The organism is Marinomonas pontica, from assembly GCF_026191375.1.
In the GTDB taxonomy this organism is placed as follows: Bacteria; Pseudomonadota; Gammaproteobacteria; order Pseudomonadales; family Marinomonadaceae; genus Marinomonas; species Marinomonas pontica.
Genome location: NZ_JAODTL010000040.1, coordinates 1 through 84,296, shown reverse-complemented (window position 1 = coordinate 84,296; position 84,296 = coordinate 1). Strand labels below are relative to the sequence as shown.

Genomic DNA, 84,296 nt, shown 5'->3' with positions numbered 1-84,296 from the left:
ACAAGCTCGATAAAGGTTGAGCTTCTCTATTTAAATGACTGTCTACTTGCACGCTGGACAATTCCAGCAGCTTGCCAATCATTTGCTCAAGTCGTTGGGCTTCTGTATCAATGCGTGCCAAGTCTGGACTATCTCCCAATTTTCTGTTTGCTAACGCCTGCGCCATTCTCAGTCGCGTTAATGGAGATCGTAACTCATGAGAAATATCCGACAACAAGCGTTGCTGGCGAGAAATCATCATATTCACCGCTTCAACCATTTGGTTAAAACTGGCGCCCGCTTGGCGGAATTCAGATGTGCCCTTCTCTAATTCTGGATCGATTTCAAACACCCCTTTCGCCACACGTTGTGCGGCGCGCTCTAAACGTCTTGCAGGCTGACTCAGTGCCCACGCTAGCCAGAGCAACAACGGCGTACTCACCAACATAACAGCCAACAATAAACGAAACGGATGATCAAACAGCTGCAACAAGAAATTAGGTGGCTCGCCCCAACGAGTACCGATGTACAAAAAGTAATCTTGATTGGCCAATCGCACAGGAAGTGGCCCTGAAATCATCATTTTGCCATACAGTTTTTGTTGCGGGTTGTTAGGGTTTTCAATCGTGGTGGTAAAGTTACGCAGCGCCTTAAATGAAAAATCAGGACGACGCTCAGACGTCAGAATGTTTCCGTCTAAATCGGTAATAAATAAACTTAATTTATTTTTGTCATCACCTCGATGAGAACGCCCTTCTAGACTCATCAATACGGATGCCAAATCTGGAGCCGAAGCAAAAATCTGCTCTGCACGATCTCGTATTTGCAACATTTGCTCGTAATGAGGCGGGTCAATATCACGACTTTTTCGCGGATCAAAGTGCGGTAAAGCCAATACCACCAGCACCACCAAAAACATAGTGAACCAGAAAATCGCAAAAATACGCCCGTACAGGCTGGTTATTTTAGGCAACTTCATTATTCGCCCTCCACCAGCAAATAACCGCGACCACGCAATGTCTTAATGCGCGGCTTACCACTTGGCCAATCCGGCAGTTTTTTTCGCAAATTAGAAACATGCATATCAATGGCTCGGTCAAATGCTGCCAAGCGCTTGCCCAATACGTCCAAACTCAGCTCCTCTTTGGTCAATACTTTTCCTGGATGGAGCAAGAAATAATGCAGCAGCGCAAACTCAGTACTGGTTAAATCCAATACATCGCCGTTGCAAAAGGCTTCTAATCGCCCTGGGTACAACTTAACGTCTCGGTATGCTACAAAATCGTTTTGCGCTTGCCCGTTACTGGCTTGCGTTCTTCGAAGAATGGCTCGGATACGTGCCAACAATTCGCGTTCGCTAAATGGCTTAGGCAAGTAATCATCGGCGCCTAACTCTAACCCAACCACACGATCAATCTCTTCGCCTTTGGCGGTCAACATCAACACTGGGACGTCCCACTTTTCTCGTAATTGCTTCAGTGTTTCAAAGCCGTTTAATTTAGGCATCATCACGTCAAGCAAAACCAGATCCACGCTGTCGCTCATCGCTGCCAGCCCTTCCACGCCATCATAAGCCACTGACACCGCGCAATTTTCAAAAGACAAAACTTCCTTGAGCAAATCACTCAATTCAATATCGTCATCAATGATTAAAATATGAGGCATGAGACATTCCTAAAACCAGAGTAATAAACAAATCGATAAATCGTATTTTACGTTGAAAAACCGCTTACGACGTAGCCTTTACGATACTTTACCTTCCAAAGACGTCACTTTACTTTACAAGCTCTATTCTACCCCTATGCGTTCAGAGCGCAGTATTTAATAACACTACCCCCCAACCAATTTGGAAGGAAAAGACTATGAAAATGTCCAAAAAATTGATTTTAGCGTCTGTTGTTTTGCCTCTAGTCATCAGCTCTAATGCATTTGCTTTCGGTGGGAAAGACCACAGAGGGTCACATGAAGAGTGCCGCCCTGGACCGGGTTTTGACCGTGGCATGATGAAAGAGTTGGATCTAACCGACGCACAAAAAGACCAGTTCAAAACGCTTCGCCAAGCCAGTAAAGACGAAATGAAACAACGTTTTGAAGACAATGCAGAACAACGCGATGAAATGCGAGACGAACGGGCTAATAAAATCAACGCCCTGTTGATGGCAGACAAATTTGACCCAGCGAAAGCAACGGCGATTGCACAAGAGTTTTCTAACCAACAAGTAGAACGCCAAGTAGACATGCTCAGCAAACAACACAAAATGCTAAGTATTTTAACGCCAGAGCAAAAAGCAAAATTCGTTGAACTACAGAAAGAACAACAAGAAGATTGCGGTGATGATAAGCCGCGTCACAAAGGCAAAGATCGTAAATAATCCACCTTATACAACAAAAACGGCCTGATGGCCGTTTTTTCGTTTAGTCCACATCGAAATCAGAAGGCTTAACTGCGCTTCCAGATTCGAGCAACGGCGCGATCTGAGCCAAGCAAACCAACGATTTCACACACCAACCCCGTCAGCATAAACAACAAGATAGGAATCACCCCCGCAGGTTCGCCTGTCACCAGAGTCACAGCAACAGAGGCCGAGCCGATCACCAAACAAAGCAGCCCCAATACAATCAGAATGGTACGATGAGACTGTTTATATTCGTATTCACCATCACCCGATTCGAACATGCTCAACACTGGCGCACAGAGTTTTCTCATTGTTTCTTTCATAAAACCTTCTTTTTACTGGAAAGAGCCAACATGCGCTCACCACAACATTTCGTTTAGTAGAATGTCTTTTATATCATCACCCTAGCGAAAAATACGCTCAGAGCCGCAAAAACTTTACACTTTTTTGATTAAACTTCACCCGAAACCAACCGATTGGGTAAAGGTAAGGAAAAAACTCAAACTTGATACTCATTCTCATTTATTCAATTAACGGAGAAAATCATGAAAAGAATAATGGCAGCAGGAATTGCGGCAACGGCAATATGCCTATCCATGAATGCAAATGCTTCTTCAATGACCTACGTGGATTATTCCATAGGCACCGTAGACTATGACTCCAGTTCTAGCAGCGGTGATTATTCTGCTTTTACCGCCTCAATTGAAACACCCATTCTTCCGCTCATTTCAATAGAGTCTATCGACTTAAACGATTCCAATATTTTGAAATTAGGCATCGGGGCTTCTATTGGCATTGGCAGTGCCAGCAATATCTATGGGCTGGTTCATTACAACGACTACGAAGGCAATACCGATTCGGATATCAGTTTTAGAGTGGGCATAAACAGCACCATTTCAGATCGTCTTGAAGTGAGGTTGTCGCATACTATGTACTCAGACCAAGATGGCCTAGACAATACCAAACTATCATTAGGCTATTATTTAACGCAAAACTTCTCTGTGTCAGGAAACTATGCCGTGGCAGACACCTACAACATTATGTCGGCAACAGCTCGGTTGAGCTTCTAGCACAGCATGGTTTAAAGTCCGTCCGTGTTGAAGGCCATAAAAAAGGGTTAAAGCACTTAGCTTTAACCCTTTTTTCGTCTTTCTAGAACAACTTAACGACAGAACACTTAGCACACTTTTGTTAGCCAGTTGTGATTGTCTTCTGCTTTGCCCCATTGAATATCATTCAATGCTTGGCGAAGTTTTTGTGCGGTAGGTCCTGGCTCGCCAGTGCCCACTTTGTACTCTTTATCGTTATGAATAAACGTACCCACAGACGTTAATACCGCTGCCGTACCAGACAGAACCGCTTCGACCTCAGGCTTAGCTGAGCGTTCTAGCAACTCAGTTACCGTCAAGTCACGCTCTGTCACAGTCATGCCTAAATCGGCCGCAAGGGTTAAAATAGAAGAACGTGTCACACCGTGTAGGAAAGAGGAATCCAACCCTTTGGTGATGATTTCGTTCCCGTCGATCAACAAAAAGTTTGCTGCGCCGGTTTCTTGTACGTCGCCGTTTGGACAGAACAAAATTTGATCCGCTTGAACTTCTGCTTTCGCCTTCATCATAGGACCCAACGCACTGGCGTAGTTGCCGCCGCTTTTGATCATACCCATGTGTGGCGCACAACGCATGCCGGTTTCATCCAATAGAAGACGAAGCGCTTTTGCACCGCCCGTGAAGTAATCTCCCACTGGAGACAACAATACATACAGCATAGACGTTGCCGTTGGCGCAGCCGCTTTACCTACTGCGGCTTCGGTTCCAATATGAGTAGGACGAATGTACATAGAACCTGGTGGCTCAGGAACATCGCTGCCGTATTCAGCAACCACATCTAAAATCATTTTAGCCACTTGCTCTTCATCTAACGTAGGTAGAGACAACAAACGGCTGCTTTGTGCTAGACGCTTAATGTTTTGGTCCATTCGAAACACGTGCACGCTGCCATCTTCGTGGCGAAAGGCTTTCAACCCTTCAAAGCAAGTACTTGAGTAATGTAAAACATGCGCACCAGGATGCAATTGAATGCTGTCCGATCCAACAATACTTGCTTCACTCCATTGATTATTTTCGAATGTTGCCAATGCCATCTTAGGCATAAACACGCTACCAAAAGCCGCCATTATTGTTTCCTATGAAAGTTAAATGATTACGAGTAATACTGGCGATCAAACCAGCATCATCAGGACTCTATATTTGCTTACGAGCCAATCTCCTGATAGTAAAACGGAAATCGGCGCGAAGAAAGTAAATCGTCAATATCAAACCGAATGAAAGGGATATTTCCAGTATATTTGCTAATTTAGAAGTGAAACAAAGACTCAAAACACCGTTAAGATGTGGCCAACACAACTTGATCACCGCCGTCATTTTTAGCCACATACATTGCTTTATCGGCGGACTGAACTAACGCCAATGGCGCTTTTCCGTCTTCAGGGTAACGTGCTGCGCCAATACTCGCCGACACTCGAGATTCCACACCATCAATCACGAAAGCTCGACCTAACTCAGCACGAATTTTCTCAGCGACCAACGCCATGCCCTCTAATGTGCTCGCTTTGTTTAAAATGATCAGAAACTCATCACCACCCAAACGCCCAACCGTATCCGACTTGCGCACACAAGCCCCCAATCTTTCGGCTATTTGTTGTAATAATAAGTCCCCTACTGCATGTCCACGAAGGTCATTCACATCTTTGAACCCATCAATATCAATGAACAACACCGACAACCCCACTTGTTCACGATCCGCCAACGTCAAAGCCGTTTGTAGGCGATCCAAAAGCAACGTGCGATTCGGCAAACAGGTTAAATCATCATGACCCGCCGCGTACAACAGCCGCGCTTCCATCTCTTTGCGTTCCGTAATATCGTGTGCAACAGCAATGCGGACTTGATGCTCTTCGGACCACCTTGCAGACCAAAGTACATTCACAACCTTACCGTCTTTACGAACCCAGCGGTTTTCGAAACGTGGCTGAACTTGCCCAGAAATGATGGTATCAACCGTTTCTAATGTCTCCACCCTGTCTTCTTCATAGACCATATTCACCATCGGCTGACCAATCACGTCACTTGGCGCATAGCCAAACATGCGTTCAAATGCGGCACTCACAAAAACAAAATACCCATCACGGTCGACAACACAAACCGCGTCTAACATCAGTTCCATCACATCAGCAATATCAATGGATACAGCATTGTTTTTCATAAAAAACGCACCTAAACATACATGTAATATTTCACTAAGATTGTAGAAGACAAAACACGAAGCCACTACACTCATAATAGAATTAACGGCCGGATACTGAATAAATTCACTTAATCGCTGCATTTATGTCCACATTTCTCGCAACACAACCTAAAACCCAGACATAAAATACACACCGTACGATAAAATCATGACATTCAGAATCACAGTTACCCAGAAAACGAATCGAAATCGTCGTTTCTTCGTCTTATGACGAAACACCCTCTGTCCTAACAAAGCACCACACCAGCCACCAAAAAATGACAACCAATGCAAGGTTGACTCTCGAACACGTTGCCTACCATGCTTTGCCGCTGATTTATCGACGCAGTAAAAACAGAAAGTGACAAGCCCCATCAGGCCATAAAACGAAAACAATAAAACAAAAATAAACATGCTATAACCGGTTAAACAAAACACACGCTATTCGTTCAATGTACGACGAATAGCCTCCATACGTTTTCGATTCACACCAAAGTCGGAATGCCCTACCCGAGACGCCGAGCGAATATCGATAACAACGTCTCCGTCATGCTCTTCCAAGAACAGAAACTCCACATCGTCCACAAAGCGAAACACCACCGACGTAAACTCAGCATGAATATAACGCTCTTCTCTCGTCACCACCTTTACTCGCTTCAACGAATCAAGTGCCGCAACGACCTTTTCATGAGCTTCAGCATTGGTTCCTTTAACCACCAAAGGCTCAATAAAATGTTTGCCCTCGGCCTGACTGCTCACACAGTTTGGCGAACTCGGACAAGCAGCCAACTTCCCATTTGTAACCCCTAAATTCGGCATATTACTTGAACACCCCTGCAATAAAATACACACCCATAAACATAAAAACGTTCTCGTCAACATACCCAACCTTAATGCATGAAACCAAAGAAACACAGAAGCCATCTCAGGTCACAACCACCAACAACGCCCTCTGACCGAGACTAACAATAAATTTCATGCTCAATAACACATCGCAAAGCCACTCTTTTTATTAGATTAACGCAGATAAGTCATCGACTTACTTCCCTTGAATAACGTAATTAAAGAGTAAAAGAAAGGGAACAAAACCACCAAAGATGAACTCTCCCACGCTTCTCCAGTCTGATAAAAAACAGATAAATAAATTGGAGGTTATTAATCATGAATATCAACTCACTGCTAAGCAGCATTATGGGCTCTACAGGCTCAGGAATTGACCAAGTCGTCACCAAAGCAAAATCTGGCTCTATGCCCGGTGGGCTTTTGGGAGGCGCTGCAGCTGGCGGATTAGCCGCCATGTTATTAACCAACAAAAAAGCCCGAAAAATGGGCGGTAAAGCAATCAAATATGGAGGCATGGCAGCGGTTGGCGGAATCGCTTACAAGGCTTGGCGTGACCATAAAGAGAACCAAACCACAGCACAAACCGCTCCAGCAACGCCCAAGAAGAGCGTTCACTCAGATTCGACTAATACCCTGCCAGATGTCCCAACTGGCAGCATATTCGACCTCGCTGAAGAACAACCGAGCAAGCAAACACAAAATACACACCTCATACTAATCAAAGCCATGATCAGCGCCGCCAAAGCAGACGGCCATATCGACGCGACAGAACGCACTCGAATTGAACAACAAATCAAAGACCTAGGGATTGGCAAAGAAGAACAACAATTCTTAGTAGAACAACTGCGCGCAACCAGCGACCCTATCGCAATCGCTCGTCTATCTGAAAACGAAGAACAGGCCACAGAAATTTACCTAGTCTCCTTACTCGCGGTTGATATCGATACCGACGAAGAACGACGCTACCTAGACAGACTAGGAGACGCATTGCATTTGCCAATGGATTTACGCCAAAACATCGAATATGAAGTGAAAGATCTGCAAACACCTTAGCAAAGCAAAAGGCTATAACACCGCAAAACACGTTCTAAAAAGGCGCTCTGAAAAAACCAGAGCGCCCTAAGAAAGACGCAAATGGGCGTTAAAATCAACTTACAACCGTCAGCAACTCATCCCTGATCAAACGCAACAAAAAGGTTTCACGCTCAATCGACATGCCTTTTTTATCGCTGTTTTTAATCGTATCGAGATTATGCTTAATGGCATCGTGAACACTAATCCACACCGGCTTCATGCCATTGTTAACCTCGTAATCCTCCAAACTTGTCTCACCTAACTGCTCGTCAATGTCACAGGTATAGCAATAAGACTTCATCTGCATGATCTCGAAACCATCCCTATTCCAAGGCCGAAACTCCTCATACAAACCAAACACCTCGACATTGCGAATATTCCGCGCCCCCGTCTCCTCCGTTAACTCACGGATCAAACCTTCCACATGATTTTCCCCTTCATCAATCCCACCACCTGGCAAGGTATAATCATCGTAACGCTGGGTATACAGCATCAAAATATCCTCGCCTTTTAAAATAATCCCACGGGCAGCAAGACGTAAAAAAGGGTTGATCGACAGACTCGATGCTTGGATGGATCGAGGATTTTAGTAAACGCATAGGTTGGTACTTCGTATGGTTGGGTTAATTTTTTTTGGTCTGCAAGTAGATTTGTGACTTCTCAATGACTTTTAGCTACAAGTTTATTCCGCCCTGCTGGGCGAGGGCTTAGTCCCTTCCCCTTTTGTCTTCCAAGGGGAAGGCGGAGGATGGGGTTGCTCTATTGTCGAGCTCTCGCCCAAACGTCCAAGCAGCTGCGTTCATAACACCCTACACCCCAAGCTCTTCATGGTAATTAACCAACGTAGTATAACCAAAGCGCTGTAGATTCGGGAGGTTTCCCAATTTTGCTTGTGAGACATAGTCGTTTACGTACTTCTCAAATTGCCGTTGAATTTTGTCTTTGTTATTTTTTACTTTTTGGTATTCCGCTTCGCTACGAAGTTTGAAAGCTTTTGGCTGTAGATCGTCTTCTGTAATGACGATGGCTTTGGAGTAGTCAACACCATTCCAGACGCCATTGTGGAATATGGTTTTAAACCCATGTTTATGAGCCATATTGCTTCGAAATGGAATCGCAAAGGTGATATTTTGAATCTTGACTGGAATCACACCATAACCACGATCTTTTTTACTCATGGTTTCTTGAAGTGTAATTATTCGATTGTAAGCAGTTTCTGTTAACAGCCTGATTTTCATAACCATCCTTGTTATAAAAACAAAAAGCCCTTATAAAATAAGGGCTTTTCGAGTAGAACTTCCATTGAGGTTGATGCTATTTATTGCGGGGATACCTCTACCGCCGCGACGTCAAATGAGGTTGGTGTTTTTCATGTGGGGATGCCTCTACCGCCACGTCATCTACATGCTTAGTATCGTTATCTCAGGCTTTTATGTCAACAGACTGTACATTTATCAACCTAAAAAATACGAAATTAAGCTAAATAAGCACGCTATCACTAACCGTCAAAGATTGATTCCCGCCTTCGCGGGCACCTATCCCCTTGTGGGAAATGACGTATATCTTCAGTTTATGTTTCTCTCTAGAAGTCAGTTCGACGCGACGAAGTTGCGCGACTTTATGGAGTTTCAGGGTCAGTTAAAAATACCTTCCCCCTCCACCAGCAAAAACAATCTATGCCTTACAGTAAAGATCGTGTTGCTAAACCTGTATTAAACAATATGAATGAGACGTTTGGGCGATAGCCCGATAAAGCGAATTTTTGCTTTCCTTTAATCTGAAGTTTTTGGGCGCTTGCAAAAAGTTACCCGCTCAGCAGAGCGGAAAAAGGTTGGGAATACAAAGCGTTTGAATGGAACCCAAAGAAGAGATTAACCCCACTCTAGCCCTCCCCTTGGAAGACATAAGGGAGGGAATTTAGACACAAAAAAAGAGGCCGAGGCCTCTTTCTAGTCGATCTTATAAAGGATCTAAGATTTATCACCGGAAATCCGGCTGCCAACCGCGGAGGTTTGGTCTTTATACTTAGCGTTATCCCGTTTGTTATAAGGACGATCCGCAGAGCCCGACATGGTTTCAAAGTTGATGGCACCAATAGTCATGCCTGGGCTTAGGGCGATGGGTAATTTGCCGCCGTTAAGGAATTCTAGAACGATGCCGCCGCTCCAACCTGGGTCGATGCGGTGTGCGGTGACGTGAACCATTAAGCCAAGGCGCGCTAAAGAGGAACGTCCGTCAAGCCAGCCCACTAGGTTGTCTGGCACGGTGACGGATTCTTTGGTGACGCCAAGTACGAGTTCGCCCGGATGGATGAAGAAAGGTTTGCCGTCTTCGACAAGGATTTCTTCGCTCATCACGGATTCTATAACTTTGCTTAAGTCGGCTTTTGAGCTGCTTAGATCAAGATAAGGCGCTGGGTGACCTTGAAAGACACGAAACGAGTTGCCCAATCGTAGGTCAACAGATACACCACTGATGACGCTGTTATCTGGGCGGGGTTCGATGACAATGGAACCTTCGTCTAGGGCTTTTATAATATCTCGGTCACACAAACGCATTACTTTTCCTCAATCGTCGCTCATACCAATAATAGGCATCGCTGTTTGTACATTCTGTTGGGATGCAAGGGTAGCACCAAGCTTGCGTGCAATCGACTGATAAATGCCTGCCGCGTCACTTTCTGGGGCATTTACGACGATAGGACGACCTGCATCGCTTTGTTCACGAATCGCAAGGCTAAGTGGCAGTTTGCCCAGCACATTGACGTTATATTCTTTTGCTAAACTTGCACCGCCTTCGTCACCAAAGATGGCTTCGTGATGGCCGCAGTTAGAACAGATGTGAGTGGACATATTTTCCACCACGCCCAACACTGGGATTTTAACCTTGTTGAACATTTCAATGCCGCGACGAGCATCCAGCAAGGCGATGTCTTGTGGGGTTGTCACGATCACAGAACCGGCCACTGGCACTTTTTGCGCTAGGGTAAGTTGAATGTCACCCGTGCCCGGTGGCATATCGATGAAAAAGGTAATCAAGATTGTCCCAATCAGTTTGCGTCAAGATCTGCATCAAAGCACCCGTTACCATAGGACCACGCCATGCTACGGGCGTGTCTTTGGTGGTCGAGAAATGCCATGGACATCACTTGCAAACCAAAGGCGCTTGGCGGCACGAAGAATTTGTCTTCGCGAACGTGTGGTCGAGTGCCTTCGGCAAAGCCTAGCATCATACCTTGGCTTGGGCCGTAGATATCGGCATCTAGAATACCAACACGAGCCCCCTCTTTCGCCATGGCAAGGGCAAGGTTAACTGTGGTGGTGGATTTGCCCACACCGCCCTTTCCAGATGCCACAGCAATGACGTTTTTCACGCCTTTCAGTCCGGCAATGTTGCCTTGAGTTGCGTGGCTCTTTACTTGGTAGTCAATATCGAGTTCTAGACGGCGAGAATCGGCCATCAGCTCTTTGATCTTAGCTTCTAAAATCGCGTGTTCTTGTTGCGCAGGGTAACCAAGCGTCAAGCTGACATGAACGCGGCTGTCATCGGCAACAACTCGCCAAACAGCACCATAAGGTTGGCCGCTATTGTCATCGATTAGGGTTTCTAAACTCGCCTGTAATTGGGCATCGGTTAGCATGGGGGCTCCTAGTAAGGCGGTAATAAAGATAAAGTTTATTTTACAACGTTGTGCCAAGTGTGGGGGCAAATTATGGAAAAGCAAGTCAAGGTAAGAAAGCTACCCCTTGCACATGAGTGATTGGGACTTATAATGACGGCTTTCTATACACTATCCGTATCTTGAGGCGTTTATCATTCGTCATTCGCTCTTAATTATTGATAGAATACCCGACCTTTTTTAATGCAGCAGGCTTATCAAAAATGGCACAAACGCAACGCAAAATTTTAGTCACCAGCGCCCTTCCTTATGCAAATGGTTCCATCCATTTGGGGCACATGCTGGAACACATCCAAACCGATATCTGGGTGCGTTTTCAAAAAATGCGCGGCCATCTTTGTACTGCTGTGTGTGCGGATGATGCGCACGGCACGGCCATTATGATCAAAGCCGCACAACAAGGCATTACCTCAGAAGAATTGATCGACGGTGTTCGCCAAGAGCACATGGCGGACTTTAATGACTTCCTGATTGGGTACGACAACTACCATTCTACGCATTCTGACGAAAACCGTGAGTTTTCAAACAGCATTTACAAAGCCCTGCGTGACAATGGCAAAATCGCGGTTCGCTCTATCGTGCAAGCCTACGACCCAGAGAAAGAAATGTTCCTTGCGGATCGTTTCATTAAAGGGACTTGCCCTAAGTGTAAAGCAGAAGATCAATACGGCGACAACTGTGAAGTCTGTTCTGCGACGTACACGCCAATGGAAATGATCAACCCTCGCTCGGTTTATTCTGGTGCGACACCGATTGAGAAAGACTCTGAACACTATTTCTTTAAATTGCCAGATTTCCAAGATTTCCTAGCGAAATGGACACGCAGCGGCACCTTGCAAGACCAAGTGGCTAACAAGCTATCTGAGTGGTTGGATTCTGGCCTAAAAGAATGGGACATCAGCCGCGATGCGCCTTACTTTGGTTTTGAAATTCCAGACGCGCCGGGCAAATACTTCTACGTTTGGCTAGACGCTCCGATTGGTTACATGGCGAGTTTCAAAAACCTGTGTGATCGCACCGAAGGGTTAGAGTTTGACGATTACTGGGGCAAAGATTCTGACGCTGAGCTTTACCATTTCATCGGTAAAGACATTATCAATTTCCACGCCTTGTTCTGGCCTGCGATGCTGGACTGTGCTGGCTACCGCACACCAACAGCGGTCAACGCACACGGTTACGTCACCGTTGACGGCGAAAAAATGTCTAAGTCGCGCGGTACTTTTATCAAAGCCCGTACTTACTTGAAGCATTTGGACCCACAGTACTTGCGTTACTACTACGCAGCCAAACTAAACTCTCGTGTTGACGACATCGACCTTAACCTAGGCGATTTCTTGCAGCGCGTGAATTCAGATGTTGTGGGTAAAGTCGTTAACATCGCGAGCCGTACCGCCAGCTTCATCAACAAAAAGTTCGATGGCCAATTAGCGACTGACGTGAGCGAAGCGGAAATGATTCAATCGTTCGTCGACGCGGGCGATGTGATTGCGGAACATTTTGAAAGCCGCGAATACGGTAAAGCCATTCGTGAAGTCATGCGCCTTGCTGACGTAGCCAACGAATACATTGCGGTTCAAGCGCCTTGGGTATTGGCAAAAGACGAAGCGACGTTGCCGAAAGTTCAGGACGTTTGTACGGTTGCCTTGAACTTGTTTAGCATCTTAGCGACCTACTTGAAGCCGGTGATGCCAAACTTGGTGGCCGACGCCGAGGCCTTCCTTGGCAAAGAGCTAACTTGGGATAACCGCAGCGAATTATTGTTTGGCAACACGGTAAACAAATTCAAGCCACTAATGGGCCGTATTGAGCAAACGCAAATTGATGCCATCATCGAAGAAGGCAAAGCAGAAGCGGCGGCTGAAGCGGCAGCCAAAGAAGCCGCTCAACCCGCTCAGGTTGAAACCGAGCTAAGCAAAGAGCCAATCGAAGCCGAGATTACTTTTGACGACTTCGCTAAAGTCGATTTGCGCATCGCCTTAATCGTGAAAGCCGAGCACGTTGAAAAAGCCAATAAGCTGCTAAAATTGACCTTGGACATTGGTGGCGAAACTCGCACTGTGTTCTCTGGTATTAAGTCTGCTTATAAGCCAGAAGACTTAGAAGGCAAACACACAGTCATGGTGGCTAACCTTGCGCCACGTAAAATGAAGTTCGGTCTGTCTGAAGGCATGGTATTGGCTGCGGGGCCTGGCGGTGAAGAAATTTACCTACTGGAACCTCATGCTGGTGCAAAACCTGGCCAACGCGTGATGTAACCTAGCTGAGCGGGCTATCGTCCGCTCATATCGTGACTGACTTCAATGCTCACCTTGTGATAAATGCGAACATTTATTGATAAGGTGAGCATTGGCATTAATAAGCAAACATAAATCATACTTATATAAGCGTAACCTATTATCTATATACTAAATCAGACTAAAAATACGATACTTTTAGCTTTGTTAGTTATAAGCAGATTGGTATAGTTACGCTCACAGATGTTTTTACCTAGATACATCTAAAACCACATACTATTCACCGCATACTTTGGATTTGAGATGACTGAATATCTCCTGATACTGGTCAGTACCATTCTGGTTAATAACTTTGTTTTGGTACAGTTTTGGGTCTTTGCCCTTTCATGGGTGTGTCTGGAAAACTAGAAACCTCGATTGGCATGGCAATGGCGACCACCTTTGTTTTGACCTTGTCGAGCCTGTGTAGTTATCTCACTTATACCTACATACTCCAGCCATTTGGTCTTGAATACCTACAAACCATTTCGTTCATTTTGGTCATTGCGGTTGTCGTTCAGTTCACCGAAATGGTGGTGCATAAAACCAGCCCTTTGCTGTATCGCGTATTGGGTATTTTTCTCCCATTAATTACCACCAACTGTGCGGTATTGGGTGTGGCGCTGCAAAACATCAGCAAGCAAAACGGCTTTGTTGAATCCATTCTTTACGGTTTTGGTGCGGCGGTGGGCTTCTCTTTCGTCTTGATTCTGTTCTCGGCAATGCGTGAACGCATTAACGTGGCGGACGTACCGACTGTTTTCAAAGGTTCTGCCATCGGTATGATCACGGCGGGTCTGATGGCTCTGGCTTTCATGGGCTTCACCGCCCTTGTGCAGATTTAGGAGTACGACGATGTTAACGGTTTTACTCGCTATCGGAATGTTGGTGCTCCTGTCACTGGTTTTTGGCGCTATTTTGGGTTACGCCAATGTGCGTTTCCACGTAGAAGGCGACCCGATTGTTGACCAAATTGATGCCCTACTTCCTCAAACTCAGTGTGGCCAATGCGGTCACCCAGGGTGTCGTCCTTACGCCGAAGCCATTGCGAACGGCGAAGCGATTAACCATTGCCCACCGGGTGGACAAAGCACCATTCAAGCGTTAGCGGACTTGCTGGATGTAGAAGCCGTGCCTTTGGATGGCGATCACGGCACAGAAACCGCAAAACGTGTGGCGGTGATTCGTGAAGATGAATGCATTGGGTGCACCAAGTGTATTCAAGCCTGCCCTGTGGACGCCATTCTTGGCGCAGCAAAACAAATGCACACCGTGATTGCGGATGAATGTACAGGTTGTGACCTGTGTGTCGAACCTTGCCCAGTAGATTGTATTGATATGGTAGAAGTTGGCGTGACAGCAAAAACTTGGTCTTGGGACAAACCGCAAGGTATCGCGGCCACCTCATTGAATATTATTGCCACGGATCGTCAAGCGGAGGTTGTTCACTAATGCAAACCGCCAGTATTTTCTCCTTCCACGGTGGCATCCACCCAGCTGAAAACAAAGCGCAGTCTTTGCAACTGCCATTGGGTCGCCCTAGTTTACCAAGCGAGCTTATTTTACCACTGGGTCAGCACATTGGCCAAAGCTCACGCCCTTTAGTCAAAGTGGGCGATAGCGTACTAAAAGGCGACGCCATTGCCATTAACAACGGCTTTTTGAGCAGCTTTTTGCATGCTCCAACGTCTGGCACGGTCAGCGCAATCGAAGAGCGCTTGATTGCTCACCCGTCTGGCTTAAGTGACCTTTGTATTATCCTTACCCCAGACGGCAAAGACACATGGACAACACTAGAACCATTAAACAACTGGCAAGACATCAGCAAAACTGACGTGTTGGCGTATTTGTCCGAAATGGGCATCATCGGCATGGGCGGTGCGGGCTTTCCAACACAGGTAAAACTGCAGGGAGCGCACAAAAATCCGCTGACACATTTTATTATTAACGCGGCCGAATGTGAGCCTTACATCACCGCAGATGACATGCTCATTCGTGAAAAAACACTAGAGTTAGTATTGGGTATCGAAATTCTTCAACACCTAGTGGAAGCCGAAAACGTCGTCATCGGTATCGAAGACAACAAACCAACCGCCATCGCGGCCTTAAAAACCGTGCTGACACAACGTAATAGCAACATTCAAGTCGCCGTTGTACCAACAAAGTACCCGTCTGGCGGTGAGAAACAATTAATCCAGCTTTTAACGGGCAAAGAAGTACCCAGTGGACAATACCCAGCCGACATCGGTATTTTGTGTCAAAACGTCGGCACCTGTGTTGCTGTCCATGACGCCATAAAACTCGGCAGACCACTGATTTCGCGTTTTACCACGTTAACGGGTGATGCATTGAATGCGTCTCAAAACGTGGAAGTCTTACTGGGCACCCCCATTTCCCATTTATTGGATTACGCTGACGCAAATCCGAACGCGCTACACCGCCTAATTATGGGTGGCCCAATGATGGGATATACAATTGACTCCCCGTTGGTGCCAATCGTTAAAACCAGCAACTGCATTTTGGCGGCCAGCAAAAAAGAACTGCCAACACCGGCTCCCGAGCAAGCTTGTATTCGTTGCGGTATGTGCGAACAAGCCTGCCCAGCCAGCTTATTGCCTCAGCAATTATTGTGGTTCAGTAAAAGCCAAGAGTTCGAAAAAGCCGAGCATCACAACCTTTTCGATTGCATCGAATGTGGCGCGTGCTCTTATGTGTGCCCAAGCAGCATTCCCTTGGTGCAGTATTATCGCCACACGAAAAGCAGCATCCGCGAAGCTCGTGAAGCCAACGTTAAATCCGACTTGGCGAAGCAACGTTTTGAAGCCCGTAAAGCTCGCCAAGACGCCGAAGCCGCAGAAAAAGAAGCGAAACGTCTGGCTCGTCAAAAAGCCGCGCCAAGCAAAACTACAGATGCGAAGAAAGCAACGCCTGCCAAGGCCGCACCTGCCGTTGCAGAGCCTGCATCAGACGATTCTAAAAAGCTAAAAGTGGACATCGCCATTGGCAAATCTAAGCTGAAGAAATTGCAAAAACAGCTACTAGAAGCGCAAGAAAAAGAGCATGTGGAAGACATCAACAGCTTACAACTGCAAGTCAGCGACCAAGAAAAGACCGTTGCCTCTCTTGAAGCTCAGCTGGCGAACGTAGCACAAGCCGCCCCTGCTGCCGAGGCTACACCAGCCCCAGCCAATGACGAATTGAAAAAAGCCAAAATCGATGTGGCGCTCATTGGCGTGAAATTGAAAAAGCTACAGAAACAACTGGACGAGTCACCAGACGACCAAGAACTAAAAGACAAAGTCGCTGGATTTGAAGCGGATCTTAAAGCCGCACAAGCCATCTTGGCGACATTGGGCGCCAGCGCACCGGTGGCAAGCGCTCCTAAAGCCGCAGCCAATGATGATCTGAAGAAGCTCAAGATCGATGCGGCTATCGCCAAAGCGGCCGTAAAAAAAGTCGAAAAAGCTTTGAAGAAAGCGGAAGAGATTAACGCACCAGAAATAGATGCTATCCGTCAGCAATTGCAAGACGCGCAACAGCGCGCTGACGAATTAGAGAAAGCCTTAGCCAATCCAGAAGCCGCAACACAGACGGCAGAAACGACAACCGCTAAAGCCGAATCCGTAGCAGACAGTGCCAATGCCGATGCCGCGAAGAAACGCAAAATTGATCTGGCCATTGCCAAGGCCGGCATTAAAAAAGCCGAGAAAAACATTCAGCTTTTAAAAGACCAAGGCAAGGACGAAAGCGAAATCAACGCTTCAGAATGGCCTAAAAAACTGATCGAAGCGCAAGAAAAGCTGGCTACACTAGAAAGCGAGCAACCAACACCAGCAACGGCTAAAACAGAAACTAAGGCGGTGCCAGCTGAAGCTCAAGCCGCGGCTGACATGGATCTGGCCACGCAAATCAAGAAAGAAAAAATTGCGGTGGCATTAGCAAAAGCGCAAATAAACAAGCTCAACAAGCGCCTAGAAAACTCGCCAGAAGACACCAACAGCATTCGCCAAGAGATTGATGCAGCCGAGAAACGTCTGCAAAGCGCTGAAGCCTTGTTAGAAAAACTTATTCATTCGCAAACCAACATGCAAGAGAATCGTTAAATGGCATTATTGAGGATCACCTCCCCCACACACAACGTGCAGGACGCCGCACCTCTTGGGTGATGCAGATGGTCATTTTAGCGACCATTCCCGGCATAGTCGTACAGACTTGGCTATTTGGCTGGGGCACGCTTATCAACCTAATGATTGCCTGCATCACAGCATTATTAAGTGAAGCCGCCATTTTGGCCATTCGTCGTCGTGCTGTCGGTTTCTTCTTGAAAGACTACAGTGCCCTATTAACCGCGGTGTTGTTAGGCGTTGCCCTGCCTCCCGTTGTGCCTTGGTGGGTAACAGTAACCGCCGTTGCGTTTGCGATCATCTTTGCGAAACAGCTCTACGGCGGCTTAGGCAATAATCCATTCAACCCTGCTATGGTCGGTTATGCCATTGTCTTAGTGTCTTTTCCTGTTCCTATGAGCCAGTGGTTGGGCGTGCAAAGTATGATTTCTGCGGGTGAGACTTTGTCTTTCCTACAAAGTTTACAAGCCATTTTCCATCACCTTCCGGTGATCGACAGCTACACCATGGCAACGCCATTAGATGGTTTCAAACACAAAGACTTGTTAGACACGCAAACGGCTTTTAGCAGCATTGCGGCTCTTCAAGTCCCTAGCTTAAACGGCTGGCTTTGGGTAAATCTAGCGTACCTTGTGGGTGGTCTGGCACTGATTTGGTTGCGTATCATTACGTGGCACACGCCCGCCGCGTTGCTTGGTGCTTTGTTGGTGATGTCTGGCGTGTTTCATTTGATCGACCCAACCGATACGGCAACACCGTTTTTCCACTTAACCACTGGCGCAGCCATGTTTGGTGCCTTCTTTATTGCCACTGACCCAGTGTCATCTTGCACCAGTAATCGCGGCAAACTGATTTATGGCGCCGGTATTGGCATTTTGATTTACATTATTCGCTCTTGGGGCGGTTATCCTGATGGCGTGGCGTTTGGTGTATTGCTGATGAACTTCGCGGCACCGTTAATCGATTACTACACACAACCGAGAACCTACGGCCACAAAAAAGCCAAATCCGGTTTAAAAGTTGGGGAGGATAACTAATGGAATTGTTCGCCTCTATTCGTCGCAACAGTCTGGGTCTTGCTATTTTTGCGGTGCTGACAGCAGGCCTTATTGCCACGACTCACCAGCTCACAGACAACACCATCAAGAACAACATTTTGGATGCGCAAATTTCCGCTTTTAACGAAATTTTGCCTGCGGATTTGTACGACAATGATTTAACCAAAGACACCGCGTACTTGCCTGCTGATCCGTTATTGGGCAGCGAAGAAGGCATCAAGATTCACATCGCTCGCAAAAACGGTGACGTGTCGGGAATCATCTTCGAAACCATCGCACCACGCGGTTATAACGGCAATTTAGACATGTTAGTTGCCATTGATAAAAACGGCACAGTGACGGGCAGCCGAGTCATTAGTCATAAAGAAACACCGGGGCTAGGTGACAAGGTCGACCTCAAAAAATCCAAGTGGATTTTAGGTTTTGCTAATAAGTCGCTTGAAAACCCGAGCTTAAAAGGCTGGGGCGTGAAAAAAGACGGCGGTGATTTCGACCAGTTTACCGGCGCAACCATCACCCCTCGCGCCGTGGTTCGCGCGGTGAAAAACACCCTTATTTATTTTGATCAACACAAAGATACGCTGTTAGCGTATTAGGATAGCCCAATGAAAATGAGCGCAGAAATAGCAACAAGTGACGCGACCCAAGACGAGGGTAAGCCAAGCGCGAATTACGCTGAAATCATTTATAACGGCATTTGGAAAAACAACCCTGCTTTGGTTCAGTTGTTGGGATTGTGTCCTATGCTGGCCGTCACCAGCACGGTGGTTAACGCACTGGGTCTTGGGCTCGCTACCTTAGTGGTATTAGTGGGTTCAAACATTGCGGTTTCTATCATCCGTAACTATGTTGCTGATGCCGTTCGTCTTCCTGCGTTTGTGATGATCATCGCCTCGTTCACCACGTCGATCGAGTTGATCATGCAAGCTTACACGTATGAGTTGTACCAGATTCTGGGGATTTTCATTCCGCTTATCGTGACAAACTGCGCGATACTTGGCCGTGCTGACGCTTTCGCTAGCCGCAACCCTGTGCTGCCTTCTGCGCTCGATGGTTTTATGATGGGCTTGGGCTTCATGTTTATCCTCGTTACCTTAGGTGCTATGCGTGAATTAATCGGACAAGGAACACTGTTTTCCGACATGCAGCTTTTATTCGGCGACATGGCCATTCATTGGAAAGTCGTCGTTTTTGAAAACTACCCAAATGTATTATTTGCTGTATTGCCACCTGGCGCTTTCATTGGCTTAGGCTTGTTGATCGCCGGCAAAAACTACCTAGACGAACGTGAGAAAAAACGCGTTGCCACGCAAAAAGCCAAAGACGGCCCAAGCGCATCGAAACGCGTTCGTGTGACTGGGCAGGTTAGTTAACACTTTACACCAAGATCTACACAACCCCATCCTAGCCTTCCCCTTGAAGATAAGGGGAAGGAATAAAAAAGCTCTAAGCTCCTCCCCATGCTAAGGGGGAGGTTGGGAAGGAGTAAAAAGCTCTAAGCTCCTCCCCCTGCTAAGGGGGAGGTTGGGAAGGAGTAAAAAGCTCTAAGCTCCTCCCCCTGCTAAGGGGGAGGTTGGGAGGGGGTATTAAAGTAAATAAAGGCTACTTATTGTGAACAAAGAAAAGCGCTACGAGATCTTTTCTCGCTTACGAGCTGAAAACCCAAATCCCGTAACCGAGCTAGAATATAGCTCGCCTTTTGAACTTTTGATCGCCGTTTTGTTTTCTGCTCAAGCCACAGATGTCAGCGTCAATAAAGCCACACGCAAACTCTTCCCTGTCGCCAACACCCCAGAAACCATGTTGGCGCTTGGCGTTGATGGCCTAAAAAGCTACATCAAAACCATTGGCTTATTTAACGCCAAAGCCGAAAACGCCATCAAAACCTGCCAAATACTGATCGATAAACACAACAGCGTGGTGCCAGAAACACGAGAAGAACTGGAAGCCCTTCCAGGTGTTGGTCGTAAAACGGCCAATGTGGTACTCAATACGGCGTTTCGCCAAGTGGCCATGGCAGTGGATACGCATATTTTTCGCTTTGGCAATCGAACCAAAGTCGCACCGGGCAAAAACGTCCTAGAAGTGGAAATGAAGTTGCTCAAGTTCGTCCCGAAAGAGTTCTTATTAGATGCTCACCACTGGATGATTCTTCATGGGCGCTATATTTGTGTCGCTCGAAAGCCTAAATGCGATGCCTGCATTATTGAAGACCTTTGCGAATACAAGGACAAAACCTCTACTTAATTTTGTAGACAGGCGAACGCTCATAACGACTCCACCATTAGTTAATCAAAGACTAATCTAAAATTAAATAACATCACATTTATTAAACCTTTCTTGCTCGGCATTCTTACTCTATTGATGTTCAACTTTAGAGAGAGTTTGATATGAGCCACATTACTAAATCCAGTTTGACCCAAGCTCAACTTGATGCACACTGGATGGCCTACACAGGCAATCGTCAGTTTAAGAAAGACCCTCGTATTATTACATCTGCGGCGGGCAACTATTACACTGACCTTGATGGTCGTCAGATCTTTGACGGTTTATCTGGGTTGTGGACTTGCGGCTTAGGCCACAGTGTTCCAGCGATCAATGAAGCGGTGGCTCAACAAGTAAAAACTCTGGATTACTCCCCTGCTTTTCAGTTTGGTCACGAGAAATCTTTCCTGTTGGCCGAACAGATTACCGAATTTATGCCTGAAGGCTTGAACCGCGTTTTCTTCACAGGTTCAGGTTCTGAATCGGTAGATACGGCATTAAAAATTGCTCGTGCATACTGGCGCAAAAAAGGCATGGGTACGAAAACAAAATTCATCGGCCGCGCAAAGGGCTATCATGGCGCTGGTATTTCTGGCTTTAGCGTGGGCGGTATTCCCGCGAATCGCACGCTGTACGGTCAAGGTTTAGAGTCTTATCATTTACCGCATACTCAAGTGCCGGGGAGTGAATTTACCAAAGGCATGGCAGAGCAAGGCAAAGAACGTGCTGACGATCTAATTAACCTTATTACAATGCATGATGCATCAAACATTGCCGCCGTGATTGTCGAGCCTATGTCAGGTTCCGCTGGCGTCATTGTGCCACCGCAAGGCTACTTAAAGCGTTTGCGTGAGATCTGTGATCAACACAATATTTTGTTAATTTTTGACGAGGTAATTACTGCATTTGGTCGTATGGGGGCAAAAACGGGATCAGAAGCCTTTGGCGTCACTCCTGACGTTATTACCATGGCTAAACAGGTCACCAATGGCGTGATTCCGATGGGCGCTGTGGCGTTCAAGCAAGAGATCTACGATACCTTTATGGATAATGGTGGCCAAGACTATATGCTAGAAGTACCACATGGCTATACGTATTCTGCCCACCCTATTGCTTGTGCTGCTGGTTTGGCGTCACTTGAAGAAATTAAGAAACAAGGTCTGATCGAGCGTGTTAGCAGCATGAGCTCCACGTGGGAAAACTGTGTGCATCAACTGAAAGATGCGAGCGCTATTGTCACTGATATTCGCAACTACGGTTTTGCAGCGGGCATCACCATTGCCCCAGTCGATGGCGAGCCTGCGAAACGTCCTTTCCAGATTGCTATGTCCATGTTTGAGAAAGGCTATTACGTGCGTTATGGTGCCGATACCATTCAGTTAGCACCACCATTTACAACAGAGCAATCTGAAATGGACAGTCTCATCAATGCTCTAGGAGAAACCATTAAGCAAGTAAGCTAATTTTTCACTTGCGATTTACGCTCCCCAAAACTCAAGGTGTTGTACGTGCATGTGCAACACCTTGATTTGCATCATATTATTGCAACTATCCATTGCGAACATTCTTGCATTATAATGACGATTGCAAACGCATCGTTATCGATTTTAGTTCTTCACCCAGCAAAGGATAATTCCTGTGTCTATTTCTCATTCACCCTATGTTCGTTGCTTTTGGACGGGTTCTTTGTATTTGACCAATGGGATGGTTATGCCAATCCATTGCACACACATATCAACACAAAAAATCGAAGTAGAAGCACCAGGAGGTTTACAGGGGTCTAAAATGGTAAAACTGGAGCTGAAGGCCATTCATGAAGGAAAAACAGCCACGATTGTCGCGCTGTGTGACCCAGAATTGGATGTCTTTAATGAGCATAATAAGCACTATATAAAGCTGTCTTATCATACGATTTCAAACAAAGATGTGGAGTTTATCAAAGCATTTGCTGACGCTCATTCCTAGCTCATAACAAAGACAAGCTAGGATAGCAGATTACTCGATGCGGATTTTACTCTGCGTCATCGCTACCCACTTTTTTCGCAGTCTCTTCTGCTTTTTTCACACGAATTTTTGATCCGTCAACTTCTTTGCCGTTTAGCATTTTAATGGCCACTTTAGCGTCACCGACTTTTGGCATTTCAACAAAGGCAAAACCTTTTGATTCGCCGGTCTCTTTGTCCATTACAAGATTACAAGATTGCAATGTGCCATGTTCTGCAAACAAGACTCTTAGCTCTTGTTCTGTGGTGTTACGCGCTAGGTTTCTAACTAATAATTTCATATCTTTCTCTTTATAAATAAAAAAAGGCATGGGGTTACTGTCCATGCCTTCCAGTTTGATTGCGCCATTCTAACGATTTAAGACAGGGTTGTCTCAAATAATGCCAATAGTTTTTGGCTGTCCACTTCCATACACACTTGCGTCATTGGTACATCATTCCAATGGGGCTCAGGAAAACTCATACCCTGCGGTGCAAAAATCGTTTGGCCGATGCCAATACCTTCACACGCTACGCGAACGGCACCCAACTCAACACCAAAAATACTCGGATCTAACACGTACGCAATGGTTGATGCATCATGGAAGTAACACCCATTCATATCAAATCGACTGCTGTAGAAATTAATGTAATGCTGAGCGCAATCGTACAAGAAGCCACCCTCTGTTGGGTTTGCTTCTCTAATACGCTCTAGAATAGGGTTATCCAACAATACTTGATGCGTCACATCCAGACCAATCATGGTCACTTGCCAAGGCGCAGTAAATACCTTATCCGCCGCATGAGGATCGTTCATGATGTTCGCTTCCGCTACTGGGGATACGTTACCGTATTCAATCGCAGTGCCACCCATTAACACCACTTCATCGACTAAGTTGGCTACTTCTGGATCAAGCTCAAGCGCTTTTGCCAAGTTACCTAGCGGACCAAGAGCGATTATGGTCACTTCACCTGGAAATTCACGCACGGTATCAACGATAAACTGCGCGGCGCTTTTATCAACGGCTTGGCCTTTTGGCGCAGGCCAATCGATATTGCCAAAACCATCAGCACCATGAACAAAGTCAGGGTGTGGGCGTGGGGCTATTTTACTTGGTACCGCAACACCTTTCGCCACAGGCACATTTACCTTGGCGATTTCCGTCAAGGTAATGGCATTTTGTGTTGCCAATTCCACAGACACATTACCAAACGTCGTAGTCAGACCCAGCACGTCAAGCTGTGGCGCTTGGAAGGCAAAAAAGATCGCCATTGCGTCGTCTATACCCGGATCGGTATCAATAATAATTTTACGAGCCATGTTTCTGTTCCTCTTTTAGCAATTTGTTGTTTGCTATGTCATTTTGGCTAACTATTTTTAGCGAATTCTTTTGGTTAACGGTTTTGGCTAACTATGTTCAGCAAGAAAAGCCGTCACTTCGTCCTGTGTTGGAATGGATGACGCCGCCCCCAAACGTGTAACACAAATGGCAGAGGCTGCACAGGCACGAGTAATTGCCTGAGTCATATCGTCCCCACTCATTAAAGAAGACAAACAGTAGCCGATAAATGTGTCCCCTGCCGCGGTCGTATCGACAGCGTCAACCGAAAAAGCGTCCACAGACAAGGTTTCGTTGCCACTAAAATAGCACACACCCGCTTTTCCTAACGTCATGAGAACCGCAAGTTCAGGGTACGCTTTCGGAAACGCAGCGATGGTACTGTCGATATCTGTTGTTCCCATCAAATCCATGCCTTCGACTTCGTTGACGATCAATAAGTCAACAAACTCCAAAACGTGCTTTGTCAGCTCTGCATCCATCGGCGCTGGATTAAACGCAACCTTGACCTGATGCTGTTGCGCTTTACGCATGGTGTATTCGATCAGATTGGTTTCGTTTTGCAACAGCACCCAATCACCAGCACTTGCACTGGATAACACCTGGTCAATTTGCGCTTCCGACAACGTATGGTTTGCACCTTGGTACAGTATAATCGAGTTTTCCGCGGCTTTGGTGAGCTGAATAATTGCATGACCTGTGGCTGTGTCTACTCGCTTGATTAAGTCCGTGTTAACACCAAGCGATTCTAACTGATCAATCACCGCTTGATCACTGTGATGCACAGCACCGACATGTTTAACGTCAGCCCCTGCCTTGGCTAACGCCACAGACTGATTCGCCCCTTTACCACCCAGTAAACATTGGTAGCTGTCTGAGGCCATGGTTTCACCAGGTCGAACAAAGTGATCAAGCTGATAAAGGTGGTCGAGGTTAATCGAGCCAACATTATAAATTGTCATTATAGCCTTCCTTCAGTATGAACATGGGTTACGGTAGATCGTCCTACCCAACACCACTACGCAGTCAACTCAGTCTATCTAATCACAAACATTGACCAAGCGTACAAAAATAAAAAACGCCCCAATTCTGCAAGAACGGAGCGTTTTTTGAAAGCTTAATTTTCTAAAACAGACAGTGACTACTTGTCGTTATCTAGAAAACCACGACCTTTTTGTGCGGCAATACGCATACGAAGTGCATTCAGCTTAATGAAGCCTGCTGCGTCTTTCTGATCGTAAGCACCAGCATCGTCTTCAAATGTCGCAATTTTGCTGTCGAACAAGCTGTTATCAGACTGACGACCAACCACGCTTACGTTACCTTTGTATAACTTAAGGCGCACTGTACCGTTTACGTATTTTTGTGATGTGTCGATCAAAGCTTGCATCATACGACGCTCTTCTGACCACCAGAAACCGTTGTAAATCAATTTAGCGTAGCGAGGCATCATTTCATCTTTCAGGTGCATCGCTTCACGGTCTAGTGTAATAGACTCAATGGCGCGGTGAGCACGCATCATGATAGTGCCGCCAGGTGTTTCATAGCAGCCACGCGCTTTCATGCCAACAAAGCGGTTTTCTACGATATCAACACGGCCAATGCCGTTCGCGCCACCAATCTTGTTCAATGTTTCCAAGATATTTGCAGGAGACATTGCTTCACCATTGATAGAAATTGGGTCGCCTTTCTCGTAACCAATTTCGATGTAAGTAGGTTCATTTGGTGCATTTTCTGGAGAAACAGACCAACGCCACATGTCGTCTTCTGGCTCTGTCCATGGGTCTTCCAACTGATCCCCTTCAAAAGAGATGTGCAGTAAGTTAGCGTCCATAGAATAAGGCGATTTTTTCTTTTTAGTCGAAAAATCAACCGGAATTTTGTGTTCTTCACAGTAAGCCATTAGCGTTTCACGAGACGTTAGGTCCCATTCACGCCAAGGTGCAATCACTTTAACGCCAGGTTTCAATGCGTACGCGCCAAGTTCAAAACGCACTTGGTCGTTACCTTTGCCTGTCGCGCCGTGAGAAATAGCATCCGCACCCGTTTCATTGGCAATTTCGATCAAACGTTTTGCAATCAATGGACGAGCGATCGATGTACCTAATAGGTACTCACCTTCGTAAATAGTGTTGGCACGGAACATAGGGAAAACGAAGTCGCGAACAAATTCTTCGCGCAAATCTTCAATGTAGATTTCCTTAATACCCAACGCTTGAGCTTTAGCGCGAGCTGGTTCTACTTCCTCACCCTGACCCAAATCAGCGGTAAAGGTAACCACTTCACAGTTATACTCTTCTTGAAGCCACTTCACGATTACGGAAGTATCTAGGCCGCCTGAATAGGCTAGCACAACCTTCTTCACGTCAGACATTATCTCTATTCTCCTCAACGAGCTCGCGCTCCCTCACCAATGCTTTCAAACCAGTACATGGCGGCGCAAATAATTTAAAAAAAGGGTGGTAAGTGTAAGATCTCGATTCTTGCTTAGCAAGTAAAAAGCCCCGTTCTACACAGATAAATCGGCAAAACAGGGCTATTTCTTACAATTCAGAGACAATCAGAAAATCGGCAAATCAACTCGCCTCATTTTTTCCAAACGAATCGTCACACGTCGGTTACGTTCTCGACCTTGCGCCGTATTGTTGGTCGCTGAAGGATAACGTTCACCATGATAACGAGAGATAATTTTGGCCGCGGGCACGCCTTTCTCAAGCAAATACGCCGTCACTTTTTCGGCGCGTATTTTAGACAATTCTCGGTTATCTCGACGCGAACCAATGATGTCTGTGTGACCATCAATGTAAATGTATTCCACACTGGGGTCGGAAGACACATACAAGGCCACCAAATCTAAACGAGCTTTAATTCGGTCTGTAAGATCAACTCCGTTTGTCGTAAACAAGGCCGCTGTTCTGGCAATCTGATCGTAATTAACGGGCAATAAACTGGACAAACAGCGTCTAAATTCGTTGTAGGCTGGTGCAAAATTAATGTTCGACAGCCCTACTTCTACGGTTTCTCGGCTGTTTTCCCACGCGGTTCCAGCGACCACTGGATGTCGACCACGATCCAAGCTCGTCAACATACGTTCCGCCACTTTGCCACCCACTTCCACGGTTAACCCATAACCTGGGTAAGGTAAAATATCCAGCGTTTCTGGCTTCACGCCCGGCGACCAATCAGGCGCTTGGGAAATAATATACACTTGGCCAGGGCCCAACTTTTCATTCTGCGGTTGCAGGATGAATTTCATCGGTTCGCCCGCTTCTTTTATAAAATGACCTTCGCCATAATTCGGCACGGGATGCGTTAAGCTGCAAGAAAAAATATCGCCCGCAAGAAGCCACTCAGAATCCGAAATACCCGATTGGTAATGTGTAATGGCGTTAGCCTGCGTCCACGCTAAGCCAGCGGCCAATAAAAATGTGGTGCGAATTAGAAGTTGTTGGGGAATTCCCATTTAGACATCTCGTTCAAGCATTATCAAATGTGTTATGATGCGATCCTATTGTATACCGTTACTGTTGATCAAGCGGCAGAATTAAGGACCTTCTTTTGTCAAACCATGAAATCAAAGATCGATTCCGCGGCTTCCTACCTGTTGTTATCGACGTAGAAACCGCAGGCTTTAATCAAAAAACAGATGCTTTGTTAGAAATGGCGGCCAGCATCCTAAGAATGGATGAAAATGGCGATTTATACATCCATGAAACATTAGAATTTTTGATCAAGCCATTTGAAGGCGCAAACCTTGAAAAAGCAGCGCTCGACTTTACCGGCATTGACCCGTTTGCTCCTGATAGACAGGACATGCCAGAAGAAGAAGCGCTGTCTCAAATGTTTACAAAAGTTCGCAAAGAACTGAAATCTGTAGGCTGTAAACGCGCCATTTTGGTGGGGCACAACGCCGCATTTGACCACGGATTCCTAAACGCAGCCATTGAGCGAGCGGATGTAAAACGCAATCCATTCCACCCATTTTCGAGCTTCGATACGGCAAGTTTAGCAGGGCTGGTATATGGACAAACTGTGTTAGCGAAAGCGTGTGAAGCGGCCTCTATCCCGTTTAGCAACTCCGAAGCACACTCAGCGAAATACGACACTGAAAAAACCGCTGAACTCTTTTGCGAAATGGTGAATCGTTTGAAACGCCTTGGTGGATGGCCACTGGTGGAAAGCGAACCAGAAGACAGCATGGCGGCTATTTTTAATTCTGGAAAATAACCGCATAATGGAAATGGGTTGGCGAGATAACAGCCCATTTCTTTTACCTTTTACGTGGGCAAGCCTATGCAAGGAAAGCGAATTCTCTATTTAATGCTTGGGTGGTTTTCACTTATCACTGGCATTATTGGTATTTTTTTGCCTTTACTCCCCACAACCCCCTTGGTTTTATTGGCCGCTTGGTGCTTTTCTAAATCATCAAATCGATTCCACACTTGGTTACTTGAGCACAAATTTTTTGGCCCTATTGTTCGGGATTGGCAGTCTTCTGACGGCATTCCAAAACACGCCAGAAACCGCGCCATTTTATTCATGTGGACGGGCATGGCGATCTCCATTTTTATCGTGTCTCGCTTTTGGGCCACCATCGGATTAATCGTGATTGGCCTTTGCGTCACAACCTATTTAATGCGCATGCCGCTGCGTTCCGAAAATACAGATCAGACAGTAGAGAAAGACGAACACGGTTAAACTTTTTCCCCTCATACGCTTCACCAAAAGGCACTTTATGATGACACGCCAACATTTCAAACACTTTGTCTTTTACCCCTTTGCCGCTGTTACTGGCCTTGTCACAGCCATCTGGTTTGCTACTCCCTATGTGGCGCAACACTATCTTACCGCTTACCTGAACGAGCAAGGTAAAGACCTTTCGGTAGGGGCTTTATCGATTGATTTTTTCCCACCCAAAATTGATGTAAAAAACATTGTTATAAACGATAAAACACACGATACCTTGTCGCTAAAGCGAGCGACATTCGGCATTGAATTCTGGCCTCTGTTCACCAAAACCGTGCATATTTCTGAAGCAAACATTGAAGGGTTGCACTTAACAGTCGCTCAGAAGGAAAAAAATTGGATCGTGGCTGGTATCAATACGACACAATTCATTGCACCAACAGACCAGTCAGAAGCATCTACAGAGGAAGAAAATTCCGCTGACAACGCCAGCACGCCCTGGTCGATTACATTACCGGAGTTTACCTTTCGCGATGGGCAAGTCTCTCTATCTCGACAAGCGGACTTAAACACCCCGGTTGAATCCGATACCGTAATTTTAAAGCAATTACGCATTGAAGATTTATCGGGTCAAGGCCTGACATGGCAAGGTAATATCGCCGCATCTGTCTTAGTGAATGAGGCTGAAATGTCATTAGACAGCCAATTCAACTATTCGCCGGAACAAGCAAATGCGAACATCGACATCACAGACACTCGCCTGATGATCAGCAGCTTCAAACACTTTTTGCCAGCTCCCTACAACACAGGAAGCGGTCTACTCGATCTGAATGCAAGCCTTCTGTTCTCACTGCAATCTGTCAATAACCGCGCCGTTTATGACATTAAAAACCTGACGCTGGACACTAAAATCACAGACCTAACGTTACCACTAGGCGAACAAGACAGATCCTCAACCAAATCCACCTCGCTGCAGCTGTCCCAAGCTAACCTTCGCTTTGTTTCTGCCGACCAATTAACCGCTACAGGCACCATGACATTAGACTCCACACAGTCGTCTTTTGCTCAAGAAGACCGCCAAGCACAACTGGACAAACTGACTCTGAACCTACCGTTCGATATCTCTCGTGATACATCAGGATTGACTGCAAAAGGTCGCCTAGACTTAGCGCTGGAAAAGCCGTATTTCGCTCAAGCTGATCTTGATGTACAACTTGCAACGCTTCAATTCAGCACACCATTTGATGTAAAACAAAGTGAACAGGGCATAACGGCAACGGGCGATCTAATAACGCAATTGGGCAAATCCCGTTTTGCTCAAGCCAGCCAGCACATAGTGTTTGACGACTTAGCGCTGAAAACACCATTTACGATCAAACAAGATAAAGAGTCCGGGCTGAACGCCAACCTAGCCTCCACAACACTCGACGTGAACACATTAGCACTATCGTTAGACAGTCTTGCCGTGCAAAACAAACAATTGCACATTGCCTTAAAAGATGTGGACGTGGCAATGGATCCTAAAGCCGCTGTCAGTGCGTCTTTATTTACAGACATACAAAGCAATGGATTGGCCGTACAACAAGCTGGAAATACCGCTCATTATGATGTGTTTACGTTGTCGAATACCTTATCACTAACAAAAAGTGATGATGCGTTATCTGCCCAAAACGATCAGTTGAAGGTGGCTATTGAGGGTGTCAACGCAAAACACATCGATGAAAAACAGGTGTCATTAGGCGCAGCAACATTGACAGCAAAACAACTCGATTTTGAACAAAAAATGGGGAAGTTACCTAGAATTACAGGACAAAACATCAACTTTTCCAGTAGCGCATTAGACAGTCTACTGACCGATAATAAACGCATCGCGTCTTGGGCTAACGCCAGTTTGAACGATCTGTCATTTAGCCAACAAGGCGACAATGTCAACGTCACGCTGACGCAGTTAGACCTCGATGATCTAACCGTTTCGCAGATACTTACGGAATCCACCAAACAGGCATTGCCATCTCTAAGCCATGTCAATCACATCCGCATAGAGGAAGTGACAGCCAATCAAGACGGTGCAGACATCAAACAAATCACCGCCGATTCGTTTACCATTAACCTAATGATTGATGCTCAAAAGCGCATTGAAAACCTTGTGTTCACCAGTGGCGCAGATCAACAAGATGCAACCCAGCCGACACCAGACACTAAATCCGTACCACGAGAAAATGATGTCGCACCTATCGCCACGGATGCACAAGATCCCGCTTTTAAAGCGCCCTATTATGTGGTTCTTGGTGCGTACGATACCACGGGCGCTTCCAGCATTTACTTCCAAGATAGAAGTATCACGCCAACACTGAAGCGATCACTGGACATAGAAACTTTGTCCTTACGCGACTTAAATTCGAAGAAAAAAGACCAAGCAACTGTGTTTTCATTCAAAGCGCGCAGTGGCAAATACACAACTTTGAAAGCCGACGCCACGGTGTGGCCGCTGGCCGATAAGTTAACGCTTCAAAGCAAAGTCCAAGTGCGAGAAGCCGAGCTGCCGCCTTTTTCGTCGTATATCGCCAACGTATTAGGCTATCAAATCGACTCCGGTCAACTCGATTTGGATCTCAACCTAGAGGCAAAAAGCGGCACATTAAATGGTGATTCTCACATTGTACTGAGAGAATTTGACTTAGGTGGCCGCCAAGACAGTAATTCCGTCGTAAGAGCCGGCGCAGTGCCTTTGAACATTGCTGTTGGTATCTTAAAAGACAGCGACAACAATATAGACTTAAACATTCCACTGTCTGGGGACATCAATAACCCAGAATTTGGCTGGAAAGACTTCCTATTCTTACCGGTGAAAAAAGCACTGTATACCGCTTCCAGTACTTACTTAATGCAAACATTTATTCCCTATGCCAACGTCATTAGCATTGCTCAACTGGCGGGTGACCAGCTGCTGAAAATCCGAGTAGAACCGCTCATTTTCAACGCTGAAGAAGACACTTTGAACGATTCGCAAGAGGCATTTTTAAACCAGCTTACCGCCTTAATGAAGGACAAAAAAGACAGCCAACTTAAAGCCTGCGGCGTGACCAGTTTTGTGGATTTAGGATTTGAAAAACCACCGGTATCCATTGACGATGAGACCAAAGAGCAAGCCAGAAATTTAGCGCAAAAACGCGCTGACCACCTAAAAGACTATCTGGTAAGTGAAGGGATTACATCGTCCAGAATCTTCCTTTGCTCGCCAGAAATAGACCTTTCTAAGAGCAGCAAACCAAGAGTCGAACTCAACTTCTAACCAATACGCGTTGGATTGGGCGAAACGAGACAGTTTAGATAAAAACCGAAATAAGCCGCAGCAAGGTGCTCTACTGCGGCTTTTTCGTCAAATATAAGCAAAGATATCCATCAAACCATGACACCTATCCTATACGGGCTTCCTAACGCTTGAAAAATGCAATAAACAAGCCATAACAATCTAAGGAAAGCCTGACAAGCATCAAGAGAGAAATCGCTTAACTAGGCTAACCTAATCTTAAAGCAAACACTTAAAGGAGAAAGTTATGCCAATTGAAGACCACACACTTATTAATGAATTCCCAGAATTCAAAGACGACATTCATCAACTAAAAATGGACGATGCGCATTTCAGAAAGCTGTATGACGAATACAACCACCTGACAAAAGCGGTTGAGAAAATCGAGCAAGAAATTGTGCCAGCAGCCACGTTTGAAGAAGAAAAATTGAAGAAACAGCGCCTTCAACTAAAAGACACCTTGCAAGGGTACATCAAGGCAACCAGACTGGCCGCTGAAAAAGCCTAAACACGCCTGCACTGCTTACAGCCAGAAAGGCACCTCTCGTGTTTTTCTGGCTGACTCCCTTTCCAAAACGTCCCTCACCCCAAGTATTTCGCAGTTATTGTAAGTTTTGTTCGCCAATTCTCATTTGTAAATGACTATCATAAACACTAACATGCGCGTTTAATTATCATTATAACGGGTTTAGCTATGGCACTAAGAACCACCTTAATCATGATGCAAGCCTGTGGGGCGCTTGTGTTTTCGACAGCACTGCTTGCAGAGACAACAAGCAATACTGAGCAAAGTGTGTATCTCAATGAGGGAGATGCTCAAATTAAGGATGGATCCGACATAGAACTTCAAACACTGCAAGTACAAGGACGTGCTTTATCGTTGTACAAAGAAGACGAAGCGACACTCGCGACAAAAACCGCAACACCTATCGACAAAACGCCGCAGTCGGTTCAAGTAGTCACAGAAGCATTAATAGAAGACCAAGCGGCAAGACAGGTTACCGATTTGTATCGCTCAATCTCAGGCATGTCGCAAAACAATGTCGCCAACGTAACACTGCGTGGCTTCAATCAAGATGAAATCTTATATGACGGTATGCGTGGCGACCCTTTCAGTGGTTTTTCTATTCCACAACTGTTCACCATTGAACAAGTGCAAGTTTTAAAAGGCCCATCTGGCGCCCTGTACGGCGCAGGTGAACCGGGCGGCGTTATCAACTACGTCACCAAAAAACCGACGTATGAACAGAAAAATACGCTGAAAATCAGTGCCGGAAACAAAGACTTTTTAAGCGGTAGCATTGAATCCTCTGGCCCCGCAAATGAAGATGCGTCTCAGCGTTACCGAGTTGGTGTTTACTCAGACGGACAGGATTCGTACCGCACGAACGTAGAAGAAGAAAATCAGATCATTGATCTTGGTTATGCGTGGGATATCGACAGCAACAACACGCTGAATCTTCAATACACCAAGATTCATCAGTACATTTCAGGGGCGCGATTACGCGGTATCCCTACGGATGACGACGGTAATTTCTTGGCCGATACGTCTTGGAACTCGAACTCATCAAGTGATTTCCAAGAGCTGGATGCTCAAGTCTTTCAAGCTCGCTTAGACCACGACATTAACACATGGCTAACCAGTAATTTAACATTACGCTATTTTGAAAATACCGAAACGCAGAAATACCATGAAGTGACCGGAATTTCTTCGACTGATAGCGATATGGTAACACGTCAATATCGCGACCAAGTTCGCAACAAAAAAGGCACTACGGTCGCAGGTAATTTAATCGCTGAGTTGGGTGACCATACCGTCTTAGTCGGTGCAGACTATTATCATCTATATGGCGACTTTCTCTATTACAATGCTACGGCTTCTGCTCTCAGTCTAAGTAATCCTGATTACACAGAAGACGTCAGTAGCTACAGCATGAAGCTCAACACAGACGAAGAAACCGTTTTAGACCGTGTTGGTGTGTTTGCTCAAGACCAATGGGCCATCACCAATAAACTGGATTTAACCACGGGGGTTCGCTTTGATCGATACGAAGAAAAATACACCAATAATATAAAAAATACAGAAACCGAATACGATGACACCGGCTACTCTGCGCGCATAGGGGCAACCTACGCACTAAATGAACACATTAAGCCTTATGTGTCCGCATCAACAGGTTTCTGTACCTCAGTCTGCTTCCAACCAAGAATCGTCAACTGACGGGTATTTCGACCCAGAAGAAAGCCATCAAATTGAAGCGGGCTTGCGTACTTACTGGCTGCAAAACAAGCTAAATGTAAACATTGCTGCGTATCGCATCATTCGTGAAAACATCCTTCAGGAAGACCCAAATGACGCCAGTCTATTAGTTTCGATAGGTAAAGTTCGCAGTCAGGGCATAGAAATTGATGTGATGGCCGATATCACACCTCGTTGGGTAGCAAACGTCAATTACGCCTACAACGACACAGTAGTAAAAGAGTCAACCGACGCGGATATTCAGTACTCTAATAATGACCGATTTGCCAATACGCCATATAACCAGCTCGGCCTTTGGACTCGATACGATTTCCCAAGTATCACCTCCTCCATTGCCTTCGGTGCAGACTATGTAAGTGACCAAATCAACCGACAAGGACAAACCATCAAACCCTATGCAGTTTATGATGCGTCTTGGCAAACGAGCTGGGAAGATTGGAAATTCCAGCTGAACATCAAAAACCTATTCGACAAAGAATACGCCGTCAGTGGGTTTACGGAGAAAAACGGCTCTTTCGTAGGTGAACGACGTCGCGTGTATGTTACTGCCGCCTACGACTTTTAAATCGCATCAGGCTCACTAACAGACAGATACAAAAAAAGCGGGTCTCTTGATCCGTTTTTTTTGGGGTTTTTCCTACATTTTTGACCTGCATCAAAGTCGTTTTATTTAAACAAGTTATCCCACCGACAGTGCTTGAGTTCAATCAACACACAGGTAAACTCCGCCCGTTTTGATCGATCGGTGAACCTCATGTCTCAAGAAAAAGCCTTCTTTCCAGAATTACTCTCTCCAGCTGGTTCGTTAAAAAACCTGCGTTATGCTTTTGCCTACGGGGCAGACGCGGTATACGCGGGTCAACCACGCTATTCATTGCGAGTGCGTAATAACGAGTTTGACTTGGAAAAACTTGGTATCGGCATAAATGAAGCTCACCAGCTGGGCAAAAAACTTTACGTGGTCAGCAATATTGCTCCCCATAATGCCAAATTAAAAACCTACCTTGACGACTTAGCGCCGGTCATCGATCTCAATCCAGACGCCCTCATCATGTCAGATCCAGGCTTAATTATGATGGTGCGAGAAGCCTTCCCTGATCAGCAAATTCATCTTTCGGTACAAGCCAATGCGGTCAACTGGGCAACGGTCAAGTTCTGGCAACAACAAGGCATTTCCCGCGTAATACTGTCGCGTGAATTGTCCTTAGACGAGATCGAAGAAATTCGTATGAAAGTGCCCGAAATGGAACTGGAAGTCTTCGTGCATGGGGCATTATGCATGGCGTATTCTGGTCGATGCCTGCTATCGGGATACATGAACAAACGCGACCCAAACCAAGGTGCGTGCACAAACGCCTGTCGCTGGGAATACAATGCCCACGAAGCGACACAAGATGACGCTGGACAGATCATTGCCACCAGTGGCGCTTCGTTATACGTTCCTGAACAGACAGCTCAAATTCAAGAGGCTTCTGTGCAAGTACAAGAGCCAACTGATCAGCTTTTCTTGCTTCAAGAACGCGGCCGCCCAGACGAATACATGCCAGCGTTTGAAGACGAACATGGCACCTATATTATGAATTCCAAAGACTTGCGTGCCATTCAACACGTAGAGCGCTTGGTGAAAATGGGTGTGCATTCATTAAAAATTGAGGGCCGAACCAAATCGTTTTATTACTGTGCCAGAACCGCGCAAATATACCGCCAAGCCATTAACGACGCTGTCACTGGTCAGCGTTTTGACGAAGGTCTAATGAACCGCTTAGACAACCTCGCGAACCGAGGTTACACCGATGGATTCTTACAACGCCATCGCCATGTGGACTTGCAAAACTACGAAACAGGCAACTCCGTCAGCGAACAGCAACAATTTGTTGGTGAAGTCATCGCAACAAGCGACGACACGCTCACCATAGAGGTAAAAAACCGCTTTAGCGTAGGTGACTCATTGGAACTGATGACACCAAAAGGCAATGTTACTTTTCAATTGACCGAATTGAACGACAAAAATGGCCACCCAATCGACGTTGCCAAAGGCAGTGGTCACACTGTGTCGATTCCTTGCCCACAAAACATCGATGCCTCGATGGGAATTTTATTAAGAAACCTATCGGCTGGACAAACTACACGCCAGCCTCACGCTACTACGACAGCATAGAGGCAAGACAATGGCACTATTAATAAACGACCGCTGCATAAACTGCGACATGTGCGAGCCCGAATGCCCAAACGAGGCCATCACCATGGGCGCGAAGATTTATGTTATCGATCCCGATAGATGCACAGAGTGTGTTGGTCACTACGACCAACCCACCTGCGTTGCCGTCTGCCCGATAGACTGTGTAAAACCCGATCCTGACAGACGCGAAACAGAAGACGTGTTATACGAGAAATTTGTAGAAATGCATTTTGATACCAGTGTCTAACGCCCTACCAATATCACTCGAACTTTAAATATTAGGTAAGTTCTGAGCTAGCCACTGCTGGAATTGTGTTTTCGGTAACGCGCCTGACAAACGCGCCACTTCTTTGCCATGATGAAAGATCATCAAAGTCGGAATAGAACGAATATTATAGCCACCCGCCGTGGTTTGATTCTGCTCTGTATCCAACTTCATAAAACAGGCTTTTGTCGACAGATCACCCGCGACGTGTTCGAAAATAGGCGCAAATTGCTGACACGGCCCACACCAAGACTCCCAAAAATCAACCACCACTGGCAAGTCGCTGTCTGTAATATAGCGTCTGAAATTATTATCACCGCCCATAATGGGACGGGTTGAAAGAACGGGCTTTTTACATTTGCCACAAAGAGGTGTATTACCAAGCTTGTCTTTCGGCACACGGTTCTTTGTGGCGCAACTTTGACAAACGATTTGTATAGGGGAAGCCGTCATCTTAATCCTCAATAATAAAGTGTTCGAACATTCGTTTAAAATGGAGCTTGTGTGCGAAAAAACAACCCGAATTGACCGATTTAACAACGGCCAACCCAGAAAAAAGCGAACCCTAGGATTCGCTTTTCATTTCATAACCATGCAAATGCCTGATACATCACAGCGCTAGGCGGCGCTATCTGCGTGAGACACCGCTTTGAATTCATCAACTTGTTCAAAAAATTCCAACCAGAAATAAGAGCTAACCAAACTAAACTGTCGCGATAAGCCATTGTCCGCGATCTGCTTCAGCTGCCACACAATGCCCTTCGCTTCAGGAAAATATTTCCCTTGGATTTGCTCTTCGTACAAACGATTAATCAGTGCATCATCGTCCTGGCCACTTGCCAATAAACGCACGATGGAAGAATGAAGCGAGTCATCAAAAATCGTCATATCTTCACTGTGAGCCGCGGTTACCGTAAGCGCTATTTCAACACCGGTTGGTTTGGCAAACTTGCCATTAAACGCTTCTCGCAACAACGAATACGCATTAAAGAAACGCTCGTGATACAGGCAATCTGGGTATTCCTCCCAGCAATGCTCATCCATCATATCATGGCTAATCTGCTCAACTTTACCGCGAGACAACGTCGGAAAACTATGCGTTAACACCACCGCCGCAGCGTCCTCTGGTTTCAAATCGCTTAACGACATCATGCACATCTCGCGCAGCTCGCCTGCGTCCATCGCGTCGACATCGTCGTCAAAATCCATAATCGTCAAAAGCGCTTTAAAATCGCCAACCGACCACGCGTTTTGAATCTTACTGATCTTCTGGAAAGAATCGACTTGAACCGTAAACTTTGATTGCATCTAGCACTCCTATTTGAACGCCAACATTGCAGGGGAAACAGACTGATAAGCTTTAATGAATAGCCAATAATGACCTTGTCGAAGAAACAAGATCGAGCCGTCAATGTACATCGAGAATAGGCAATATGCTATCTATCTTAAAAAATGTTTTTTGGGACACTATTACGGGAAAAACAGACAGAACGAAAAGGAAGGACACAACAAATAGAACAAGAGTCGGCGCTTGATATTGTCCTCAACCTATCCTTTAGGAGGTATAGCAATCCGTTTGTTAAGTCTTTAACTTCAGCCTTTAGCAAGTTTTTTTATTAAACGAACAGGAAGGATGAAGATGGGATTTACACGTTTAGATACTGATATTCAAGCCGAAGAATATTACGTCTCAGAAGAAAAACGACTCGAAGGAAATCCACTCCAAAAACTGTGGATGGAGTACACAGACAGCTCAGAAACATTCTCCGCTGGCATCTGGCAAAGCGACAAAGGCAAATGGAAAATCCGTTACAGCGAAGAAGAATACTGCCATATTCTTGAAGGCATAAGCCTCATCACCGAAGAGGGAAAAGAGCCTATACGAGTAACAGCCGGTGACCGATTTGTAATCTCCGCAGGCTTTCAGGGCAGCTGGGAAGTGGTCGAGCCGACCCGCAAATATTTTGTTGTGTATGAAAAATAAAAACCGCTCAGCTTTTCCTGAAATGAAAGTACGAAATAAAGATCGGCAAATTAAAGCGTTTACGCTATGAGGTCAAAAAGGAATTCGACCCCATAGGGTTTTAAAGTTCGATTACTCTCGCGTTGTCGACGTAGAAATTAGGGGCAGATAATTTTATTTTCATCTGACCCTAATTGTTCGAATTCCACTACGTCTAGCTATATCGCAATTCCCCAGTGGTTATCGACTTCTTCCAGTAAGATTTCTTTTGCGGCTTGCTGTGCTTCGGCATCAGAAAGTAGGTCTAGAAAGTAGCTAACGGAGTTCGTTTTCTCTAATTTTTCCATGAATAGAGATCGAAGTGCGGCATCTGTCGTTCGAGGGATGTCTGACTGACCTTTTTCGTAACGCGCTATCGTTTGTTCGGATACACCAAAGCGGTGTCCGAGCATTTTTTGCGATAGGTTCAGCTCTATGCGTAAAAACTTAAATTCCGCCGGACGAAGTGCCGTGTGGCCGTCTGCTATTGTCTGCGCTATAGCGACATGCAAGTTATTCATATCATCAATGCTGGTGTAGTCTTCGCCGTCTATATGTTCAATGGTAAAACCGTTTTTTAAGTAGACGTTAGGCAAACCACATTCTGTATAGTGATACATCGTTTTACTCCTAATGAACCCAAACTGTAATGAGAATTGAAGTCGGGTTATCAGTATGGTTCTTAATGGCGACACTGAGCTCTATAATAGATCCTGCCGCCATTCCTTTTATGTTAAATTTCCAATCACCATTAATCTCGAGATAAGGCCCTTCACGGAATACTGAGCGCTTACTCTTCAGCAACGCTAAAACCTGCCCCGTTGTCACACCACGTTCAAGCATTCTCTCTTTGATATGCTTGCTCCAACGGATTCGATTGGTATGATTTTCTGCTAGATCATTAATGATTTTTCGAGCGGTAAACTCACTAAGTGGAAACACCACCTTTCCTTGTGGGTTATTCTTTTTCATGTCACTCATCCATTGAGTTAATACCTATCATATTGATAGGTAAATAAGGCATTGTCAAGAACCCTCAACCATTAACTATGAGGTCAAAGCCCTTTTTTAATAAGGACTGTTGGATCAAAAAGACCTTTGGGTCAAAAAAGGGGTTCGACCCCGCATCAGCTAGCTGACAATTAGCTACGATGCAGTCAGTTCGACGCGACGAAGTTGCGCGACTTTATGGAGTTTCAGAGTCATTGTTTTAAGATCTATCTCTTACTAAAAGAACAATCCATGCCTTACTCTAAAAATCGTGTTGCTAAACCTAATCTTAAGAAAATAAATGAGACGTTTGGGCGATAGCCCGATAAAGCGAATTTTTGGTTACTTTTTGGGCGCTTGCAAAAAGTTACCCGCTCAGCAGAGCGGAAAAAAGGTTGGGAATACAAAGTGTTTGAATAGAACCCAAAGAAGAGAATAACCCCACCCTAACCCTCCCCTTGCAAGACATAAGGGGAGGGAAAAAGAGCTACAGCTCTATAACTCTCGCGTTGTCGCCAAGGCGGCTACCAACGTGACTAACGAGGATTAAGATATCTGGCTTGTAGTCATGTTGTACTGAATGAGAAATCCTTTCAATGGTGGCTTTGTCTAGCCCATCAAAAGGTTCATCCAGTAGTAGAACGGGGGATCGCCTTAACAGAAGACGCGCTAACACGAGGCGTTTGCGTTGCCCGCCGGACAAGTTACGGCCTTGGGAGCTAAGTAAGGTTTCCAGTCCGTTCGGCAAGCTTTTGACCCAGTCAGCTAAGGCGACGGCATCAAGTGCTGCCCACAGTTGGTCGTCGCTGGCATTTGGGTTACCAAGAAGCAAGTTGGCGGCGATACTTTGCTGAAACACGTACGGTGATTGTGGCAAGTAACTGAGTTTGGCTTGATAGCTTGGGTTGTTGCACACATCGTATTTTTCATCATTGATGTACGCTTCTCCGGACGACAAGCAGTCCCCTGCCATTGACGCAAGCAGGGTGGATTTTCCTGAGCCACTGACACCACGCAGCCACACACTTTCGCCATGATTGACTCGAATATTGGTTGTTGGGCTCCCCATGCGGCTCGGCAGATAAAAACCGCGCCATTGTTTGAAGAAAAGCTGTTCTATACGAGGGATCGTCTGATCTATTGGAGTATTCGCATACTGATGCAGTTGGTTTAATCGACGTAACCCTACCTGCGACTGTCCTTGTGCGACGAAGGATTGCACCAATGGCAACACCAATTCATTCACAGCAAGCAAGGATAAAACATAGCCAACGACCCACGTGCCTTGTACTCCGTCGTTCAATACCCAACGCCCCGTTTCTGTCGTCACAGTGCCCAGTAAATACAGGCTGCACGCCAATAACAAGATGGTTACGAGGTAGGAAAACAGTCGCCCTAGGCTAACGGCCTGTTGAATGCGAATTTCGGCGTTTTTTTGACGCACATCCAGTTGATCGAGTCGTTTGGCGTAATCTTCCCAACGACCTCGAATGGTTAAGGTGATCAATGCTGAAAAGAAGCTAACAAATCGACTGCGACGATGCACACCTAATATTTGCCCAACATGCACCGCATGACTGGCAATGTGGCCACACGCCCAAGGCACAATCAAAACATGAAACACCGCGGCGATGGATAACGGCCACAATAAATCTGGCGAGATAAAAAAAGCGAATATGGCCACGGCAACATACGCTAATACGGCGTACATCCACGGCAAAAAAACCACCAAAGGCCAACGAATAATTTGGTCAAGGTCGCTGACCAAACGTTGCAATAAATCACCTCGACTTTGTTGGTTCAAGTCAGTCGACTCTTTTGCGACCCGTTGATCCCATACCCAAAGACGCAATGTCCGCAACAAGCCAAGCAAATGATTATGCGCAGTAACTTGTTCGCCGTATCGCCCTGCTGTTCGTAAGATGGCTAAGCCTCGGACGATCGCACCTGGTGTGAGGTAATTGAATACTATGCCCACCCCCATGGCGGTTGCCAAACCAGCGGCAGAGATAAACCAGCCAGAAAGGCCAAGCAAGCCAACACCTGCTAAGGTAGCCGCCACACCAGTGACAAACGGAACAATAAAGCCCCAAGGATTCGCCAATAACAGGCGTTTAAGCGATAGCTTCGCCGTGTTGTTTGCGTGATTGCTCATGCAAGCCTCCTTTGGTTAAAGACCAGTGCTTATCTGCCCATAGAATGGGGTGTGTATCGTGGCTGACGATCAGTAATGTTTTGCCTTTAGAGGCACGCTTTAAAGTATCTAACACCGCTTGCGCTGTGTCGTTGTCGAGACCGGAACAAGGCTCATCCAGTAGCCACAGGTTGGCCTTGGACAATAAGGCTCTAGCAATGGAAAGGCGCTGCATTTGCCCACCAGATAATCCTGTGCCCAACTCTGTGAGTTTGGTGTCTAATCCATCGGGCAATGCATAGACAAAGCCATCACATTGGCTTTCTTTCAGCGCCGTATGTATCTCGTCTTCATTGGGAAGTTCTTTGCCTTCTTTTCCACCAAGGCCTAACAGTAAGTTTCGTCGAATACTGCCATTGATCCATTCAGGTGTTTGCGGCAACCAAGCTAATTGGCTGCGCCAATCGGCAAGATTCAATTGAGAAAATGGCAATCCACCGACTAAAAACTGGCCGTCATACGCGTCTTCGAAGCCAAGCAATAAATGCAATAAACTCGATTTCCCGACCCCCGACTCACCACTTAACCAGACGCGTTCACCTTGGGCTATCTCGGCCGTAATGGGCGCAAGTCGATAGCGTCCTGCTTCTTGCCAACTTAGGTCTTGAAAACGAATAGACGTTATGTGATCCCGCGCCACGGCATTGTCGTTTTCCGTTGCCGAATCCACATGAGTCGGTGTGGCTAAAATCTCATGATGTAAAATTTCCAGTAAATCGGTCGCGGCTGCCTCGGCTTTTTGCTTCGCATGGTAATCGTTACCCAACTGTCGCAGCGGTAAATAAAATTCTGGCGCGAGCAATAACAAGAACATGGCTTGAGTTAACGTAACGGGGGAAGAACCCACTTGCCAAGGTAAGACTTCCAATAACCCCAATCCCAAATACAAGGCAATCATAGCGATAGACAAGGAAGCAAAAAGCTCCAGTGTCGCGGTCGATAAAAACGCCAAGACCAAAACGCCCATGGTGGTTTTTTGGTAAGCGGCAGCGCTGTTGGATAAACGCTCTCTGGCCTGAGATGTGCGATGCAAACGCTTTAATTCGGCCAGCCCTTGGTTTAAATCCATAAACTGATTGGACAGCATGGCCAAGACGTTAAATTGTCGACGGTTGGCTTGTGCGGCTTTGTGGCCGACAAAAATCATGAAGATAATGACCAATGGCGCGGTCATCATAAAAACAAAAAAGGCGATCCAGGAAATAGACACAACAGACAACAGGATCACACAGGGAATAAGAGTCACCATAAACACTTGTGGTTTATAACGACTGAAGAAATCGTCTAACGCGTCGATTTGTTCATAGACGCGAGTAGACAGTGCCGCGTCTTCTTCGATTCTCAGGCGCGCAGGCCCAAGCAAGGTTAAATGCGACACGATATTACGACGCAAGCCGTAGCGTATGTCACGGCTTGCACTGGTGCAAATACGCTCTCGGCTATAACTCGCCAAAGCACGTACCAAAAGAGCAAGTAACCCCACAACCAAAAGAGACAGAGAAAAGGACTGCTGCAAGGCCATGTCAGAAAACACATTAGCAAATGCCCACGCTTGCAGCACCAAAGACACCGCGAACACCACACCTGCGATTTGCGCAAAACGGTATTTGGCAGATTGTTGATTGGCCAACGAGCCCAAAAATACCGCTTCAGGTGTTTTGATTCGACCAGCTCGACGAGTCTTCTTTGCTCCCTTCTCTCTCGTCATAGAATTTACTTCTGCTCCTCTTCACCTTCATAACCACTAAACTCTAACCAAACGGCATTGATAATACCGAATGAACACGCCAATAAAATGCCTAGAACCCAAGCAAAATACCACATATTTTGTTCCTCTATTTATTGCAAAGAAGGCAGAGCTCAGGGAGCTCCACCCTTTAGAGCCAATGACTAATACAGTGAATGATTGTTGTCTTCGATGTGTTTCTTCGTCAGACGACCGTACATCACAAAGTAGTTCCACAAAGTGTATGCCAACACAATCGGTACGAAGATGCAGGCGACCACGAACATAATCATCATGGTGTTCTCACTTGACGTCGCATCCCACATTGTCAGGCTCATACTTGGGTAGCTTGAAGACGGCATCAAGAATGGGAACATAGAACCGCCCGCAGTCACGATAATGCCAGCAATACCCAATGAAGAACTAAGGAAAGACAACGCGCCTTTCTTCGCCAATCCCGCCAAAGCGGCTCCCAACATCCCCAACACACCGATCAATGGCGCAAGCATAAGCGCTGGCACTTTTTCGTAATTGGCTAACCAAGCACCCGTTTGTACTTCTGCGGTTTTCATTAATGGCGTTAGTACTTTATTGCCGTCAATCGCGCTGGTTAACACATAACCGTCAATTCCGTATGCCAACCAAACACCTGCTAAAACAAACAGTACGGCAGCCAATGTTCCTGTAACAGCCGTTGCTAGGCAGGCTTTACGATGCAAGTCAGAGTCGGTTTTCATTTGCAACCACGCACCGCCCTGAGTCATCAACATCATCAAGCTAACCAAGCCACAAAGAATTCCGAATGGGTTTAGCAAACCAAAGAACGAACCTGTGTAAGTCGCACGAAGGTACTGGTCAAACTCAAAAGGTACACCTTGTAACAAGTTACCGAATGCCACACCGAAAATGATCGGTGGAACAGCAGAACCGAAGACAATGCCCCAATCCCAGCTTGTGCGCCATTTGGAGTTTTCTAGTTTAGAGCGATAATCAAAGCCGATCGGACGGAAGAACAACGCCGCCAACACCAACATCATCGCAAAATAAAAACCAGAGAAAGACGTTGCGTACACCACAGGCCAAGCCGCAAACAATGCGCCACCAGCTGTGATAAACCACACTTGGTTGCCGTCCCAATGAGGCGCAATCGAGTTGATCATAATACGACGCTCTGAGTCCGTGCCGCCGATTACTTTTAGCAAGCTGCCCACGCCCATATCAAAACCGTCTGTCACGGAGAAACCGATCAATAGAACACCGATCAATACCCACCAAATGACTTTTAATAATTCGTAATCCATCTTACACCTCCTGCTTCAACTGAGACGTTTCTTGTTCAAGTGCATAACGACCAGTGTGCAAGCTAGAAGGCCCTTGCTTCGCAAAACGAATCATCAAGTACATCTCGGCAATCAAGAACGTGGTATACAACACAGCAAAACCAGCAATTGTTATCCAAATTTCCGTCGCAGTTAGACTGGATACCGCAACGTGAACCGGCAAGATTTCACCAATCGCCCATGGCTGACGACCGTATTCTGCAACAAACCAGCCTGCTTCGTTGGCGATCCAAGGCAATGGCAGGCACAACACGATCAATTTAAGGAACAATGGGTTATTACCAATACGACGACGCGCATTTTGATAAAACGCCGCAGCAAATACCACCAACATCACAAAGCCACAACCCACCATGATGCGGAAGGCGAAGAACAATGGCGCCACTTGCGGAATAGAGTATTCCACCGCCTGATCGATCTCTTCAGATGTCACCTTGTTCATGTCTTCATTGAAAGCCGTAACCAATAAGCCGTAGCCAAGGTCGCCTTTCACTTTTTCAAAGTTTTCTTTTACCAAAGGATCCGTATTACCGCTGCGCAATTCTTCAAGTAATTGATTCGCATAGATACCGTTGATAATACGTTGACGATTATGCTCTTTCAGCTCTTTGATGCCTTCGACTTCTTTGTCTAAAGAACGCGTGGCGATCAAGCCCATCAAGCCCGGAATTTTGATAGCAAATTCGGTTTCTTCAAGCTCTTGATTCGGGAAGCCGATTAGCGTGAAGTCAGCCGGTGCTTCTTGTGTTTCCCACTCCGCTTCAACCGCCGCCAATTTCACTTTTTGCACTTCGCCTAGCTCGTAACCAGATTCGTCACCCAAAAGAATAACGCTCAAAATAGACGCCAAACCAAACGCAGACGCGATGGCAAAAGAACGGCGAGCAAATGCAAGATCACGGCCTTTCAGTAAGTAGTAGCTTGAGATAACAAGCACGAAAATCGCGCCCGTTGTGTAACCCGCAGATACTGTGTGAACAAATTTCACCTGCGCCACTGGGTTAAACAACAAAGCACCGAAGTCGACCAATTCCATACGCATGGTTTCGTAGTTGAATTCAGAACCTACTGGGTTTTGCATCCAGCCGTTCGCGATCAAGATCCACAAAGCCGACAAGTTAGAGCCTAATGCTACGCCCCATGTCACAACCAAGTGTTTTACCTTGCTCAGACGATCCCAACCAAAGAAGAACAAACCCACCAGCGTGGATTCTAGGAAGAACGCCATCAATCCTTCTATGGCCAAAGGTGCACCAAAAATATCGCCAACATAATGAGAGTAGTAAGACCAGTTCGTCCCGAATTGGAACTCCATCGTCAAACCTGTTGTTACGCCTAGCGCAAAGTTGATACCAAACAATTTACCCCAGAACTTAACCATGTCTTTGTAGACTTGCTTACCGGTAATAACATAGACAGACTCCATGATAGCCAGCAAGAAAGACATCCCTAGTGTTAAAGGGACAAACAAATAGTGGTACAGAGCAGTGAAAGCAAACTGAAACCGCGATAATTCCACTACAGCTTCGTTAATCATATAACTTCAACCCATTCATTTGATTGAGAAAAAAGACGATCGTAGACACTTACTTAGTATGTGTTCTTGTTATCCAACGCCCACCGAAGCCCCAAATCAGTATGAGGCTTACTATAAGGCTGGATTATGAGTGCAGTTGCGATTTGAAACATTGCGTTAGATCAAGATAAAGAGAGTGAAAGAAATAAGTAGGCAAAAAGATCGAGCTGTCATGCGTTTTGAAGCGAGTCCATTCTATACAAAATCATCTGCACGCTTTGTCGCTAAAATGTATTATCATTTCGCACTGATCTAACCTGTTTGAATGTTGGAAACTCGCCCATGAAAGCCATGCTAAATCGCTTGCCTAACAAGGTTTTGCTCTTTGTACTGAGCGTAACAACGCTGCTATTAACCGCTTGTTCGATGCCAAAAGAACTAGATGAGAACGAAGACATAGCCAGGCAAGTGGCGAATACACCGGGAATGATTCAAAACCATGTACTGTATATTTCAGGACCGGACGGCGATTTCAAATTGCACTATGCCAGCAGCGACCCGAGCAAAATGTCGCGCCATACAGTGGTCTTTGTGCACGGAACGCCGGGGGATTGGTCTTCTTTTGCCCGATATTTTCAGAACGCCACCCTAAAAGACCGCTTTCGACTCATTTCGATTGATCGACCAGGCTGGGGAATATCCACTTATGCGGGCCATTACCCTAGCGAGCTACAAAAACAGTCCAGTCAAATTGGTTTAATGCTAAAAAACATTTGGGAACAAAACGGCCAACAGAAAATCATTTTGGTGGGGCATTCTTTGGGCGGTTCTCTTGTGCCCATACTGGCGGCGGATTACCCTCAATACGTGCGAGGCGTGGTGATTGTGGCTGGAGATCTGAGCCCAACACTGGCAGAAGGCCGTTGGTACAACACCTTGCTTGATTGGACGCCGGATTTTTTGATCCCAGACAAATGGAATAACTCAAACAAAGAAGTACTGGCACTGTCTCAAAGCTTGGCCAATGCCCAAACAACACTGTCTGGGTTAAAGGTTCCCATCACCTTATTACAAGGCACTGAAGACACACTGGTAGATCCAGAGAATGCCACCTTCGCAAGCCAGTTGTTTCAACACAGTGAGATCAAAATAGACAGAATTCAAGACGCTGGACACTTACTGCATTTGCAGTATCCAAACCGCGTGATTGACGCCATTGAAGACGTCAACTCGCGCAGTCTTCCTTAGCTTGCCAAATAGTCACTGGCGTTTTCTTGTCCCATGTATTTTCCCAAAATAGCCAAGGGAACATCTTTAAGGTTCACCACGATCAAGCCGTCTAAAGCATTGTGAAAAGCAGGATCAACGTTGAAACACACCAACTTGCCGTTCATTTTTAAATACTGTCGAATCAAAACCGGTACGCCTTTGCCCTGCTCCATTCTTGACAACACATTGGACAATAAAGCCACACTGGTTAATGACGACAATAAATTCGGCTGCCAAAACACCGAACCGCGATTTCGCAACGGAGTAGAGGCGGTCACCAATTCTGCTTTGGTTTTATCGTAATAATGAATCGATAAGGTCGCGGCGATTAATTGACGTGCGGATTGGCTGTAGTTATTACTGATACTGACAGGGCCAAAAAGGTGCGTGTAACGAGGGTTTCGAGACACAAAAGTCGCAATGCCTTTCCATAACAAAAGCAAGGACTGTAGGCTTTTTTGGTATTTTGCTGCGACCACAGAACGCCCCATTTCAAGACTGCTCCCCAAACTGTCTATAAACGCATGGTCATAATTAAACAAACTGCGCGAATACAATCCATCCAGTCCGTGAGCCTCGATGAGCTGGTCCACTAATCCCATACGATAGGCACCGACTAGCTCTTTATTACCGTGGTGCCAAACGAACAACTGATGGTAGTACAAGTCATATTTGTCAACATCACACGCCAAACCGCTGCCCTCACCCACAGCACGAAAATTCTCTTCCCTGACTCGACCAATTTCCTGAATCAGCTGTGGAATAGAATGTGTTGGTGCGCAATACACGCAGAATTCCCCCTGCTCTAACAACCGCATACTGTCTGGCAATGCCATCACTTCTGCATCCAGTACATTGGGGTCTAGCGGTGAAATAATCGGCAAATCCACCGCCGTTGCTTGCTCGCTTTCACGGTCTGTTCGCTGCGTACTCATTAAATAGGTATTTAAACGCAAATAGCTCACCAGCTCACGATTGTCGTCAAATTGGCTCATTTCCGAATACGGGATGGCGTCGCCGATGGAGACCTCAATGACCGACGATCGTTTATTGAGTAATTCGCGCCCCAATAACGCCGTGCGAAGTAAAGGGTGAAGACGACCCGCTTGATAAAACAACGCGCTGTTTTGTCCATTAATAAACATCGGTACGGTAATCGCGTGGCTGCGCTTTAAGAAGTTCGCCACCGACTGACTCCATTCGATGTCCGCCAGCGTTTTCTCACTCGTTGGCGTGTCTTTGAGGTAAGTCGATACTTCACCCGCTGGGAAAACAATCAGCACACCGCCCTCGGCTAAATGTCGATGCGCATCGCGAATCGCTTTGCCATTCGTGCGCTGTGCCGACGCGCCACCAAACACATTCACACCAATAAACAGCTCACTGATTTCAGGCAAGCGCTTCAGCAGTTCATTGGCCAACACTTTCACATCAGAACGGACACGACCAACCAAATCCGCCAATATCACCCCTTCAATCGCCCCAAGAGGATGATTCGCCACAACCACGACAGGGCCTTTTTGAGGAAGGTTATTGAGTCCACCTTTGGCTATCGAATAGTCAATATTCAATGCATCTAGGGTATAACGCATAAACTCAAAACAGGACTGACAACGAGGTCGATGTTGGTACAAGCGATCTAATGCAGCGAGTCCTGTCGCCCATTCTACAATCGATTCCCCCACACCAAATGGTGTGACTCGTGGTAAACGAAAAGGACTCAACACACGCGTCGAAGTAGCCAACATAATAATGCTCCTCAATACACCCATTTAGCGACAATTTGATTCAAAGTGCCTTGCGGATGTTTTGTATCCCGAAGCGTTAAAAACGCCGCACTTAACCACACCAAACACGCCATTCCAAACAACAAACCGCCATCATTGCCAATGACCTCACCAACGGCGTTAAACTCAGGCATGACCACACCCAACGGCGTGAAAAAATGGAAAACAATCGCCCCGCTCATGACTCCCAGCGCCATCAAAGCCCCGACACCATGCCAACGACTGAACAGCAAAAGAGCCGCAATCAGTTCAGCCACACCAATAATGTAGCCACCGTATTGCCCAAAGAACGCCAAACCAGACCAAGTCCCCAACACACCGAAGATATAGTCGGTTTCATAAGACCCAGTAAATTTAAAAAACAACGACTGCACAAAAACAAACGCGATAAAGACAGCGGGAACATACTTAGTAAAAGACGGTTTCATAAAAGAAGATTTCATCGTAATTGACCTTATGAATTGCGGTTATGGGCGGATCAGTGCGGGCCAATTTTCATCGGCCTGCTTAATGTGCAAGGCACGATTTTGATCCCACTTGCGCTTGATGTCGTCGTTGTAATTCAGGTACAACTTGCCGTCCACAACGGCCCAGTCTTTTGGGTCAGCCGAGGCAAAATCGTTTTTCGCTGAAATCGCCCAAGCACAATAACCACCGTACTGCGGCGCGTATTTTTCAGGCTCTGCCACAAACATATCCAAATGCTGTTGCGACACAAAATACCAATCCGCGCCTTTGTATGTGGTCACGAAATCAGGCTTGCCTTCCACAGGTTTATTGTCGGTAAAATACGCCACCGTATCGTATCCATCTAAGGCTTTATTGCTAAAATAGCCGGTATAAATTTCATCTTGCGCGACCACAAAGCCACTCATAAACAAAGTCAAAAAAACCATTAAGCGCGTCATAAGCACTCCTAAACTAGGGTTAAACAAAAAGACCAGGGTGAGATTCCGTTTTTTCTAAGTAACTTGTTTTTAATGCTAACGTCGCGGCCGTCAAATGCGTGCAAGGCGACCCCGCTACATAGCTCATTTGTCGATGCTGTTCAGACACTCTTACGCCAGTGAAACTCACCGTTTGCGCGTCATCACGATGCATACAAACCGACATATGCGATTGCTCTGGATGATGCTGAGCATGAAAGGCCAACAAGGTGTGCGAATCAATGTTAGGTAATGCGTCATAGACAGATTGTCGATAGGTAACTACGTCTTCCAGCGCCACTGCGGAAGAGAAATACGGCGAAAACGCCGCCACAACACAGAACGACTCCCCATTCCATTGCAACTCCCGTGCGGTAGAATGACCCAATTCAAATGCCAGCAGGGTAAAAGGGGCAAACACGCCCAATTTCAATTCTGAAAACCGCTGAGCCACTTCCGCAATCGTCTTCGCACTAGACAAATACTTTACCAATTGTCCTCGGCTAATCAGCTCTCCAGCGGGCTTTTTGCCTTGGTAATGATTCAACAAGCACAGTGACAAACCGTGTTCGTTGACACTGATCCAACTGCCCTGACCAACAGGGTCAACCGGCATTAACACCTTAACCCCTCGCAGAATAAACGTCTGAGGTGGCAACGCTGGCGCACGGGATTTTTGCTCATCACGATTGAAAAACAATTGATACCCCGATGCGTCTATCCACCAAGAAACCGAACACATAGTTATTGCCCTCGCAAAAAAGTGGCTGTGGCTGGCGCAATACCAAAGTCATCATCCATTGGCTTATTCATTAAACTGGCTGCGACATTGATCATCGCAAAATGGTGGTTTGCATGAAGCGCGGCAAAAGTAATTTCTCGTTCTAAGGTCGATGTCATAAGACAATCTTGCGTGTGTGTTACCGACACTTCCGTCACAATGGTCACGCTTGTTTTAAGCTGCTTTTCCGATAGTCCGGTCAACCACTGAACCAACACAGTAATATCGTCTTCGGCCATCTTTTCGCGATCGTTCAACGTCATGACCGCGGCGCCTTTGATTGTAATCAATCACAATGCTGGCTCGATAAATGGCGTAAAACACGTCCAACCAATGGCGGAAATGTTCCCCAATAGAGCTGCTCACATACGGTTTCATCGACGCTTGGTACGCCTCATCATCTAATCTGCGCAAGCAACGCAATGCCTGACCAAATATTTCCAGCGCCCCCTGAATCGTAGGCGCATATGGGATGGACTGCGGCAGATCAACGGCGCTCTTTTTACATACCGATTGCATACTCGTTCCTTTCATACAATGCGTTGACTAATCCGTACTTGGATAATGTTGAACCAATGACTTTTCTTCACGCCAAGCCTGCAATAACGCACGCAGACTTGGCGTTTTGACTCCGCGTTTTCTCTGCAACGCACCGATTTCAAATAAAATGCGATACTGCTTCAGCAACGTGCTAAAAATCTCAAACAATGAGGTCTGACGATCCCAAATATGTGTTGCTTCACTGCTCGCGCCGTTCATTTCTAAAATGGAGAAATTCTCGCCCGCCATGAAAGACTCCATGTCTGCAAATTTGATATCCAAACGACCGTAGTAATAGCCGTCTACGTCCTTCAAAATGCCATCAAGCCGACGCGTTAATGCGGGTGAAATGTATTGGTTGCCATTACGAAAAATCGAGCCACGACTGTGACTGCCCGCAAACGCGAGTGGGTACTCTTCGCCTTCTGCGGGAACCCAATCCAGCTTTTGTGTATGACGCGGAAAGTACAAATGCGTAAGCTGACCCGCTCGTGGGCAACGCTCGATCAGCTCTTTTAGAGTGTGTGTACCATCACCAACCACACTGGGAGCGTATTTCAAGGTTATGGAAATAATCTTGCCTTGTTCTTGGCCGGGGTAACGCACATAAAACACACCAGCTTCGGCTTGATAGGGAGCCTTACGCTGTAATAAAAACCGCGCAGATGCAGGAAACGTTTGAAGATAATCGCGCAGCTGCGCTTTGGATTTCAGTAATTTGACTCCCACACCTCGACACCCCAAATCTGGCTTCGCCACAATGGGAAAAGACAGCTGAGCCGAGTTCATGGCTTGCATAGCGCTTTCTAGCTGGGCATCAAGGTTATGAGCATTTTTCGTCAGTGTAATAAAAGGCTCAATCCACTGTTTCGCAACAGGGCCAGCCAAGTTCAAAATATCGGTCTTGGATTCGCCTACCATGCCACTCAACTTAATACTTGGGTTGGCAATTAACGGCAAACACAGGTCACCATGACGCAGACCTAACGCAAGGCTCTGTATGACCACTGGCGCATAGAAAAACCAGCTCGGCATAAATTCATAAGGGGAAATACTGGCGTTTTGCTCCACTTCCAGCAGCGGCATTCCCGCATTCATTTTACCAGGCGAAATGAACCGCCCTTCTGTCATGGCGCTCATAACTTACCTCGTGTGAAAGACGGTGTCAGAAAACGATTCATCAAAAACAACAAAACAAAGGCCAAGGGGATCACCCCCCACTTCCATTCGGCCAAGGCAGAAAACACAACGTTTCCGAGCTGATATATCAACGTAAACACCACCAACGTCCATAGGGACGTCGCCAGCAGAACGGCGCTCATAAACAGCGGGAGTGGGATAGAAAAAACCGCTCAAGGTAAAACCAATGGTTCGCAAACCGGGGATAAAGCGAATTAAGAACAAATTCGCAAAAGCGCGTTGAGTAAGCTTTTCTCTTACAACGTTAAAAGAGGTATGGGTTAAAGCACGGTAGCGCAACCATCGGACATTACGGGCGTAACGCCCTAATAAGTACAAGCCCACATCACCACTGGCAATGCCGATAAAAATCGACAACAACGCAAGCGATGGCGACAAATGTCCTTGCACTGACACGGTGGCTGCTGTGGCAATCGCTAAGTCTTCAAGTAAATAAGACAAAAGCACAATGCCAACACACAACAGCGTTAAGGACGTGTTTCCCGATGTCAGCCATGCTTGAAGTTCTGCAATCACGGTACATTACCCACTCAATTCGTCTAAACACTTGGTCAACACCAAGCGGCTTTTTGTGTTTCTAGAACTTTGACGTGGGCAGGCGTGGCTTTCTTACACTAATACTGAAAAAAAAGACAAAACAAAAATCGCGAACATGAGAAAATACAACCGTTGGGGGAAATCAGCGATAACGCGCATCGTGTTGTTGTTTACGAGTAGAACAACGGTTCAAAATATCCCGTTTTTGCGCGTCAGAGGACGGTTGCCAATTCATGATCTCCGTAATGGTGCGATAGCAACCGACACAGACATCATCGCCGTCCAAACAACAGTGACGAATACAGGGACTTAGCACCTTCGATTCGGATGTCTCGTTCACGACGGCGATTGGCTTATTCGTCATGCGGATACATTCTTGGCCATATTAAATCCGGTAACAGCAAAGCCAAGCGTTTCATACAAGGCAAATGCGCGCTTATTGTGAAACGCCACTCGCAATTTGATCTGATGGATGCCGTCTCTTTGTAAGCTATGCTCAAGGGTTTGCATGGCTTGTTTGCCATACGATTGGCCTCGATATTTCTCGGCCACATAAAAATCGCAAATAAAAGCGGCGCGTTCCTGACGATCGATCGAATACCAAAGATAGCCCACCACCTGAGCCAGACCTTGTCGATTCACTTCAATGCACTGCAATTCTTGGTTCGTCTGCTCGACACCATTAGGAAAGCTACGCGACAATTCTTGCTTTGCTTGGGTAATGGCGTCTTCCGACGAACGACCGTAATTCAGCATGATTTCTCGGCTGTAATCTTCGATAAAGTAATCACGATACGCTGGAAACTCTTCCTGACGCATTTTGCGTAACATCATGGGTTATCTCCTTTGCAGTATGGTTGCTGTGCACTTTGTACTTTCAGTCCCAGTTACTGCGACGCAAACTTTTAATTTGGCCTTTTTGCTTTTTCTGATCAACGCGTTTTCTCTGCGAAGAACGTGTGGGTTTGGTCGGTCGGCGCGCTTTTTGAACGCGTACAGCGTCAAGAATCAGCTCCTTCAAACGAGCCAGTGCGTCTTCTCGATTCAATTCTTGGGTACGATGTTGTTGTGCCTTGATGACAATATCACCGTCTTTGGTGAGCCGTGAATCACTCAGCGCCAGCAAACGTTCTTTGTAAAATTCTGGCAAAGACGAATTCGCCACATCGAATCTAAGGTGAATGGCCGAAGACACTTTATTCACATTCTGCCCACCCGCACCTTGAGCACGAATGGCTGTCAGTTCTATTTCATGATCTGGGATCGACACGGCGAGGGTAATTTGCAACATGGTAGTAGCGCTATGATTCTTATCTATCGAATTGGTCTGCGATTATAACAGGCTTATTAAGTGTTTGCTTTGGAGCATCGTTTATCAGTACATTATCGGTTACAATCGCCGACTTGTTTCCGACTAAATAGGAGTTTTTTGTGACCCAATTCCGTCCTTGTATCGATCTACACCAAGGCAAGGTTAAGCAAATTGTAGGCGGCAGCCTGAACGATAAAGGCGCCACCGAGAACTTTATCAGCGAATACAACGCTGAACATTATGCCCTAATGTACAAGGAACATAATTTAGTGGGTGGGCATGTCATTGCACTTGGCAAAGGCAACCAAGAAGAAGCGCTCAGCGCACTTCGCGCCTACCCAGATGGTTTGCAATTTGGCGGAGGCGTCAATAATCGTAACGCAGCAAGTTACCTATCAGCAGGGGCGTCGCACGTTATTGTTACTTCTTATTTGTTTGAAAATGGCGAATTTTCTTGGGATCGCCTAGACAACATCAAACGAGAAACCGGCACCGATCGTTTGGTGCTCGATTTAAGCTGCCGTCGCACAAAAGACGGTTGGTATATTGCGACAGACCGCTGGCAAACCATCACATCGACGCAAGTGAACCAAGAAAACTTAATAGAGTTAGCAAACCACTGTGACGAGTTTTTGATTCACGCGGCAGACGTTGAAGGCCTACAAGCGGGTATTGATGAAGACTTAGTCACCTTACTTGGAAAAGGCTGCCCTGTTGCTGTGACATACGCTGGTGGAGCTCGTTCGTTAGCGGATTTAAAGCGTGTCCATGAACTATCCAACGGGAAAGTCGATTTAACCATCGGCAGTGCCTTAGACATTTTTGGTGGACAAGGTGTGACCCTAGACGAATGCATTTTGTGGAATAACTCGCAAAAATAACCCTACGTTTGAGGCAAGTAATTTGCTTGCCTCAAACGCTTTTCTCGACATGTCCCCCGCCATACCGCATACTTAGTGGCCTATTTTTTCGCCTCTAATCCTAGGATTATTCAATGCCTACATTACGTTCTGGCCTTTTACTTGCAACGCTATTACTTAGCGCCTGCTCGATGCCAATTTTACAAGATTCCCCCTCTTCCAAGGTGGATAATCGCGACACAAATACCGTTCAAACCAATGCGCTAGACACGCCATCGGTAAACACTTCTGCGGCAGAAGAGTTAACACCAACGAACACGACCACTGTGCCAACAGAAAATTCTTCCACCAACAAGACGCTAATGAAACAGCTTGCGGATCAAACCGCCTTGGCGCAATCCAATCACACCGAATTGACCAACCGACTCGGCAAAGCGGCGGGGTTACCAAAAGTATCCCCAAGCCAATCTCAGACCGACAAAGAACTGAACGCCAGCATTCAAGCATTGCGCACCTATGTCAGCCAAACCAACACGACGTTAGCGGCGTTAAATGCGCGCGTTAGCGACCGCCAAAAAGTGGCAATGAATGGCGATGTGATTCGTATTTTTCTGTCTGAAGTGACCGTTGAGCATAATGCGGTTTCTTTCAAAGCTCAGCCGCTTGTGGGTCAATGGGTTCGCGGAGAAAGCCGTGGCATTCGCTTAAAAGACAACATTTTGTTTGAGAACCCTAAATCGGAAGACTTGAACATCACGTTTTCAGAAACCTACCAATTGGTGGTGAACAATCAGGTTATTGCGACCATTAACCCAAACAGAGAAAAGAATGACGCTAATTTTAATGTCGCAACGCACGATAAAACTGGCTCTATTAAAGGCAAGTTAGATTATCGTATCGTTGACGATAAATAAGCATGTCGTTTTGCTGTATTAACGAGGGATTGTTTGCTAAATGCTCATCACAATTGGGCATTTTCTCGCCGCTGCTGCGCGCGATCTATGCCTCTTTGGAGACTCGCCAAATTGTCAGAAATCGCGCACACAAAAGGCTCATTCACTAGTTGTTGAGACCATACCCGAAGCTGCCTTATCGTCTGTTTATTCACATCCATTACTTGAATGGGCGCTTGGGAAGCGGATCCATCTAACGCAGCTAAATACGCCGTCGCAATGATGCTTGCGGTGGGGGAAGCAGCGTTAGTGCCTGCCGCGTTTACTTTGACTACTTGGCGGTTAATATTGACCATTAAGCATGCCGCCAAATGCCGATACAACACAGACAACGACTGAAACACCTGTTTCTCTAGCGTATTATCCGCTCGATTATGTAGCCTTGAATTGGCAAAAACACCGTCTAAGCACACAGAAAGCATGTCGTAAAGAAGCCGACAGTCATGTTGCGTAAAAGTCCTCTGATCCAAACTGTGTTCTTTCATCACCGTGGCCTCCTTTCAAAAAAGGGTGAGCTTTGTGCAAATACGCGTGATTAACGCTGTGTTTCATGAAAAGTAATAGAGCCACACCTTTGATCCGCTTCAACCCTATGATTTTATTACCGTATCCATTTCATGATATCGATTCAGGGAAAATAATGATGTCTTTACCAAAGCTCTTTTTGCACGTTCAAGACCCGACTTTGGCGTCCGACCTGCTGGCGCTAAAAGGCGTTCTACAATATGAACTGAACATCAGTCATCACGAAGAAAATTGGCTACAGCAATTATCGGCGAGCCAATGTGATGTCGCACTCATTGAAGTCCACTCCGATCAAGACGAGTCATTGAGCGCCCTAATCCATCACCCCATTCTGTCGCAAACCGAATTCTTCTTTTTTAGCCAAGGCGAACCCGATGCGCGATTGGACAAACTCATTCAAAAAGGCGCCGGTTTTCATTATCGCGCACCATTCAATGTGAATTTGGTGGCATCGTCATTAAATGAAATTTTTAGCGAACTAAGCCACTCTTCACCTCAGGTCACGACACAAACCAGCTACCTAGATCAATTTGGTTTGCTTGTTGGTTCTTCCAGCGCCATGCATACTCTGTATCGCACCATTCGCAAAGTTGCCGCCACAAACACCAATGCGTTCATCATCGGTGAAAGCGGTACGGGCAAGGAATTGATTGCAAATACCTTGCATGTGTTTAGCCCAAGAGCGGATGCGCCGTTTGTGGCCATTAACTGCGGCGCGCTGAGCCCAGAGCTGATTGACAGCGAACTGTTTGGCCATGTTAAAGGGGCGTTTACGGGAGCACACAAAGACCATCAAGGTGTTTTTGAACAAGCCGAAGGCGGTACGCTCTTTTTAGACGAAGTCACCGAAATGCCCTACGAACACCAGGTAAAATTGTTACGAGTATTGGAGAGCGCAGAATACAAACCCGTAGGAGCGCAGCATGTAAAAAAACCAACGTGCGGATCGTGGCTGCCACCAACCGAATCCTTGGAAACGCCATTCGTGACGAAATCTTCCGTGAGGACCTGTATTTTCGCCTCGCCCAATTTCCCATTCAATCTCCGCCATTGCGTGATAGAGAAGGCGATGCTTGCGGTCTTGCCCAACACTTCTTGGCATATCGCAATGCCCAAGATGGCCTTCACAAACAACTTTCTGATCAGAGTCTCGAAAAAATCCGCCAATATGCTTGGCCTGGCAATGTCCGAGAACTAAAACACGCCATCGAGCGAGCATATATTTTGGCCGACCACACCATTCACCCCGAGCACATCATTACCAATGAAATCAACGCGCAAGCACCCTCAAAAACAGCGGGCATTCCGCATGGCATGCGCCTTGATGATATCGAAAAAATCGCCATTCTAAAGACGCTCAAAAGTAACGATGGCAACCGCACAGACACCGCCAATCAACTCGGCATAAGCATCAAAACGCTCTATAACAAGCTAGACAAATACGACAACTCACCACTTGTGTAAGTCAAATAAAAACGATTGAGGCAGAACCTGTCTGCCTCAATCGAACTTATTATTAACAATTAGTGTCGGCTGCGTTAACACCTTCTTTTACTTCTTCGCATTTGTCTTCAATGGCATTACCAGCGTCTGTCATGGTGTCTTCCATTGCATTACCAGCGTTGTTCAATGCATCACCTGCGTCATCGATTGTTTGCTCAACGGCATCTCCTGCGTTTGACATGGCATCTTCTACTTTGTTTTCTTCGCCTTCTTGTCCACATGCTGCCAATGTTGCCGCTGTTACAAGAACCAAAGCGCTGTTTAGTAGAGTACGTTTCATAGTCATAATGGTAACCTCCATTTAGTGTTATAAAATTCTGCAAAATCAACGCTGAATAAGCGTGACTTCAAGAAACCAATTCAACCTATATTGGATGGTTTTTCTTCCAAAGGTTGACGTCACTTAGACTATTGCGAATGTTGTGCCAGCTTTCCAAAAACAACATAAACCACTGATTAATAATAGTTTTTTATTGGATATTAACTTTTATAGGTGATGCTCGGCGTGCGTTGGCCTGTATTTTTTACCATTTTACTCGGTAACGCTTTCCGTCGAGGAAATGTAAAGACGCAAAAAATGTGCTGCCAATAAAAGCAAACTCACCAAAATAGACAAAAATACGCTTGAATGTTTGCGTCTCTGCCATAGAATTGGCGAAAAACCGATCCTCTGCGAATAGAGGCTCACCGCCAGAATAAAGGACACGTTATGAGCAGCACGCTTTTTACCTCACCACGACTGGATGGCTTTCGAATGCCTGCAGAACATGAGCCGCAAGTGCAAGTGTGGATGGCATGGCCAACCCGAGAAGACAACTGGCGCGAACAAGGCAAGCCGGCACAACAAGAGTTTGTTGCGGTTGCTGAGGCCATTTCTAAGGCCGCTGATGTCACTTTTATTGTGGATGAAAAACATCACGATCAAGCTCGTCAATCACTACCAGATCATATTCGATTGCTCACTATTCCCTCTGACGACTGCTGGATGCGTGACATCGGTGCGACTTATGTTGTGAATGACAAAGGCGAACGCCGTGCAAACAGCTGGCAATTCAATGCCTGGGGTGGCGAGTTAGATGGACTGTACGACTCATGGGAGCAAGACAACGCAGTGGCCGAAAAAATGGCCGCCGTTACGGGCGATCAAGTTTACGCAGCGCCTTTGATTTTAGAAGGCGGTTCCATTCATGTGGACGGTGAAGGAACGCTGTACACCACAGAAGAGTGCCTGCTTCACCCAAGCCGTAACCCTGATTTGAGCAAAGCGGACATTGAAGACCTACTAAAGGTGTATTTGAACGTAGATAAAATCATCTGGTTAAAAGACGGTTTGTTTAACGACGAAACCAATGGCCACGTAGACAATATCATGCACGTGATTCGCCCAGGTGTTGTCGCGTTAACCTATTGCGAAGACCCAAACGACCCGCAGTACGCGATCAGTCAAGCGGCCTTTCAAGTCCTAAGCAACACAAAAGACGCCAAAGGCCGAACGCTGGACATCATCAAACTGCCCATGCCCGGCCCACTGTACGTCAGCGAAGAAGAAGCCAAAAGCGTCGTTGAAAGCCCTAATATGAACCGCGATGCAGGCGAACGCTTAGCCGCGTCTTACGCAAATTTTTTAATCTGCAACCAGCACATTATTTTTCCTGTATTTGGCGTAGATACCGACGAGCAGGCTAAGCGTTTATTGCAAGCAGCATTCCCTGATTATGATATTCACGGCATTTATGCCAGAAATATACTATTAGGCGGTGGAAACATTCATTGCATTACTCAGCAGGTTCCAAAGAAATCCGCTGTAAAAGGTATTTAATCTTGGTAAATGTCTCTTGTCAGGCATTAAATTGGTGAAAGATGCTGCGCGGTCATTTCCATGTAAATAGCCCGACGATAACGCATTTTTATGACAGCAATATTTCTGTTTGTAGGCCAGTCACACTGTGCTAATCTCGCAGAATAACGCCTTGTTTTAACGGGTTATAATCCGTGTGGTTTGGTGTATTTTTTTGGCTAGAACAAAGGTAACTATTTACTGATGTTCGGTTGTACTAATTGAAGCGCTTTGCTTCTAATTTACGATGGCGTATTTCGCTTGGGGTAATATCAATGGATTCCACGTTTACTTTATTGGATCTAGGCTGGCAGGCTTACTTTCAACAACAGTTATCATTGGATGATTTAGAATCGAATCGCATTGCGCGTATTTGTGCTTTTAATAGCAACCAATATGAGCTTGTCGGTGAATTTGGCTTTTTTCATTAGAAAGCCATTCAGATATGCCAAATATGGCGGTGGGTGACTGGGTTGTTACCGATACTGAAAACCGTTTTTTGCGCCTTTTAGAAGCCAGTTCAGCCTTTGAAAGCATTGCTTCCAATATCGATACTGTTTTTTGATTTGCGCGTTAAATCAGGATTTCAACTTAACGTTAATCAAACGTTATTTAGAACTTACCCATGAAGCTCAAGCTGATGCAGTGGTTGTATTGACCAAAGCTGACACCTGTGACGATGCCATGGAAAAACGCGCTCAAGTCGAAAAACTCGACCCATTACTGATCGTGGAAACCGTCAATGCGTTGGATGCAAACAGTTTGTCTTGTTTGGCACCCTTCCTTAAAAAAGGCAAAACGGTTGCTTTGCTAGGCGCCGTTGGATCAGGCAAGTCGGCCTTGATCAATACGCTGATGCAAACCACCGACGACAATAAGACACAACGCAATATTGGCGAGTCTGGGTCTTTAAAAATCATGCCTTCAGGAGCGATTTTATTAGATACCGCTGGCATGCGTGAATTGCAATTAGCAGAGTTTGATAGCAGTGCCATTGCCAATTTCGCCGATATTATTGCCTTGGAAAAACAATGTCGCTTTAGTGACTGCCGCCATGAAGGTGAGCCTGGTTGCGCTTTAAAAGCCGCCGTGAAGTCCAATCGTCTTGATGAACAACGCGTTGCTGACTTCTTATTGCTGCGCAATGAAGACAACGACGACGATCAAGTCACGAAGTCTAAGCCACAAGAAAAATTTTATCGCAGCGCGCAATCTGACATTCGCGCAAGAAAACACAGCTCAGCTGAGTAAATTCATTCGATAACACGCAAAGCGGTTCCTCTATGATGAACCGCTTTTTTTATGGGATTTTCCATAAAAACGAGGAAGCATGGCCTGCGCCCTTTACACTCGCTCTATGAGTGTTTATAACTCGTTGCATTCCTTACGTCATTCCAGCCAAAACAACAGAGGCAGTTTTTCTGATTCCCATGTCCAATACTTTGCTCATTTATTCCACTACCGACGGCCATACTCAAAAAATCAGCCAAAAAATGCAATCTGTTTTAGAGCAGCAGGGTCATACTGTCACCTTGATGCCGGTGGAAGACGCTACATCTGACACAATTGCCCAACATGACAAGATTGTTATTGGTGCCAGTATTCGCTACGGCAAACACCAAAAAAATGTGGCTGATTTCATCACCCAAAATAAAGCCTTGTTAGAGGACAAACCCAATGCGTTTTACACGGTGAATTTGGTGGCGCGTAAAGCCGAAAAATGCCAACCAGACACCAACCCTTATATTGTAAAATTTTTGGATCAATTGAATTGGCAGCCAGCTTTAAAAGGCGTTTTTGCTGGCAAATTAAATTATTCTATTTACGGCTTTCTCGACAAAAACATGATTCGTTTTATTATGTGGATGACCAAAGGCCCAACCGACCCAACAACCAATATGGAATTCACCAATTGGGAAAGCGTCGACCAGTTCGCACGCGATGTGGCGGATTTATAGTGTTGCCGTCCACGTCAATAACACGATAACACTCTTAAAAATCTTGTCTGCTATAAAGGACCCAACGACGTGACTGACGCGCTTTTACTTACCTTTGTTTTTCTGGTTGCTGGCGTTATTTCTGTTCCGATTGCGTCACGTCTTGGACTGGGCTCTGTGTTGGGGTATTTGCTGGCAGGCGTGATCATCAGCCCGCTGTTGGCCATATTAAGCGTTGACATACACTCCATTCAACACTTCGCAGAACTGGGGGTGGTGTTGATGCTGTTTATAGTTGGATTGGAACTCAACCCTAAAAAACTGTGGGACTTAAAGTCCAAACTGATCGGTTTGGGGGGCGGACAAGTCGCCTTGACGGCACTCTGTGTTATGGGGCTGGGGGTGTTGCTAGACCAAGAGTGGCGCACCAGTCTCGCTATAGGTTTGGTGTTGGCACTCTCTTCGACTGCCATTGTCATTCAGACGCTGACCGAAAAGGGCCTGATGAAATCCGATGGAGGCCAGTCGTCTTTTGCGGTCTTGCTGGCACAAGATATTGTTGTGATTCCAATGTTGGCGTTTATTCCTTTGCTCGCAACACCTGAACTCATAGATGCGGTAAGCCATACTGCCAAAGCCCTGCATGACACTACCTCGACCGACAATGTGTCTCTATTGTCTGGGCTTGAAGCTTGGCAAACCACATTAGTGACCTTTGGCGCCATTGCCATTGTGGTGTTAGGTGGCAGCTTTTTAGTGACGCCAATTTTCCGCTTCATTGCCGTTGCGGAATTAAGAGAGCTGTTTACCGCTGCGGCGTTAATGTTTGTGATCGGCACAACGCTGTTGATGTCGTTGGTAGGGTTATCCCCTGCTCTGGGCACGTTTTTAGCCGGCGTTGTGCTGGCAAACTCGCCTTATCGTCACGAATTAGAAAGCGACATTGCGCCGTTTAAAGGCTTGCTGTTGGGCTTATTCTTCATGACGGTCGGTGCGGGTATTAATTTCACCTTACTCTTCCATCACTTTTTTTCGATTCTTGGTTTAACCGTTGGACTCATTCTTGTCAAAGCCACCACTCTGTTGTTGCTTGGATGGTTTTTTAATATCCGTGGTTCCAACAAATGGTTGCTTGCGTTGGGGTTGGCGCAAGCGGGGAATTTGGGTTTGTTCTGGTGTCTTTTACCGTCAGTAATGCCGTAATATCACAAGACGTAGCCGACACCTTACTCTTAGTCGTTGCTTTGTCGATGCTACTGACGCCAGCCTTATTTATCATTTACGACCGCATTATTGCACCACGCTATGCCACCGACCACGCGGCAGAGAGCTTTGACGAGTTGCCTGATGACAACAAAATCATCATCGCAGGCTCAGGAAGGATGGGCAGCACAATAGACAACGTGCTGCGTTTAGCGGGGTTTCACTCTACCGTTATTGATTTCAGCATCAAACGTTTGAGAGCACTGCAACCCTTTGGCGTCAAAAACTATTTTGGCGACGCCACACGGCCAGACTTATTAGAAGCCGCGGGCATTGATGAAGCCTCTTTACTGATTATTGCCATCGACAATCCAGAACAAGTGACCAAGCTCGTTAAATACGTTTGCTCGAATTACCCAGATCTACACGTCATTGCCAGAGCCTTTGACAACAATCATGTCTACGATTTATGGGCGTCAGGTTGTCGAGACATTATCCGTGAAAACTATGACAGCAGTTTGCGTATGGGGCGATCCGCCTTTGAGGCATTGGGTATTTCGCACAACAAAGCCGAGCAAATGATCGACGTTTTTAACCAACACGACAAAGTATCCATGGTTGAAGTCGCCGACGCACACCAAATCGGCGTGCCGTTTCACGAAAATAAAGTATTTATTGATCGTCTAAGCAAATACTTGGAAGAAAAGAACCCTCAATTAAAAGACGCCATGAAGCGAATTAAAGACCAAGCGGAAGATTGACTAATGCAAACGACCTGACACCTTGGCAAGCCGTTCTTGCCATTTTCCGGCATGGGTACGTTGGCAGGCTTCTTCCGTATCAAAACTGACTTGTTGAGGAAGCTTATTGAGTTTGATATTTACCCCACGTAATGCTTTTTCAATGGCAGCATAGAAATACGCGTCCTGCTTAGCATCGTACGCATTAGACAACGCCTCATCCGTATCAAACACGCACACAATTCTGAGGGATTGAGGAAAGGCATCGTAGTTAACCATGTGAGTGATCCATACAAAACCACTGACCGACTCCAGCGCCCCATCACACACCGTGGTCAACGCTTCTCTTATGGCATTTTCTATCTTTTTATCTGACTTTTTCATACACGCTCAATTCCTAAAAACGCTTGCAGTGTAACGCCTTACGAAATCATCGCCAACTTGGCCAGAGTACCCATGGAAAAATAAAAGCCAAATAGTGCAAATCCGTGCTTTTTAGTGATTAAGCGTTTTAACCAACTATTCAGTCGCGGCGCGATGCATTACACTATTTAACCATTAAAGAGCAGCGTAACAGTGCGCAAAAAAATCAGACTAACCACTCGGTAAAACTGATTTATGCTTTGATTTAATCCCCCAACAAGGAATTCCGCTGTGAAAAAAGTATTTATTGATGGCGAAACAGGCACGACAGGCCTTCAAGTAAAAGATCGCCTAGTCAACCATCCCGGCATTGAAATCATCAGTATTGATCCAGAAAAGAAACGTGACGTCGAAGAAAAACGTCGCCTGATGAAAGAAGCGGATGTAACCGTACTTTGCCTACCTGATGACGCTGCAAAAGACAGTGTCGTATTGGCGAAAGAAGAAGGCTGCCGCATTTTAGACGCCAGTTCAGTACATCGTGTTGCAGAAGGCTGGGTATACGGTTTGCCAGAGCTTGACGTGACACAACGTGAAAAAATCAAAAGCGCGCAATTTGTATCTAACCCAGGATGTTACCCAACGGGTGCGATTTTGTTGCTAAAACCATTAGTAGAAGCTGGGTTATTGTCTGCGTCTTATGACTATTCCATTAATGCGGTGTCAGGCTACAGTGGTGGCGGGAACGCGCTAATTGACCGTTACGAAGGCGATAATAACGCCCCGATCTTTGGCGCTTACGGTCTGAGTTTTAATCATAAACACTTAGCTGAAATGAAAAAATGGTCTGGTTTAGACAAAGCGCCTATTTTCGTACCAAGCGTCGGGAACTTCCGCCAAGGCATGTTGACCTTTTTGCCAATTCAGCTAAAAGACGGCGTCACCATGGAGCAGTTACACGCTAAATTGGTCGAAGTGTATGCCAACGACACGTTTGTAACAGTCAATGGCCTTAATGTGGTAGCCGATAACGCAGCGCCATTCTTGACACCACACGGCTTGGAAGACACCAACCAAATCGAGCTGTCTGTGCTCAGTGAACCTGGCAACAAGTCAGGCATATTGGTCGCTAAACTGGATAATCTAGGCAAAGGGGCATCTGGCGCAGCCGTGCAAAACCTCAACATCATGTTAGGTTTTGACGAAGCCATCGCCGTTAACCTTCGTTAATCCCTCGTTCGGGCTTCTTTCATTAACAAAGATGCCCGAACTTTCCTTTAAGGCACGCCAATGAGTCAACATAATCACCCAGTTCAATCTTCCACGTCGCTTCGCGACCTTGTCTGCGTGATGGCTCAACGTTACTGTCTGCTTGTTCTCATATTGGTCATTACAGCCGCAATTGGTCTCTTGTCTTATGAATTTTTAGGCCTGAACCAAGCACTGGTGGCTGGGCTGCTTTTCTTGTGCATCGCTTTCTGGGCGACGTCTCTGGTGCCCGCTTATTGGCCGGCTTTGGGCTTATTTGCCTTTGCAACTGCAACACAGCTGGCGCCAACCCAGGTGATCTTCGCAGGCTTTCAATCATCAACATTTTGGTTGTTGTTTAGTGGCATGGTGTTTGGTGCTGCCATCAACCACACGGGGATTAATTCTCGTGCGACACGTTTGCTCATGTTGATTTTGGGCAACAGCTACCAAGGTACGATTATAAAAATCGCCTTGTTTGCCATGGCCTTGGCGTTTTTAATTCCTCTGGCGTCAGCCGTATCGTGTTGATCATTCCGATCATCGCTTCTCTTGCCGATCATTTTGGCTATGACCAAGATTCTAATGGTCGTAAAGGCATGTTACTGGCGGCCGCGTTCGGAACATTTTTACCCGCCTTTTCGATTTTACCGGCAAATGCACCAAACATGTTGCTTTCCGGTATGACAGAAGCTCTCTACAACGCGCCTTTTCCTATGGGGAATACTTGCTCTTGCACTTCCCTGTTTTGGGATTGGGAAAGCTATTCATGACCATTGGGGTGATTCTTTGGCTCTTTCCCGATCAAGCCCCTAACCAAGCAATACAAGCCACTATTGAAAAATCAGCCATGACCAAAATAGAAATTCGTTTGCTGATGGTGCTTTGTGCCTGCTTTGCTTTCTGGTTCACCGACTCCCTACACCATATTTCCGCAGGCTGGATTGGCCTTATTGCTGCTTTGCTATGTTTGTTACCCAGCCTTGGGTTAACTGGAAAAAACGTTATCGATAAAGACATTCAATACGGCACCTTGCTGTTTGCGGCTGGCATCATTGGTTTAAGTGCCATCATTGCCCATTCTGGTTTGGGTCGTGTTTTGGTGAACTATTTAACAGAGGTTATTCCGTTTTCACCACACGCTCCTTTGTTGAACCTTAGTTTGCTGACATTCATTTCTACGTGTGTGGCTATCGTGACGAACTTAGCGGGTGTGCCAGCCATCATGACCCCTATGGCAGAACATCTTGCGGACATTACAGGATTATCCAAAGACGCCGTATTAATGACGCAAGTATTGGCTTTTTCAACGGTTTTGCTGCCTTATCAAGCTCCGCCGCTCATTACAGCCATCGCGCTCGGCAATCTGTCTATCAGTGCAGTGACTAAAGTGTGTTTGGCTACATTTGTGCTAACAAGTCTTGTGTTGCTGCCGCTGAATTTTATTTGGTGGTATTTTCTTGGCATGTTTTAAAAGCACGACGGCTATTTGGTGACAGCTTTTCTTCGAGAAATATCGTATTATCCACCGCTATTAGCCATTGACTCAGCATACTTACTATTATTCCTATGATACGACTTTCTAATATCCAACTTCCTCTTGACCACGACGCTAGCGCAGTAGAAAACGCGATTTTATCCATGCTTGATATTTCAGCGGAAAAACTGGTTCGTTTTAATGTATTCCGCCGTGGTTACGATGCGCGAAAAAAAACCAACATCATGTTGATTTACACCTTGGATGTTGAAACAACATGTAATGATGATTTATTGCAGCAATTCGCAGATCATCAACAGGTTAAAGAAACGCCGGATTTAGACTATCACCCTGTAGCCCAAGCGCCTGCGACCTTGACCGAACGCCCGATAATCATTGGTTTTGGCCCTTGTGGATTGTTGACTGCATTGGTACTGGCGCAAATGGGTTATAAGCCCATCGTGCTTGAGCGCGGTAAAGAAGTACGTGAACGCACCAAAGACACTTTTGGTTTTTGGCGCAAAAAAATTCTGAATACAGAATCTAACGTACAATTTGGCGAGGGTGGCGCGGGAACCTTCTCTGATGGCAAACTCTATAGCCAAGTGAAAGACCCAAAACAATACAGCCGTAAAGTGCTCAATGAATTTGTTGCTGCGGGCGCACCAGACGAAATTTTGTACGTTAGCAAACCACACATTGGTACTTTCAAATTAGTGGCCATGGTCGAAAAAATGCGTGCTCAGATCATTGCGTTGGGCGGCGAGATTCGTTTCAGCTGCCGCGTGGATGACTTGCATATTGAAGATGGTCAAGTCACTGGCGTTACGCTTGCTGATGGCGAACAACTGCATTCTAAGCACATCGCTATTGCTATTGGTCACAGTGCTCGTGACACCTTCGAAATGCTGCACAATAAAGGTGTTTATATCGAAGCCAAACCTTTCTCGGTAGGCTTTCGTATTGAACACGAGCAATCGTCTATCGACAAAGCACGTTTTGGTCCAAATGCAGGTAACGAAATTCTTGGTGCAGCGGATTACAAACTGGTTCACCACTGTAAAAATGGTCGTTCCGTTTATAGCTTCTGCATGTGTCCTGGCGGGACGGTCGTTGCCGCTACCTCGGAAGAAAATCGTGTCGTAACCAATGGCATGAGTCAATATTCTCGTAACGAACGTAACGCCAACAGCGCCATTGTTGTCGGCATTGATCCTTCGGATTATCCGGGTGGGCCGCTTGCTGGAATCGAATTCCAACGCAAACTAGAAAGTCTTGCTTACGAGTTAGGTGGCAGCAACTACGATGCACCAGCGCAAACCGTTGGCGCGTTTCTGCGTAACGAAACACCAGAAAAACTCGGTACAGTGGAGCCTTCTTTCAAACCGGGCATCAAGCTCACCAACCTAGCGGATGCTCTACCAGACTTTTGTATCGAAGCGATTCGAGAAGCCATTCCAGCGTTTAATAAGAAAATCCGCGGTTTTGCCTTTGACGATGCTCTACTAACAGGGGTAGAAACACGCACTTCAGCCCCAATCAATATCAAGCGTGATAACGACAGTCTAGAAAGCATCAACACCAAAGGGCTTTACCCAGCTGGTGAAGGCGCTGGCTACGCTGGTGGCATCATGTCAGCGGCCATCGACGGCATCAAAATTGCCGAAGCCATGGCATTGAGTATAAACGCCAAAAACGCATAACCAAGCTGCCACAAAGCCAATAAAAAGGGAACACGCAACGAGCGTCTTCCCTTTTTTATTCAGCATCAGCACAGCGTCATCACAACACCGCTGTCTCACTTATATCAAAACAAATTTGGCTTTCACCTTGATTCAACACACGGTTCACGCCAATGGATTCGCTCGTCGGCACCAAGCCATTTAACGTGCCGGTAATGAAAAAATAGTTTTTATCGCCATAGCCACGCTGAATGCATTGCAATATACCTTGCTGCACGATGGCTTTTTTCGCATCCACAAGTTGATCGACATTCACAGAAAAGTCATACCCTTGATTGCCGCCTTCAAAACGCACCTCCCCTGAAACAGGAGACGGAGTCACAAACACGCCATAGTTAAAGTAAAAATCGCACGCTGAATGGTTGGATGGGTGAATCTCTGGTCGAATCAATTCAACGGCCGCAAAAGGTGGTAAATCAGCCACCCTCTCTTTAACAGCGTCAAGCGTAGCGGGCACTGTTATTTGAAAACACACTTCCAGCTCAGTACCACGAATGGCTTGGCTCGAGATCGTTTCACCAATAGGTTTGAAAACCTGAAAATCAAAGATTGGGGACAAAATAATCACGCCATCCTTATCTACAATTTTCCAACCTGCCACCCCCGCGCCCGACGCCACCAGCTCAGTAATTAACGAATCTTGTGCTGCGCAAAGTGCATCAAACGTCTGAGTTAGCGATAAAGACGCATCATGCTGAAACTCTTTAACTATCTTAGAATACTCTTCGAATACCATAGTGTAGGGAACCTTTTTTGTCATAACGAAAAGTGGCGCTGACGATTTTCAAATACAAAAAATCCGCTGCCAAATTGATTCCATGTTGGCTGAAACAATGGAAAATAAAATGTTGTATTTGCGCCACGTTATTTTGATAAAGCACGCTAGGCATTGTTTCATCTGCGTATCATTTGCCTGTATTATGCACGCCTACATTCTCCCTACAAAGAAAAGGAACTTTCTGTGAAGAAAATACTTGCTGTACTTGTGTTTGCTCTGGTGGCCGCCTGTCTGGTGGCACCTAAATTTATCGCACCGAAGCACCAAGCTAAAGTGGTCGAGCTGGTGTCAAACATCAACAAAGCACCCGGTTATCATGCAGCCATTGTGACAACGCATTCCGCGTGGTTCGGCTCTGAAAACAAAGTACAAGTGAGCTTCGATACGACTCATATTGACCCGACGATTCAAGGTGGAAAAATTGAAGCTGAGCTGATTGTCGACACGCACTTTGGTCCGTTTTTATTTTCAAAGCAAGGCGTATTCGGTTGGTTCGAGTCGACGATTCGTTTGGATGGAGAAAAACAACGCGCGATTTTACTTTGGGATGAAAATCAGCCTCTGTATGCACTTTCTGTCCTTAGCGACGTTACTGGCAACATTTACCTTGCCGATAACATCCCTGCGCTTAGCAATGCGGCCAATACGTTTCAATTTAGCGGTTATACAGGACAAGGTGACATAACCAAAACAGGTATCAACTACCAAGGTGTTTTAGATCAACTAGATATAGTGGATGGATACACTCCGGTTAAAGCATCGGGGTTTTCACTGTCAATCGAGTTAGACGCGGATCTGGCCACCATTATGAAAGGTGGCTTTTATGACAGTACAACCGATCTAAGCCTTGAGCAGCTGGATATTGGTACGGATGCGACGTTTTCAGGTTTGAACATGGAAATGGGATCCAGCTTAGATAAAGACGCTCAATTGGGCAGCATTGGGCTTGCTTACTTAATCAAAGACGTTGTATACGGCGATTTCCAGGCAAGTGACCTGACTTTGGTGACAGAGTTAAACAAACTTAGCAACCAATTCTTCATTGACTACAAAAATGTCTCAGACACGCTGCTGAATGATGCACCAGTGTCGGATGATACCTATGCGGCGTTGTTTGATTTCATGCAAGAGCATCTTGATGAGTTGTTGGCTGCCAAACCTGAATTCAACATTACGGATTTTAGCGGTTCTTTTCCAAATGGTCGTTTTAAGGCCACATTAACCAGCACATTAGCAGACATAGATACTCCCACTATGGAAGAGCTGTCGACCCCTGAGTTTTGGTTGTATAACATGATTGTGAATACCAACATCGAAGCCGATCAAGCGTTGGTTCACAGCTTGGCGGAGCAGTTTGTTGCCAGCAAAATGTACGCGCCAGCGGATGCCCCAGAAGTCAAAATGCAAACACAAATGATCATTGATGGCTTGATTCAACAAGGCCTAATAACCTCAGAAGAGGATCAATATAAGAGTGAGATCCACATCGAAGATGGCCAAGGTAAAATCTACAACACCGAGTTTCCGTTGATGTAATCCGGGTTCATTTGACAGTCAATCGATACAAAAAAGGCGCGTTTTTCTCTGACGAACAGATAAAAACGCGCCTTTTTATTGTATTAACACCTATTAATTTGCGGTGAACGTTTCGCCGTTGTATTGCGTAACCAAGCAATCGGTGCCTTTCTCTTTCAGCATTTTACAGAAATCCGAGCCGAAGGACTTGCTAAAAAATGGCCCCACTTTTAACTGATACATCATTCGACCACCGACCTCTTTCTCATTAATCAAGGGGGTAAGACCGTCAAATGACGCTGGCGATTTTTTCTGCATTACCTTCCATCCGCGAATCGCATCTTGACGATTACCATAAGCGGCCACTTGCACTCCGTACTCTTGTTTCTGTACCGCCATTGGCGCCACAACAACCGGTGGAGCAGCATTGGCCATTTCCACGCTTTCTTCCGTTGAAGAGGCCATCATCTTATCTGAGGCCTCTTCATTTATTGGTGCTGGCGTGACCGCAGGAATCACATTTACGGCGGCCATACTATCGTCGGAAATAATGTTCTCTTGAGGCTCACCCTCAGTCATAGTGTTGGATTTCTCTTGCTTTAAAGCGGCAATTTCGGCTTCGAGCGCATCGATTTTATCCAGTTTCACTTGCGCCGCTTGCCATTGATCTTCATGAGCACGCACTTTATTTTGCAAATCATCGTAGGTCATGAAGGTATTTTTTTCATCCATGGATGAACAAGCAGTCAATGATAAACCGGCCAACGCAATAAGCCACTTTTTGGACATTTCCATGATTCAATTCTCCGTGTACATCGTTCGGACTCTGCGCTTACTAATATGAGTGTGTATGCCATTCATACAGGATCAGGTGACTAGTAAGTGATGTCCCCACAAAATTAAGGCATAGCGAGCCGCTTTGCCAATGAAAACCAACGGTAAAAAATACCAAATAGGTGTACGTAACACACCCGATACTAAAGCAATCCCATCGCCAACAACAGGAAGCCATGTAAATAATAAACTCCAAATGCCATATCGATTAAAAAACCGCTCGGCCTTTTGACGAGACGATGCACTGATAGGAAACCATTTAGACTGCTCGAAACGCACTAAATAACGCCCTAACACCCAGTTTGTAAGGCCACCTATTGTATTACCAACACTCGCCCATCCCCACAAAAGTAACAACGAGGCGGATGCTTCATTAGCGTAATAGAGCAATAGCCCTTCTGACCCCATCGGCAAAATCGTCGCAGACAGAAAAGACACAAAAAAACCGTCAGGTAATCCCACACAATATTGCCATACCCATTCATATCAAAATAATTCGATTTCTAAGCAAGAAAACACTGATCTATCTCAATTTTCTCGACTAGGAAACCCAAGACAAAACATTTACTCTTTTACGTTGCTTTTATAACGTCGGTGTTTATAACAAAGTCATTACTGAGCGCATCATCTATTTACTGTAACCAACAAGACCGACCTTACTTTTTGGAGCTGGCATGCTGGAACGCGTCAATGATATAAAAATTCGCTACAAGCTATGGGCTATTATTGGCTTAATGTCCATGGGAACGGCGGCACTTATACTCGTTTCTCTAACGTCTTTATTTTACAGTCATGTGGACGCTCGCAAAGACCGTACTTATGACATTTTAAATATTGTTAACGCGACCCTAGTTCCTCTTTATGAGAAACAAAAATCGGGAGAATTAACCGCAGACCAAGCCAAACAATACGCCTTATCTCAACTGTCCACTTACCAATATGGCGACCAACAAAGTCTGTGGGTTCTGGACCAAAAACAACACCAAATAGTCAATGCACCGGACACCTACGCCGGTAAGTCAATACCAGCCTCACTCGCCAACGCTCTCAAAGCGGCCCCATTTACATCAGAGCGCTACCAATCCATTGCGTTCGAATTTAAAGGCAATGACCACATAGTACATAATATGGTCGCGACCGCCTCCACTTTTCAGCCTTGGAATATCACGATTATTGCCACAGCGTCTATGAATGCAGTGATGGACTTTTTCCTTGTCGCTTTGGTTGATTACGCCATTTTAGTTTGCGTATTAACCGTTTTAGTCGGCGGAACCGCTCTGTATATTATCCATCTTGTCACCCATCGGGTAACGGCTTTGTGCAAAACTATGACGTCCGTTCAACATTCTGGTGATTTAACGAAACGCGTTGAATTTAAAGGCAAAGATGAAATGGGTGACATGGCCAGAGCCTTTAATAGCATGATGAACGATTTTCAATCTATCGTTCGAAATGTCAGTCATTCTAGCGAGTTACTCGATAGCATCGTTGGTCAAACCAATAACTCCACCACTAAAACCGTTCAGGGCGTGTCGAAACAGTTATCCAACACAGGTCAGGCAACGGATTTGATGCACAGTGTAATGACCTCGGTCGAAGAAACGCTTGCTATTGCCGAACAAGCCAACGATACCACTCAAGAACTTGGCCAACATTCAAAACAGGGTCTTGGAGTAATGAACAAAGCCAACCAAGACATTCAACAACTGTCTGCTGAAGTGGGCGAAGCGGCCAAGCAGATTCAACAATTGCGTGAAGAAGTAACTCACATTAATGATCGTCTTGGTGTCATTGCCGAAGTGGCGGACCAGACCAATTTACTGGCATTAAACGCGGCCATTGAAGCCGCCAGAGCCGGTGAACAAGGGCGAGGATTTGCGGTTGTTGCTGACGAAGTTCGTCAGCTGGCGCAGCGTTCACAGTTAGCGGCCACGGAAATTGGCGGCCTTATTGATCAATTAACCCAACAAACCTTGACCACCGTGGATGTGATGGAGTCGGCGCGCAATACCGCGCACCAAGGTGCAGAACAAACCTCACAGGCTGGGCAAGCGTTTTCTGAAATAGCCAGCGGGGTGTTGTCCATTTCCAAGCTCAACAGCACCATCCGTAAAGCCGCCGAACGACAATTCGAATCATCGCAAACCGTCCATCAAACGTTAGAAAATATTGCCAATATCTGCGAAGAAACCAATCACAACTCAACCGACATTCAAAAATCCGTTAACAACCTACAAGAATGCGCAAGCCAGTTACGCAAACTTGTCCATCAGTTTAGTATTTGACACAAAGGTCAGTAACGAGAGGAGAGACTAAAAAGAAGCAATCGTGACAGTTCACGCCCTTATACCGTGCACAGAAATAGGATATTCGTGAAATCTCGTTTTTTTTGGAGATTATGTGAAAAAGAAGCCGTTTACCGCTTTAACTTATTGGTGAGTCCCATTATGTTTGGGTATAGTAAATCCAAACCTAATCAGGACAACTCTGATTTGAATTAGGCAACAGATCTTTAACGGTACGTTTTATGAAGGATCGAACATGGCGACTGATGCTCAAGATAAGCTAGATTCTCTTTATCAACATATTCAAGCGGTTATCTTAACCCGCCAACATCCAGTCACAGGGCTTTTTCCAGCCAGTACCAGCATCAATAATCACGGCAACTATACCGATGCATGGGTACGAGACAACGTTTACAGTATTCAGGCCGTTTGGGCGTTACACCTAGCTTACAAGCGCGCTTCCAACCCTCAAAAACGTGCGAATGAATTAGAGTTTGCCTGCATAAAAATGATGCGCGGTTTGTTATTTGCCATGATGCGTCAGTCCCACAAAGTAGAAGCCTTTAAACACAGCCTAGACCCGAAAGATGCGCTACACGCCAAATACGACACAAAAACAGGCTTAGAAGCCGTGGCGGACGATGCATGGGGGCATTTGCAAATTGACGCCACCAGCTTTTATTTGTTGATGTTGGCGCAAATGACTAAGGCAGGCAGCAAGCTGATTTTTTCTCGCGATGAATTCAATTTCATCCAAAACCTGATTTACTATATTTCTCGAACTTACCGTACGCCCGATTATGGTATTTGGGAACGAGGAAATAAAGTCAACAACGGCAAAGCTGAAATCAACGCCAGCTCTGTGGGCATGGCAAAAGCCGCCATGGAAGCCATGGACGGATTAAACCTATTTGGCAGTGATGGTCCAGAGTGGGCTGTCGTTCATTCGTTTGCCGATGCGGTGGCGCGAGCAGGCTCGGTTCTTCAATCATTGCTTCCAAAAGAATCCCGCTCAAAAGAAGTCGACAGCGCCATCCTCAGTATTATTGGCTTCCCTGCTTTTGCGGTAAACGACGAAAAACTGGCACGACGCACGCGAAAGGAAATCATCAGCAAACTGGGGGTGAATACGGCTGTAAACGCTTTTTACTCGACGGCCATCAGTCGGAATTGGAAGATCAAAGTCGAATTTATTACGAGTACGACGAGCTGATTAATTTTGAACACATCGAATCAGAATGGCCATTGTTCTTCACGTATCTGTATATCGATCGATTGTTTGCCAGAGACTGGGAAAGCGCCAATTTTTATCGCCATAAATTAGAGTCATTAATGGTCGAAAAAGACGGTCAAATGCTGCTGCCAGAATTGTATTACGTGCCGCAAGAAAACATCTTAGCCGAAAAAGAAAAGCCGGGGTCACAAAAACGCGTTCCCAATGACAACCTCGCCTTTGGTATGGGCGCAAAGTCTGTATTTGGTTGGAAAAATGCTCGATGAAGAACTGATCAATACGGATGACCTAGATCCATTGGGTCTGCATCGCATTCAGTATCGTCCCAACAAAGTCACCACTTCCATGGTGATTCTGGCTCAAAATGACAACGTAAAACAAGAGCTCTTGAATGCCGGCTGTTTATGCCAAACGCTGGAAGACATTGCGCCTTTAAAAGCCATCAGTGCCGATCAGTTAGTTGAAACCTATCGCCATCTTGGCGCGTCAGAAGACATTGGGGTTAACCGGTCGCCCAAACCGTGCGTTAAACAGTTTGGCCACTTCTCAGGCGTTTAACATCGATGGTGAAAGTTACCTTTGCTTATCTTGGATTCAAAACGAAGACAAAGATTACCGCAAAGTCGACCCAATCCTATTCCAAGCGCGCATTCGCAACGAATTAAAAATCATCGCGGATCATTGGTATTATCAAGCGAACGCTGTCTTTACCATTTTAATCGATGAAGCCATGAGCGAGATGAAAGGCAGTGATGCGCTATTCGAATTTATTCGATTGCTGCAAAAGCGCGAGCACGAAGAGTTCCGAGTCATTCCTCAGTCTGCTAAAAATGCGTTTAAATCTGGCAATCGCCGTTCCATTATTATCAACACCATAGATCAACAGCAGCTGGGCGCCAAACTGCCTGTTCATGATGCATTTTGGCCACTGTCTGACAAACCAAAAGCCTATGATGTGGCGGAGATTAAAAACGCAGAAACCGACGCCTTACTCGCTCGATTTACCACGCAACCCAGCATGAATGAAGCCATTGATTGTCTGATGGAGCTAGGCAGACGTCGTGCGCTGATGAACACGGTTCCCAATTCAACACCAGCGGTTACCGCCTACAAAGTACTGAACAGCGTTTACTTTCAGGCGCTGCTTTCTGAAAACTGGCGCTCGGCCAGATTGCTGTATTCCTTGGTATTAAAGCCCACCACCGACTTAGCCACGTACATTGCCGACATCACTGTTCGACAACGTCTATTAGTCATTGGAGAAACACCAGAAACAGAGGTGGATATCAGCTCACCTCTGCATCAGGATGTGATTTTAGACATGCTAAGAAGCGTGTCGTCGTCTCCTATCGGCTTAGTCATTTGCCACGAACTGATCTCTATCGCTGGTACTTTAATAAAGGTCCACCCTGATTTTTTCTCCGGGGTAAGAACCATTCGAATCCACAACCTTGCACAGCTTTGCGCACGACAATTTGACCCAGTGGACGATGCACCGGTTTTTGAAACGTTATCAAACGTTTCTCCCAGTGAGCTTTACGAAGCCCTTAAACAAGTGTTACAACAAAAGCACGATGAATTTGCACACGTTGCCAATACCATGCGTTATCACAACAGCACAGACGCACAAAGCAAGATGAAGGACGTAGATTGGTTTGACTGGCGTTCAGAGCAAGGCATGATTACCAAGCTGCCTGAGTCAATGCTTCTGCAGCTCTGGGAAAGTCTGAGCAATGCGAACACCATCGTGTTTGGCGACGTACAAAGCAACACGGCTTTAGACTGTAAACGCGCACTCAGTTCAATGACACCTGGTGAAGACACTTTTGCCTTGTTGATTGAAACATTGACATCAGATATTCACCCAAGCTGGTATAAGAGTTTGATTTTGAAGGGTTATACGCCTTTATACGATTCTGTCAGCAACACAAAAACTGTAAGTTTGAACAGGAAATAAACCTACCTGTTCTGGTCTCTCAAGCGGCGTTAGACCATGCTAAGCAACACCAAGCGGAACACCCAGAAGACAGTTGGGCCGACGCCGCTTTGGACGAATTTGCACAAATTACACCGAATAAAGTAAACCAATACTTACGTTGGACAGTGAGCAAACTTCACAGTCATCAGCACCAACACTCAACGAGTTAACATGCTCACTCTTGCTGGAGAAGTGAATGGATCTACTAAAAAATGCCCTAATTAATGACGTGTTGAACACACACTGTTCTGACCCGTTTGGATGTTTAGGACTGCATGAATCCTCTACGAAGAAAGGCCTGTCGTTAATTGTTTGGCAGCCGGAAGCAACCGCCATTCGTGTCTTGGCAATCGATCAGGACACAGAATTGGCGAAAATGCGCCAAGTCGATGACAAAGGATTGTTTTTAGCTGAATGGCCAAAAACACAGACTCGCTTTCATTATCGACTAGAAATTACCTACAAAGACAACAGCACACACACGTTAGTAGACCCTTATCAATTCCCGAACACCACCTTTGTTGACCCAAGCCACCATCAAGCAAGCCTTTACAAAAGCCAAGGGGCCATTCGCGCCGGTGCAAAAGTAAATGATGAACTAACAATACAGGGAACACGCTTTGCGGTTTATGCACCCGCCGCACGTTCTGTCTCTGTTGTGGGGGACTTCAATGCATGGGATGGCCGAACTCACCCTATGTCGAGCAATGGCGATGGCATTTGGCGTTTGTTTATTCCAGACGTGAATCACGGTGCGCGCTACAAATTTGATATTCGTGCTAACAATGGCGATATTCTGCCCCATCGCAGCGACCCTTATGCCCAGCGGATTGAACAATTTCCGTCTTTTGCGAGCGTCACCTGCTTTGACAACAAACATGCTTGGCAAGACGATATTTGGGTAAATCGTCCTATTGAAGACATCTACGAGAAACCGATGAGCATTTATGAATTGCACATCGGATCGTGGCGTCGAAAGGACGATAACCAGCCACTCACCTACCTTGAAATAAAAGATCAGCTGGTGCCTTACGTTAAAGAAATGGGCTACACGCACGTCGAACTTTTGCCTATTACAGAATACCCTTTTGATGGTTCTTGGGGCTATCAGCCTGTTGGGTTGTTCGCGGTTACCTCCCGCTTTGGGACACCAGAAGACTTCAAAGCGTTGGTCGATGCACTTCACCAAGCCAATATTGGTGTGATCATGGATTGGGTACCGGCGCACTTTCCTGCCGACAGCCATGGTTTGGCCAACTTTGATGGATCCAAACAGTACGAATACCCTGACCCTAAAAAAGGCTGGCACCCTGAGTGGAATTCGCTTGATTTACGACTTTGGCAAAGAGCATGTCGTAAATTACCTCATCAGCAACGCGGTGTATTGGTTAGAAGAATTCCACATTGACGGTCTGCGCGTGGACGCGGTGGCCTCTATGTTGTATTTGGATTATTCCCGTGAAGACGGTGAATGGATTCCCAACAAAGACGGTGGCAACCACAATTACGAAGCCATTGATTTCTTACGCCGCTTAAACGAAACCGTGTACTTGAATCACCCTCGCTGCTTTACTGTCGCAGAAGAATCAACCGCTTTTCCGGGTGTGTCCAAACCTACCTATATGAACGGCTTAGGCTTCGGTTTCAAATGGAACATGGGCTGGATGAACGATTCTTTGGATTACATTAAAAAGGATCCTATCTTACCGCCAGCACCATCAAGGCGAACTCAGTTTTAGTATGGTTTATGCCTTCGATGAGCAATTTGTGTTGCCAATTTCTCACGACGAAGTCGTACACGGCAAAGGCTCGATGATCACTAAAATGCCAGGAGACGCTTGGCAAAAGTTCGCTAACTTACGCGCGTTTTCAGCTTACATGTATTTCCACCCAGGCAAAAAGCTTAACTTCATGGGCAACGAGTTTGCACAAGGCCAAGAATGGAGCCATGAACGCTCTTTGGATTGGCATTTGCTGGACACGGATTACCACAAAGCGCAACAAGCGTTATCGAAAGATTTGAATCACCTTTATCAGGGTGAAAGCAGTTTGCAGTACGACCATTCTTATCACGGCTTTGAATGGATAAGTTACGATGATAACGCCAACAGTATCTTGGCTTTTGCGCGTAAAGCGAAAGACAGCACTGAGCACACGGTTGCTGTGATCAATTTTACGCCAACACCGCATGGACACTACCGCATTGGCGTGCCGAAAGCGGGTCGTTATCAAGTCATTATGGACACAGATAAAACGTCATACACGGGCAGTGGTTACGCAAACATTAATGAGTACACGACACAAGCCGTGATGAGTCATGGTCGTGAACACAGTATCGAGCTGCAAGTGCCACCGCTTGCTGGTGTGTTATTAAAATGGTTAGGCGAGTCTTAATTCTCGCCCTTTCAATCACAGCGTCTAGAGGTTTTCATGAACCAAGAGCAACAGGTTACCAATGGCTCCCCTTTTCCTCTAGGTGCTATTGTCACCAAGGATGGTGTTAACTTCGCAGTGGTGGCGGAAGACGCCAGTCAGCTGTATTTATGTCTGTTTGATGAGAAAGGCAATGAGCAAGAATCCTTGCCTTTTCTTAATAAAACGAAAGGCATTTGGTACATGGAGGTGCTTGGTTTAACAGAAGGCCAGCATTATGGATTACGGGCAGAAGGCGAATTCAAACCTGAACAGCAAATGCTCTACAATAAGCAAAAGCTACTGATTGACCCGTATGCGAAAGAGCTCAGCGCCAAAGCTTGTGTGGAACGAAGACCAAGCTGCAATCACCAAAGAGGGTCGGCCACACCAAACCGATTCTGCCTACTGTGTGCCCAAATCGATTGTCCGCACCGTAGAAGCAAAGTCAGATCGCCCCGGAAGAATAAAAGATCACTCCGTCGAGCCGTGCTCTGTATGAATTACACGTAAAAGGTTTCAGTAAAAATCTGCCCATTGAACGCGAGCTGCAAGGCACTTATCTTGGCGTTATTTCTTCCGCTGGCATCGAACACTTAAAAAGCTTAAATATCACTACCATTCAGTTAATGCCTTGCTTTAGCTTCATGACAGAACGTCATTTACAGCAACTAGAACTGAATAATTACTGGGGCTATAACCCAATTAGCTTTTTTGCCGTAGAACCTTCCTACGCCATAAAAGATGCAATTGTTGAATTCCAACAAATGATAGATGGATTACGCCAAGCGGGTTTTGAAGTGATTTTAGACGTGGTGTATAACCACACCGCAGAAAGTGAGGTAGACCAATCCAGCGTGTGCTACCGAGGCTTGGACAATGCGCGCTATTACCGCCACCAAGATGGTCAATATTTGAATTACACAGGCTGTGGTAACTGCATTGATACCTACAGCCCCACCAGCATTCGCCTTATTTGTGACAGCATGCGTTATTGGGTTGACGTCATGGGCGTCGATGGCTTTCGCTTTGATCTAGGTGTCGATCTTGGTCGAACTGATCACGATTTCACGGCAAAAGCCCCACTGTTACAAGCTATTCTTCAAGACCCTATTTTAAGTGAAACCTGCCTTGTTATGGAGCCTTGGGACATTGGCCCTAACGGTTATCAAGTCGGACAATTCCCTAGAGGATTTTTGGAATGCAACGACCAATACCGAGATACCATTCGTCGTTTCTGGCGCGGAGATGACGGCAAAGTACCCGAGTTCGCGACTCGCCTTATGGGATCCAGAGACTACTTCCATAAAGGACACAAAAGCGCGCTGAATTCGGTTAACTACATCACCTACCACGATGGTTATACCATGAAGGATTTGGTGTCTTACCATGAACGCCATAACCTCGCCAACATGGAAGAAAACCGCGACGGTCACGGCGACAACATTAGCCAAAACTTTGGTACTGAGGGAGAAACAGACAACAAAGACATTCAAGAAAAGCGCCTAAACCAGCAGCTTTGTTTTATCGCAACGCTGCTATTGAGCCAAGGCACACCGCACCTTTTAGGCGGTGATGAACTGTCTCACAGTCAACAAGGCAACAACAACGCCTATTGCCAAGACAACGATATTACTTGGCAAACTTGGCAAGACATAGACGCTGAAACCAGCCAAGCAAGAACCGCGATAAAAGACACCATAGCAACACTGATGGCATTACGAAAAGCCTATCCTATTTTTGCAGAAATCCGCTTAGAAGATGACCCACTTTATCAGCATACGTCGTTGGATAAGATTCATTGGCTTAATGAGCAAAGCGAACCAATGACGATCGAAAACTGGGCCGATGACAGCCGACATTTTATTGCGTTGACGCTCACACCCGCGGATCTTTCTAACAGCTTTTGGATTGTTTTTTACAGCAGCGACGCACCACTAAGCGTTCCATTACCAACAGACAATGGCGAGGTTGAAACACTTTACCAAACACCCGGTTTGTCCATCAAAGAGGGCGCACTCCATTGCGCTTATCGGGGTGTTTTTGTCGGTAAGTTTTAATCAGTACGAACGTCGTCATTTTGATTAAACTGCAAATCCGCTAATCGCTTATACAAGGCACACGTTTCCAGCAATTCGCTGTGTGTGCCTTGGGCAATGATTTCCCCTTGCTCCATCACAATAATCCGATCTGCATTCAATACCGTGGCCAAGCGGTGAGCAATCACCAAGGTGGTTCTGCCCTTCATCAAAGGTTCAAGTGCCGCTTGGACCTTGCTCTCGCTTTCGGCATCCAAGGCACTGGTTGCTTCATCTAACAATAAAATGGGTGCGTCTTTTAATATCGCCCGAGCAATCGCCACACGTTGCCTTTGGCCACCAGACAAACGCACGCCGTCTTCTCCTAAACGCGTCTCATAGCCTTTGTCCAAACGAGTAATAAATTCATGAGCATTGGCTTGTTCGGCAGAATATTGAATCGATTCCTTGCTGGCATTGCGATTGGCGTAACCCAAGTTATCGTAAACCGTTTGATCAAATAGAACTGTCTCTTGGGGTACCAAGGCAAAGCGCTGACGTAAATCGTCTAAGGAATACGCTTTAATGTTTTCGCCAGCCAAGTAAATACCGCCTTCTTGAGGATCATAAAAGCGCAGAAGCAATTCAAATAAGGTCGACTTACCCGCGCCTGATGGCCCAACTAAAGCCAACATCTCGCCTTGTTTAATGGAAAACGACAAATTCTTTAACGCGGCATAATCCGGTCTGGTTGGGTAACGAAATTCGACATTATCAAACCTGATGACTTCGTCGCCTTGGTGGATTTCGGTCATGCGCTGAGAAGGAAACTCGCTAGCGCCACTCACCACGGCACTTTTAGCACTGAGCAACTCCATAATACGTTCTGCTGCCCCCGCCGCCCGTTGCAACTCGCCCATAACTTCAGAAATAGCCCCAACCGCGCCAGCAACAATGATCGAATAAAACAAGAAACTCGCCAGATCTCCGGCACTGATCTCACCTGAGATAACGTCTTTGCCACCAAACCACAACATCACGCCAATACCACTCATGGACAGCAAAATAACCATCAAGGTAAGCCAAGAACGTTGCTGAATGCGTTTTACACTGACATTAAAAGCGCGATCTACTGTGGCAGAAAAACGCTGTGCATCGTGCTTTTCATGAGTAAAAGCTTGCACGACTTTTATGTGACGCAGCGCTTGTGATAAATAGCGCCCGACATTAGCCACTTCATCTTGGCTATCACGTGAGAGTCGGCGTACTCGTCGTCCAAAATACACCACAGGCACAATGACAAAAGGCACACAAGTCAGCAAAATAAGCGTGAGTTTAAAATGCATTACCAATAAGAATAAGATCCCACCCACTAGCATCAAACTGCTGCGCAAAGCGATCGATAAAGAAGAACCAATCACGCTTTGTAACAGTGTGGTATCGGATGTGATGCGGATTGTATTTCGCTGGGAGAATTGTCTTCGAAGAAAGAGGGAGATAAGGTCAGCAGATGCGCAAACACCGCTTGGCGAATATCCGCCACCACGCGCTCACCTATCCATGACACCAGATAAAAGCGGCAGTAGCTACCAATGCCCAACAAAAAAACCAAACCAATGAATATCATCAAGGCCTGAGTCAGACCGGCTTCAGAACCCGATGCCAAACCACGGTCAATCAGAAATTGAACGCCCTTACCCAAGCTAAGCATAGTGCCAGCGGTCACCACCAAAGCA

Annotated in this window: 89 protein-coding genes and 4 pseudogenes; 50 read left to right on the top strand and 43 right to left on the bottom strand. The window is 46.1% G+C overall.

Annotation, left to right across the window (positions count from 1 at the left end):
• A partial coding sequence (locus N5P32_RS10175) for a HAMP domain-containing protein (protein ID WP_265728967.1) occupies positions 1–958 on the bottom strand: 958 nt, incomplete at its 3' end.
• Positions 958–1,644, bottom strand: coding sequence for a response regulator (locus tag N5P32_RS10170; RefSeq protein ID WP_265728966.1), 687 nt, complete (start codon positions 1,642–1,644; stop codon positions 958–960). The genes N5P32_RS10175 and N5P32_RS10170, both read right to left, overlap by 1 nt.
• A gap of 197 nt (positions 1,645–1,841) precedes the next feature.
• Between N5P32_RS10170 and N5P32_RS10165 the strand changes: the two genes are divergently transcribed.
• Positions 1,842–2,351, top strand: a complete 510-nt coding sequence (locus N5P32_RS10165) for a CpxP family protein (RefSeq protein ID WP_265728965.1) — start codon at positions 1,842–1,844, stop codon at positions 2,349–2,351.
• Between the two features lie 68 nt (positions 2,352–2,419).
• On the opposite strand, the gene N5P32_RS10160 is transcribed toward N5P32_RS10165, so the two are convergent.
• Positions 2,420–2,698, bottom strand: coding sequence for a hypothetical protein (locus tag N5P32_RS10160; RefSeq protein ID WP_265728964.1), 279 nt, complete (start codon positions 2,696–2,698; stop codon positions 2,420–2,422).
• Positions 2,699–2,920: 222 nt separating this feature from the next.
• Here N5P32_RS10160 and N5P32_RS10155 point away from each other — a divergent pair, with 222 nt between their 5' ends.
• Positions 2,921–3,445 carry a hypothetical protein gene (locus N5P32_RS10155; RefSeq protein ID WP_265728963.1) on the top strand — a complete coding sequence of 175 codons (525 nt, stop codon included), beginning with the start codon at positions 2,921–2,923 and terminating at the stop codon, positions 3,443–3,445.
• Positions 3,446–3,552: 107 nt separating this feature from the next.
• Here the strand turns inward: N5P32_RS10155 and N5P32_RS10150 are convergent, their stop codons facing one another.
• Positions 3,553–4,551 carry a branched-chain amino acid aminotransferase gene (locus N5P32_RS10150; RefSeq protein ID WP_265728962.1) on the bottom strand — a complete coding sequence of 333 codons (999 nt, stop codon included), beginning with the start codon at positions 4,549–4,551 and terminating at the stop codon, positions 3,553–3,555.
• Positions 4,552–4,573: 22 nt separating this feature from the next.
• Here N5P32_RS10150 and N5P32_RS10145 point away from each other — a divergent pair, with 22 nt between their 5' ends.
• Entirely contained in the window at positions 4,574–4,702 is a 129-nt protein-coding gene (locus N5P32_RS10145) for a hypothetical protein (RefSeq protein ID WP_265728961.1), read from the top strand.
• A gap of 58 nt (positions 4,703–4,760) precedes the next feature.
• Here N5P32_RS10145 and N5P32_RS10140 read toward each other — a convergent pair whose 3' ends face one another.
• The 3 genes from N5P32_RS10140 to N5P32_RS10130 form a co-directional block, all read right to left on the bottom strand.
• Positions 4,761–5,639 carry a diguanylate cyclase domain-containing protein gene (locus N5P32_RS10140; RefSeq protein WP_265728960.1) on the bottom strand — a complete coding sequence of 293 codons (879 nt, stop codon included), beginning with the start codon at positions 5,637–5,639 and terminating at the stop codon, positions 4,761–4,763.
• Between the two features lie 150 nt (positions 5,640–5,789).
• Entirely contained in the window at positions 5,790–6,035 is a 246-nt protein-coding gene (locus tag N5P32_RS10135; RefSeq protein ID WP_265728972.1) for a DUF1294 domain-containing protein, read from the bottom strand.
• Positions 6,036–6,101: 66 nt separating this feature from the next.
• Positions 6,102–6,479: a DUF1499 domain-containing protein gene (locus N5P32_RS10130; RefSeq protein ID WP_265728959.1), complete on the bottom strand. Its 378-nt coding sequence runs from the start codon at positions 6,477–6,479 to the stop codon at positions 6,102–6,104.
• 342 nt (positions 6,480–6,821) lie between these two features.
• On the opposite strand from N5P32_RS10130, the gene N5P32_RS10125 reads away from it, so the two are divergent.
• Positions 6,822–7,556: a tellurite resistance TerB family protein gene (locus N5P32_RS10125; protein WP_265728958.1), complete on the top strand. Its 735-nt coding sequence runs from the start codon at positions 6,822–6,824 to the stop codon at positions 7,554–7,556.
• A 94-nt stretch (positions 7,557–7,650) separates the two neighbouring features.
• Here N5P32_RS10125 and N5P32_RS10120 read toward each other — a convergent pair whose 3' ends face one another.
• The 4 genes and pseudogenes from N5P32_RS10120 to apbC all read right to left on the bottom strand — a co-directional run bounded on the left by N5P32_RS10120 (position 7,651) and on the right by apbC (position 11,217).
• Positions 7,651–8,070 carry an NUDIX domain-containing protein gene (locus tag N5P32_RS10120; RefSeq protein ID WP_265728957.1) on the bottom strand — a complete coding sequence of 140 codons (420 nt, stop codon included), beginning with the start codon at positions 8,068–8,070 and terminating at the stop codon, positions 7,651–7,653.
• Positions 8,071–8,386: 316 nt separating this feature from the next.
• Complete coding sequence (gene tenpIN, locus N5P32_RS10115) at positions 8,387–8,815, bottom strand: type III toxin-antitoxin system TenpIN family toxin (RefSeq protein WP_409371097.1); 429 nt, start codon at positions 8,813–8,815, stop codon at positions 8,387–8,389.
• Between the two features lie 732 nt (positions 8,816–9,547).
• Positions 9,548–10,135: a dCTP deaminase gene (dcd, locus tag N5P32_RS10110; RefSeq protein WP_110573774.1), complete on the bottom strand. Its 588-nt coding sequence runs from the start codon at positions 10,133–10,135 to the stop codon at positions 9,548–9,550.
• A gap of 9 nt (positions 10,136–10,144) precedes the next feature.
• A pseudogene (gene apbC / locus N5P32_RS10105) lies at positions 10,145–11,217 on the bottom strand (iron-sulfur cluster carrier protein ApbC).
• 242 nt (positions 11,218–11,459) lie between these two features.
• Between apbC and metG the strand changes: the two are divergent.
• From metG to N5P32_RS10055, 10 genes and pseudogenes are all read left to right on the top strand, one after another.
• On the top strand, positions 11,460–13,511 hold the full coding sequence (gene metG / locus N5P32_RS10100) for a methionine--tRNA ligase (protein WP_265728955.1): 2,052 nt from the start codon (positions 11,460–11,462) through the stop codon (positions 13,509–13,511).
• A 282-nt stretch (positions 13,512–13,793) separates the two neighbouring features.
• Positions 13,794–14,374 (top strand): annotated as a pseudogene (rsxA, locus tag N5P32_RS10095) (electron transport complex subunit RsxA).
• A gap of 10 nt (positions 14,375–14,384) precedes the next feature.
• Positions 14,385–14,981: an electron transport complex subunit RsxB gene (gene rsxB / locus N5P32_RS10090; protein ID WP_265728954.1), complete on the top strand. Its 597-nt coding sequence runs from the start codon at positions 14,385–14,387 to the stop codon at positions 14,979–14,981.
• Complete coding sequence (rsxC, locus tag N5P32_RS10085; protein ID WP_265728953.1) at positions 14,981–17,632, top strand: electron transport complex subunit RsxC; 2,652 nt, start codon at positions 14,981–14,983, stop codon at positions 17,630–17,632. The genes rsxB and rsxC overlap by 1 nt, the downstream gene beginning before the upstream one ends.
• Positions 17,633–17,700: 68 nt before the next feature.
• Complete coding sequence (locus N5P32_RS10080) at positions 17,701–18,690, top strand: RnfABCDGE type electron transport complex subunit D (protein WP_322783854.1); 990 nt, start codon at positions 17,701–17,703, stop codon at positions 18,688–18,690.
• A complete protein-coding gene (rsxG, locus tag N5P32_RS10075; protein WP_265728952.1) occupies positions 18,690–19,307 on the top strand; it encodes an electron transport complex subunit RsxG in 618 nt (205 codons plus the stop codon). The genes N5P32_RS10080 and rsxG overlap by 1 nt, the downstream gene beginning before the upstream one ends.
• A 15-nt stretch (positions 19,308–19,322) precedes the next feature.
• Entirely contained in the window at positions 19,323–20,084 is a 762-nt protein-coding gene (locus tag N5P32_RS10070; protein WP_265728971.1) for an electron transport complex subunit E, read from the top strand.
• 238 nt (positions 20,085–20,322) lie between these two features.
• Complete coding sequence (nth, locus tag N5P32_RS10065) at positions 20,323–20,958, top strand: endonuclease III (protein ID WP_265728951.1); 636 nt, start codon at positions 20,323–20,325, stop codon at positions 20,956–20,958.
• Positions 20,959–21,101: 143 nt separating this feature from the next.
• Complete coding sequence (locus N5P32_RS10060) at positions 21,102–22,439, top strand: omega-aminotransferase AptA (protein WP_265728950.1); 1,338 nt, start codon at positions 21,102–21,104, stop codon at positions 22,437–22,439.
• A gap of 175 nt (positions 22,440–22,614) precedes the next feature.
• The gene (locus N5P32_RS10055) at positions 22,615–22,941 is read left to right on the top strand and encodes a hypothetical protein (protein ID WP_265728949.1); all 327 of its coding nucleotides are present in this window, start codon (positions 22,615–22,617) and stop codon (positions 22,939–22,941) included.
• Between the two features lie 46 nt (positions 22,942–22,987).
• Here the strand turns inward: N5P32_RS10055 and N5P32_RS10050 are convergent, their stop codons facing one another.
• The 5 genes from N5P32_RS10050 to N5P32_RS10030 form a co-directional block, all read right to left on the bottom strand.
• Positions 22,988–23,260: an RNA recognition motif domain-containing protein gene (locus tag N5P32_RS10050; protein ID WP_265728948.1), complete on the bottom strand. Its 273-nt coding sequence runs from the start codon at positions 23,258–23,260 to the stop codon at positions 22,988–22,990.
• 77 nt (positions 23,261–23,337) lie between these two features.
• Positions 23,338–24,279 carry a nucleoside hydrolase gene (locus N5P32_RS10045; protein ID WP_265728947.1) on the bottom strand — a complete coding sequence of 314 codons (942 nt, stop codon included), beginning with the start codon at positions 24,277–24,279 and terminating at the stop codon, positions 23,338–23,340.
• A gap of 87 nt (positions 24,280–24,366) precedes the next feature.
• Positions 24,367–25,260 carry a ribokinase gene (locus tag N5P32_RS10040; protein ID WP_265728946.1) on the bottom strand — a complete coding sequence of 298 codons (894 nt, stop codon included), beginning with the start codon at positions 25,258–25,260 and terminating at the stop codon, positions 24,367–24,369.
• 179 nt (positions 25,261–25,439) lie between these two features.
• Positions 25,440–26,672 (bottom strand): argininosuccinate synthase, encoded by a 1,233-nt coding sequence (locus tag N5P32_RS10035; RefSeq protein WP_265728945.1) that lies wholly within the window; start codon positions 26,670–26,672, stop codon positions 25,440–25,442.
• Positions 26,673–26,858: 186 nt separating this feature from the next.
• A complete protein-coding gene (locus N5P32_RS10030) occupies positions 26,859–27,761 on the bottom strand; it encodes a flagellar protein MotY (protein ID WP_265728944.1) in 903 nt (300 codons plus the stop codon).
• Between the two features lie 95 nt (positions 27,762–27,856).
• On the opposite strand from N5P32_RS10030, the gene rnt reads away from it, so the two are divergent.
• From rnt to N5P32_RS09990, 8 genes are all read left to right on the top strand, one after another.
• Positions 27,857–28,525 (top strand): ribonuclease T, encoded by a 669-nt coding sequence (gene rnt / locus N5P32_RS10025; protein WP_265728943.1) that lies wholly within the window; start codon positions 27,857–27,859, stop codon positions 28,523–28,525.
• A gap of 66 nt (positions 28,526–28,591) precedes the next feature.
• Complete coding sequence (locus tag N5P32_RS10020; RefSeq protein WP_265728942.1) at positions 28,592–28,996, top strand: YbaN family protein; 405 nt, start codon at positions 28,592–28,594, stop codon at positions 28,994–28,996.
• A 37-nt stretch (positions 28,997–29,033) separates the two neighbouring features.
• Positions 29,034–32,276, top strand: a complete 3,243-nt coding sequence (locus N5P32_RS10015; protein WP_265728941.1) for a DUF748 domain-containing protein — start codon at positions 29,034–29,036, stop codon at positions 32,274–32,276.
• Positions 32,277–32,541: 265 nt separating this feature from the next.
• Entirely contained in the window at positions 32,542–32,802 is a 261-nt protein-coding gene (locus N5P32_RS10010) for a YdcH family protein (RefSeq protein WP_265728940.1), read from the top strand.
• 186 nt (positions 32,803–32,988) lie between these two features.
• Entirely contained in the window at positions 32,989–34,515 is a 1,527-nt protein-coding gene (locus N5P32_RS10005; RefSeq protein WP_265728939.1) for a TonB-dependent siderophore receptor, read from the top strand.
• A complete protein-coding gene (locus N5P32_RS10000) occupies positions 34,436–35,119 on the top strand; it encodes a TonB-dependent siderophore receptor (protein ID WP_265728938.1) in 684 nt (227 codons plus the stop codon). The genes N5P32_RS10005 and N5P32_RS10000 overlap by 80 nt, the downstream gene beginning before the upstream one ends.
• A 189-nt stretch (positions 35,120–35,308) precedes the next feature.
• Positions 35,309–36,712 (top strand): prephenate-dependent tRNA uridine(34) hydroxylase TrhP, encoded by a 1,404-nt coding sequence (trhP, locus tag N5P32_RS09995; protein ID WP_265728937.1) that lies wholly within the window; start codon positions 35,309–35,311, stop codon positions 36,710–36,712.
• Between the two features lie 10 nt (positions 36,713–36,722).
• Positions 36,723–36,980, top strand: a complete 258-nt coding sequence (locus N5P32_RS09990; protein ID WP_265728936.1) for a YfhL family 4Fe-4S dicluster ferredoxin — start codon at positions 36,723–36,725, stop codon at positions 36,978–36,980.
• 24 nt (positions 36,981–37,004) lie between these two features.
• On the opposite strand, the gene trxC is transcribed toward N5P32_RS09990, so the two are convergent.
• The gene (gene trxC / locus N5P32_RS09985) at positions 37,005–37,451 is read right to left on the bottom strand and encodes a thioredoxin TrxC (protein ID WP_265728935.1); all 447 of its coding nucleotides are present in this window, start codon (positions 37,449–37,451) and stop codon (positions 37,005–37,007) included.
• 165 nt (positions 37,452–37,616) lie between these two features.
• Entirely contained in the window at positions 37,617–38,306 is a 690-nt protein-coding gene (locus N5P32_RS09980; protein WP_265728934.1) for a hypothetical protein, read from the bottom strand.
• 331 nt (positions 38,307–38,637) lie between these two features.
• Here N5P32_RS09980 and N5P32_RS09975 point away from each other — a divergent pair, with 331 nt between their 5' ends.
• A complete protein-coding gene (locus N5P32_RS09975) occupies positions 38,638–38,982 on the top strand; it encodes a cupin domain-containing protein (RefSeq protein ID WP_265728933.1) in 345 nt (114 codons plus the stop codon).
• A gap of 197 nt (positions 38,983–39,179) precedes the next feature.
• Here N5P32_RS09975 and N5P32_RS09970 read toward each other — a convergent pair whose 3' ends face one another.
• The 7 genes from N5P32_RS09970 to N5P32_RS09940 all read right to left on the bottom strand — a co-directional run bounded on the left by N5P32_RS09970 (position 39,180) and on the right by N5P32_RS09940 (position 46,787).
• Complete coding sequence (locus N5P32_RS09970; protein ID WP_265728932.1) at positions 39,180–39,620, bottom strand: helix-turn-helix domain-containing protein; 441 nt, start codon at positions 39,618–39,620, stop codon at positions 39,180–39,182.
• 10 nt (positions 39,621–39,630) lie between these two features.
• Positions 39,631–39,972 carry a DUF4258 domain-containing protein gene (locus N5P32_RS09965; RefSeq protein WP_265728931.1) on the bottom strand — a complete coding sequence of 114 codons (342 nt, stop codon included), beginning with the start codon at positions 39,970–39,972 and terminating at the stop codon, positions 39,631–39,633.
• Between the two features lie 505 nt (positions 39,973–40,477).
• A complete protein-coding gene (locus N5P32_RS09960) occupies positions 40,478–42,145 on the bottom strand; it encodes an amino acid ABC transporter ATP-binding/permease protein (protein WP_265728930.1) in 1,668 nt (555 codons plus the stop codon).
• Positions 42,105–43,892, bottom strand: a complete 1,788-nt coding sequence (gene cydD, locus N5P32_RS09955; RefSeq protein ID WP_265728929.1) for a thiol reductant ABC exporter subunit CydD — start codon at positions 43,890–43,892, stop codon at positions 42,105–42,107. Before cydD ends, N5P32_RS09960 begins: the two co-directional genes overlap by 41 nt.
• A gap of 5 nt (positions 43,893–43,897) precedes the next feature.
• Entirely contained in the window at positions 43,898–44,008 is a 111-nt protein-coding gene (gene cydX / locus N5P32_RS09950; RefSeq protein WP_212918295.1) for a cytochrome bd-I oxidase subunit CydX, read from the bottom strand.
• A 66-nt stretch (positions 44,009–44,074) separates the two neighbouring features.
• Positions 44,075–45,211 (bottom strand): cytochrome d ubiquinol oxidase subunit II, encoded by a 1,137-nt coding sequence (gene cydB / locus N5P32_RS09945; protein WP_265728928.1) that lies wholly within the window; start codon positions 45,209–45,211, stop codon positions 44,075–44,077.
• Position 45,212: 1 nt separating this feature from the next.
• Positions 45,213–46,787: a cytochrome ubiquinol oxidase subunit I gene (locus N5P32_RS09940; RefSeq protein ID WP_265728927.1), complete on the bottom strand. Its 1,575-nt coding sequence runs from the start codon at positions 46,785–46,787 to the stop codon at positions 45,213–45,215.
• Positions 46,788–47,108: 321 nt separating this feature from the next.
• On the opposite strand from N5P32_RS09940, the gene N5P32_RS09935 reads away from it, so the two are divergent.
• Positions 47,109–48,014: an alpha/beta fold hydrolase gene (locus N5P32_RS09935; RefSeq protein WP_265728926.1), complete on the top strand. Its 906-nt coding sequence runs from the start codon at positions 47,109–47,111 to the stop codon at positions 48,012–48,014.
• On the opposite strand, the gene N5P32_RS09930 is transcribed toward N5P32_RS09935, so the two are convergent.
• The 10 genes from N5P32_RS09930 to arfB all read right to left on the bottom strand — a co-directional run bounded on the left by N5P32_RS09930 (position 48,011) and on the right by arfB (position 55,097).
• A complete protein-coding gene (locus N5P32_RS09930) occupies positions 48,011–49,783 on the bottom strand; it encodes a lysophospholipid acyltransferase family protein (RefSeq protein ID WP_265728925.1) in 1,773 nt (590 codons plus the stop codon). The genes N5P32_RS09935 and N5P32_RS09930 overlap by 4 nt on opposite strands.
• 11 nt (positions 49,784–49,794) lie before the next feature.
• A complete protein-coding gene (locus N5P32_RS09925) occupies positions 49,795–50,265 on the bottom strand; it encodes a hypothetical protein (protein ID WP_265728924.1) in 471 nt (156 codons plus the stop codon).
• Between the two features lie 24 nt (positions 50,266–50,289).
• The gene (locus N5P32_RS09920; protein ID WP_265728923.1) at positions 50,290–50,730 is read right to left on the bottom strand and encodes a YHS domain-containing (seleno)protein; all 441 of its coding nucleotides are present in this window, start codon (positions 50,728–50,730) and stop codon (positions 50,290–50,292) included.
• Positions 50,731–50,749: 19 nt separating this feature from the next.
• Complete coding sequence (locus N5P32_RS09915; RefSeq protein ID WP_265728922.1) at positions 50,750–51,490, bottom strand: NRDE family protein; 741 nt, start codon at positions 51,488–51,490, stop codon at positions 50,750–50,752.
• 2 nt (positions 51,491–51,492) lie between these two features.
• Entirely contained in the window at positions 51,493–51,792 is a 300-nt protein-coding gene (locus tag N5P32_RS09910; RefSeq protein ID WP_265728921.1) for a hypothetical protein, read from the bottom strand.
• A 283-nt stretch (positions 51,793–52,075) separates the two neighbouring features.
• On the bottom strand, positions 52,076–53,209 hold the full coding sequence (locus N5P32_RS09905) for a D-alanine--D-alanine ligase (RefSeq protein WP_265728920.1): 1,134 nt from the start codon (positions 53,207–53,209) through the stop codon (positions 52,076–52,078).
• A 3-nt stretch (positions 53,210–53,212) separates the two neighbouring features.
• Positions 53,213–53,785: a DedA family protein gene (locus N5P32_RS09900; RefSeq protein WP_265728919.1), complete on the bottom strand. Its 573-nt coding sequence runs from the start codon at positions 53,783–53,785 to the stop codon at positions 53,213–53,215.
• Between the two features lie 163 nt (positions 53,786–53,948).
• Positions 53,949–54,170 (bottom strand): DUF1289 domain-containing protein, encoded by a 222-nt coding sequence (locus tag N5P32_RS09895; protein WP_265728918.1) that lies wholly within the window; start codon positions 54,168–54,170, stop codon positions 53,949–53,951.
• Complete coding sequence (locus N5P32_RS09890) at positions 54,167–54,640, bottom strand: GNAT family N-acetyltransferase (protein ID WP_265728917.1); 474 nt, start codon at positions 54,638–54,640, stop codon at positions 54,167–54,169. The genes N5P32_RS09895 and N5P32_RS09890 overlap by 4 nt, the downstream gene beginning before the upstream one ends.
• 43 nt (positions 54,641–54,683) lie before the next feature.
• Complete coding sequence (gene arfB, locus N5P32_RS09885; protein WP_265728916.1) at positions 54,684–55,097, bottom strand: alternative ribosome rescue aminoacyl-tRNA hydrolase ArfB; 414 nt, start codon at positions 55,095–55,097, stop codon at positions 54,684–54,686.
• A gap of 140 nt (positions 55,098–55,237) precedes the next feature.
• Between arfB and hisA the strand changes: the two genes are divergently transcribed.
• Together hisA and N5P32_RS09875 are read left to right on the top strand one after the other, a co-directional pair.
• Complete coding sequence (hisA, locus tag N5P32_RS09880) at positions 55,238–55,999, top strand: phosphoribosylformimino-5-aminoimidazole carboxamide ribotide isomerase (protein ID WP_265728915.1); 762 nt, start codon at positions 55,238–55,240, stop codon at positions 55,997–55,999.
• Between the two features lie 113 nt (positions 56,000–56,112).
• Positions 56,113–56,892 (top strand): hypothetical protein, encoded by a 780-nt coding sequence (locus tag N5P32_RS09875; protein WP_265728914.1) that lies wholly within the window; start codon positions 56,113–56,115, stop codon positions 56,890–56,892.
• 47 nt (positions 56,893–56,939) lie between these two features.
• Here N5P32_RS09875 and N5P32_RS09870 read toward each other — a convergent pair whose 3' ends face one another.
• A complete protein-coding gene (locus tag N5P32_RS09870) occupies positions 56,940–57,419 on the bottom strand; it encodes a hypothetical protein (protein WP_265728913.1) in 480 nt (159 codons plus the stop codon).
• Between the two features lie 62 nt (positions 57,420–57,481).
• Here N5P32_RS09870 and N5P32_RS18025 point away from each other — a divergent pair.
• Together N5P32_RS18025 and N5P32_RS18350 are read left to right on the top strand one after the other, a co-directional pair.
• Positions 57,482–58,689: pseudogene (locus N5P32_RS18025) on the top strand (sigma-54-dependent transcriptional regulator); the annotation flags it as partial.
• 81 nt (positions 58,690–58,770) lie between these two features.
• A complete protein-coding gene (locus N5P32_RS18350; protein WP_457920483.1) occupies positions 58,771–58,920 on the top strand; it encodes a helix-turn-helix domain-containing protein in 150 nt (49 codons plus the stop codon).
• 52 nt (positions 58,921–58,972) lie between these two features.
• Here the strand turns inward: N5P32_RS18350 and N5P32_RS09850 are convergent, their stop codons facing one another.
• Positions 58,973–59,245 (bottom strand): lipoprotein, encoded by a 273-nt coding sequence (locus tag N5P32_RS09850; protein WP_265728911.1) that lies wholly within the window; start codon positions 59,243–59,245, stop codon positions 58,973–58,975.
• A gap of 423 nt (positions 59,246–59,668) precedes the next feature.
• Between N5P32_RS09850 and aguA the strand changes: the two genes are divergently transcribed.
• The 6 genes from aguA to N5P32_RS09820 all read left to right on the top strand — a co-directional run bounded on the left by aguA (position 59,669) and on the right by N5P32_RS09820 (position 64,697).
• Entirely contained in the window at positions 59,669–60,778 is a 1,110-nt protein-coding gene (gene aguA, locus N5P32_RS09845) for an agmatine deiminase (protein WP_265728910.1), read from the top strand.
• 293 nt (positions 60,779–61,071) lie between these two features.
• Positions 61,072–61,227, top strand: coding sequence for a hypothetical protein (locus tag N5P32_RS09840; protein ID WP_265728909.1), 156 nt, complete (start codon positions 61,072–61,074; stop codon positions 61,225–61,227).
• A gap of 130 nt (positions 61,228–61,357) precedes the next feature.
• Positions 61,358–62,047 carry a GTPase RsgA gene (gene rsgA, locus N5P32_RS09835; protein ID WP_265728908.1) on the top strand — a complete coding sequence of 230 codons (690 nt, stop codon included), beginning with the start codon at positions 61,358–61,360 and terminating at the stop codon, positions 62,045–62,047.
• 179 nt (positions 62,048–62,226) lie between these two features.
• Positions 62,227–62,754, top strand: a complete 528-nt coding sequence (hemG, locus tag N5P32_RS09830; RefSeq protein ID WP_265728907.1) for a menaquinone-dependent protoporphyrinogen IX dehydrogenase — start codon at positions 62,227–62,229, stop codon at positions 62,752–62,754.
• 69 nt (positions 62,755–62,823) lie between these two features.
• Positions 62,824–63,936, top strand: a complete 1,113-nt coding sequence (locus N5P32_RS09825) for a cation:proton antiporter domain-containing protein (RefSeq protein ID WP_265728906.1) — start codon at positions 62,824–62,826, stop codon at positions 63,934–63,936.
• Entirely contained in the window at positions 63,909–64,697 is a 789-nt protein-coding gene (locus N5P32_RS09820) for an NAD-binding protein (protein WP_265728905.1), read from the top strand. The genes N5P32_RS09825 and N5P32_RS09820 overlap by 28 nt, the downstream gene beginning before the upstream one ends.
• On the opposite strand, the gene N5P32_RS09815 is transcribed toward N5P32_RS09820, so the two are convergent.
• The gene (locus tag N5P32_RS09815) at positions 64,698–65,060 is read right to left on the bottom strand and encodes a Fis family transcriptional regulator (RefSeq protein ID WP_265728904.1); all 363 of its coding nucleotides are present in this window, start codon (positions 65,058–65,060) and stop codon (positions 64,698–64,700) included.
• 270 nt (positions 65,061–65,330) lie between these two features.
• Here N5P32_RS09815 and argC point away from each other — a divergent pair, with 270 nt between their 5' ends.
• The 5 genes from argC to N5P32_RS09790 all read left to right on the top strand — a co-directional run bounded on the left by argC (position 65,331) and on the right by N5P32_RS09790 (position 69,467).
• Positions 65,331–66,269, top strand: coding sequence for an N-acetyl-gamma-glutamyl-phosphate reductase (gene argC, locus N5P32_RS09810; RefSeq protein WP_265728903.1), 939 nt, complete (start codon positions 65,331–65,333; stop codon positions 66,267–66,269).
• Positions 66,270–66,329: 60 nt separating this feature from the next.
• Entirely contained in the window at positions 66,330–66,818 is a 489-nt protein-coding gene (locus N5P32_RS09805; protein WP_265728902.1) for an anion permease, read from the top strand.
• A complete protein-coding gene (locus tag N5P32_RS09800) occupies positions 66,812–67,060 on the top strand; it encodes a hypothetical protein (protein WP_265728901.1) in 249 nt (82 codons plus the stop codon). Before N5P32_RS09805 ends, N5P32_RS09800 begins: the two co-directional genes overlap by 7 nt.
• Positions 67,015–67,761 carry an SLC13 family permease gene (locus tag N5P32_RS09795; RefSeq protein WP_322783853.1) on the top strand — a complete coding sequence of 249 codons (747 nt, stop codon included), beginning with the start codon at positions 67,015–67,017 and terminating at the stop codon, positions 67,759–67,761. The genes N5P32_RS09800 and N5P32_RS09795 overlap by 46 nt, the downstream gene beginning before the upstream one ends.
• Before the next feature lie 95 nt (positions 67,762–67,856).
• Positions 67,857–69,467, top strand: a complete 1,611-nt coding sequence (locus tag N5P32_RS09790) for an NAD(P)/FAD-dependent oxidoreductase (protein WP_265728900.1) — start codon at positions 67,857–67,859, stop codon at positions 69,465–69,467.
• A gap of 79 nt (positions 69,468–69,546) precedes the next feature.
• Here the strand turns inward: N5P32_RS09790 and N5P32_RS09785 are convergent, their stop codons facing one another.
• Positions 69,547–70,242: a hypothetical protein gene (locus N5P32_RS09785; protein WP_265728899.1), complete on the bottom strand. Its 696-nt coding sequence runs from the start codon at positions 70,240–70,242 to the stop codon at positions 69,547–69,549.
• Between the two features lie 225 nt (positions 70,243–70,467).
• Between N5P32_RS09785 and N5P32_RS09780 the strand changes: the two genes are divergently transcribed.
• Positions 70,468–71,820: a YdgA family protein gene (locus N5P32_RS09780; RefSeq protein ID WP_265728898.1), complete on the top strand. Its 1,353-nt coding sequence runs from the start codon at positions 70,468–70,470 to the stop codon at positions 71,818–71,820.
• A gap of 93 nt (positions 71,821–71,913) precedes the next feature.
• Here N5P32_RS09780 and N5P32_RS09775 read toward each other — a convergent pair whose 3' ends face one another.
• Entirely contained in the window at positions 71,914–72,594 is a 681-nt protein-coding gene (locus N5P32_RS09775) for a TolC family outer membrane protein (RefSeq protein WP_265728897.1), read from the bottom strand.
• A 72-nt stretch (positions 72,595–72,666) separates the two neighbouring features.
• Positions 72,667–73,095, bottom strand: a complete 429-nt coding sequence (locus N5P32_RS09770) for a YqaA family protein (RefSeq protein WP_265728896.1) — start codon at positions 73,093–73,095, stop codon at positions 72,667–72,669.
• A 212-nt stretch (positions 73,096–73,307) separates the two neighbouring features.
• Between N5P32_RS09770 and N5P32_RS09765 the strand changes: the two genes are divergently transcribed.
• The 10 genes from N5P32_RS09765 (at position 73,308) to N5P32_RS09720 (ending at position 82,602) form a co-directional block, all read left to right on the top strand.
• The gene (locus N5P32_RS09765; protein ID WP_265728895.1) at positions 73,308–74,918 is read left to right on the top strand and encodes a methyl-accepting chemotaxis protein; all 1,611 of its coding nucleotides are present in this window, start codon (positions 73,308–73,310) and stop codon (positions 74,916–74,918) included.
• 256 nt (positions 74,919–75,174) lie between these two features.
• A complete protein-coding gene (locus N5P32_RS09760) occupies positions 75,175–76,131 on the top strand; it encodes a glycoside hydrolase family 15 protein (protein ID WP_265728894.1) in 957 nt (318 codons plus the stop codon).
• Positions 76,089–76,418: a glycoside hydrolase family 15 protein gene (locus N5P32_RS09755; protein ID WP_265728893.1), complete on the top strand. Its 330-nt coding sequence runs from the start codon at positions 76,089–76,091 to the stop codon at positions 76,416–76,418. Before N5P32_RS09760 ends, N5P32_RS09755 begins: the two co-directional genes overlap by 43 nt.
• Entirely contained in the window at positions 76,408–76,710 is a 303-nt protein-coding gene (locus tag N5P32_RS09750) for a hypothetical protein (RefSeq protein WP_265728892.1), read from the top strand. Before N5P32_RS09755 ends, N5P32_RS09750 begins: the two co-directional genes overlap by 11 nt.
• Positions 76,613–78,109 carry a hypothetical protein gene (locus N5P32_RS09745; RefSeq protein WP_265728891.1) on the top strand — a complete coding sequence of 499 codons (1,497 nt, stop codon included), beginning with the start codon at positions 76,613–76,615 and terminating at the stop codon, positions 78,107–78,109. The genes N5P32_RS09750 and N5P32_RS09745 overlap by 98 nt, the downstream gene beginning before the upstream one ends.
• A gap of 217 nt (positions 78,110–78,326) precedes the next feature.
• Positions 78,327–79,538, top strand: a complete 1,212-nt coding sequence (locus tag N5P32_RS09740; protein WP_265728890.1) for a GlgB N-terminal domain-containing protein — start codon at positions 78,327–78,329, stop codon at positions 79,536–79,538.
• Positions 79,510–79,869: a hypothetical protein gene (locus N5P32_RS09735; protein ID WP_265728889.1), complete on the top strand. Its 360-nt coding sequence runs from the start codon at positions 79,510–79,512 to the stop codon at positions 79,867–79,869. The genes N5P32_RS09740 and N5P32_RS09735 overlap by 29 nt, the downstream gene beginning before the upstream one ends.
• 28 nt (positions 79,870–79,897) lie before the next feature.
• Entirely contained in the window at positions 79,898–80,524 is a 627-nt protein-coding gene (locus N5P32_RS09730) for an alpha amylase C-terminal domain-containing protein (RefSeq protein WP_265728888.1), read from the top strand.
• Between the two features lie 36 nt (positions 80,525–80,560).
• Positions 80,561–81,055: an early set domain-containing protein gene (locus tag N5P32_RS09725; protein WP_265728887.1), complete on the top strand. Its 495-nt coding sequence runs from the start codon at positions 80,561–80,563 to the stop codon at positions 81,053–81,055.
• On the top strand, positions 81,016–82,602 hold the full coding sequence (locus N5P32_RS09720) for a glycogen debranching protein (RefSeq protein WP_322783855.1): 1,587 nt from the start codon (positions 81,016–81,018) through the stop codon (positions 82,600–82,602). The genes N5P32_RS09725 and N5P32_RS09720 overlap by 40 nt, the downstream gene beginning before the upstream one ends.
• Here the strand turns inward: N5P32_RS09720 and N5P32_RS09715 are convergent.
• Both N5P32_RS09715 and N5P32_RS09710 read right to left on the bottom strand, forming a co-directional pair.
• Positions 82,599–83,255, bottom strand: a complete 657-nt coding sequence (locus tag N5P32_RS09715; protein WP_265728968.1) for an ABC transporter ATP-binding protein — start codon at positions 83,253–83,255, stop codon at positions 82,599–82,601. The genes N5P32_RS09720 and N5P32_RS09715 overlap by 4 nt on opposite strands.
• A gap of 306 nt (positions 83,256–83,561) precedes the next feature.
• Positions 83,562–84,271, bottom strand: a pseudogene (locus N5P32_RS09710) (ABC transporter transmembrane domain-containing protein); the annotation flags it as partial.
• Positions 84,272–84,296 lie beyond the last annotated feature (25 nt).

Bases quoted from the DNA above. Each gene is read 5' to 3' on its own strand.
- N5P32_RS10170 (WP_265728966.1), bottom strand. From the start codon at position 1,644: ATGCCTCATATTTTAATCATTGATGACGATATTGAATTGAGTGATTTG.
- N5P32_RS10165 (WP_265728965.1), top strand. From the start codon at position 1,842: ATGAAAATGTCCAAAAAATTGATTTTAGCGTCTGTTGTTTTGCCTCTA.
- N5P32_RS10160 (WP_265728964.1), bottom strand. From the start codon at position 2,698: ATGAAAGAAACAATGAGAAAACTCTGTGCGCCAGTGTTGAGCATGTTC.
- N5P32_RS10155 (WP_265728963.1), top strand. From the start codon at position 2,921: ATGAAAAGAATAATGGCAGCAGGAATTGCGGCAACGGCAATATGCCTA.
- N5P32_RS10150 (WP_265728962.1), bottom strand. From the start codon at position 4,551: ATGGCGGCTTTTGGTAGCGTGTTTATGCCTAAGATGGCATTGGCAACA.
- N5P32_RS10145 (WP_265728961.1), top strand. From the start codon at position 4,574: ATGATTACGAGTAATACTGGCGATCAAACCAGCATCATCAGGACTCTA.
- N5P32_RS10140 (WP_265728960.1), bottom strand. From the start codon at position 5,639: ATGAAAAACAATGCTGTATCCATTGATATTGCTGATGTGATGGAACTG.
- N5P32_RS10135 (WP_265728972.1), bottom strand. From the start codon at position 6,035: ATGGGGCTTGTCACTTTCTGTTTTTACTGCGTCGATAAATCAGCGGCA.
- N5P32_RS10130 (WP_265728959.1), bottom strand. From the start codon at position 6,479: ATGCCGAATTTAGGGGTTACAAATGGGAAGTTGGCTGCTTGTCCGAGT.
- N5P32_RS10125 (WP_265728958.1), top strand. From the start codon at position 6,822: ATGAATATCAACTCACTGCTAAGCAGCATTATGGGCTCTACAGGCTCA.
- N5P32_RS10120 (WP_265728957.1), bottom strand. From the start codon at position 8,070: ATGCTGTATACCCAGCGTTACGATGATTATACCTTGCCAGGTGGTGGG.
- tenpIN (WP_409371097.1), bottom strand. From the start codon at position 8,815: ATGAAAATCAGGCTGTTAACAGAAACTGCTTACAATCGAATAATTACA.
- dcd (WP_110573774.1), bottom strand. From the start codon at position 10,135: ATGCGTTTGTGTGACCGAGATATTATAAAAGCCCTAGACGAAGGTTCC.
- metG (WP_265728955.1), top strand. From the start codon at position 11,460: ATGGCACAAACGCAACGCAAAATTTTAGTCACCAGCGCCCTTCCTTAT.
- rsxB (WP_265728954.1), top strand. From the start codon at position 14,385: ATGTTAACGGTTTTACTCGCTATCGGAATGTTGGTGCTCCTGTCACTG.
- rsxC (WP_265728953.1), top strand. From the start codon at position 14,981: ATGCAAACCGCCAGTATTTTCTCCTTCCACGGTGGCATCCACCCAGCT.
- N5P32_RS10080 (WP_322783854.1), top strand. From the start codon at position 17,701: ATGGTCATTTTAGCGACCATTCCCGGCATAGTCGTACAGACTTGGCTA.
- rsxG (WP_265728952.1), top strand. From the start codon at position 18,690: ATGGAATTGTTCGCCTCTATTCGTCGCAACAGTCTGGGTCTTGCTATT.
- N5P32_RS10070 (WP_265728971.1), top strand. From the start codon at position 19,323: ATGAGCGCAGAAATAGCAACAAGTGACGCGACCCAAGACGAGGGTAAG.
- N5P32_RS10060 (WP_265728950.1), top strand. From the start codon at position 21,102: ATGAGCCACATTACTAAATCCAGTTTGACCCAAGCTCAACTTGATGCA.
- N5P32_RS10050 (WP_265728948.1), bottom strand. From the start codon at position 23,260: ATGAAATTATTAGTTAGAAACCTAGCGCGTAACACCACAGAACAAGAG.
- N5P32_RS10045 (WP_265728947.1), bottom strand. From the start codon at position 24,279: ATGGCTCGTAAAATTATTATTGATACCGATCCGGGTATAGACGACGCA.
- N5P32_RS10040 (WP_265728946.1), bottom strand. From the start codon at position 25,260: ATGACAATTTATAATGTTGGCTCGATTAACCTCGACCACCTTTATCAG.
- N5P32_RS10035 (WP_265728945.1), bottom strand. From the start codon at position 26,672: ATGTCTGACGTGAAGAAGGTTGTGCTAGCCTATTCAGGCGGCCTAGAT.
- N5P32_RS10030 (WP_265728944.1), bottom strand. From the start codon at position 27,761: ATGGGAATTCCCCAACAACTTCTAATTCGCACCACATTTTTATTGGCC.
- N5P32_RS10020 (WP_265728942.1), top strand. From the start codon at position 28,592: ATGCAAGGAAAGCGAATTCTCTATTTAATGCTTGGGTGGTTTTCACTT.
- N5P32_RS10015 (WP_265728941.1), top strand. From the start codon at position 29,034: ATGATGACACGCCAACATTTCAAACACTTTGTCTTTTACCCCTTTGCC.
- N5P32_RS10010 (WP_265728940.1), top strand. From the start codon at position 32,542: ATGCCAATTGAAGACCACACACTTATTAATGAATTCCCAGAATTCAAA.
- N5P32_RS10005 (WP_265728939.1), top strand. From the start codon at position 32,989: ATGGCACTAAGAACCACCTTAATCATGATGCAAGCCTGTGGGGCGCTT.
- N5P32_RS10000 (WP_265728938.1), top strand. From the start codon at position 34,436: ATGAACACATTAAGCCTTATGTGTCCGCATCAACAGGTTTCTGTACCT.
- trhP (WP_265728937.1), top strand. From the start codon at position 35,309: ATGTCTCAAGAAAAAGCCTTCTTTCCAGAATTACTCTCTCCAGCTGGT.
- N5P32_RS09990 (WP_265728936.1), top strand. From the start codon at position 36,723: ATGGCACTATTAATAAACGACCGCTGCATAAACTGCGACATGTGCGAG.
- trxC (WP_265728935.1), bottom strand. From the start codon at position 37,451: ATGACGGCTTCCCCTATACAAATCGTTTGTCAAAGTTGCGCCACAAAG.
- N5P32_RS09980 (WP_265728934.1), bottom strand. From the start codon at position 38,306: ATGCAATCAAAGTTTACGGTTCAAGTCGATTCTTTCCAGAAGATCAGT.
- N5P32_RS09975 (WP_265728933.1), top strand. From the start codon at position 38,638: ATGGGATTTACACGTTTAGATACTGATATTCAAGCCGAAGAATATTAC.
- N5P32_RS09970 (WP_265728932.1), bottom strand. From the start codon at position 39,620: ATGTATCACTATACAGAATGTGGTTTGCCTAACGTCTACTTAAAAAAC.
- N5P32_RS09965 (WP_265728931.1), bottom strand. From the start codon at position 39,972: ATGAAAAAGAATAACCCACAAGGAAAGGTGGTGTTTCCACTTAGTGAG.
- N5P32_RS09960 (WP_265728930.1), bottom strand. From the start codon at position 42,145: ATGAGCAATCACGCAAACAACACGGCGAAGCTATCGCTTAAACGCCTG.
- cydD (WP_265728929.1), bottom strand. From the start codon at position 43,892: ATGACGAGAGAGAAGGGAGCAAAGAAGACTCGTCGAGCTGGTCGAATC.
- cydX (WP_212918295.1), bottom strand. From the start codon at position 44,008: ATGTGGTATTTTGCTTGGGTTCTAGGCATTTTATTGGCGTGTTCATTC.
- cydB (WP_265728928.1), bottom strand. From the start codon at position 45,211: ATGGATTACGAATTATTAAAAGTCATTTGGTGGGTATTGATCGGTGTT.
- N5P32_RS09940 (WP_265728927.1), bottom strand. From the start codon at position 46,787: ATGATTAACGAAGCTGTAGTGGAATTATCGCGGTTTCAGTTTGCTTTC.
- N5P32_RS09935 (WP_265728926.1), top strand. From the start codon at position 47,109: ATGAAAGCCATGCTAAATCGCTTGCCTAACAAGGTTTTGCTCTTTGTA.
- N5P32_RS09930 (WP_265728925.1), bottom strand. From the start codon at position 49,783: ATGTTGGCTACTTCGACGCGTGTGTTGAGTCCTTTTCGTTTACCACGA.
- N5P32_RS09925 (WP_265728924.1), bottom strand. From the start codon at position 50,265: ATGAAATCTTCTTTTATGAAACCGTCTTTTACTAAGTATGTTCCCGCT.
- N5P32_RS09920 (WP_265728923.1), bottom strand. From the start codon at position 50,730: ATGACGCGCTTAATGGTTTTTTTGACTTTGTTTATGAGTGGCTTTGTG.
- N5P32_RS09915 (WP_265728922.1), bottom strand. From the start codon at position 51,490: ATGTGTTCGGTTTCTTGGTGGATAGACGCATCGGGGTATCAATTGTTT.
- N5P32_RS09910 (WP_265728921.1), bottom strand. From the start codon at position 51,792: ATGACGTTGAACGATCGCGAAAAGATGGCCGAAGACGATATTACTGTG.
- N5P32_RS09905 (WP_265728920.1), bottom strand. From the start codon at position 53,209: ATGAGCGCCATGACAGAAGGGCGGTTCATTTCGCCTGGTAAAATGAAT.
- N5P32_RS09895 (WP_265728918.1), bottom strand. From the start codon at position 54,170: ATGACGAATAAGCCAATCGCCGTCGTGAACGAGACATCCGAATCGAAG.
- N5P32_RS09890 (WP_265728917.1), bottom strand. From the start codon at position 54,640: ATGATGTTACGCAAAATGCGTCAGGAAGAGTTTCCAGCGTATCGTGAT.
- arfB (WP_265728916.1), bottom strand. From the start codon at position 55,097: ATGTTGCAAATTACCCTCGCCGTGTCGATCCCAGATCATGAAATAGAA.
- N5P32_RS09875 (WP_265728914.1), top strand. From the start codon at position 56,113: ATGCCTACATTACGTTCTGGCCTTTTACTTGCAACGCTATTACTTAGC.
- N5P32_RS18350 (WP_457920483.1), top strand. From the start codon at position 58,771: ATGCGCCTTGATGATATCGAAAAAATCGCCATTCTAAAGACGCTCAAA.
- N5P32_RS09850 (WP_265728911.1), bottom strand. From the start codon at position 59,245: ATGACTATGAAACGTACTCTACTAAACAGCGCTTTGGTTCTTGTAACA.
- aguA (WP_265728910.1), top strand. From the start codon at position 59,669: ATGAGCAGCACGCTTTTTACCTCACCACGACTGGATGGCTTTCGAATG.
- N5P32_RS09840 (WP_265728909.1), top strand. From the start codon at position 61,072: ATGGATTCCACGTTTACTTTATTGGATCTAGGCTGGCAGGCTTACTTT.
- hemG (WP_265728907.1), top strand. From the start codon at position 62,227: ATGTCCAATACTTTGCTCATTTATTCCACTACCGACGGCCATACTCAA.
- N5P32_RS09815 (WP_265728904.1), bottom strand. From the start codon at position 65,060: ATGAAAAAGTCAGATAAAAAGATAGAAAATGCCATAAGAGAAGCGTTG.
- N5P32_RS09805 (WP_265728902.1), top strand. From the start codon at position 66,330: ATGAGTCAACATAATCACCCAGTTCAATCTTCCACGTCGCTTCGCGAC.
- N5P32_RS09790 (WP_265728900.1), top strand. From the start codon at position 67,857: ATGATACGACTTTCTAATATCCAACTTCCTCTTGACCACGACGCTAGC.
- N5P32_RS09785 (WP_265728899.1), bottom strand. From the start codon at position 70,242: ATGGTATTCGAAGAGTATTCTAAGATAGTTAAAGAGTTTCAGCATGAT.
- N5P32_RS09775 (WP_265728897.1), bottom strand. From the start codon at position 72,594: ATGGAAATGTCCAAAAAGTGGCTTATTGCGTTGGCCGGTTTATCATTG.
- N5P32_RS09765 (WP_265728895.1), top strand. From the start codon at position 73,308: ATGCTGGAACGCGTCAATGATATAAAAATTCGCTACAAGCTATGGGCT.
- N5P32_RS09760 (WP_265728894.1), top strand. From the start codon at position 75,175: ATGGCGACTGATGCTCAAGATAAGCTAGATTCTCTTTATCAACATATT.
- N5P32_RS09750 (WP_265728892.1), top strand. From the start codon at position 76,408: ATGCTCGATGAAGAACTGATCAATACGGATGACCTAGATCCATTGGGT.
- N5P32_RS09740 (WP_265728890.1), top strand. From the start codon at position 78,327: ATGGATCTACTAAAAAATGCCCTAATTAATGACGTGTTGAACACACAC.
- N5P32_RS09725 (WP_265728887.1), top strand. From the start codon at position 80,561: ATGAACCAAGAGCAACAGGTTACCAATGGCTCCCCTTTTCCTCTAGGT.
- N5P32_RS09715 (WP_265728968.1), bottom strand. From the start codon at position 83,255: ATGTTGGCTTTAGTTGGGCCATCAGGCGCGGGTAAGTCGACCTTATTT.